At 57.4% G+C, this 112,335-nt stretch carries 109 protein-coding genes, 4 pseudogenes and 3 riboswitches (1 of these 116 only partly in view); of the genes and pseudogenes, 66 read left to right on the top strand and 47 right to left on the bottom strand.

Going from position 1 to position 112,335, the window contains the following annotated elements:
* The 3 genes from acnA to LKR43_RS05580 all read left to right on the top strand — a co-directional run.
* Positions 1-999: the end of an aconitate hydratase AcnA gene (gene acnA / locus LKR43_RS05590; protein ID WP_227682972.1), read on the top strand. 1,809 nt of this gene lie to the left of the window's left edge; 999 of the gene's 2,808 nt are visible here — the last part of the coding sequence; the start codon falls outside the window, past its left edge; it ends in the stop codon at positions 997-999.
* Between the two features lie 69 nt (positions 1,000-1,068).
* The gene (locus tag LKR43_RS05585) at positions 1,069-1,281 is read left to right on the top strand and encodes a SlyX family protein (protein WP_227682971.1); all 213 of its coding nucleotides are present in this window, start codon (positions 1,069-1,071) and stop codon (positions 1,279-1,281) included.
* Between the two features lie 61 nt (positions 1,282-1,342).
* A complete protein-coding gene (locus LKR43_RS05580; protein ID WP_227682970.1) occupies positions 1,343-2,752 on the top strand; it encodes an MFS transporter in 1,410 nt (469 codons plus the stop codon).
* Between the two features lie 10 nt (positions 2,753-2,762).
* Here LKR43_RS05580 and LKR43_RS05575 read toward each other — a convergent pair whose 3' ends face one another.
* Positions 2,763-3,602: an aldo/keto reductase gene (locus tag LKR43_RS05575; protein WP_227682969.1), complete on the bottom strand. Its 840-nt coding sequence runs from the start codon at positions 3,600-3,602 to the stop codon at positions 2,763-2,765.
* Between the two features lie 164 nt (positions 3,603-3,766).
* On the opposite strand from LKR43_RS05575, the gene panB reads away from it, so the two are divergent.
* The 8 genes from panB (at position 3,767) to LKR43_RS05535 (ending at position 14,384) form a co-directional block, all read left to right on the top strand.
* On the top strand, positions 3,767-4,591 hold the full coding sequence (panB, locus tag LKR43_RS05570) for a 3-methyl-2-oxobutanoate hydroxymethyltransferase (protein ID WP_227682968.1): 825 nt from the start codon (positions 3,767-3,769) through the stop codon (positions 4,589-4,591).
* A 21-nt stretch (positions 4,592-4,612) separates the two neighbouring features.
* On the top strand, positions 4,613-6,004 hold the full coding sequence (rmuC, locus tag LKR43_RS05565; RefSeq protein WP_227682966.1) for a DNA recombination protein RmuC: 1,392 nt from the start codon (positions 4,613-4,615) through the stop codon (positions 6,002-6,004).
* A gap of 73 nt (positions 6,005-6,077) precedes the next feature.
* Positions 6,078-6,482 (top strand): PaaI family thioesterase, encoded by a 405-nt coding sequence (locus tag LKR43_RS05560; protein WP_227682965.1) that lies wholly within the window; start codon positions 6,078-6,080, stop codon positions 6,480-6,482.
* Between the two features lie 223 nt (positions 6,483-6,705).
* A complete protein-coding gene (locus LKR43_RS05555; protein WP_227683317.1) occupies positions 6,706-7,662 on the top strand; it encodes a TAXI family TRAP transporter solute-binding subunit in 957 nt (318 codons plus the stop codon).
* Positions 7,663-7,837: 175 nt separating this feature from the next.
* The gene (locus tag LKR43_RS05550) at positions 7,838-10,474 is read left to right on the top strand and encodes a TRAP transporter fused permease subunit (protein WP_227682964.1); all 2,637 of its coding nucleotides are present in this window, start codon (positions 7,838-7,840) and stop codon (positions 10,472-10,474) included.
* A gap of 115 nt (positions 10,475-10,589) precedes the next feature.
* Positions 10,590-11,792: a glycine C-acetyltransferase gene (locus LKR43_RS05545; protein ID WP_227682963.1), complete on the top strand. Its 1,203-nt coding sequence runs from the start codon at positions 10,590-10,592 to the stop codon at positions 11,790-11,792.
* 597 nt (positions 11,793-12,389) lie between these two features.
* Positions 12,390-13,418, top strand: coding sequence for an L-threonine 3-dehydrogenase (gene tdh, locus LKR43_RS05540; RefSeq protein ID WP_227682962.1), 1,029 nt, complete (start codon positions 12,390-12,392; stop codon positions 13,416-13,418).
* A 27-nt stretch (positions 13,419-13,445) separates the two neighbouring features.
* Positions 13,446-14,384, top strand: coding sequence for a pseudouridine synthase (locus LKR43_RS05535; RefSeq protein WP_227682961.1), 939 nt, complete (start codon positions 13,446-13,448; stop codon positions 14,382-14,384).
* On the opposite strand, the gene LKR43_RS05530 is transcribed toward LKR43_RS05535, so the two are convergent.
* The 6 genes from LKR43_RS05530 to LKR43_RS05505 all read right to left on the bottom strand — a co-directional run bounded on the left by LKR43_RS05530 (position 14,381) and on the right by LKR43_RS05505 (position 20,088).
* Complete coding sequence (locus LKR43_RS05530) at positions 14,381-15,058, bottom strand: ABC transporter permease (protein ID WP_227682960.1); 678 nt, start codon at positions 15,056-15,058, stop codon at positions 14,381-14,383. The two genes, LKR43_RS05535 and LKR43_RS05530, sit on opposite strands and share 4 nt — an antisense overlap.
* Positions 15,055-15,768, bottom strand: a complete 714-nt coding sequence (locus LKR43_RS05525) for an ABC transporter permease (RefSeq protein WP_227682959.1) — start codon at positions 15,766-15,768, stop codon at positions 15,055-15,057. The genes LKR43_RS05530 and LKR43_RS05525 overlap by 4 nt, the downstream gene beginning before the upstream one ends.
* A 12-nt stretch (positions 15,769-15,780) precedes the next feature.
* The gene (locus tag LKR43_RS05520; RefSeq protein ID WP_227682958.1) at positions 15,781-16,593 is read right to left on the bottom strand and encodes a transporter substrate-binding domain-containing protein; all 813 of its coding nucleotides are present in this window, start codon (positions 16,591-16,593) and stop codon (positions 15,781-15,783) included.
* Positions 16,594-16,669: 76 nt separating this feature from the next.
* Positions 16,670-17,443 carry an ABC transporter ATP-binding protein gene (locus tag LKR43_RS05515; RefSeq protein ID WP_227682957.1) on the bottom strand — a complete coding sequence of 258 codons (774 nt, stop codon included), beginning with the start codon at positions 17,441-17,443 and terminating at the stop codon, positions 16,670-16,672.
* 121 nt (positions 17,444-17,564) lie between these two features.
* Positions 17,565-18,977 carry an RNA polymerase factor sigma-54 gene (locus tag LKR43_RS05510; RefSeq protein WP_227682955.1) on the bottom strand — a complete coding sequence of 471 codons (1,413 nt, stop codon included), beginning with the start codon at positions 18,975-18,977 and terminating at the stop codon, positions 17,565-17,567.
* A 148-nt stretch (positions 18,978-19,125) separates the two neighbouring features.
* Positions 19,126-20,088 (bottom strand): sigma-54-dependent Fis family transcriptional regulator, encoded by a 963-nt coding sequence (locus LKR43_RS05505; RefSeq protein ID WP_227682954.1) that lies wholly within the window; start codon positions 20,086-20,088, stop codon positions 19,126-19,128.
* Positions 20,089-20,246: 158 nt separating this feature from the next.
* Between LKR43_RS05505 and LKR43_RS05500 the strand changes: the two genes are divergently transcribed.
* Together LKR43_RS05500 and LKR43_RS05495 are read left to right on the top strand one after the other, a co-directional pair.
* On the top strand, positions 20,247-21,584 hold the full coding sequence (locus LKR43_RS05500) for a sigma-54 dependent transcriptional regulator (protein WP_227682953.1): 1,338 nt from the start codon (positions 20,247-20,249) through the stop codon (positions 21,582-21,584).
* Positions 21,544-22,581: a glycosyltransferase family 2 protein gene (locus LKR43_RS05495; RefSeq protein ID WP_370632069.1), complete on the top strand. Its 1,038-nt coding sequence runs from the start codon at positions 21,544-21,546 to the stop codon at positions 22,579-22,581. Before LKR43_RS05500 ends, LKR43_RS05495 begins: the two co-directional genes overlap by 41 nt.
* Here LKR43_RS05495 and LKR43_RS05490 read toward each other — a convergent pair.
* On the bottom strand, positions 22,572-23,861 hold the full coding sequence (locus LKR43_RS05490; protein WP_227682951.1) for a Glu/Leu/Phe/Val dehydrogenase: 1,290 nt from the start codon (positions 23,859-23,861) through the stop codon (positions 22,572-22,574). The genes LKR43_RS05495 and LKR43_RS05490 overlap by 10 nt on opposite strands.
* 216 nt (positions 23,862-24,077) lie before the next feature.
* On the opposite strand from LKR43_RS05490, the gene LKR43_RS05485 reads away from it, so the two are divergent.
* On the top strand, positions 24,078-25,040 hold the full coding sequence (locus LKR43_RS05485) for a tripartite tricarboxylate transporter substrate binding protein (protein WP_227682950.1): 963 nt from the start codon (positions 24,078-24,080) through the stop codon (positions 25,038-25,040).
* Between the two features lie 45 nt (positions 25,041-25,085).
* On the opposite strand, the gene LKR43_RS05480 is transcribed toward LKR43_RS05485, so the two are convergent.
* Positions 25,086-25,760 carry a Crp/Fnr family transcriptional regulator gene (locus LKR43_RS05480; RefSeq protein WP_227682949.1) on the bottom strand — a complete coding sequence of 225 codons (675 nt, stop codon included), beginning with the start codon at positions 25,758-25,760 and terminating at the stop codon, positions 25,086-25,088.
* 169 nt (positions 25,761-25,929) lie between these two features.
* Here LKR43_RS05480 and LKR43_RS05475 point away from each other — a divergent pair, with 169 nt between their 5' ends.
* From LKR43_RS05475 to LKR43_RS05435, 9 genes are all read left to right on the top strand, one after another.
* Entirely contained in the window at positions 25,930-27,906 is a 1,977-nt protein-coding gene (locus LKR43_RS05475) for a long-chain fatty acid--CoA ligase (RefSeq protein ID WP_227682948.1), read from the top strand.
* Between the two features lie 33 nt (positions 27,907-27,939).
* Entirely contained in the window at positions 27,940-28,737 is a 798-nt protein-coding gene (locus tag LKR43_RS05470; protein ID WP_227682946.1) for an ABC transporter ATP-binding protein, read from the top strand.
* Between the two features lie 17 nt (positions 28,738-28,754).
* A complete protein-coding gene (locus tag LKR43_RS05465; RefSeq protein WP_227682945.1) occupies positions 28,755-29,684 on the top strand; it encodes a branched-chain amino acid ABC transporter permease in 930 nt (309 codons plus the stop codon).
* An 18-nt stretch (positions 29,685-29,702) separates the two neighbouring features.
* Positions 29,703-30,767 (top strand): branched-chain amino acid ABC transporter permease, encoded by a 1,065-nt coding sequence (locus LKR43_RS05460; protein ID WP_227682944.1) that lies wholly within the window; start codon positions 29,703-29,705, stop codon positions 30,765-30,767.
* A gap of 102 nt (positions 30,768-30,869) precedes the next feature.
* A complete protein-coding gene (locus tag LKR43_RS05455; protein WP_227682943.1) occupies positions 30,870-32,195 on the top strand; it encodes an ABC transporter substrate-binding protein in 1,326 nt (441 codons plus the stop codon).
* A 69-nt stretch (positions 32,196-32,264) separates the two neighbouring features.
* Positions 32,265-33,095 carry an ABC transporter ATP-binding protein gene (locus tag LKR43_RS05450; RefSeq protein ID WP_227682942.1) on the top strand — a complete coding sequence of 277 codons (831 nt, stop codon included), beginning with the start codon at positions 32,265-32,267 and terminating at the stop codon, positions 33,093-33,095.
* Between the two features lie 56 nt (positions 33,096-33,151).
* A complete protein-coding gene (locus LKR43_RS05445; protein WP_227682941.1) occupies positions 33,152-34,426 on the top strand; it encodes a phenylacetate--CoA ligase family protein in 1,275 nt (424 codons plus the stop codon).
* 75 nt (positions 34,427-34,501) lie between these two features.
* Positions 34,502-35,518 carry an amino acid ABC transporter substrate-binding protein gene (locus LKR43_RS05440; RefSeq protein ID WP_227682940.1) on the top strand — a complete coding sequence of 339 codons (1,017 nt, stop codon included), beginning with the start codon at positions 34,502-34,504 and terminating at the stop codon, positions 35,516-35,518.
* On the top strand, positions 35,515-36,132 hold the full coding sequence (locus tag LKR43_RS05435) for a SagB/ThcOx family dehydrogenase (protein WP_227682938.1): 618 nt from the start codon (positions 35,515-35,517) through the stop codon (positions 36,130-36,132). Before LKR43_RS05440 ends, LKR43_RS05435 begins: the two co-directional genes overlap by 4 nt.
* Positions 36,133-36,530: 398 nt before the next feature.
* Here LKR43_RS05435 and LKR43_RS05430 read toward each other — a convergent pair whose 3' ends face one another.
* From LKR43_RS05430 to dprA, 3 genes are read right to left on the bottom strand one after another with little or no spacing between them, the layout of a single operon-like run.
* Positions 36,531-37,001, bottom strand: a complete 471-nt coding sequence (locus tag LKR43_RS05430) for a hypothetical protein (protein ID WP_227682936.1) — start codon at positions 36,999-37,001, stop codon at positions 36,531-36,533.
* Positions 37,002-37,006: 5 nt separating this feature from the next.
* The gene (locus tag LKR43_RS05425) at positions 37,007-37,915 is read right to left on the bottom strand and encodes a hydroxymethylglutaryl-CoA lyase (protein ID WP_227682935.1); all 909 of its coding nucleotides are present in this window, start codon (positions 37,913-37,915) and stop codon (positions 37,007-37,009) included.
* Between the two features lie 58 nt (positions 37,916-37,973).
* Complete coding sequence (dprA, locus tag LKR43_RS05420; RefSeq protein WP_227682934.1) at positions 37,974-39,146, bottom strand: DNA-processing protein DprA; 1,173 nt, start codon at positions 39,144-39,146, stop codon at positions 37,974-37,976.
* A gap of 147 nt (positions 39,147-39,293) precedes the next feature.
* Between dprA and def the strand changes: the two genes are divergently transcribed.
* On the top strand, positions 39,294-39,806 hold the full coding sequence (def, locus tag LKR43_RS05415; RefSeq protein ID WP_227682933.1) for a peptide deformylase: 513 nt from the start codon (positions 39,294-39,296) through the stop codon (positions 39,804-39,806).
* Positions 39,807-39,877: 71 nt separating this feature from the next.
* Complete coding sequence (gene fmt, locus LKR43_RS05410) at positions 39,878-40,831, top strand: methionyl-tRNA formyltransferase (protein ID WP_227682932.1); 954 nt, start codon at positions 39,878-39,880, stop codon at positions 40,829-40,831.
* On the opposite strand, the gene rimO is transcribed toward fmt, so the two are convergent.
* Positions 40,832-42,148: a 30S ribosomal protein S12 methylthiotransferase RimO gene (gene rimO / locus LKR43_RS05405; RefSeq protein ID WP_227682931.1), complete on the bottom strand. Its 1,317-nt coding sequence runs from the start codon at positions 42,146-42,148 to the stop codon at positions 40,832-40,834. It lies immediately after the preceding gene.
* A 149-nt stretch (positions 42,149-42,297) separates the two neighbouring features.
* On the opposite strand from rimO, the gene rsmB reads away from it, so the two are divergent.
* The 4 genes from rsmB to LKR43_RS05385 are packed head-to-tail and all read left to right on the top strand — an operon-like array spanning position 42,298 to position 47,323.
* Entirely contained in the window at positions 42,298-43,653 is a 1,356-nt protein-coding gene (gene rsmB / locus LKR43_RS05400) for a 16S rRNA (cytosine(967)-C(5))-methyltransferase RsmB (RefSeq protein WP_227682930.1), read from the top strand.
* A gap of 55 nt (positions 43,654-43,708) precedes the next feature.
* Positions 43,709-44,284, top strand: a complete 576-nt coding sequence (locus LKR43_RS05395) for a DUF4390 domain-containing protein (RefSeq protein ID WP_227682928.1) — start codon at positions 43,709-43,711, stop codon at positions 44,282-44,284.
* Complete coding sequence (locus LKR43_RS05390; RefSeq protein WP_227682926.1) at positions 44,236-46,620, top strand: ATP-binding protein; 2,385 nt, start codon at positions 44,236-44,238, stop codon at positions 46,618-46,620. Before LKR43_RS05395 ends, LKR43_RS05390 begins: the two co-directional genes overlap by 49 nt.
* Before the next feature lie 10 nt (positions 46,621-46,630).
* Entirely contained in the window at positions 46,631-47,323 is a 693-nt protein-coding gene (locus LKR43_RS05385) for a response regulator (protein ID WP_227682924.1), read from the top strand.
* A gap of 10 nt (positions 47,324-47,333) precedes the next feature.
* On the opposite strand, the gene LKR43_RS05380 is transcribed toward LKR43_RS05385, so the two are convergent.
* Positions 47,334-48,287 carry a methyltransferase domain-containing protein gene (locus LKR43_RS05380; RefSeq protein WP_227682922.1) on the bottom strand — a complete coding sequence of 318 codons (954 nt, stop codon included), beginning with the start codon at positions 48,285-48,287 and terminating at the stop codon, positions 47,334-47,336.
* A gap of 80 nt (positions 48,288-48,367) precedes the next feature.
* Here LKR43_RS05380 and LKR43_RS05375 point away from each other — a divergent pair, with 80 nt between their 5' ends.
* Positions 48,368-49,153, top strand: a complete 786-nt coding sequence (locus tag LKR43_RS05375) for a ComF family protein (protein WP_227682921.1) — start codon at positions 48,368-48,370, stop codon at positions 49,151-49,153.
* A gap of 53 nt (positions 49,154-49,206) precedes the next feature.
* Positions 49,207-49,677, top strand: a complete 471-nt coding sequence (locus LKR43_RS05370; protein WP_227682919.1) for a tRNA (cytidine(34)-2'-O)-methyltransferase — start codon at positions 49,207-49,209, stop codon at positions 49,675-49,677.
* A 6-nt stretch (positions 49,678-49,683) separates the two neighbouring features.
* Here LKR43_RS05370 and LKR43_RS05365 read toward each other — a convergent pair whose 3' ends face one another.
* Both LKR43_RS05365 and LKR43_RS05360 read right to left on the bottom strand, forming a co-directional pair.
* The gene (locus tag LKR43_RS05365; RefSeq protein WP_227682918.1) at positions 49,684-50,574 is read right to left on the bottom strand and encodes a lysophospholipid acyltransferase family protein; all 891 of its coding nucleotides are present in this window, start codon (positions 50,572-50,574) and stop codon (positions 49,684-49,686) included.
* Between the two features lie 3 nt (positions 50,575-50,577).
* Positions 50,578-51,426, bottom strand: coding sequence for a lysophospholipid acyltransferase family protein (locus tag LKR43_RS05360; RefSeq protein ID WP_227682917.1), 849 nt, complete (start codon positions 51,424-51,426; stop codon positions 50,578-50,580).
* Positions 51,427-51,669: 243 nt separating this feature from the next.
* Between LKR43_RS05360 and metK the strand changes: the two genes are divergently transcribed.
* The 5 genes from metK to metF all read left to right on the top strand — a co-directional run bounded on the left by metK (position 51,670) and on the right by metF (position 55,963).
* Positions 51,670-52,833 (top strand): methionine adenosyltransferase, encoded by a 1,164-nt coding sequence (metK, locus tag LKR43_RS05355; RefSeq protein ID WP_227682916.1) that lies wholly within the window; start codon positions 51,670-51,672, stop codon positions 52,831-52,833.
* 12 nt (positions 52,834-52,845) lie between these two features.
* The gene (locus tag LKR43_RS05350) at positions 52,846-53,061 is read left to right on the top strand and encodes a DUF1289 domain-containing protein (RefSeq protein ID WP_227682915.1); all 216 of its coding nucleotides are present in this window, start codon (positions 52,846-52,848) and stop codon (positions 53,059-53,061) included.
* 57 nt (positions 53,062-53,118) lie between these two features.
* A riboswitch (S-adenosyl-L-homocysteine riboswitch) is annotated at positions 53,119-53,218 on the top strand.
* Between the two features lie 73 nt (positions 53,219-53,291).
* Complete coding sequence (gene ahcY, locus LKR43_RS05345; protein WP_227682914.1) at positions 53,292-54,710, top strand: adenosylhomocysteinase; 1,419 nt, start codon at positions 53,292-53,294, stop codon at positions 54,708-54,710.
* A 75-nt stretch (positions 54,711-54,785) separates the two neighbouring features.
* A complete protein-coding gene (locus tag LKR43_RS05340) occupies positions 54,786-55,124 on the top strand; it encodes a phage holin family protein (RefSeq protein WP_227682913.1) in 339 nt (112 codons plus the stop codon).
* Positions 55,121-55,963 (top strand): methylenetetrahydrofolate reductase [NAD(P)H], encoded by an 843-nt coding sequence (gene metF, locus LKR43_RS05335; RefSeq protein WP_227682912.1) that lies wholly within the window; start codon positions 55,121-55,123, stop codon positions 55,961-55,963. Before LKR43_RS05340 ends, metF begins: the two co-directional genes overlap by 4 nt.
* Positions 55,964-56,317: 354 nt before the next feature.
* Here metF and LKR43_RS05330 read toward each other — a convergent pair whose 3' ends face one another.
* Positions 56,318-56,956: a 5-formyltetrahydrofolate cyclo-ligase gene (locus tag LKR43_RS05330; protein ID WP_227682911.1), complete on the bottom strand. Its 639-nt coding sequence runs from the start codon at positions 56,954-56,956 to the stop codon at positions 56,318-56,320.
* Between the two features lie 27 nt (positions 56,957-56,983).
* On the opposite strand from LKR43_RS05330, the gene LKR43_RS05325 reads away from it, so the two are divergent.
* Entirely contained in the window at positions 56,984-59,134 is a 2,151-nt protein-coding gene (locus tag LKR43_RS05325; protein ID WP_227682910.1) for a transglycosylase SLT domain-containing protein, read from the top strand.
* A complete protein-coding gene (locus LKR43_RS05320) occupies positions 59,131-60,267 on the top strand; it encodes a tRNA CCA-pyrophosphorylase (protein ID WP_227682909.1) in 1,137 nt (378 codons plus the stop codon). The genes LKR43_RS05325 and LKR43_RS05320 overlap by 4 nt, the downstream gene beginning before the upstream one ends.
* 61 nt (positions 60,268-60,328) lie before the next feature.
* On the opposite strand, the gene LKR43_RS05315 is transcribed toward LKR43_RS05320, so the two are convergent.
* The 3 genes from LKR43_RS05315 to LKR43_RS05305 are packed head-to-tail and all read right to left on the bottom strand — an operon-like array spanning position 60,329 to position 63,057.
* Positions 60,329-61,315, bottom strand: a complete 987-nt coding sequence (locus tag LKR43_RS05315) for a tripartite tricarboxylate transporter substrate binding protein (RefSeq protein WP_227682908.1) — start codon at positions 61,313-61,315, stop codon at positions 60,329-60,331.
* Between the two features lie 30 nt (positions 61,316-61,345).
* Positions 61,346-61,807, bottom strand: a complete 462-nt coding sequence (locus LKR43_RS05310) for a MaoC family dehydratase (protein ID WP_227682907.1) — start codon at positions 61,805-61,807, stop codon at positions 61,346-61,348.
* Positions 61,804-63,057, bottom strand: a complete 1,254-nt coding sequence (locus tag LKR43_RS05305) for a CaiB/BaiF CoA-transferase family protein (protein ID WP_227682905.1) — start codon at positions 63,055-63,057, stop codon at positions 61,804-61,806. The genes LKR43_RS05310 and LKR43_RS05305 overlap by 4 nt, the downstream gene beginning before the upstream one ends.
* A 72-nt stretch (positions 63,058-63,129) precedes the next feature.
* Between LKR43_RS05305 and LKR43_RS05300 the strand changes: the two genes are divergently transcribed.
* Entirely contained in the window at positions 63,130-64,041 is a 912-nt protein-coding gene (locus LKR43_RS05300) for a LysR family transcriptional regulator (protein ID WP_227682904.1), read from the top strand.
* Here LKR43_RS05300 and LKR43_RS05295 read toward each other — a convergent pair.
* From LKR43_RS05295 to LKR43_RS05250, 10 genes are all read right to left on the bottom strand, one after another.
* Positions 64,010-65,212: a class I SAM-dependent methyltransferase gene (locus LKR43_RS05295; RefSeq protein ID WP_305080620.1), complete on the bottom strand. Its 1,203-nt coding sequence runs from the start codon at positions 65,210-65,212 to the stop codon at positions 64,010-64,012. The two genes, LKR43_RS05300 and LKR43_RS05295, sit on opposite strands and share 32 nt — an antisense overlap.
* Positions 65,209-65,376 carry a hypothetical protein gene (locus tag LKR43_RS05290; RefSeq protein WP_227682903.1) on the bottom strand — a complete coding sequence of 56 codons (168 nt, stop codon included), beginning with the start codon at positions 65,374-65,376 and terminating at the stop codon, positions 65,209-65,211. The genes LKR43_RS05295 and LKR43_RS05290 overlap by 4 nt, the downstream gene beginning before the upstream one ends.
* 65 nt (positions 65,377-65,441) lie before the next feature.
* Positions 65,442-67,067, bottom strand: coding sequence for a DEAD/DEAH box helicase (locus LKR43_RS05285; protein WP_227682902.1), 1,626 nt, complete (start codon positions 67,065-67,067; stop codon positions 65,442-65,444).
* 256 nt (positions 67,068-67,323) lie between these two features.
* Positions 67,324-67,803 (bottom strand): HIT family protein, encoded by a 480-nt coding sequence (locus tag LKR43_RS05280; RefSeq protein ID WP_227682901.1) that lies wholly within the window; start codon positions 67,801-67,803, stop codon positions 67,324-67,326.
* 21 nt (positions 67,804-67,824) lie between these two features.
* A complete protein-coding gene (gene pap / locus LKR43_RS05275; protein WP_227682900.1) occupies positions 67,825-69,303 on the bottom strand; it encodes a polyphosphate:AMP phosphotransferase in 1,479 nt (492 codons plus the stop codon).
* A gap of 8 nt (positions 69,304-69,311) precedes the next feature.
* A complete protein-coding gene (gene trpC, locus LKR43_RS05270) occupies positions 69,312-70,106 on the bottom strand; it encodes an indole-3-glycerol phosphate synthase TrpC (RefSeq protein ID WP_227682899.1) in 795 nt (264 codons plus the stop codon).
* Positions 70,103-71,137, bottom strand: a complete 1,035-nt coding sequence (gene trpD, locus LKR43_RS05265; protein WP_227682898.1) for an anthranilate phosphoribosyltransferase — start codon at positions 71,135-71,137, stop codon at positions 70,103-70,105. Before trpD ends, trpC begins: the two co-directional genes overlap by 4 nt.
* A gap of 26 nt (positions 71,138-71,163) precedes the next feature.
* Positions 71,164-71,727, bottom strand: a complete 564-nt coding sequence (locus LKR43_RS05260; protein ID WP_227682896.1) for an aminodeoxychorismate/anthranilate synthase component II — start codon at positions 71,725-71,727, stop codon at positions 71,164-71,166.
* Positions 71,728-71,754: 27 nt separating this feature from the next.
* Positions 71,755-73,275, bottom strand: a complete 1,521-nt coding sequence (trpE, locus tag LKR43_RS05255) for an anthranilate synthase component I (protein ID WP_227682895.1) — start codon at positions 73,273-73,275, stop codon at positions 71,755-71,757.
* 206 nt (positions 73,276-73,481) lie between these two features.
* A complete protein-coding gene (locus LKR43_RS05250; protein ID WP_227682894.1) occupies positions 73,482-74,174 on the bottom strand; it encodes a phosphoglycolate phosphatase in 693 nt (230 codons plus the stop codon).
* Between the two features lie 98 nt (positions 74,175-74,272).
* Between LKR43_RS05250 and LKR43_RS05245 the strand changes: the two genes are divergently transcribed.
* A complete protein-coding gene (locus tag LKR43_RS05245) occupies positions 74,273-76,132 on the top strand; it encodes a bifunctional diguanylate cyclase/phosphodiesterase (RefSeq protein WP_227682893.1) in 1,860 nt (619 codons plus the stop codon).
* Positions 76,133-76,168: 36 nt separating this feature from the next.
* Here LKR43_RS05245 and rpe read toward each other — a convergent pair whose 3' ends face one another.
* Positions 76,169-76,870: a ribulose-phosphate 3-epimerase gene (rpe, locus tag LKR43_RS05240; protein ID WP_227682892.1), complete on the bottom strand. Its 702-nt coding sequence runs from the start codon at positions 76,868-76,870 to the stop codon at positions 76,169-76,171.
* Positions 76,871-77,000: 130 nt separating this feature from the next.
* Between rpe and apaG the strand changes: the two genes are divergently transcribed.
* Genes apaG through LKR43_RS05220 form a run of 4 tightly spaced genes read left to right on the top strand, consistent with a single transcriptional unit; the run spans position 77,001 to position 80,651 of the window.
* Positions 77,001-77,375 carry a Co2+/Mg2+ efflux protein ApaG gene (gene apaG, locus LKR43_RS05235; RefSeq protein WP_227682891.1) on the top strand — a complete coding sequence of 125 codons (375 nt, stop codon included), beginning with the start codon at positions 77,001-77,003 and terminating at the stop codon, positions 77,373-77,375.
* A gap of 18 nt (positions 77,376-77,393) precedes the next feature.
* Positions 77,394-78,683, top strand: coding sequence for a murein transglycosylase A (locus LKR43_RS05230; RefSeq protein ID WP_227682889.1), 1,290 nt, complete (start codon positions 77,394-77,396; stop codon positions 78,681-78,683).
* Positions 78,680-79,849, top strand: a complete 1,170-nt coding sequence (locus tag LKR43_RS05225; RefSeq protein ID WP_227682888.1) for an FAD-dependent monooxygenase — start codon at positions 78,680-78,682, stop codon at positions 79,847-79,849. The genes LKR43_RS05230 and LKR43_RS05225 overlap by 4 nt, the downstream gene beginning before the upstream one ends.
* Positions 79,850-79,880: 31 nt before the next feature.
* Complete coding sequence (locus LKR43_RS05220; RefSeq protein WP_227682887.1) at positions 79,881-80,651, top strand: DsbC family protein; 771 nt, start codon at positions 79,881-79,883, stop codon at positions 80,649-80,651.
* Positions 80,652-80,675: 24 nt separating this feature from the next.
* On the opposite strand, the gene LKR43_RS05215 is transcribed toward LKR43_RS05220, so the two are convergent.
* Complete coding sequence (locus tag LKR43_RS05215) at positions 80,676-81,029, bottom strand: hypothetical protein (protein WP_227682886.1); 354 nt, start codon at positions 81,027-81,029, stop codon at positions 80,676-80,678.
* Between the two features lie 149 nt (positions 81,030-81,178).
* Between LKR43_RS05215 and LKR43_RS05210 the strand changes: the two genes are divergently transcribed.
* On the top strand, positions 81,179-82,420 hold the full coding sequence (locus tag LKR43_RS05210) for a TIGR03862 family flavoprotein (protein ID WP_227682885.1): 1,242 nt from the start codon (positions 81,179-81,181) through the stop codon (positions 82,418-82,420).
* Positions 82,421-82,433: 13 nt separating this feature from the next.
* Here LKR43_RS05210 and LKR43_RS05205 read toward each other — a convergent pair whose 3' ends face one another.
* From LKR43_RS05205 to LKR43_RS05195, 3 genes are all read right to left on the bottom strand, one after another.
* Positions 82,434-83,039, bottom strand: coding sequence for an FUSC family protein (locus tag LKR43_RS05205; RefSeq protein WP_227682884.1), 606 nt, complete (start codon positions 83,037-83,039; stop codon positions 82,434-82,436).
* A 23-nt stretch (positions 83,040-83,062) separates the two neighbouring features.
* Positions 83,063-83,260: a hypothetical protein gene (locus LKR43_RS05200; RefSeq protein ID WP_227682883.1), complete on the bottom strand. Its 198-nt coding sequence runs from the start codon at positions 83,258-83,260 to the stop codon at positions 83,063-83,065.
* A gap of 180 nt (positions 83,261-83,440) precedes the next feature.
* Positions 83,441-83,614: a hypothetical protein gene (locus LKR43_RS05195; protein ID WP_227682882.1), complete on the bottom strand. Its 174-nt coding sequence runs from the start codon at positions 83,612-83,614 to the stop codon at positions 83,441-83,443.
* A gap of 172 nt (positions 83,615-83,786) precedes the next feature.
* Here LKR43_RS05195 and LKR43_RS05190 point away from each other — a divergent pair, with 172 nt between their 5' ends.
* Together LKR43_RS05190 and LKR43_RS05185 are read left to right on the top strand one after the other, a co-directional pair.
* A complete protein-coding gene (locus LKR43_RS05190) occupies positions 83,787-84,212 on the top strand; it encodes a PAS domain S-box protein (RefSeq protein WP_227682880.1) in 426 nt (141 codons plus the stop codon).
* Between the two features lie 53 nt (positions 84,213-84,265).
* Positions 84,266-85,459 (top strand): M20 aminoacylase family protein, encoded by a 1,194-nt coding sequence (locus tag LKR43_RS05185; RefSeq protein ID WP_227682879.1) that lies wholly within the window; start codon positions 84,266-84,268, stop codon positions 85,457-85,459.
* A gap of 41 nt (positions 85,460-85,500) precedes the next feature.
* Here LKR43_RS05185 and LKR43_RS05180 read toward each other — a convergent pair whose 3' ends face one another.
* From LKR43_RS05180 to LKR43_RS05170, 3 genes are all read right to left on the bottom strand, one after another.
* Positions 85,501-87,246 carry a multicopper oxidase family protein gene (locus LKR43_RS05180; protein WP_227682877.1) on the bottom strand — a complete coding sequence of 582 codons (1,746 nt, stop codon included), beginning with the start codon at positions 87,244-87,246 and terminating at the stop codon, positions 85,501-85,503.
* A 10-nt stretch (positions 87,247-87,256) separates the two neighbouring features.
* Positions 87,257-88,342 (bottom strand): RCC1 domain-containing protein, encoded by a 1,086-nt coding sequence (locus tag LKR43_RS05175; protein ID WP_227682875.1) that lies wholly within the window; start codon positions 88,340-88,342, stop codon positions 87,257-87,259.
* 282 nt (positions 88,343-88,624) lie between these two features.
* On the bottom strand, positions 88,625-88,804 hold the full coding sequence (locus LKR43_RS05170) for a hypothetical protein (RefSeq protein WP_227682873.1): 180 nt from the start codon (positions 88,802-88,804) through the stop codon (positions 88,625-88,627).
* A 225-nt stretch (positions 88,805-89,029) separates the two neighbouring features.
* Here LKR43_RS05170 and LKR43_RS05165 point away from each other — a divergent pair, with 225 nt between their 5' ends.
* Genes LKR43_RS05165 through LKR43_RS05160 form a run of 3 tightly spaced genes read left to right on the top strand, consistent with a single transcriptional unit; the run spans position 89,030 to position 91,722 of the window.
* On the top strand, positions 89,030-90,730 hold the full coding sequence (locus LKR43_RS05165; protein WP_255675972.1) for a ribonucleoside triphosphate reductase: 1,701 nt from the start codon (positions 89,030-89,032) through the stop codon (positions 90,728-90,730).
* Between the two features lie 49 nt (positions 90,731-90,779).
* Positions 90,780-90,989: an anaerobic ribonucleoside-triphosphate reductase gene (nrdD, locus tag LKR43_RS16185; protein ID WP_255675971.1), complete on the top strand. Its 210-nt coding sequence runs from the start codon at positions 90,780-90,782 to the stop codon at positions 90,987-90,989.
* Positions 90,907-91,722: an anaerobic ribonucleoside-triphosphate reductase activating protein gene (locus tag LKR43_RS05160; RefSeq protein ID WP_255675970.1), complete on the top strand. Its 816-nt coding sequence runs from the start codon at positions 90,907-90,909 to the stop codon at positions 91,720-91,722. Before nrdD ends, LKR43_RS05160 begins: the two co-directional genes overlap by 83 nt.
* A 23-nt stretch (positions 91,723-91,745) precedes the next feature.
* On the opposite strand, the gene LKR43_RS05155 is transcribed toward LKR43_RS05160, so the two are convergent.
* Together LKR43_RS05155 and LKR43_RS05150 are read right to left on the bottom strand one after the other, a co-directional pair.
* Complete coding sequence (locus tag LKR43_RS05155) at positions 91,746-92,105, bottom strand: DUF5368 domain-containing protein (RefSeq protein ID WP_227682871.1); 360 nt, start codon at positions 92,103-92,105, stop codon at positions 91,746-91,748.
* Positions 92,106-92,123: 18 nt separating this feature from the next.
* The gene (locus LKR43_RS05150) at positions 92,124-93,473 is read right to left on the bottom strand and encodes an NAD(P)/FAD-dependent oxidoreductase (protein ID WP_227682869.1); all 1,350 of its coding nucleotides are present in this window, start codon (positions 93,471-93,473) and stop codon (positions 92,124-92,126) included.
* Positions 93,474-93,562: 89 nt separating this feature from the next.
* On the opposite strand from LKR43_RS05150, the gene LKR43_RS05145 reads away from it, so the two are divergent.
* From LKR43_RS05145 to LKR43_RS05135, 3 genes are read left to right on the top strand one after another with little or no spacing between them, the layout of a single operon-like run.
* Entirely contained in the window at positions 93,563-93,874 is a 312-nt protein-coding gene (locus LKR43_RS05145) for a metalloregulator ArsR/SmtB family transcription factor (RefSeq protein WP_227682867.1), read from the top strand.
* A gap of 19 nt (positions 93,875-93,893) precedes the next feature.
* Positions 93,894-94,454, top strand: coding sequence for a rhodanese family protein (locus tag LKR43_RS05140; RefSeq protein ID WP_227682865.1), 561 nt, complete (start codon positions 93,894-93,896; stop codon positions 94,452-94,454).
* Positions 94,451-94,639 (top strand): DUF2892 domain-containing protein, encoded by a 189-nt coding sequence (locus LKR43_RS05135; protein WP_227682864.1) that lies wholly within the window; start codon positions 94,451-94,453, stop codon positions 94,637-94,639. The genes LKR43_RS05140 and LKR43_RS05135 overlap by 4 nt, the downstream gene beginning before the upstream one ends.
* 33 nt (positions 94,640-94,672) lie before the next feature.
* Here the strand turns inward: LKR43_RS05135 and LKR43_RS05130 are convergent, their stop codons facing one another.
* Positions 94,673-95,959, bottom strand: coding sequence for an arsenic transporter (locus LKR43_RS05130; RefSeq protein WP_227682863.1), 1,287 nt, complete (start codon positions 95,957-95,959; stop codon positions 94,673-94,675).
* A gap of 70 nt (positions 95,960-96,029) precedes the next feature.
* Positions 96,030-96,356 carry a helix-turn-helix transcriptional regulator gene (locus LKR43_RS05125; RefSeq protein ID WP_227682862.1) on the bottom strand — a complete coding sequence of 109 codons (327 nt, stop codon included), beginning with the start codon at positions 96,354-96,356 and terminating at the stop codon, positions 96,030-96,032.
* A gap of 215 nt (positions 96,357-96,571) precedes the next feature.
* On the opposite strand from LKR43_RS05125, the gene LKR43_RS05120 reads away from it, so the two are divergent.
* The 4 genes from LKR43_RS05120 to LKR43_RS05105 all read left to right on the top strand — a co-directional run bounded on the left by LKR43_RS05120 (position 96,572) and on the right by LKR43_RS05105 (position 99,534).
* Positions 96,572-97,045 carry a cytochrome c gene (locus LKR43_RS05120; RefSeq protein WP_227682861.1) on the top strand — a complete coding sequence of 158 codons (474 nt, stop codon included), beginning with the start codon at positions 96,572-96,574 and terminating at the stop codon, positions 97,043-97,045.
* Positions 97,046-97,056: 11 nt separating this feature from the next.
* Positions 97,057-97,308: a hypothetical protein gene (locus LKR43_RS05115; RefSeq protein ID WP_227682860.1), complete on the top strand. Its 252-nt coding sequence runs from the start codon at positions 97,057-97,059 to the stop codon at positions 97,306-97,308.
* 181 nt (positions 97,309-97,489) lie between these two features.
* The gene (locus LKR43_RS05110) at positions 97,490-98,692 is read left to right on the top strand and encodes a CaiB/BaiF CoA-transferase family protein (RefSeq protein ID WP_227682859.1); all 1,203 of its coding nucleotides are present in this window, start codon (positions 97,490-97,492) and stop codon (positions 98,690-98,692) included.
* Complete coding sequence (locus LKR43_RS05105) at positions 98,689-99,534, top strand: citryl-CoA lyase (protein ID WP_227682858.1); 846 nt, start codon at positions 98,689-98,691, stop codon at positions 99,532-99,534. The genes LKR43_RS05110 and LKR43_RS05105 overlap by 4 nt, the downstream gene beginning before the upstream one ends.
* 52 nt (positions 99,535-99,586) lie before the next feature.
* Here LKR43_RS05105 and LKR43_RS05100 read toward each other — a convergent pair whose 3' ends face one another.
* From LKR43_RS05100 to LKR43_RS05090, 3 genes and pseudogenes are all read right to left on the bottom strand, one after another.
* Positions 99,587-100,165: a TMEM165/GDT1 family protein gene (locus tag LKR43_RS05100; RefSeq protein WP_227682856.1), complete on the bottom strand. Its 579-nt coding sequence runs from the start codon at positions 100,163-100,165 to the stop codon at positions 99,587-99,589.
* A gap of 4 nt (positions 100,166-100,169) precedes the next feature.
* Positions 100,170-100,344: riboswitch (yybP-ykoY riboswitch) on the bottom strand.
* Between the two features lie 108 nt (positions 100,345-100,452).
* Positions 100,453-101,154 (bottom strand): annotated as a pseudogene (locus LKR43_RS05095) (tripartite tricarboxylate transporter substrate binding protein); the annotation flags it as partial.
* A gap of 784 nt (positions 101,155-101,938) precedes the next feature.
* Complete coding sequence (locus LKR43_RS05090; protein ID WP_227682854.1) at positions 101,939-102,118, bottom strand: hypothetical protein; 180 nt, start codon at positions 102,116-102,118, stop codon at positions 101,939-101,941.
* Positions 102,119-102,757: 639 nt separating this feature from the next.
* Positions 102,758-102,855: riboswitch (TPP riboswitch) on the top strand.
* Positions 102,856-102,928: 73 nt separating this feature from the next.
* On the opposite strand from LKR43_RS05090, the gene thiC reads away from it, so the two are divergent.
* The 3 genes and pseudogenes from thiC to LKR43_RS16280 all read left to right on the top strand — a co-directional run bounded on the left by thiC (position 102,929) and on the right by LKR43_RS16280 (position 106,593).
* Complete coding sequence (thiC, locus tag LKR43_RS05085) at positions 102,929-104,842, top strand: phosphomethylpyrimidine synthase ThiC (RefSeq protein WP_227682852.1); 1,914 nt, start codon at positions 102,929-102,931, stop codon at positions 104,840-104,842.
* Positions 104,843-105,159: 317 nt separating this feature from the next.
* A pseudogene (locus tag LKR43_RS05080) lies at positions 105,160-106,204 on the top strand (IS481 family transposase).
* A 32-nt stretch (positions 106,205-106,236) separates the two neighbouring features.
* Positions 106,237-106,593: a LysR substrate-binding domain-containing protein gene (locus tag LKR43_RS16280; protein WP_227682851.1), complete on the top strand. Its 357-nt coding sequence runs from the start codon at positions 106,237-106,239 to the stop codon at positions 106,591-106,593.
* Here the strand turns inward: LKR43_RS16280 and LKR43_RS05070 are convergent.
* Positions 106,572-106,862, bottom strand: a pseudogene (locus tag LKR43_RS05070) (5-methyltetrahydropteroyltriglutamate--homocysteine S-methyltransferase); the annotation flags it as partial. The gene LKR43_RS16280 and the pseudogene LKR43_RS05070 sit on opposite strands and share 22 nt — an antisense overlap.
* A 142-nt stretch (positions 106,863-107,004) precedes the next feature.
* On the opposite strand from LKR43_RS05070, the gene LKR43_RS05065 reads away from it, so the two are divergent.
* The 5 genes from LKR43_RS05065 to LKR43_RS05045 all read left to right on the top strand — a co-directional run bounded on the left by LKR43_RS05065 (position 107,005) and on the right by LKR43_RS05045 (position 111,144).
* Positions 107,005-107,895 carry a LysR family transcriptional regulator gene (locus LKR43_RS05065; protein ID WP_227682850.1) on the top strand — a complete coding sequence of 297 codons (891 nt, stop codon included), beginning with the start codon at positions 107,005-107,007 and terminating at the stop codon, positions 107,893-107,895.
* 214 nt (positions 107,896-108,109) lie between these two features.
* A complete protein-coding gene (locus tag LKR43_RS05060) occupies positions 108,110-109,093 on the top strand; it encodes a DUF1852 domain-containing protein (RefSeq protein WP_227682849.1) in 984 nt (327 codons plus the stop codon).
* Between the two features lie 26 nt (positions 109,094-109,119).
* Positions 109,120-110,148 (top strand): methionine synthase, encoded by a 1,029-nt coding sequence (locus LKR43_RS05055; protein WP_227682848.1) that lies wholly within the window; start codon positions 109,120-109,122, stop codon positions 110,146-110,148.
* Between the two features lie 28 nt (positions 110,149-110,176).
* The gene (locus tag LKR43_RS05050) at positions 110,177-110,329 is read left to right on the top strand and encodes a flavin reductase family protein (RefSeq protein ID WP_227682847.1); all 153 of its coding nucleotides are present in this window, start codon (positions 110,177-110,179) and stop codon (positions 110,327-110,329) included.
* 200 nt (positions 110,330-110,529) lie between these two features.
* The gene (locus tag LKR43_RS05045; protein ID WP_227682846.1) at positions 110,530-111,144 is read left to right on the top strand and encodes an anti-virulence regulator CigR family protein; all 615 of its coding nucleotides are present in this window, start codon (positions 110,530-110,532) and stop codon (positions 111,142-111,144) included.
* A 51-nt stretch (positions 111,145-111,195) separates the two neighbouring features.
* Here LKR43_RS05045 and LKR43_RS05040 read toward each other — a convergent pair.
* Positions 111,196-111,552 (bottom strand): annotated as a pseudogene (locus LKR43_RS05040) (chromate transporter); the annotation flags it as partial.
* A gap of 24 nt (positions 111,553-111,576) precedes the next feature.
* On the opposite strand from LKR43_RS05040, the gene LKR43_RS05035 reads away from it, so the two are divergent.
* The gene (locus tag LKR43_RS05035) at positions 111,577-112,047 is read left to right on the top strand and encodes a transposase (RefSeq protein WP_227682845.1); all 471 of its coding nucleotides are present in this window, start codon (positions 111,577-111,579) and stop codon (positions 112,045-112,047) included.
* The last annotated feature ends 288 nt before the right edge of the window (positions 112,048-112,335 follow it).

Raw genomic sequence — 112,335 nt, 5'->3', positions numbered from 1 at the left:
GCAGGCACCATGGATATTGATCTGTTCAATGATCCGTTGGGAACGGGCAAAGACGGCAAAGACGTCTATCTGAAAGACATCTGGCCATCGGCCAGCGAGGTCGCAGCCGTGGTTGAATCATCCATTGCGTCCGAAATGTATCGCAGCGGTTATGCCGACGTTTTTGCGGGTGACCAGCGCTGGCGCGATTTGCCCACACCCGAAGGAGCCATTTTTGACTGGAAGGGCGAGTCAACCTACGTGCGCCAGCCGCCCTATTTCGAGGGTATGCCGCGCAATCCTGAGCCGGTCTCCGACATCACCGGTGCCAGGGTGCTGGCCAAGCTGGGCGATTCGGTCACCACCGACCATATCAGTCCGGCGGGATCCATCGCGAAAGACTCCCCGGCTGCCACCTACCTGACGTCACACGGCGTTGCGCCTGCCGATTTCAATTCCTACGGCTCGCGCCGCGGCAACCATGAAGTCATGATACGCGGCACGTTTGCCAATGTCCGCTTGCGCAACCAACTGGCACCGGGCACGGAAGGTGGCTACACGCGCGACTTTACCCAGCCCGATGCACCCGTCTCGACCATCTTCGATGCCTCAACGGCATATATCGCTGCGGGCATACCGCTGGTGATCCTGGCCGGTAAGGAATACGGATCGGGATCGTCGCGTGACTGGGCTGCCAAGGGCACTGTCTTGCTTGGCGTCAGGGCCGTCATCGCCGAATCTTACGAGCGCATCCACCGATCCAACCTGCTGGGCATGGGCGTTTTGCCTTTGCAGTACCCCGACGGCCAGACGACCGAATCGTTGGGCCTGACCGGTACCGAAGTGTTTGATATCACCGGGGTTACCGAACTGAACTCGGGCGCCATACCCAAGGCCGTGAAGGTCAAGGCAGGCGATGTCGAGTTTGAAGCCCTGGTCCGTATCGATACGCCCAGCGAAGCCGCTTATTATCGTCACGGCGGCATCATGCAGTACGTGCTGCGCAGCCTGCTGGCCTAGGGATAGCAAACACGCTCAAGGATGGAACTCGCTAAAATGCCCTTTTGATGTTTCGTACACAGGTAAAGCGTGAATATTGAACAACGTCTGGTTGATATTGAAATCAAGCTGACCGCCCAGGAGGACATGGTCCAGAGCCTGAGCGATCAGCTGTATCAACAGCAAAAGCAGATGGATGAGTTGCGCGCATTGTGTACAGCGTTGGTCAAGCGCCTGCAGGAGGCCGGATCCGACGGCGGCGAGGCAGGCGCATACGCGCACGAGAAACCGCCACATTATTAATACAGGCGCGTTGTGTCTGCAGAGCCGGCTTTCCGGCGGGGCAACAGGCAACGGCGAGTTTATGCGCGACAAACATACCGGTTCATGGTCTGAGCTATTAAGGGGCCGTAATGGTCTGCGATCGCTGGCGTTGGCCGGCGGGGTGGCGGTGCACGCCGTCAATGTCTATATTGCGACGACTATTCTGCCGTCTGTCGTGAGCGATATAGGCGGGCTGGAATACTATGCCTGGAACACCACCTTGTTTGTCGTGGCCTCGATTCTGGGCTCGGCACTTTCTCCCAAACTGATCGACAGGCTCGGGCTGAGGCACGCGTTTTTGTCGGCGATTGTTGTGTTCATACTGGGTACATCGGTGTGCGCCATGTCGCCCAGCATGCTCGCGTTGCTGCTTGGTCGTACGGTGCAGGGTCTGGGCGGCGGACTGCTCTTGAGCATGAGCTATTCGGCCGTGCGCATGGTGTTCGATGAGCGATTGTGGTCGCGTGCAATGGTGCTGGTGTCCAGCATGTGGGGCGTGGCGACATTGATGGGGCCTGCAATAGGCGGTATTTTTGCCCAGACCGGGCATTGGCGCCTGGCATTCTGGGCCATCCTGCCGATCGCGGGCTTGCTGGCCCTGCTGGTCCATACGCAAATTCAGCCATCAGCCGGCAGCAGCACCAAACGGGTTCAGGCGCCGGCGGGCAAGATTACTTTATTGGCCTCTTCAGTACTACTGGTATCGCTGGCCAGTCTTTCGCAGCACTGGGCCTGGAATGTAGCGGGAATCGTCGCAGGCCTGCTCATGACTGTCCTGATCGGACGTGCAGACCGCCACGCCAGCATCCGGCTCTTTCCAACAGGTTCCTATTCGCCCCGCACGGTGCTTGGCAGCCTGTACGCCTGTATCTGCTTGCTCAGCATAGGAGTGACGACCGAAATCTATATTCCCTACTTTCTTCAGGTCGTACATGACAAAAGTCCTCTGGTTGCGGGTTACTGGACGGCCCTGATGTCGGCTGGCTGGACTCTGGGGTCGTTCATCAGTTCCGGGCGTTCGCCAGCCATTGCCAATCGGCTGATTCAGACCGGGCCTCTCCTGTCGTGCATATCCCTGGCTTCGCTGGGTGTTCTGCTGCCCTTGAGCGGGCTTTCGCAGGACGGTAGTCAGACCGTCAATTGGCTGATGATTCCCCTGGTAGGGGTGGGAGTGGGGGTAGGTCTGTGCTGGCCAAATTTGCTGACGCGTGTATTCAAGGCAGCACCCAAGGGGCAGGAAAATATTGCTTCGGCAGCCATTACCACACTGCAGCTTTATGCTATGGCAATGGGCGCCGCTCTGGCCGGCATGGTTACCAATGCAGCCGGATTTACACAGCCCGGGGGGATGCAGGGGGCGCAGCAGGCCGCCGCCGCGCTGTGTCTGGTATTCGCCTGCGCACCGGGTCTGGCCGCATTCCTGAGCGCCGGAGCGCGCAGGGCGGCCTGAGGCTGCAGGCTTATTTCAACAGGAAGAAGGTTTCAGGGTCGGGGCCTGAGCGGCCGTCGGCCTGGTCCAGCGAGGCGATGGTCGCCATATCGTCGGCATCAAGCGGCTGCTCAAGAATGCGAAAGTTTTCGGCAAGCCGGTCTGCGTGCACGGATTTCGGGATGACCATATGGCCTGATTGAATGTGCCAGCGCAGCATGACCTGTGCCACGGTGCAGCCGTGTTTGTGCGCAATGCCGGCCAGGGTGGGGTCCTGGAAGAGTTGTCCGTGACCGAGTGGGCTCCATGCTTCGGTGACTATGTCATGCTCGGCGTGAAATTCACGCAAGGCCTGCTGCTGGAAGTTGGGGTGCAGCTCGATTTGATTGACGACCGGGAGCACGCCGGTTTCATCAAGCAACCGCTGCAGGTGATCGATGGTGAAATTGCTGACCCCTATGGATTTGGCGAGCCCTTCGTCGCGCAGCTGGATGAGACCTTCCCACGCCTGCACGAACAACCCCTGTGCAGGGGCGGGCCAGTGAATCAGGTACAGGTCGACGTAGTCGAGTCCCAGTTTTTCCAGGCTTTCATTCAAGGCAGCCTTGCTCAGATCGTGGCCATGCCGATCATTCCATAACTTGGTCGTGATGAAAAGCTCGTCCCGGGCAATGCCAGACTGGGCTATGCCTTTGCCCACACCCGGTTCGTTGCCATAAATGGCAGCGGTGTCGATGGAGCGGTAACCTATTTCAAGGGCGGTAGTAACTACGGATGCGGCAATGTCATCTTCTACCTGCCATACACCCAGCCCTGTCTGGGGTGCCGATTTGCCGTCGTGGAAAGAGATGGTGTTCTGATTGCCAGACATGTGTGCCCTCCGCGATGAGTAAACATTAGAACCCATTAGAACCGGGTTGTGGCCCGGATTTGTTCTTTTGTCTAATCTGACTCATTATACGGTTGTTGCGGCGCAGAAAACTTTCAATTTGTTAGCTGCTGCAGACCATAAGTTGTGACTTCCAGGAGAGCAAAATGAGCGTGCACAGCCAGGCAAAACGTATCAGCGTACCTCAACTGATGCAGTACAAAGGTCAGCAGAAAATTGCAGCCCTGACTGCCTACACGGCACCTTTTGCGCGCCTGCTCGACGATGTCCTCGATATGATCCTGGTTGGTGATTCCACGGCCATGGTGGGCTATGCCATGCCCGATACCTTGTCGATCACCGTTGATCAGCTGGCTGCTCATGCCGCCGCTGTGGTGCGTTCGACCAGCCACGTATGCGTCATTGTCGACATGCCTTTCGGCAGTTACCAGGAGTCGCCGCAGCAGGCATTTGCGAATGCAGCAAAAATGCTGGCGCTCAGCGGTGCCGATGGTGTGAAGCTGGAAGGCGGGGCCGTTTTGGCTGACACGGTCAGGTTTCTGGTAGACCGGGGAATTCCGGTGCTGGCGCATGTGGGGCTGATGCCGCAATATGTAAACACCATGGGTGGATTCAAGGCTCAAGGCATGACCGACGAATCCGCAGAGCGCATCCTGCAGGATGCGCTCGCGCACGAAGCGGCGGGCGCGTTTGGCGTGGTGCTGGAAGGGGTTGCCGAGGCCTTGGGGCGTCGCATTACCGAAGCGTTGGCTGTGCCTACCATCGGCATAGGAGCTTCCCCGGCTTGCGACGGCCAGATCCTTGTGACCGAAGATATTCTGGGCCTGAGCGGCGCCCGTATTCCCAAGTTTGCCAGGCAGTTTGCCGACGTGGGGGCGCTTATACGAACCGCTGCGCAGCAATACGCTTCCGAGGTCAAGGATGGCAGCTTCCCCTCACTGGAGAACTGCTTCGGTGTAAAAAAGGGGTAGTTCCCTAAATTCAGGTTATTGATGATTGCTTATTCCATAGACTCGACGGAAGTGTTGCTTGTGCTGGCGGGCGTGCTGGTGGGGGTGATTTTCAGCGGTCTGTTTTTCCGCTCTGGCCTTGCCGCCGTACGGGCAGAGCGGCAAGCTACCGTGCAGGGCCTGCAGGAGCGGTTGGAAGAAGGCCGCACGGCATTGACCCACAAAGAGGCCGAGCTGCAGAGCCTTATGCGTACGGCGTCTGCGCTGGAAAACGATCTGGTCGAGCTGCGCACGGTTCACACCGAGAAACTGGCCGGCGTGCGGCAGATGAAAGAAGACTTTGAGCAGTCCCGTTTGCAACTCAGGCATGAGTTTCAGAATCTGGCCAATCAAATTCTCGAAGAAAAAGGCAAAGCCTTCGCCCAGAACAGCCAGAGCTCGCTGGATGCCATGCTTCGGCCCTTTCGCGAGCAGATCGAGCAGTTTCAGCAACGCGTCAATCAAGTGCATGATGAGTCCGTGCGCGAGCACGTCTCGTTGGGTGCGGAAATCAGGCGGGTGCTTGAAGTGGGCCTGAAGATGAGCGCCGAAGCCAATACCCTTGCCACGGCCCTGAAGGGCGATAAGAAAACCACCGGCAACTGGGGTGAGATGCAGCTGGAGCGCACTTTGGAATTGGCCGGGCTGTTTAAAGGTGATCATTATCAGTCTCAGCCCAGATTCAAAGATGGGCAGGGCAACGACCGCCAACCCGACTTCGTAGTGAAGCTGCCGGATCAAAAGCATCTGGTCATTGACAGCAAAGTGTCGCTGATCGACTACGATCGGTCGGTGGCTGCCGACACAGAACCCGAACGACTGCTGGCGCTGGATGCGCACGTAAAGGCGGTCCGCAACCACATCGATGATCTGGCAAAGAAAGACTACAGCAATTTGACTGGCATGCGCAGCCCCAGCTTCGTCCTGATGTTCATGCCAATCGAGTCCGCCTATATCGCCGCGTTGCAACATAACAAGGAACTCTTCAACTACGGTTACCAGCGTAATGTCATCATCGTCTCGCACACGACCCTGATGCCGATACTGAAAACGGTGGCCAATTTGTGGATGATTGCACGTGGCAACGAGCAGGCGCACGAGCTCAGTGCGCGTGCAGGTGAGCTATACAACCAGGTCGTGGTGGTGGCCGAGCGCCTGAAGAAGCTGGGCGGCACGCTCGACACGGTCAGTCGTCACTACAATGAGACCGTTACCGCGGTGGCCGGGCAACAGGGCCTGTATGGCAAAGCGTCACGGTTCAATGAGCTGTCGTCCAGGGCGAACAAGAGCATGCCCGCGCTGGAACCCCTGCACGCCGACTTTGAGAATGAAAGACTGGAGCTGATCGTCGGGGACGGCACTGCAACGCGTCCCGACCCGGAATGCAGCCGGTAATGCCATGCCATGTCGGACGTCCGGCTTCGCACTGGTTCGAACAATTTAACTTTGATATTTTTGGTGCAATATTTTGAATAACAGTGAATCGCTTCCCCTCAATAATCCGTACCTTGAGTGGATGGGCATCGAGCTCAAGCACTGGTCCGACGGATATGCAGAAATGCATTTGCCCGTCTCTGAAAAATTAGGCAATCGTACCGGCCGGGTCCACGGTGGCGTGATATGCAGCCTGCTGGACTCTGTGGCAGGCTATTGTGGCCTGTACGCTCCCGAGGGCGCTCCGGCGCCGCGCAGCCTGACCTTATCGCTGACCACCAACTTCCTCGACAGCAGCGACGGCGGCACCCTGATAGCCAAGGGCTATACGGTGCGCAAGGGGCGCACAGTCTATTTTTCGCGTGCAGAGGTCTGGATGGACGACACCGTGCTGCTGGCGACAGCCGTTGGTACCTTCAAGTATTTGCGTCCGAAATGATGTAAATCAGGGTGGCTGCCAGGCTTAGGTACAAACCCTAATGTAATTATTTGTTTTCGACAAAGCCGTTTTTATACAATGGCCGATTGCCTTTGCATGCGGAACATTTGCGCATGCTTGCGCATCACACCGGATCAAAAGTCCGGGAATAGTCATTCGGGGGAACCCAAGGAGAACACTTATGCGAAAACTATTTAATTCCGCCGTCAGCAAGCGCCTGGCCATGACTGCCGGTGCAGCCGCTATGTTTGCCGCACTGGCATCGCCGCTGCCTGCCGCTGCACAACAAAAGTTTGTCAGCATTGGCACAGGTGGGGTTACCGGTGTTTACTATGCTGCCGGTGGCGCTATTTGCCGCCTGGTGAACAAAGATCGCGCCGACCATGGCGTGCGGTGCTCCGTGGAATCCACTGGTGGATCGGTATTCAACATCAACACCATCAAGGCTGGTGAACTGGATCTGGGCGTGGTGCAATCCGACGTGGGCTTCAATGCCTATAACGGCGAAGGCCAGTTCAAGGACGCAGGCGAATTCAAGAAGTTGCGCTCGGTATTCTCGCTGCATCCCGAGCCTTTCACGTACGTTGTACGCAAAGAGGCCAATATCAAGTCGTTCGACGACCTGGAAGGCAAGCGCTTCAACGTAGGTAATCCGGGTTCGGGCACACGCGCTTCCATGGAGCAATTCCTGAAGGCCAGCGGCAAAGACCTGAGCTACTTCTCGCTGGCATCCGAGCTGCGTCCTGATGAACACGGTCCCGCCCTGTGTGATGGCAAAATCGACGGCTTTATGTACGGTGTGGGCCACCCCTCGGCCAACATTCAGGACCCGACCACCACTTGCGGCGCGCAACTGATGTCGCTTACAGGTCCCGTGGTTGACAAGCTGGTCGCCGATTATCCCTACTATGCCAAGGCAACGATCCCTGCCGGTCTGTATCCCAACAATCCTCAGGAAACCAACACCTATGGTGTGCTGGCCACTTTCGTGTCGTCGATCGACGTGCCCGAGGAAACCGTCTACCTGATCGTCAAGGCTGTATTTGAAAACTTCGATGATTTCAAGAAGCTGCATCCCGCCTTTGGTCATCTGGAAGCCAAGGACATGGTCAAGAACGGTTTGTCCGCTCCTTTGCACCCTGGTGCCGAGAAATACTTCAAGGAAAAAGGCTTGCTGTAATATACCCGCGAGCACCATCTATATAAGTAGATAAAAGAAAGAGCGTGCGTTTCAGCACGCCTTTCTGTTTATTGGGCAGTATTTGGCGGCCTGCGGCCACCAGTCTTGCAGTACAGTCCGGCAGGCGCTCATTTCCTGCCGGATACACCCGAAAGAATTACCATGGTAAATCAATATGAGCACCTCTTCATCGCCATCTGCCGCTGATCAGCAGAGTAATGCACAGCTGGAACAATTAGTCGCCGACGTCGATCGCGGTGGCCGCAATGTAGGCGGAATCACTGGTGCAGTTCTTTTTTGCGGCGCCATTGCCTGGTCACTGTTCCAGCTTTGGTACGCTTCGCCTTTGCCGTTTGCCCTTAACTTCGGGATTTTCAACGACACTGAAGCGCGCGCCCTGCACCTGGGTATAGCAATGTTTCTGGGATATCTGGCCTATCCTGCCAGAAAAAGCTCGCCGCGCGACAAAATGCCCCTCATTGACTGGGTGCTGGCGATCGTCGCCGGTTTTTGTGGCGCCTATCTGTTCCTGTTCTATAAAGAACTGGCTACTCGTCCCGGCATCCCGACCGTCATGGATGTCACCGTGGCAGCCGTCGGCCTGGTCCTGCTGCTGGAAGTGACACGCCGTGCCTTGGGAGCACCCATGGCGATATTGGGCGCGGTATTCGTGTCCTATGTTTTCCTGGGCCCATGGCTACCCGATGCGCTGGCGCATCGCGGCGCATCCATCGAACGTCTGGTCTCGCACATGTGGCTGACGACCGAAGGCGTCTACGGTGTCGCGCTGGGCGTTTCAGTATCTTATATATTCATTTTTGTGTTGCTGGGTTCGCTGCTTGACCGCTGTGGCGCCGGCAACTACATGATGCAGGTTTCTTTTGCGTTGCTCGGACACCTGCGCGGCGGCCCAGCTAAGGTGGCGGTGGCTTCGTCTGCCGTTAATGGCATTGTGTCGGCATCGTCGGTGGCAAACGTGGTCACTGGCGGGATTTTCACCATTCCGCTGATGAAAAAGGCCGGCTATGGCGGCATACGTGCCGGCGCCATTGAAACGGCGTCGTCCGTGAACGGGCAGATCATGCCGCCGGTCATGGGTGCTGCAGCCTTCCTCATGATTGAGTATGTAGGCATACCCTATACCGACATTTTGCGTCACGCACTGCTGCCCGCCAGCATTTCGTATATTGCGCTGTTCTACATCGTTCACCTGGAAGCCCTGAAACTGGGCATACAGCCCATGATGTCTGCAGGCCAGCCTCGTACTTTCATGCAGAAGCTGGCCGGCTGGGGCATGGGTATCGCCGGCAGCCTGATTGTGATGGCGCTGGTGTACTGGATAGGCATAGGAGTGCAGGCTGTTGCGGGTGACGCCGCCACGCCCATATTGGTTGTAATCCTGATCGCCCTGTATTTGTGGCTGCTGCGCATTTCGGCCAGGCACCCCGACTTGCCCACTGAAATAAGCATTACCAACCCCGTCAGGCCCGAATCCTGGCCCACGGTACGCTCGGGTTTGTACTTCCTGATTCCCATAGGGATTCTGGTGTGGTGCCTGACCGTCGAGCAGTTTTCGGCAGGCCTGTCCGCCTTCTGGGCAGTCGTGTCCATGGTGTTGCAGATGCTTACCCAGCGGCCCCTGATCGCCTGGTTCCGCAAGCAGTCGGTGGCTCCCGCAGCCAAGGTCGGCGTATCTGAAACCATTACCGGTCTGCAGGAAGGCGCCCGCAACATGATAGGCATTGCCATCGCTTGCGGCACGGCCGGCCTGATTGTCGGGGCCATTACCCTGACAGGCCTGGGCCTGCGCATGACGGCATTCGTCGAGCTGGTTTCCATGGGCAATGTGTTGCTGATGCTGTTGTTCACGGCAGCAGTATGTCTGGTGCTGGGTTTGGGCATGCCCACGACAGCCAACTACATCCTGATGGCAACGCTGATGGCGCCCGTGGTGGTTGAACTGGGGGCGCAAAGCGGCCTGGTGATTCCGCTGATTGCCGTGCATATGTTCGTGTTTTATTACGGCATCATGGCCGACATTACGCCGCCAGTGGGGTTGGCCACCTTTGCCGCGGCGGCGATTTCCGGCGAAGATCCCATCAAGACGGGTATTCAGGGCGTGACCTATGCCATGCGTACCGCCGTATTGCCCTTCATGTTCATCTTCAATCCCTTGCTGCTGCTGATCGATATCGAGGGTACGGGTGAACTCTTGCTGGTGGTGGGCGGGGCCATACTGGCTTCCCTTACATTCGCCGCGGCGACCATGAAATGGATGCGTGCCAGGGCGACCTGGCTGGAAGTCGTGCTGCTGTTGCTGGTTACCTTCATGTTGTTCCGTCCTGACTTCTTCATGAATTACGTGGCGCCCAAATATGAAGTGCGGCCGGCTGCCGAGTTGCTCAAGGTTGCGGCCGAAATGCCTCCCAAGGGGCGCCTGGTCGTGCAGATCAAGGGCATGAGTCTGGAAGGCGACGACAAACAGAAGACGGTGGCGGTGCCTTTGGCGGCACTGCCCGAGAACAGCCAGGCAACCGGTGATGCCGCCGGCATGGCGCGTTTGTCTGCAGCGGGTGTGACGGTCATGGCCTTGGGAGATCACGTGCAAGTTGCGGCAGTCCGCTTCGGCAGCCAGGCCAGGCGCGCAGGATGGGAGCAGGGCTGGGATATCGCCGAAGTGAAGGTGCCCAATCCGAACCGTCCTTCCGAGTTCTGGTTCTATGTGCCGGCCTTGCTGATACTTGCGCTGGTCTGGTTCAAGCAAGAGGTCAGGCTGCGGCGTGAAGGTACGCCGCAGCCGGTAGCCGCATAAAAATCACCGGTATGCATTGAAGGCCAGTCCCATGTGGGCTGGCTTTTTTTTGGCCGCAGTATAGTGTGGTTTCAACGTTGATCTTTTGACGATGGATTTTTGAGGCAGGTACACGATGCAGAGCAAATTTATTGAGCATGTAGGCGCACAGATCGCGCAGTTGCGTAACGATGGCTTTTACAAGCCAGAACGTGTCATGACGGGGCAGCAGTCGGCTCAGGTCCGGCTGGTCGATGGCAGCCAGGTACTGAATTTCTGTGCGAATAATTATCTGGGCCTGGCCAATGATGAGCGCTTGATTGCAGCGGCCAGGCAGGGGCTGGATAGTGCGGGGTTCGGGCTGGCCTCGGTGCGCTTTATTTGCGGAACGCAAACCGGGCACAAGGAACTGGAGCAGAGGCTTGCCCGCTTTCTAAAGATGGACGACGCCATCTTGTATTCCAGCTGTTTTGATGCCAACGGCGGCCTGTTCGAGGTGTTGCTTGGCGAACAGGATGCGGTCATCAGCGATGAACTGAACCACGCCAGCATTATTGACGGCGTGCGCCTGTGCAAGGCGAAGCGTTATCGCTACAAGAACAATGATATGGCCGACCTGCGTGCACAACTTCAGGCGGCCGATGCCGCCGGGGCACGTTACAAGCTGATTGCCACCGACGGCGTATTTTCCATGGACGGCATTATTGCCGACCTGAAATCCATTTGTGATCTGGCCGATGAATTCGACGCCATAGTGATGGTCGATGATTCGCATGCGGTGGGTTTTATTGGTGAAAATGGTCGCGGCACGCCGGAATATTGTGGCGTGGAAGGGCGGGTACATATATTGACCGGCACCTTGGGCAAGGCGCTGGGTGGCGCCTCCGGCGGGTATGTGGCAGCCCATGCCAAGGTGGTCGAGCTACTGCGTCAGCGTTCCCGCCCTTATCTGTTTTCGAATACCCTTGCACCTGCAATTGTGTCGGCCTCGCTGCGGGTCCTTGAGCTGCTCGCCAGTGATGAGGGGCGGGCATTAAGAAAGCAGGTGCATGCCAATGGACAGCGATTCCGGGCAGCGATGGCGGCACTGGGTTTTGAGCTGGTGCCGGGAGAGCATCCTATCATTCCAGTAATGTTTGGCGATGCCCGGCTGGCGGCCGATACGGCTGAGGCTTTGCTGGCCGAGGGCGTCTATGTCATTGGTTTTTCGTATCCGGTGGTGCCCAAGGGACTGGCGCGGATACGCACGCAGATGAGTGCTGGACATACTTCAGAGCAGATTGATCAGGCCGTCGCGGCGTTCGAGAAGGTGGGGCGGCGGCTGGGGGTGATAGTCTGAGCTTCATTGGGCTTCATTTCATCGTGTTCTTAAGAAGGTCATCGTGACAGGCACTGTTCCGGCTTCACGCGCTGCGGCCCCTGGCGTAGCCAGGGGCTACCCGGTCTGGCCGTTTAAATCGGAGCGGTCGCGGAACGCGCCCGAATGGACAGCCCCCGGCTGTCCATAAGCGCCGGGCTTGAACGACCGCGACCTTGAATCTCCGATTCAAACGACCAGCCCGGCTTGCGCAAGGCGCCTGCACAGCACCTGCCACGATGGCCTTTTAAGAGCAGGTTTGAAATGTGGCATCGTGAACAGCGCAGTTTCGTGCTCGGTGCAGCGTTACGGAAATTGCAGTGATGGCGGACTACATAAGTGGCTACGTGGTTGGTATGGAGGGGCAGAGAAAAAGTTTGAGGCAGCGGCGAGCGCCACCACCATAAGAAAACCGGCATCTGTTCCGCAACGATCTTTTTCGACCCCCACTATACCAACCACGTAGCGCTGAAGCTAGCCCAACGCTGCAGTCAGCCTGGCTCTGAGGCGAGCCTAACGTTACCATCTGCCATCTGATCGCGGATTTATAATAGAGCCTTCACATTCCAGGAATCCGCCATGCGCGCCCTAGCCAAACTTGAGCCTGCTGAAGGCCTTACCCTTACCGATGTCGAGCGGCCCGTGGTCGGTCATAACGATGTCCTGATCAAGATCAGGAAAACGGCCATTTGCGGAACCGATATCCATATCTGGAAATGGGATGACTGGGCGCAGAAAACCATCCCTGTCCCCATGCATGTGGGCCACGAATACGTCGGTGAGATCGTTGAAATCGGACAAGAGGTCAGCGGTTTCAAGATTGGCGACCGCGTGTCCGGAGAAGGGCATATTACTTGTGGCTTTTGCCGTAACTGCCGCGCGGGGCGACGACATTTGTGCCGCAATACGCTGGGTGTGGGCGTGAACCGGCCTGGTTCCTTTGCCGAGTATCTGGCCATTCCGGCTTTCAACGCCTTCAAGATTCCCGAAGATGTGCCAGACGAGCTTGCGGCCATTTTCGATCCTTTCGGCAATGCCACCCATACCGCGCTGGCCTTCAATCTGGTGGGCGAAGATGTGCTGATTACCGGCGCCGGGCCTATAGGCGCCATGGCGGCGGCGATTGCGCGTCACGTGGGAGCGCGCAACGTGGTGATCACCGACGTCAATGATTATCGCCTTGAGCTTGCTGCCAGAATGGGAGCCAGCCGCACCGTGAATGTGTCGCGTGAGTCGCTGCGTGAAGTCATGGATGAGCTGGGTATGGCTGAAGGGTTTGATGTCGGCATGGAAATGTCTGGTGTACCCAGTGCTTTTACCAGCATGCTCGAGCAGATGAATCATGGCGGCAAGATTGCCATGCTGGGTTTGCTGCCGTCGGGCGTGGGCATAGACTGGAATCAGGTGATTTTCAAGGGCCTTGAACTCAAGGGCATATACGGTCGCGAAATGTTCGAGACCTGGTACAAAATGGTTGCGATGCTGCAAAGCGGGCTGGATCTTTCACCCATCATTACTCATCGCTATCCAGTGGACCAGTACCGTGAGGGTTTCGATGCGATGTTGTCGGGTCAAAGTGGCAAGGTCGTGCTTGACTGGGCAGCCTGAGCGTTTGCTGTGCATGGGGCAGTGCCCATGAAGCAGTCGCGGCGTCTTGAGTTCGTTCGTGGCGCGCCCTTGCCGACGCGCGATGGTGTGGCGCCCAGCCGGGTGTATCTGCCGCCAGGACCATGGTCGCTGCTGCGCGAATTCCTGTTCGAGCGCTTTCCGCATATTCCCCGCGATGTCCTGCTCGAGCGCCTGGCTCGCGGTGATATCGTTGATGAAGCCGGGGTGGCCCAAACGTCTGAAAGCAAGTACCAGGCCTTGGGCTGGTTGTGGTATTACCGCGAAGTACCTGAAGAAGTCCGTCTGCCTTCCGGGCTGCCGGTATTGTTTCGGGATGATTATCTGGTTGTCGTCGACAAGCCTCATTTCCTGGCCAGCATACCCGGCGGACGTTACCTGAAAGAAACTGCATTGGTCCGGCTGCGCCAGTCGTTGAACTTGCCTGAACTCAGCCCCATACACAGACTGGATCGGGACACGGCAGGGGTGTTGGTATTCTGTGCTCATCCGGCAAGCCGTGGCGCCTACCAGACGCTGTTTCAGACTCGCGCGGTACACAAGGAATATGAAGCCTTGGCGGGTGTGCGAGCCGATCTGGCATTTCCGCTGGTGCATCGCAGCCGCATGGAACAGCGAACCGGGCACTTCACCATGCTGGAAGTGCCGGGCGAACCCAACAGCGAGACCCGCATCGAACTGATCGAGGCTGACAACGAGGTGGGGCGTTACCGCCTGCATCCACATACGGGCCGCAAGCATCAGCTGCGTGTGCACATGAGTGCACTGGGCCTGCCCATACAAAACGATGGTTTCTATCCGGTGTTGTTGCCCTATGCCCAGGACGACGATTTCAGTCGCCCCTTGCAGCTGCTGGCACGCAGCATTGAATTTACGGATCCTGTCAGCGGGCAGCCGCGGCGATTCGAAAGTCAGCGATCGCTTTCAGCCTGCCGGCCGGATGCTTAGTGCTTTAGCCTGCGCTCCACCATGTGCAGGCAGGCCAGCAGGAAGAAGTTGATCATCAAATACAGTGCGCCGGCCAGCACAAAGGTTTCGATAATCGCGTAGTTCTGGTTCATCAGCCGCTTGGCATGCCCTGTGAGCTCCATGACAGCGATAGTGGATGCCAGGCTGGTGCCCTTGATGGCCAATACAATCTCGTTGCTGTAGGCAGGCAGGGCCTGACGGATAGCCAGCGGAAACACGATACGCCTGAAGCGCATCAGGGCCGACATGCCACAGGCTTGGGCGGCTTCGATCTGGCCTTTGGGGACCGCCTGAAATCCGCCACGCAGTACTTCACTGATATAGGCGCCGCTGTTCAGGCCGATTGCCAGAATGGCGCATCGACCTCCGTCGCTGAATAGCCACCACAGGGCGGGGCTTTCGCGCACGAAATCCATGGTGCCAATGCCGTAGTACAGGACGAACAGCTGTACCAGCAAAGGGGTGCCACGAAAACAGGTGCTGTACGCAAAGGAGAACCGGGCAGCCATGCTGTTGGGGTTGCCGCGCATGATGGCCAGGCCCAGCCCGATCACGGAAGCCAGAAAAATGGAGCTCAGGCCAATGTAGATGCTAAGGCCGAAACCCTGGAAGAGATTGGTGACGGTGTGCCGGAACAGTTCTGCGTCCATCATGCATGACTCCTCATGCCGTGTCCGTAACGCCGTTCTGCCATCACGAATATTCCCTGGCTGGTAGCGCCAATCACAAAATACAGGGCGCCGGCCATCAGGTATAGCGCCAGCGGCTCGCGGGTTGCTGCTGCACCCAGCACGGCGGCACGCATGATTTCTACCAGACCTACCAGCGATATCAGGGCAGTGTCCTTCAAGGCGGTCTGCCAAACGTTGTTGGTGCCCGGCAAGGCGTACCAGAACATCTGCGGCATGACGATACGAAACAGACGCTGGCGTGATGACATGCCTATGGCGCGTGCAGCTTCAATTTGCCCTGCAGGAATGGCTTTGAGCGCGCCACGAAATACTTCAACCGCGTAAGAGCCGGCAATCAATCCGATTGCCAGTATGCCAACCAACGCAGGAAACCAGCTTGTCATGGCGTCTTCCCAGCGCAGCGCGTCCGCCAGATCGGAGGCGGCCTGCACCGACCCGAAGAACAGCAGGTAGATGATGAGCAGTTCGGGAATGCTGCGTACCAGCGTGGTATAGAGGCTGACCACCAGGCCCAGAAGCCTGGGGCCTGAAGTTTTGATGCTGGCGCCGAGTATGCCGATGCCTATGCCGAGCGCCATGCCCAGCACTGAAATCAGCAGCGTCATGCCGGCGCCGCGCAGGAGCGTCCAGCCCCAGCCTTCGTCCAGCACCGAAAGAATGGTCTCTAGCATGGGGCCTTGCGCTTACTTCTTGCAGACCTCGTAGTTCGAGATGTCGATATCGAACCATTTTTCACTGGATGTCTTGATGACGCCGTCGTTGATCAGCTTGCAAAGTGCAGCGTCGACTTTTTCTTTCAGTTCGGCATTGTTTTTGTTGATGCCGACCCCGATTCCGTAGCCCAGTACCTCTGGTGCGGAAGAGCCTTTGATGGTCAGGCTGGACAGACTGAAGTGCTGATCACCGACTTTTTTCAGGAATTTCGATTGCGATGTCAGGTCGGCAAACGTGGCATCCAGGCGCCGGGCGTCCAGGTCGATCTGCATCTGGTCCAGCGTGTCGTAGTTCTTGACCTTGACGTCGCCCGCGTTCTGGCGCAAATAGTCGCCATGGGTTGTGCCGCCTTGTACGCCTACGGTTTTGCCTGCCAGGCCTTTGAAGATCTCTTCAGGGGTGCCTGCGTTGATGACCGGGCTGTCTTTGGGCAGTACGAAGATAGCGTCTTCGACTGCGTAGGGGATACTGAAGTTGATGCGCTTGGCACGTTCGGGCGTGACCGACATTCCGGAAATGATAAGGTCGAAGCGATTGGCGTCCAGCGACGGAATCAGGCTGTCGAAAGCCTGAACTACAAAGCGGCAGTCCGCGTTCAGTTCTTTGCAAAGTGCGTTGCCGACGTCGGCATCGAAACCACTGACTTTGCCGCTGGCATCGACCATGCTCCAGGGAGGGTAGCCACCTTCGGTGCCTATCTTCAGGGTATCGGCAGTGGCTGAGAGTCCAACCAGGGCCAGGCCGGCGCAAAGCACGGTTTTCTGCAAAAAGGGAGTGATCACTTTAAGATTCCTTTGAGGGGAGGCTGGGAACAGCCGTTGGTTATTCTTGTGGCATTTGGCTTGACGCCGCCACATTTTAGTATGCAGGTTGCAGGAATTGGCGCAGACGCTCGGTTCCGGGCTGCCTGAACAACTGGTCTGGCGGGCCTTCTTCTTCAATCTGGCCGTTATGCATGAACAGCGTGTGGTCGGATACGTCTTGGGCAAACTTCATTTCGTGGGTCACCAGGATCATGCTGCGGCCTTCTTCGGCAAGCTGGCGGATGACCCTGAGTACCTCTCCGACCATTTCCGGGTCGAGCGCCGAGGTGGGTTCGTCAAACAGCAGCACATCGGGATTCATGGCCAGTGCGCGGGCAATGGCCACTCTTTGCTGTTGTCCGCCCGACAGTTCGCTGGGGTACGCATCTTTTTTGTCGGCCAGACCCACCTTGGTCAGCAATTGCATGGCATGCTCGGTGGCTTGCGCCTTGGGACGGTGCTGAACGTGCAATGGGCCTTCCAGCAGGTTTTGCAGGACATTGCGATGCGACCACAGGTTGAAATTCTGGAACACCATGCCCAGGCGGGCACGCACACGTTCAAGCTGGCGAATGTCAGTACTGGCTGCGGTACCATCACGCCTCTTGTGGCTGCGCAGGGTTTCCGCACCGATGTGTATCAGACCTTCGTCGGGGACGACCAGATGATTGATGCAGCGCAGCAAGGTACTTTTCCCGGAGCCCGATGCGCCGATGATGGACAGCACCTTCCCCTGTTCAGCCGTAAACGAGATACCGCGCAACACTTTGTTGGTGCCAAAGGACTTATAAATGTTCTCAGCCCTGACGGCGTACGGTATCGCAGTCATGGGGCTGTGAATATCATCATGTTGCTGGAGCGGGGGGCGGGCATAGCCATGGGTAGTAAAGCGGCGAAATAGGCCATTTTACCGATCTTCGCTCACCCCTGCATCCGGTGGGTCCGCCATCTCAGAAGGCGCGTCTCAGTTCGGCAGAGGGTATTTTGATCTGCGCGCGATATTTGGATACCGTGCGGCGCGCTACAACTATGCCTTCACGCTCAAGCTTGTGGGCGAGTACCACATCAGACAATGGTGACTTTGGATCCTCGTCTTCTATCATTTCCTGTATCAAGGCGCGTACGGCGCCGGCTGAACATGTGCCACCCGATTGCGTTGGCAGCTCACGCGAGAAAAAGTGCTTGAACTCGAAGATTCCGCGTGGTGATGCCAGGTATTTATTGCTGGTAGCGCGCGAGACAGTTGATTCGTGGATATCGAGTTCTGCGGCGACCTCACTGAGCATCAGCGGCCGCAGCGCGATTTCGCCGTATTCAAAGAAGGTTTGCTGGCGGGCGACGATGGCCTGCGCTACGCGCTGTATGGTGTTGCCACGTTGTTCCAGGCTGCGCAGCAGCCAGCGGGCTTCCTGCAACTCTTTTGCCATCAGGGCGCGCTCGCTGTAGCGTGTGCCACGGAACAGGCGGGCGTATGTGGCATTGAGTCGTGCTTGCGGTATGGCGTCCCGGTTCGAGGCGGCGACCCATTGTGTGTTTGACTTGCGCACAATGACATCCGGGACGATATAGCAGGAAGGATCGACGGTGCTGTGCCGATTGCCGGGATAGGGCTCAAGACCGCGTATGAGCGTGCATGCTGCTTGTATTTCCTGCTCTGTGCGGCGCAGGCTGTGCGCCAGGCCGGGCGTATCATTACGACCGAGTTTGTCCAGATGCCCGGTGACGATCTGCAAGGCCAGGGCGCGACGGGGTGTTGCAGTGTGCAGGGCCTCCAGCTGCAGCCTCAAGCATTCGGTCAGGTCGCGCGCGCCCAGGCCGGGTGTGCCCAGTTGCTGGACCAGACGCAAGGCAATTTCCCATTCGTCATTATCCACTTCCGGATCAAACTGGCCGGGAACAACCAGTTCGGAGAAGGGCGTGCGCATGTATCCGTTATCGTCCATGGCTTCGATAATGTGTTCAGCCAGCCGTCGGTCGCGCTCGCTGAGCGCATAGTTGCAGAGGTCCGCCAGCAGGCTGTCCTGAAGCGATGTAACGCTACGTGCCCAGACACCTACGTCGTTCGCGCCTTCGACGGTGTTGTGCGGACGCGGATAGTCGCCGGACCAGGCGGCGGGCATATCGGGCATGTCATGCTCCTGCGTTGTTCCGGCCTTCATTTCCGTATGGGTATCCTGTTCCTTTGCCTCGGGATCAGTCTGCGTCTCGTCGGGTTCTTCCAGAAACGGGTTGTTGGCGATGGCTGTATTGACTTCGTGGCTCAGCTCCAGCGTTGACATCTGGAGCAGCTTGACGGATTGCTGTTGCTTGGGTGTCAGCGATAGTTGTTGGCGCGCCTGCTGTTCAATGCGTATCTGGGTCACGTGGTCGCTCCTGGCATAAGTTTGGCTTGTACTGAGAATCAAGCAATACTGATGCCAGGTTTAGCGAGCAATCCCACAGGGGCGTGGGCCATGGAATGTGCCCGGCAAGGGTAAGATAAATTACCGATCGGTGTAAGAAGTTCCAGGCTCAGGAATGTGGCTTGGAGTCGGCTTCATTCTGGTATTGCGCCAGACGGTTATAGAGCGTTTTGGGACTGATGCCCAGGGCAAGAGCGGCTTGACGCTTGTCTCCGTGACACGAGTCCAGGGTGGCCGTAATAATTGCTTGCTGAGCCTTGAGCAGGGAAGTGCCAACGGGGATCTTGATATGCCCATCGTGGATTTCGGGCGGATTGCTCAGGTACTGGGAAGTCACAGGCTGAATTTCGATCACGTCGTCCGCCAGGATGTGGGCGCGCGTAATGGCGTTCTTCAGTTCACGAATATTTCCGGGCCAGTTATGGGCTTCGAGTGCTTTCCTGGACGATGCCGCGAGCGTTTTCTGCGTGTTCTCCTGTCGATTAAGCTCATCGACGAAGCGCCGTGCGAAGTACATGATGTCTTTCTTGCGTTCCCGCAAGGTCGGCATGCGTATTGGAAACACGGCCAGCCTGTACAGCAGGTCCGAGCGCAGCCTGCCTTCCTGTACCGCCTGCCTGGGGTCCCGGTTGGTGGCGGCGATGATGCGGACGTTGACCTTGAGCTGTTTTGTGCCCCCTACCCGGTGATATTGACCGGTTTCCAGGATGCGCAACAGCTGCACTTGCATCGGTAAAGGCATTTCCGTGATCTCGTCCAGGAACAGCGTGCCGTGATGAGCCTGCTCAAAGCAGCCCTGCGTGGTTGCCGACGCGTCGGTAAAGCTGCCTTTTTCATGGCCAAAAAACTCGCTTTCAGCCAGGGATTCCGTGATCGCGCCACAGTTTACGGCGATAAAGGGCCCGGTATGCCGGTGGCTGCGCTGATGAACTGCCCGGGCAACAACCTCTTTGCCCGTCCCGCTTTCCCCTATAAGCAGCACACTGGCCTCGGTAGGGGCTGCCTTCACGATAGCTCGGGCAAGCTCGAACGCCTGGGGGGTGTGGCCCAGAATGCGGGATGCTTTTTTCATCGTTGGTCTGTGGTAAGTGGGTGGCACATTGGCGAAACGGCTCCGGCGGTGGTGAAACATATCTCGTTTCAATTAACAAGCATATTTACCCGTATCTGCTAGTACGATGACCTTACATGCTAGTCCAAAGTCATGCAACCAAGGTGAAGAGGGTATTCATGCCACATCTTTTAGTCGTCGAGGACGATGTTGCGGTTCGTGAGCTGATTGCAGACATAGGTGCCGAAGATGGATATACCGTTGCACAGGCAGGTGATATCAGGCAAGCCCGGATACAGATCGACAGGCAAAAACCTGACGTCATGTTGCTGGACGTGAACCTGCCCGACGGCACCGGTATCGATTTATGCAAGCAGGTGGAGCTGCCAGGCACTCAGCTGGTTTTCATGACCGCTGATCCAGACGTGGACCATGCAATTCAGGCCCTGCGTTGCGGAGCAGTCGAGTATTTGCTCAAGCCGGTCTGTCTCAGGCGCTTGCGCGGCGTATTGGGTGAGCTCCAGTCCATGCCGATTGAGCGACAGGTATCGAACGCCAGCGATTGCTTTGCGGGGATGGTGGGTAAATCCCGTGCCCTGGAGCTGCTGTGTGCACATATCGAAAAAGTTGCCCCGACACGGGCGACGGTTTTGTTGATCGGCGAAAGTGGAACCGGCAAGGAACTGGCGGCCGAAGCCATCCACCGCGCCAGTACCCGGCATAAGCAACCACTCATCTCCATCAATTGTGGTGCAATTTCATCCAATGTGATCGAGAGCGAGCTTTTTGGTCATGAAAAGGGTAGTTTTACCGGTGCGGACCGACAACATAAAGGGTATTTCGAGCGTGCCTGCGGCGGGACACTGTTCCTGGACGAGATTACCGAAATGTCGCTGGAGCTGCAGGTGCGCTTGCTGCGGGTCCTGGAAACCGGACGTTTCATGCGTGTGGGCACACACGAGGAAATTGCTGTTGACGTCAGGGTGATTGCCGCTACCAACCGCAACCCTGAACTGGCTGTGAGCAGTGGAGCGCTGCGCGAAGACTTATATCATCGGCTGAGTGTCTTCCCGCTGGAGCTGCCGCCTTTGCGCGATCGCGAGGATGATGTCGTGTTGCTGGCGGAACATTTTCTGGCACAGCTCAACACCGAGAACCATACTGAAAAAAGCTTTGCGCCCGAGGCACTGCAGGCCATCCGGGCTTATTCCTGGCCAGGCAATGTCCGGGAGCTGCGCAATTATGTATATCGCAGCTATATATTGGCCGATGAGATTATTGCCGGCGATTTCAACGACTTTGAGCTTGAAGGGCATTCCGCCGGCTGGGGCTCAGAGGTCCTGGTGCCAGTGGGGGTTCCGTTGGCAGACGCCAACAGGCGCATTATTCTTGCAACGCTCAAGCAGTGTGGTGGGGTTAAAAAAGCTGCAGCGGAAATGTTGGGCATCAGCCTGAAGACTCTCTATAACCGGCTGGATGAATACGACGCGACCGAGGCCGAGCACGCCTCTTGGTGAAAACCAGAGGTATGCCGGGCACGGAGAATGCTGGGTAAGGCTTCGAGTTAATTATCAGGTAAGCCTACTAATGCCCATCGAAGGACGTGTATCGATCGTTGTTACTGCGTACAACAGCCGGGTGACTGTACTTGGCACTTTGAACGCTTTGTGTAAATTGCCGGGAGCATGGCCGATTCTGGTGATCGACAATGGATCTACAGATGGAACGGCTGCGGCCATTGCAGAGCGTTTTCCTTCAGTCATGCTGATTCGCGCAAGGCGCAATCTGGGTGGGGCAGCCCGCAACATTGCTGCGGCGTATGTTCATACACCCTACATCGCATTTTGTGATGCAGATACGCGCTGGGAGCCCGGTGCGCTGGAGCGTGCCGCCAGCATACTGGACGCCATGCCCGAGATTGCGGTGTTGAGCGCCTGTGTCCGGATCGGGGCGGCTCGGCAACTGAGTCCTGCTTGCGGCCGTATGGCTAAAAGTTCATTGCCGCGAGGAAATTTGCCTGGTCCGCGTCTGCTCGATTTCAGCGCAAGTGCGTGCATCGTGCGGACTCGCGCTTTTCTCGACGCAGGTGGATTCTGGCCACCGTTTTTCACGGGGGGCGAGGAAGCCCTGCTGTCGCTGGATATCGCCGGGCAGGGTATGCATGTGGTGTATATGGAAGATGTGATTTGTCAGCGACTGCCACGAGCTGTGCAGGATAGCCGACCGCGCAAGCGTTGGCGCATACGTAACGAGATCTGGCTGGCCTGGATGCGCCGTCCCGTTGGGCCGGCATGGCGCTGTACCTGCGCCAGACTGGAGCAGGCGCGTGTGTCGGGCATGTTTTGGCGCGTTCTTGTCGATGCGGCTGCGGGTTTGCCTAAGGCGTTGCGGCAGCGTCGTGTGATATCGCCCGCCATCGAGCATATGCGTGCATCGATTGATGAAAGGCCTGGCGTATCGCCGGGCGCTTTTGCGCCGGCGGTACGCCCGTGGCAGAACGGCGATCAGGGATAGAGACCGCGCACCTCGCGTGCTTCCAGAATCCGTGTGCAGGCGGTAATGAAAGCGGATGTTCGTTGACTGACCTGATGTTCCTTGGCGACGGCTGAGATGGATGTGTAGGCGTCTATCATCATGGTCTCGAGACGCTGATTGATTTCCGGTTCGGACCAGTAAAAGCTGGAAAAGTCCTGCACCCACTCAAAGTAGCTGACGGTCACACCACCGGCATTGGCCAGTACGTCGGGGACGATCAGGGTACCTTTGGAAGTAAGGATGTCGTCCGCTTCGGGGGTGGTCGGGCCATTGGCGCCTTCGATAATGATTTTGGCCCGAATTGAGTTGGCATTGTCTTTGTGCAACTGTCCTTCAAGGGCTGCCGGAATCAACAGCTCGGTTTCAAGTGACCAGAATTCCGATACGGTCAGGCTTTCGGTGTCGGGTGCGCCGGCAATCCCGCCGTGTTCTTCCGCGTGTTTCAGCAATGCCAGAACGTCAAGGCCGGTGCTCTTGTACACGCAACCGGTGTGGTCCTGTATGGCGATGACCCTGGCACCGGATTCGTAGAACAGGCGTGCAGCGGTACCTCCAACGTTTCCGAAACCCTGTATGACGACGCGTGCGTTTTCCAGAGGAATTCCTGCATCGCGGGCGGCTTCACGGCCCACAACGAAGACGCCGCGTCCGGTAGCTTCCACGCGGCCCAGGCTGCCGCCCAGCGAGACCGGCTTGCCGGTGACAACGCCGGTGGTTGTCGCGCCTTCGTTCATGGAGTAAGTGTCCATCATCCAGGCCATGGTTTGGGCATTGGTATTGACGTCGGGTGCTGGGATATCTTTGTTGGGCCCGATGATGGCCCCGATTTCGCTGGTGTAGCGACGCGTGATGCGCTCGAGTTCCCCGCGCGAATAGTTACGCGGATCTATACGTATCCCGCCCTTGGCGCCGCCAAAGGGCAGGTTGACGGCTGCCGACTTGACGGACATCCAGGCGGACAGTGCCATGACCTCGGACAGGGTGACGTCCTGGTGGAAACGCACGCCGCCTTTGCCGGGCCCGCGCGAAGTATTGTGCTGCACCCGGTAGCCTTCGAAATGCGCAATGGTGCCGTTATCAAGCTCGATGGGAATATCGACGATGAGTGAGCGTTTGGGCCGTTTCAGGGTTTCGACCCAGCGGGCCAGCTTGCCCAGATAAGGCGTCACGCGCTCGACCTGCTCGAGATAAATCCCCCATGGACCAAGTTCGTGGGAGTTCAAATAAGACGGGAGTGCATGCGTCGGATGTTCTGACATGGTTGAGCCTTATGCTTGTGGAGTGAATGAGAAGAGCCCTGTTTGGGCGGATGCAGGTATTTTAGTGCGCCGGACGGATTCCGTCCCTTATAAATATTGCGAAAAATTAATTGGGGACGCGTTAAATGTCAGGCGCTTGCCGTATTTGATGTATGTCAAATCCGTTGCATAATAACGAACAGAACAAGCTGTATTAATTCAACGGAGGAAACATCGATGTCCAAATTCATCAAGAGCCTGGCGGCCCTTTCGCTGCTTGGGGCAGCCAGCCTGGCCCACGCTGCCTGGCCCGAACGTGCCGTTCAGTGGGTAATTCCCTACCCGGCAGGCGGGGGCTCCGACGTTATCGGGCGCCTGGTTGCCGCGAATATGGAAAAGTCGCTGGGACAAAGCATCGTAGTCGAGAACAAACCGGGTGCGGCGACCATTATCGGCGCCACGTACATTCAACAGGCGCAGCCTGACGGTTATGTATTTGGAACCGCTGATTCGGGTACGCTGGCCTACAACCCCTCGCTGTATTCGTCCTTGCAGTACGACCCTGAAAAATTCACCTATATTGGCGGCCTGGCACGATTTCCCCTGATGCTGGCTGTCAACGAAAGCTCTCCCTTCAAGACCGTGCAGGATGTTATCGATGCGGCTCGCAAGGAGCCGGGTACGCTGACGTCGGCGTCGGCAGGCGCAGGCTCGCCTCATCATCTGGCCCTGGAAATGTTCCAGCAACGTGCCGGCGTCAAGATTACCCACGTTCCATACAAAGGCGCCGCACCGGCCCTGCAGGATTTGCTGGGCGGACAGGTCAGCGTGGGCTTTGTTGATTCGGCCGCCGCCGCATCGAACATCAAGGCAGGCAAGCTGCGTGTGCTGGCGGTTGCCACACCTGAGCGGCTGGCAACCTTGCCTGATGTTCCGACGATGGCACAGGCAGGGGTGGCAGACTTTACCGCTTACGCCTGGCAAGGGCTGGTAGGCCCGGCCGGACTGCCCACCGATGTGGTGGACAAGCTGAATACCGACTTGCAGGCAGCCTTGAAGTCGCCCGAAGTCGACGGGAAGATACGAGCCATGGGTGTGGAGCCTTTGCCCATGAGCGCGGCAGACTTCAAGTCTTATGCCGAGGCTCAGCGGGAAGAGTGGGCCGCCGTCATCAAGAAGGCCGGCCTGAAGCTGGACTGACCTATACGACCGGGCCAGGCGTGCAAGCCTGCTCCGGTCAGTGCACTACATTCCGTATTGACGCAGTCCGGGTAGATCCAGTACCTGGACTGCCCCATATTCCACTTTCAGCAATTCAGCCGCTTCCAGCGTGCGCAGCGCCTGATTGGTGCGCTGTCGTGAGGTGCGTGCCAGATAGCCGATTTCTTCCTGGGTAATGTCCAGCCGCGTGCTTTTGGCCGGATAAAGCAGGGGGTTGAACAGTTCGGCCAGGCACCGGGCCACACGCGCGTCGGGCGCCAGCAGGCGGTCGTATTCAGCCTTGCCTATGAACTGTCCTACGCGCTCGTTGAGCTGGTGCAGCAGATAGCGGTTGAAAGGGATGCTGCTGTCGAGCAGCCAGTTGAAGGTGCTTTCCGGCAAGCGAATAATTGCCGAGTCGCGCAAGGCGACAACGTCGTATTTACGCGCTTCGCGCTTGAGCAATGAGCCTTCGCCTATCCAGCCTCCCGGAGGGACCCCGGTCAGCGAAGCCATTTTCCCATCCTGATTGCCCACCGACACCTTGACCAGGCCGGTCAGGACTCCCATCCAGGCGTAGGCTTTTTCGCCTTTGCGTTCTATCATGGCTCCTGCAGGGTAATGCGTGACCTGTACGTCGCGCTGCACACGTTCCTGCTGGTCGGCATCCAGCAGATCGAACCAGGCAGCAGCATTCTGCAGAGAGTCTTTCAGTAGCATGAGGATTAACCCTAGAAAGTGCGGGAATGTCACGTTGGTGACAGTTGACGCGCCGGCAAACTAATAACTTAAGCACAACTTAAGAAAAACCAGATCATAAAGCAGCTGGTAATACAGATTACAAAAGCCCTGTTCCAAGGGGCTGCCTTTTTGGCTGAAGGAGACAACCATGCCCCAAAATCCGCCTGTGCAAAGCATCGCTGTGCCGAGCACGTTTCCGGCGTTGGTAGAGCACCATGCCCAAGTTCGCGGCTCACGTCCTGCCATACGTGAAAAGGATCTGGGCATCTGGCAAACCGTAACGTGGTCCGAGCTCTCTGCTCAGGTACGCATGCTGGCCAACGGGCTGGCGTCCCTGGGGGTTGAGCCAGGACAACACGTCGCCATTGTAGGTGAGAACCGCCCGCGTCTGTACCTGTCCATGATGGCCGCCCAGACCATAGGGGCCATACCAGTGCCGCTGTACCAGGATGCAGTGGCTCAGGAAATGCTTTTTGTCCTGCAAGATGCCGAAATACGCGTGGCAGTTGTTGAGAACCAGGAGCAGGTCGACAAGATGCTCGAGGTCGGCGACCAGTGTCCCGCCCTGACCCATGTTGTATACGACGATCCACGCGGTTTGCGCAACTATCAGGAAGAAGATCGCCTGCTGAGCTACGAGCGCCTGCTCGAGATGGGCAATGACTATGCCAATGCGCACCCCGACTATGTCTCCAGGGCCATGGCAGCGATTCAGCCGGACGACGCCGCAGCGATGTTTTATACGTCGGGCACCACGGGCAAGCCCAAGGGCGTCATGCTCTCGCACCATGCGCTCATCGACCGTGCGCTGGCAGTTCAGGAACTTGAAAACCTGACCGACCAGGAAGATGTGCTGGCCTATCTGCCGCCTGCCTGGATAGGCCAGAACATGTTTTCGTATACGCAGTTTCTGGTCACCGGCTTTACCGTGAACCATCCCGAGTCGCCAGAAACGGTTTCCATCGATATGCACGATATCGGGCCAACGTATTACTTTGCACCTCCACGGGTGCTCGAAGGCTTGTTGACTCACGTCATGATCCGCATGGAAGACGCCAGCGCCATCAAGCGCAAAATGTTTCATGTGTTCATGAAGCTGGCACGCCGGGTGGGTGTAAGCATCCTCGACAAAGATCCTGGTGTCAGCGCAATCGACAGGCTTAAATACGCCATTGGCAATGTGCTGGTGTACGGCCCCTTGCGCAACGCCCTGGGCATGAGCCGGGTTCGTGTCGCCTACACCGCCGGCGAGGCCATAGGCCCCGATCTGTTTGTGTTCTATCGGTCGATAGGCATCAATCTGAAGCAACTGTACGGATCTACCGAAACCTCGGTATTCGTATGTGTTCAATCCGATGGCCAGGTGCGTTCCGACACGGTCGGGCCACCTGTAAAAGGTGTCGAGATCAGGGTGGCGTCCGATGGCGAAATCCAGATAAAAAGTCCAGGCATGTTCAAGGGCTATTACCGCAATCCCGAAGCCACGGCCGAGTCCTACACCGCCGACGGCTGGTATCACACTGGTGATGCAGGCTATCTCGATGACGACGGGCAGCTCAAGATCATCGATCGCGCCAAAGACGTTGGCAAACTGTCGGACGGCAGCCTGTTCGCGCCCAAGTACATAGAAAACAAACTCAAGTTTTTCCAGCATATCAAGGAAGCAGTGGCTTTTGGCGCCAACAAATCCGAGGTATGTGCTTTCATCAATATTGACCTTGAAGCGGTAGGAAACTGGGCTGAAAGAAAAGGTTTGCCTTATGCAGGCTATACCGATCTGGCCGGCAAGCCCGAGGTCTATGCACTGATCCTCGACTGCGTGAATCAGGTCAATGCCGAACTGGCGACCGATCCCAAGCTCGCAGGGTCGCAAATTTCCCGCTTCCTGATCCTGCACAAAGAGCTGGATCCTGACGACGACGAGCTGACACGCACCCGCAAAGTACGGCGTGCATTTATCGCGCAAAAGTATGGTGTGCTGGTCGATGCCCTGTTTCAGGGCAAGGCCAACCAGTTCATTGAAACCGAAGTCAAGTTCGAAGACGGGCGCAGCGGCAAGATTTCAGCAGATCTGAAAATTGTCCCGGCCACTGTCTATCCAGGCAACACCCAAAAGGCTGCTTAGGCCAGCAATCCGGCAACCCACTATGAGTCCGCTATGAGTCAAACCGATCGCAATCAGCGCATCGGGGATGTCATCCTCGACATGAAAAATATTTCGCTCGCCTTTGGCGGTGTGAAAGCCCTGACCGATATCTCGTTCGACGTCAAAGAGCACGAGATCCGATCCATCATCGGCCCCAACGGTGCCGGTAAAAGCTCCATGCTTAATGTGATCAATGGCGTGTATACGCCGCAGCAGGGTGAAATCACGCTGGCTGGTGTGAAGTTCGCAAAAATGAATTCCAGGCGCGCCGCCGAGATGGGCATCGCGCGCACCTTCCAGAATCTGGCCTTGTTCAAGGGCATGAGCGTGCTGGACAACATCATGACGGGTCGCAACCTGCGCATGAAAAGCGGTGTGCTGGCCCAGGCGTTTCGCCTGGGGTCGGCCGAGCGCGAAGAAATTGCCCACCGTGAATTTGTTGAAAACATCATCGACTTTCTGGAAATACAGGCCTATCGCAAGACGCCGGTCGGGCGCCTGCCTTACGGATTGCAAAAGCGGGTTGACCTGGGCCGCGCGCTGGCCATGGAACCGCGCATGCTGCTGCTTGATGAGCCCATGGCCGGCATGAACATCGAAGAGAAACAAGACATGAGCCGTTTCATCCTTGATGTCAACGACGAATACGGCACAACCATCGTGCTGATCGAGCACGATATGGGTGTTGTCATGGATATCTCCGACCGGGTGGTGGTGCTCGATTACGGCAAAAAAATTGGCGATGGCTTGCCTGATGAAGTGCGTCAGAATCCTGACGTGATCCAGGCTTATCTTGGCGCAAGCCATTAACCCAGAGGACATCCAACATGGCATTTTTTCTGGAAACCTTGTTTGGCGGCCTGATGACGGGCATGCTTTATTCCCTGGTGGCGCTGGGCTTTGTATTGATCTTCAAAGCATCGGGGGTCTTCAACTTTGCCCAGGGCGCCATGGTGCTCATCGCTGCGCTGGCCATGGCACGCCTGTCGGAATGGATTCCCAGGTGGCTGGGCATAGAAAGCCTGTTCCTGGCGAACGTGCTGGCTTTCGTCTTTGCCGCCGTATTCATGTGGCTGATCGCCGTGGCGATCGAGCGCTGGGTCTTGCGCTATCTGGTCAATCAGGAAGGAACCACCCTGCTGATGGCCACCATAGGCATCAGCTACTTCCTGGACGGCATGGGCCAGATACTGTTCGGCAGCAACGTTTACACCATCGATGTCGGCATGCCCAAGGATCCCGTCTTCATCCTCGACACGGTATTCGAAGGTGGCCTGCTTATCAGTCTTGAAGACCTGACCGCCGCCGGTGTTTCGGCGCTGCTGGTCGCGGCGCTGGCATTTTTCTTCCAGTACACCTCGGTCGGTCGTGCCCTGCGCGCGGTTGCAGACGACCACCAGGCAGCGCAATCCATAGGCATTCCGCTCAATCGCATCTGGGTGGTGGTCTGGACGGTAGCAGGGCTGGTTGCTTTGGTGGCGGGCATTATCTGGGGCTCCAAGTTCGGGGTGCAGTTCACCTTGTCCACTGCCGCATTGCGCGCACTGCCGGTGGTCATCCTGGGCGGGCTCACTTCGGTGCCCGGCGCCATCATCGGCGGCCTGATCATTGGCGTTGGTGAAAAACTATCCGAGATTTATCTGGGGCCTTTTGTGGGTGGCGGTATAGAAATCTGGTTTGCCTACATGCTCGCCCTGGTGTTTTTGCTCTTCCGCCCGCAAGGTTTGTTTGGCGAAAAAATTATTGACCGCGTTTAAGCGACTTGGGTATCGACTATGTTTTATCGTGAAAACGGCCAGTTCAAAAGCACCTACCGGGCAGATCAGCAGATTTTCCCCATAAGGCAAGACAGAACCTTCATGACAGGGTTGCTGATTGTTGCCTTCGTGGCGGTTCCCCTGCTGGCCTCAAATTACTTCCTGCAGGCAATATTCATACCCTTCCTGATACTTTCGCTGGCAGCGATAGGCCTGAATATTCTGGTGGGCTATTGCGGCCAGATCTCCATAGGTTCGGGCGCCTTCATGGCGGTTGGTGCCTATGCCGCCTGGAATTTCGGTGTGCGCATTCCGGCTACGCCGCTGGTTATCCAGATCTTGCTGGGCGGAGTATTCGCCACCCTGGTCGGCGTGGTGTTCGGGGTTCCCAGCCTGCGCATCCGGGGCTTGTATCTGGCGGTCACCACGCTGGCTGCCCAGTTCTTTGTTGACTGGGCATTCCTGCGCATACCGTTCTTCACCAATTATTCGTCGTCGGGCAACGTCTCGGTGCCGGCCCTGACCGCCTTCGGCTTGCCCGTCCAGACGCCGGTCCAACGCTATCTGTTCGTGCTGATTTTCGTCGTGGTGTTTGCCGTGCTGGCCAAGAATCTGGTGCGTGGGGCCATAGGGCGGCAATGGATGGCCATACGTGACATGGATGTGGCCGCATCGGTGATCGGGATCCGCCCGGTTTATGCCAAGCTTACTGCCTTCGCCGTCAGCTCTTTCATTATCGGTGTGGCAGGCGCACTGTGGGCCTACATACACCTGGGTTCCTGGGAGCCGCTGGCTTTTGACCTGAACCGCTCCCTGCAACTGCTGTTCATTGTGATTATCGGCGGCCTGGGCTCAATTGTGGGCAGCTTCTTCGGTGCTGCGTTCATGGTGCTGCTGCCGGTCTTGCTGACCAACGTGCCGCACTTGTTTGGCTTGTCCATATCCGTTGACATCGCCTCGCACATCGAGCACATGGTCTTTGGCGCCCTGATCGTTTTTTTCCTGATTGTCGAACCTCACGGACTGGCGCGACTCTGGAGCATAGGTAAAGAAAAACTACGTATCTGGCCCTTCCCGCATTAATTGGGCAGACTTTTCCGGCAACACATCAGTAACCCGGCTGGCCGATTCAGGTCATGTCGAAACGCAAACGGTGCATATAGACACCATCAGGAGGACTTGGAGATGAAACGTTCCTTTAAATTCGCTGCAGCCATGGTTGCTGTAGCAGGCACCCTGGCTACGGCATCCTTGCCTGCGGCGGCCGCGGAAGAGCAGTTCATACCGCTGCTGGCCTATCGTACCGGCTCTTTTGCCCCACTGGGTATCCCATGGGCTGACGGCAAGATGGATTACCTCAAGCTCGTCAATGAACGTGATGGCGGCATCAACGGCGTCAAGATAGTCTACGAAGAGTGTGAAACCGCCTACGCAACCGATCGCGGTGTGGAGTGCTACGAGCGCCTGAAGAACAGCCACGGTGGTGCATCCGGGTTTGATACCCAGTCTACTGGTATTACTTTTGCCCTGACCGACAAGGCCATCGTTGACGGCTTCTCGATCGAAACCGTGGGTTATGGCTTGTCGCAATCGGCTGACGGCTCTGTGTTCAAGTGGAACTTCCCGCTGCTGGGTACCTACTGGACGGCCGCCGACGTCATGATCCAGGACATTGCCAAGAAGCTGGGTGGTGAAGACAAACTGAAGGGCAAGAAGATTGCCCTGGTCTACCACGACTCTCCTTATGGCAAAGAGCCTATTGCCCTTTTGCAAGAGCGCGCCAAGGCCAATGGCTTTGAGCTTCTGCTCTATCCTGTAACGGCACCCGGTGTGCAGCAAAAATCCACCTGGCTGCAGGTACGGCAGAGCCGCCCTGACTTCCTGTTGCTCTGGAGCGCAGGCATCATGACGCCTACCGCCATTCGTGAAGCCCAGGCTGTCGGCTATTCGCGCGACAAGATGTACGGCATCTGGTGGGCCAGCTCCGAAAACGACGTCCAGGATCTGGGTGCGGTCGCCAAGGGCTATAACGGCATTACCATTCATAACAGCGCCGACCACGGCCGTGTACACGAAGATCTGAAGAAGCACGTCTACGACAAGGGCCAGGGCACTGATACCGAGGGCAAGTACGTGGGCACCATTGCACACACACGCGGCATGATGATCTCGATGCTTCAGGTCGAAGCCATACGTACCGCCCAGGAAAAGTACGGCAAGGGCAAACACATGACGCCTGAGCAAGTCCGCTGGGGTTTCGAGAACCTGAACATCACGCAGGAACGCCTTGAAGAGCTGGGCTTCGCCAAGCTGATGAAGCCGGTCAAGACCTCGTGCAGCAACCATATGGGCGATGACTGGGCACGCATTATTCAGTGGAACGGCTCCAAGTTCGAAATCGTGTCCGACTGGTATCAGTCCGACAAGAAGTATGTAGAACCGCTGGTCAAGGATCTTGCTGCCAAGTACGCCGCCGAGAAGAAACTCGAAGTCCGTAAGTGCGAGGGCTAATGTAGTGTCAGGTTGCCGGTGGTCGCTCCAGGGCGGCTACCGGTCCCGGCAATTACCGGAAACAAATGTATGAATGCGACTGTTCAGGCCGAGACCCCAAATATTCTCCTTAATGTCAATGGCATCGAGGTTATCTACAACCACGTGATTCTGGTGCTCAAGGGGGTTTCCTTGTGTGTGCCGGAAGGAAAGATCGTGGCATTGCTGGGGGCCAATGGCGCTGGCAAGACCACCACCTTGCGGGCAGTGTCCAATTTGCTCAAGGCTGAGCGCGGCGATGTGACCAAAGGCAGCATCGATTATCGCGGCGAGCGTATCGAAAAGCTTACGCCGGCTGATCTGGTCAAGCGCGGGGTCGTGCAGGTCATGGAAGGGCGTCATTGCTTTGCACACCTGACTATCGAAGAGAACCTGCTGACCGGTGCCTACACACGGAATATCAGCCGGGGTGAACTGAATGCGTCGCTGGACAGGGTCTATCAGTATTTCCCACGGCTGAAGCAGCGTCGTGGCAGCCAGGCAGGCTACACCTCGGGTGGCGAGCAGCAAATGACGGCAATCGGGCGTGCCCTGATGGCCAGTCCGACCATGATTCTGCTGGACGAACCTTCGATGGGGCTGGCACCGCAAATCGTGGAAGAAATTTTTGAAATTGTTCAGGACCTGAATCAGCGTGAAGGAGTCAGTTTTCTGCTGGCTGAACAGAACACGAACATAGCCTTGCGCTATGCAGACTATGGCTACATTCTGGAAAACGGCCGTGTGATGATGGACGGTGAAGCGCGTGAACTGGCCGAAAACGAAGACGTCAAGGAATTCTATCTGGGCGTATCCAGTGGTGAGCGCAAGAACTTTCGGGACACCAAATTCTATCGGCGACGCAAGCGCTGGCTGGCTTAGGCCCGGCGATAGTGCATGCGTTTTTTGACCAGGCGGATGTCCTGGCGGGATGAATCATGAGCAAATATTATGAAGACCGGGAGGCGGCAGACGCCGCAGCGCGTGAGCACAGCTTGCTGGCACGTCTGCCAGATGCGCTGAAGCGGGCCCGTGAGCGCGCTCCGGCCATTGCGCAGCAACTGCAAGGAGTCGAGCCTGACGTCATCCGCAGCCGTGCCGATCTTGTACAGATACCCGTCATACGGAAAAGCGAGCTGCTCCAGGCTCAATTGGCCATGAGACAGGGTCAGGCCGGGCAAGAGCTTTCCCCTACAAGCAGGGTGTTCGGCGGTTTTTCAGCCATAGGCTGGGGTGAGGCCGCGCGGGTTTTTGCTTCTCCCGGGCCCATCTACGAGCCTGAAAGCCGCCGCCCGGACTACTGGGGCTTTGCCCGGTCGCTCTACGCAGCAGGTTTTCGCAGTGGCGAACTGGTATACAACTGCTTCTCTTACCACTTCACGCCTGCCGGCTCCATGATGGAAACGGCTGCACACGCGCTGGGATGCACGGTGTTTCCGGGCGGTGTGGGGCAAACGGAGCAACAGGTGCAGGCCATTGCCGATCTGGCGCCTGCGGGTTACACCGGTACTCCAAGTTTCCTGAAGATCATTCTTGAAAAAGCCGATGAGCTGGGCGTGGCCCTGCCTTCGATCAAACGGGCGCTATTTTCCGGCGAGGCGTTTCCGCCGTCGTTGTGCAAATGGTTCGCCGAGCGTGGCATTGACGGTTATCAGGCCTACGGCAGTGCTGATTTGGGCATGATGGCTTACGAGACATCGGCCCGGGACGGATTGGTGGTGAACGAAGACATCATCCTCGAGATAGTACGGCCGGGCACCAGTCAGCCCGCCAAGGACGGAGAGGTTGGCGAAGTGGTCGTCACCACCTTGAATCCCGATTATCCGCTGGTGCGCTTTGGTACGGGTGACTTGTCCATGTTGATGCTGGGCAGCTCACCATGTGGCCGCAGCAACGTGCGGATCAAGGGCTGGATGGGACGCGCCGATCAAACTACCAAGGTCAGGGGCATGTTTGTACATCCCGCCCAGGTGGCCAGCGTACTCAAACGGCATCCCGAGATCGGCAAGGCACGGCTGGTGATCTCCGGCAAGGTGGGCAATGACCTGATGACACTGCAGGCCGAGCTTGCGCAGCACGATCCGGAAGTGCTGGCCCGTGTTGCCGCCTCGGTGCGCGAGCTCACCAAGCTGCGCGCCGATATCGAGCCGGTTGCGCCTGATAGCCTGCCCAATGACGGCAAGGTCATCGACGATATCCGCAGTTATGAATAAGTACATGTGTTTTCCCCTGGCCTGATTGCAGTAAGATGCGATCAAAAGCTTGTTGTTTTTAATAGGGGATGTTCCATGCGCAAGTTCAAGTATGTTGCAGGCGTTGCAGTCCTGGCGGCCGGGTTTTCAGGCGCTCACGCCGATACGCTCGATGTGGTCAAGGAGCGCGGGGTGGTTCACTGCGGAGTCACCACAGGCTTTGCAGGCTTTTCGGCGCCCGACGCAAAAGGAGAGTGGAAGGGCCTTGATGTCGATATGTGCCGTGCTGTTGCCGCAGCAACGCTGGGCGATGCCTCGAAATTCAAGGCAGTGCCGCTAAGTTCTCAACAACGTTTCACAGCACTGCAGTCAGGCGAGATCGATCTGCTTGCGCGCAACACCACAGTCACGCAGCAGCGTGATACGGCGCTGGGTGCGATTTCAGCCGGCGTCAATTTCTATGACGGCCAAGGCTTTCTGGTGCCCAAGTCACTGGGCGTGAGCAGCGCCAAAGAGCTGGATGGCGCATCGGTGTGCATGCAAACCGGTACGTCCAACGAGAGCACGATGGCTGACTGGGCGCGCGCAAATAACGTGAACTACAAGCCTGTGGTGATCGAGCAGTTCAACGAAGTGGTCAATGCCTTTGCTGCAGGCCGCTGCGATGTGTTCACCACCGATGCATCGGGCCTGGCTTCGATCCGTATCTCGAAGCTGTCCAATCCCGATGATTACCAGGTGCTGCCCGAGATCGTTTCCAAAGAGCCGTTGGGCCCGTTTGTGCGTCAGGGTGACGATCGTTGGCTGAATGTGGTGAAGTGGTCCCTGCAGGCCATGATAGGTGCCGAAGAACTGGGCATTACCTCGGCCAATGTTGATGAGCAGCTTAAAAGCGAGAACCCGAATGTGAAGCGCCTGCTGGGTGTGACCGAAGGTTCAGGCAAAAACCTGGGCGTTGATGAAAAGTGGGCCTATAACATCATCAAGCAGGTCGGCAACTACGGTGAAAGCTTCGAGCGCAACGTAGGCAAGGGCAGTCCCTTGCAGATCGAGCGTGGCTTGAACGCCCAATGGACTGATGGCGGGCTGATGTACGGATTGCCGGTACGATGAGTCTGGCAGAAATCAGTCTGAGGCAGGCCCTGTTGCAGCGCAGGACGGTCCGGGATTTTTCCAACGCGGCCGTACCGCTGCAAGCCCTGCAAAGGCTGTTGTGGGCGGCACAGGGAATCACGGGGCCTGACGGCAACCGCACGGCGCCCTCCGCCCACGCCATGCATCCTTTACGCCTGTATGTTCAGGCGGCGCGGGTGGCGGGGCTGGACCAGGGGCTGTACGAGATTGGTGTAAATGATCAATCTTTGCGATTGCTGCATGGTTCGGATCTGCGGCCGGCACTGGCTGCGGCGGCTATTGATGAGCAACCCTGGATAGGGCAGGCAGCCTGCATTATCGTTATTTGTGCCGATATGGTTAAGCCAGCCCAAGCGTTTGCGGACCAACGCCCTTTTGGCCGGCGTGGGGTCCGTTATGTCTATCTCGAGGCGGGGGCCGCCGCGCAGAATCTGCAACTGCAGGCGGTTGCCGAAGGGCTGGGGTGCGTCGGGGTGGGGGGCTTCAACGATGAGGCGACTGCCGATGTGCTGGGGCTGGGGATCCCCCTGGAGCCTGTTATGCAGTTGTGTATTGGATATCCGGCTGTGTCTGATCCAGTTGTCGCTGATTAGGCGATTGACGTTTTAGCAGCCTGGCTTTGCGTTTTTTACCGTCTTGCCTCATGTTCTAAAGAGACGCGGTGCCTGGCACTGGACGCCGCGGAAAATCGCACGATCCCGGCTGCGCCGGGATTTCCCACCAGGCTATTCCCTGCCGGGGCGGCCGCAAAACTCGCAACGCAGGCAGCCCCCCGGGCTACCTGCACTCGCGTTGCTCGAACAGTTGCGGCCTTGCCTCCCCGGCAGGGCACAGCCCGGTGGCGTGCTCAATCTCCGCTCTGTCCAGTGCCAGGCACCACGTCTTTAGAGCAGGATGGTGGGGCAAGTCGGACCCGGACACCGCCTTAAGAACCGGGTTTATTGCGGCAAGCAAAGCTCTTTGATGACAAGAGTTACCAGTAAGGCGCAGCCTATTTGCGCCTCCGGTATACCAGCGAAATTCGCGCAAACGCAATCTGCAGTTCTTTGGTGCCGGCCTGGAATACCACCGGCCGGCCGCGTGCCGGAAAGCAGATCATTTTTTTCGATGCCAGCAAGGGGATGAACTTCACGAACTGAATTTCTTCCCAGGCGATTTCACGTCGGCCCAGCCACGACTGCTGTATGCCGGTTTCGGTAATTGAGGTGACCGATATTTGCATGTAGCGTGCCAGGACAAGCAGGCCCACATAGCAAACAATAATGCTGCCGGTGACCATGGGACTGATGTTTTGTCCCAGCGGGCCTGCGGCGATGCGAATGATCTGGAAGCCTATGAAAGCCAGTGTGGCCCATGCCATCAGCTTGATCCATGCCGGCCAGGCCATTCCCTTGATCGGCAATGGCCCGATTTCCTGCAGGAGCTGATTGTGTTCTTCGGGGCTGGGTCTTAAGTGCGACAACAAGCTCAGGCTGCCTTGCGTGCTGCCAGCGCGGTTCCGGCGCGACTGGATGACTTGCGATTCAAATGTTGCGACATCCACAGGCCGGTGTCGGCGACGGCTTCAAGGTCTATGCCTGTTTCTATGCCCAGACCTTGCATCATGTACAGCACGTCTTCGGTGGCCACATTGCCGGTTGCGCCCTTGGCATAAGGGCAGCCACCCAGGCCGGCGACGGAGCTGTGGAAAATGGTGATGCCGGCTTCCATGGCCGCCAGAATATTGGCCAGGGATTGGCCATAGGTGTCGTGAAAATGGCCCGAGACGCGCGCCGGGTCGACGACTTCGGTAACGGCACGCATGACTTCACCCACGCGCTTCGCGGTGCCTGTGCCTATGGTGTCGGCCACGTCGATTTCGTCGCAGCCCAGGGCCAGCATGCGTTGGGCCACATCGACCACCGAAGCGATGGGGGTTTCGCCTTGGTACGGGCAACCTAACGCACAGCTTATGCTGGCACGCAGGCGTAGCCCGGCTTCCTTGGCGGCGTGCGCCACAGGTTCGAAACGGGCAATGGATTCGGCAATGGAGCAGTTGATGTTTTTCTGTGAGAAGGCTTCGCTGGCTGCGCCGAAAATAACGACCTCGTCGGCACCGGCGGCCAGTGCGGCCTCGAAGCCACGCATGTTGGGGGTGAGGACTGAATAGATGGTGCCTGGCCGGCGTGTGATGCCTGCCATGACTTCTGCGCCATCGGCCATTTGTGGCACCCATTTCGGGGACACAAACGAGGCGGCCTCGATATTGACAAACCCGGCCGCAGACAGACGGTCGATAAGTTCGATCTTGAGGGCGGTGTCGACAAATTCCTTTTCGTTTTGCAGTCCATCGCGGGGCGAGACTTCGACGATTTTTACTTTATTGGGTAAGGACATGACAGGATTCCTTGGTAGGCTGGCCGCGGCAACAGATTATGAATATTAACTCTGTATATTACCGTGATTGTAATGTTGAGCGGCGCAGGAAACGGCCGTCGTCCTGCCTGGCGACGGTTTCCGAAAGCTCGAGTGCCAGCAGGCTGCTGTTCAGTGCGGATAGGCCCAGCTGGGTACGTCGCTGCAGCGTGTCGAGATCGACGGGGTCGAAGCCCATGGCGTCCAGGATGCGTTGTGTGGCAGGTTCGTGTGCGGCTTCGGGAATGGCCGCTTCTGTGGATACCTGCACGCGGTGCATGGCTGGTGTGGGTGCCGGTACACCGGCCAGCCTGGGCTTGCCCAGCTCTTCGTGGATGTCTTCGGCGCATTCGACCAGCTTGGCGCCTTGACGGATCAGTGCATGACAGCCACGCGACAGGGGCGAATGTATGGAGCCGGGTATGGCAAAGACTTCGCGGCCCATTTCGGTTGCCAGGCGGGCGGTAATGAGCGAGCCGCTTTGCCTGGCGGCCTCGACCACCAGAATGCCGCGCGCCATGCCGGCTACCAGGCGGTTGCGCTTGGGGAAATGATAGGGCAACGCACGCTGGCCAAGAGGAAATTCCGAGATCAGCAAGCCTTCCCGGGCGATTTTATGAGCCAGGTCCCGATTTCGGGCCGGATAAACGATGTCTATGCCAGTGCCGATGATGGCTATCGTGCCACCGCCGCTGCCGCCGGCCTGCAGGGCGCCTTCATGAACCGCTGAATCTATGCCCAGCGCCAGGCCGCTGACGATGCACCAGCCTGATTGAGCCAGATGCAGGGAAAATGCGTGGGCGTTGTCCAGACCTGCAGCGCTTGCATTGCGTGCACCGACTATCGAGATGGCGGAGCGATTCAGCAGATCGAGGTTGCCGTTGGCATACAGCAGCAGCGGAGGGTCGTGGATGTCGAGCAGTGCCCGCGGATAGCTGCTGTCGGCAAGCGTCAGCAGATGATGCTGGGGGTGATCCAGCCATTCCAGGGTCTTGGCAATGGCTTCAAGGATCTCGTTACCGGGGGCCTGCCTGATCTGTTGTACGAGCTGGCCGGGCAGCAGCCTTGCCAGGTTGCCTGCAGACGCGGCGTAGATATCCTGGGGCAAACCCAGCGCGGCCAGCAGATTGCGGGCCAGGGCGGGGCCCAGGCCGGGTTCAAGCGACAGGCGTATCCAGGAGCTGAGCTCTTCTTTTGCTAATGTAAGAGGCATGCTCTAGTGTGACATAAGGCAGGTGAAATTTGGCGACAGCAGGACTAACTTGCCGCGCTGCGACTCCGTGGCGCCGTTTGGTACCGGGGCACGCAGGCAATGTTTGTTTTATGATAACGGTTTACCCGTATCAGCGGATCAGTTTCTATGGCTTTACTTCCCATCCTTCGGTATCCCGACCCCCGCCTGCACAAGGTTGCGAAACCTGTCGAGCAGGTCGACGACCGTATACGCCAGTTGGTACGCGACATGGCCGAAACCATGTACGACGCACCCGGCGTGGGCCTGGCTGCCACACAGGTTGATGTGCACGAGCGTGTGGTTGTCATCGACGTCTCGGAAGACGGCAATGAGTTGATCGTCCTCATCAACCCCGAAATCATCTGGAAAAGCGACGAAATTCAGGTTTACGAAGAGGGTTGCCTGTCGGTTCCGGGCATTTACGACGAGGTCGAGCGTGCGGCACGCATACGGGTGCGTGCCCTGAACGAAAAGGGCGAAACCTACGAGTTCGATGCCGATGGCCTGCTGGCAGTCTGCGTGCAGCACGAACTTGATCACTTGCTGGGCAAGGTCTTTGTCGAGTACCTGTCCATGCTGAAACAAAACCGCATCAAGACTCGCCTGCGCAAGCAGGAACGCGAGGTGCTCAAGGCCTGAGCGCCAGGCCCTGCTAACCATTTGTTATTGTTATGATGGCCGATTCATGATGTGAATCGGCCTTTCTGTTTATGCGAATCGTTTTTGCTGGTACGCCAGCTTTTGCCAGCCAGGCGCTGGAAGCCATTCTGGCCGCCGGGCATGAAGTCCCGCTGGTCCTGACCCAGCCCGATCGCCCGTCAGGGCGCGGGCTCAAGCTTACGCCCAGTGCGGTGAAGCAGACTGCGCAGGCGGCTGGCATTCCGGTTTGCCAGCCACGCAGCTTGCGCCTGGATGGCAAATATCCCGACGACGCTGTGGCGGCACAGCAAGCCTTGCTCAAGGCCGCACCTGACCTGATGGTGGTGGCAGCCTATGGCCTGATTCTGCCCCGATGGGTGCTGACTCTGCCCGTACATGGTTGCTTCAATATCCACGCCAGCCTGCTTCCGCGCTGGCGCGGCGCCGCACCCATACAGCGTGCCATCGTAGCGGGTGATGCGCAGACCGGTGTAACCATTATGCAAATGGATGAAGGCCTGGATACCGGCGACATGCTGCTGACACGCGCGATTCCCATCACTGAAACCCATAGTGCGGCTACGCTGCATGATGAACTGGCTGCTCTGGGCGCAACCGCCATTATCGATGCCATCGCCGCCCTGGCGGCGGGCGAGCTGAAGGCGCAGCCGCAGCCGCACGAGGGTGTGACCTATGCGGCCAAACTCGAGAAGTCGGAAGCGGCACTGGATTTCAGCCAGCCTGCGATTGAGCTGGCCCGTCGTATACGTGCCTTTAACCCGGTGCCGGGCTCGACCATGGTCTTGCCGGGGCTGAAGGATCCCGTCAAGGTGTGGGATGCTGTGGCCTTGCCCGAAGACAGCGGGCGCGCTGCCGACGTGCTGCCCGGGCAGGTGGTGCACGCCGGGCCCCAGGGAATCGACATCGCAACCGCTGCAGGCGTGCTGCGTCTGCTCGAAATGCAAAAGGCCGGCGGCAAGCGCCAGCCCGTGGCAGCCTTTGTGCAAGGCTGGCAGGAACGTTAGCTAGATCGCGTCGCCGTACAGGTCGTATTCGTCTGAATCGCTGATACGCACGCGAACCATGTCGCCTGGCTTCAGCGTTTTTTCGCTGGTAACAAAAACATTGCCGTCGATCTCGGGCGCGTCGGCACTGGATCGGCCTATGGCGCCGTCGTCATCGATCTCGTCGATCAGAACGTCCATTTCCCGGCCGATCTTGTTGGCCAGCCTTTCGGTGGATATGGCTTGCTGATGAGCCATGAAGCGGTCCCAGCGTTCCTGTTTGACCTCGTCGGGAACCTGGTCGGGCAGTGCGTTGGCGCGTGCGCCTTCCACCGGCGAGTACTGGAAACAGCCCACCCGGTCGAGCTGGGCCTCGGTCATCCAGTCGAGCAGGTACTGGAAGTCTTCCTCTGTTTCGCCAGGAAAGCCCACGATAAAGGTGGACCGCAGGGTGAGGTCCGGACAGGCCTCGCGCCAGCTCTTGATGCGCGCCAGGGTGCGATCTTCGAAGGCAGGCCGTTTCATGGCCTTCAGTATTTTGGGGCTGGCATGCTGGAAGGGAATATCCAGGTAGGGCAGGATCTTGCCGTCGGCCATCAGGGGAATGACTTCATCGACATGCGGGTAGGGATACACGTAGTGCAGGCGGGTCCATACGCCAAAACCGGCCAGCGCTTCGCTTAGCTGGGTCATGTGCGTTTTGATGGGGCGCCCGTTCCAGAAGCCGCTGCGGAACTTGACGTCTACGCCGTAGGCGCTGGTGTCTTGTGAAATGACCAGTAATTCCTTGACGCCGGCCTTGACCAGGCGTTCGGCTTCGCCCATGACATCGCCAATGGGGCGACTGACCAGGTTGCCGCGCATGGACGGAATGATGCAGAAGCTGCACCGGTGGTTGCAGCCTTCCGAAATCTTCAGGTAGGCATAATGGCGGGGCGTCAGTTTGATGCCTTGGGGTGGCACCAGGTCTACGTAGGGGTCATGGGTCAGGCTGGGGGGCGCCGCTTCGTGCACGGCCCGCACCACCTGTTCATATTGTTGCGGGCCGGTTACGGCCAGCACTGCCGGATGGACATCACGGATCAATGATTCCTCGACGCCCATGCAGCCGGTAACGATCACTTTGCCGTTCTCGGCGATAGCTTCGCCTATGGCATCCAGTGATTCAGCCTTGGCGCTGTCGATGAAGCCGCAGGTGTTGACGACCACGACATCGGCATTGTCGTAGTCGGGTGTGATTGCATAGCCTTCGGTACGCAGTTGCGTAAGGATGCGCTCGGAATCAACCAGTGCCTTGGGGCATCCCAGGCTGACAAAGCCGACTTTTGGGGAACTCATGATTTACCTCGTTGAGCCAGTGGCTCGATAAAAAATCTGTAAAAAACTTGCCTGGAGCGAGTCGTCGGCTTTCCGGGTGCAAACAGGTCTTGTTCGCGAATTGATGATAAAGTCCGGTTGAAAACAGACTCTCGCAGGTTGTTGCGTTCGTGCCCAATACTCCTTCCAAGCCAACCCGTACACCCACATTGTCCGACACCATTTTGGCCAGCGCCCGGAATGTGCAGGAAGTGCTGGCCGGCCGTTCCTTATCGGACAGCCTGGCTGATACGCCTGCTTTCCTGCGTGCATCAGCCCAGTCGGTGGCATTCCATGCCATGCGTCGTCTTGGCCTGGCACGTGCGATAAAGCAGATACTGGTCCGGCGCACTCCGCCGAATCCTTTGTTCGACGCCTTGTTGCTGGTGTCGTTGGCGTTGCTTGATAGCGCACTGGAATACGCCGATGATGCAGATCCTGACTCCGACAAGTGGCGTCATATCCCGGTGTATGCCGTGCATACGGTGGTGGATCAGGCGGTCACGGCGGCGGGTAGCCAGCACCGCATGCGCAACTACAAAGCGTTGCTAAATGGCACCTTACGGGGTTTTATACGGGAAAGAAGCAGCATTTTAGCTCAGGCCGGGGAAAATCCGGAAGCGATGTTCAATCACCCGGCCTGGTGGATAGCCCAGGTTCGCCGCAGCTACCCGGAGCATTGGCAGGATCTGCTGCACGCCGCAAATGTGCCCGGCCCCATGACATTGCGCGTAAATCTGCGGCAGGCCACGGTGCCACAAGTGCTGGAAGCCTTGCAGGCGGCAGAAATTCCCGCCGTTCATATTCAGGAAGAAGCCATAGCGTTGCTGACCCCACGGCCTGTTCAGGATGTGCCTGGCTTCGAGCAGGGCTGGTGGTCGGTACAGGATCTGGCCGCGCAGCAGGCAGGGCGCTTATTACCCTTGCAACCTGGCATGCGCGTGCTGGATGCGTGCGCTGCACCGGGCGGCAAAACAGCCCATTTGCTGGAGCGGGCCGACTTGAACTTGCTGGCGCTGGATGCTGATCCGGCCCGGCTGCAACGGGTCGGGCAGAACCTGAAGCGCCTGCATCTGGACGGCAGCGCTGTATCATTGCGTTGCGCCGATGCGGCTGATGTCGCGAGCTGGTGGGACGGTGAGCCTTTTGATGCCGTTTTAGCCGACGTGCCTTGCACGGCGTCGGGTGTAGTGCGTCGACATCCCGACATCAGGTGGCTGCGGCGCGCAGCGGATATCGCCAAAACCGCCGCTCTGCAGCGCAGCATCGCGGATGCCCTCTGGACGACAGTCAAGCCGGGCGGGCATATGCTTTATGCGACCTGCTCCATATTTCTCCAAGAGGGCGAGCAGCAGGCCGAGCAGTTTGTCCGGCGTCATCCTGATGCGATTCGCCTGGCGGCGCCCGGGCAGTGGCTGCCTTTGGAAAAGGACCAGGCAATGTCGCATGATGGTTTCTTTTACGCCCTGTTTGCCAAGGCGGCCTGAGTCGTCAAAAATACAGTATGAATCCGGTGTTTTTTATTCATCCTCGTGAGCGTCAATGTTGCGACTGCTGCTGGCTATAGTCCTGTGCTTCTTTCTGCCTGTGCAAGCCGAGATCGACTTGCCGGATCAGCGTGAGCGCGTGGTCAGCGTGAATCCCGTTGTGCGTGACGGCAGCCTGTATATTGATGCGGATGTCGAGTTCTCTGTCGAGGGCGAGTTGCGCAACGCTGCGCAGAAGGGCGTGCCCATCTACTTCACGGCCGACCTTGAAATCCTGTCCTCGCGCTGGTGGTGGTTCGACAAGAAAGTCGTGGACCAGCGGCAAACCTGGCGGATTGTGTATAACGCGCTCACACGACAATGGCGTGTCGGTACCGGTGAACTGTCGTTGCCGGAATCCTCGCTTGACGACGCGCTGTCCGTGGTCCGCAACATCCGCGGCTGGGACGTGGCCAGGATAGAAGATCTTGAGCATGACGAACTATACGAAGGCCGGTTGCGGGTGCGACTGGATACCTCGCTATTGGCCCGACCCTTTCAGGTTGATGCCTACAACAGCAGCGCCTGGTCCCTGGCGACTCCATGGAAAAACTTCAATTTTTCAATCTCCGTAGACAAGCGCCAGCCATAGTCCGCTGGAGCTTGCGTATCGCGCTGGTCATTGCGGCCGGGAGCGCGCTGGCTCTGCTGGCGTTGCTGGTCTGGTCGACCGGCAACGCATCGCGCTACGCACAGCAGTACGACTCACTGCTGATCCTGAATCTGATTTTTGCCGTTGCGCTCATTTCGTGGGTTGTGGTGCTGGCAATGCGCTTGATCAGGCAAATTCGGCGCCGGCAATTCGGCGCCCGCCTGACTGGCCGGTTTGCCTTGTATTTTGCGCTGATAGGTGTGCTGCCGGGCGTATTGATTTACGTGTTGTCAGTGCAGTTCATGTCTCGTTCGATTGAGTCGTGGTTCAACGTGCGGGTAGACAGTGCCCTGGAGTCCGGGCTGAATCTGGGTCGTGCCGCGCTGGATTCACAATTGGGTGATCTCAGCAGTCGTGCCCGGGAGATCTCGAAGAACATGAGCAATGCCAGCGATGCCGAGATGGCGGTCATGATCACTCGCCTGCGCGAGGCCAGTGGCGTATCCGAGGCATTGGTGTTCACGGGCAACGGGCGTTTGCTTGCCTTTTCATCGTCGGCTTACGGACAGCTGTTTCCCGATGTGCCACCCACCAGCGTGCTCAATCAGTTGCGGATTGCCGGTGGCTATTCGGCTGCCGAGGTGGACGAAGCTCCCGAAGGGGACAACGACCCGGATGACAACGTTAACCTGCATTTGCGTGTCGTGGTGCCTATTGCCACACATGAGCGGCTTTCTTCATCGCTGGGTGTTGCGGCCGACATGCGCTGGCTCCAGGTGATAGAGCCGGTGCCCGAGCAAATCGCCCGCAATGCGAACCAGGTTCAGCAAGGATTTCGGGATTATCAGGAACTCGCCCTGTCGCGTCTGGGTCTGCGTAAGCTATACGGCATCACGCTGACGCTGGCCCTGATCCTGGCTGTGTTTGCCGCAGTTGTGGTGGCGTTGGCCGTATCCCGGCGCCTCGTACGCCCCTTGCTGACGCTGGCGGCAGGTACGCAGGCCGTGGGTGTGGGTGATTATCGTCCGCTGCCTGAGCCGCCGGAGCGCGACGAGGTGGGGCAATTGACCCGCTCATTTAACGCGATGACACGACAACTGGAAGAAGCCCGCCAGATGGTCGAGAAAAATCGCCAGCAGCTCGAGCGTTCGAACGTCTACCTGGAGTCGGTGCTGAGCAATCTGTCTTCGGGGGTGCTGGTATTCGATGAAATGTTCCGCGTGACCATGTTCAACCAGGGCGCTCAGAGCATCTTGCGTGTGGACCTGCGCTCAGTCAAAGGGCGCCCGCTTGAAACGGCAGATGGCGCTTTTGCCTTGTCGCAGCTGATACGACAGGCATTTGCCGCACATGCGGCGGTGGGCTCCGAGCGCTTGTACTGGCAGCAACAGTTCGAGCTGGAACTCGAGGCGGCGATCGACAATGAAAAGAAACGACATGTTGTTACCCTGCTGGCCCGGGGTACCCATCTGAACGTCGATGGCCGCGGCAATGGCTATCTGGTGGTGTTCGATGACATAAGCGAGGTGATTTCAGCCAATCGCACAGTTGCCTGGGGTGAAGTTGCGCGGCGCCTGGCGCACGAGATCAAGAATCCGCTGACGCCCATACAGCTTTCCGCCGAGCGGCTGGCCATGAAGCTGGGAGGGCGTCTGAACGAAGAAGATGCTGCCATGCTGACGCGCTCGACCAATACCATCATCAGTCAGGTCGGATCGCTGAAGAAAATGGTGGACGATTTCCGCGAGTATGCGCGTACCCCGCCGGCTCAGATGCAGCCCATAGACATCAACGAACTGATAGGCGATGTCTTGACACTATATGGCTGGGATCCCGTAGAATGCGCGGTTCGGGGCGACGGCCTGAACGTGGGTCTGGAAGTAGAGTTCGATCCGCAGCTACCGCATATCGAAGGTGACGTCACGCAGTTGCGTCAGGTCATCCACAACTTGTTGGCGAATGCGCGGGATGCTGCATGCCAGAACCAGTCGCTGGCGGATGCCAGAATTTATGTCCAGACTAAACGCACTCAGTCTCGGGGCGATGATGGAGTCGAACATCTGGCGGTCAGGCTCACGGTGTCCGATAACGGGCCTGGCTTTGCGCCCCAGGTGTTAAGCAGGGTGTTTGAACCCTATGTCACAACCAAGGCCAGCGGAACAGGGCTAGGTCTTGCTATAGTGAATAAAATTATCGAGGAACACGGCGGTCGCATTGATATATCCAACCGTCGTGAAGGGGGAGCTCGCATTTCCATCCTCTTGATGCGCCTTGCCGATGCCCAGCTTACGCTGGACGAAGCTAAGCAAGGGAACGATAATGCGGAAAAAAGGTAGGTGACGCTTTATGGCCAGAATCCTGGTGGTTGATGACGAAATTGGCATTCGTGAACTCTTGTCTGAAATTCTTTACGACGAGGGGCACAGCGTAGAGCTTGCAGAGAATGCCGCTCAAGCAAGGGCCGCGCGATTGCGTGCACGGCCTGATTTGGTGCTGCTTGACATCTGGATGCCAGACACCGATGGAGTCAGTCTGCTCAAAGAGTGGGGTTCACAAGGTTTGCTCGATATGCCTGTCATCATGATGAGCGGGCATGCAACGGTCGATACGGCGGTCGAGGCCACGCGCATTGGGGCGGTCGACTTCCTCGAGAAGCCCATCACGCTACAGAAGCTGCTCAAGACCATCGCCGCAGGGCTTGCCCGGCCTGTCATCACCTCGGCCACGGCAACAACCGCGCGCCAGGCAGATCAGCGTCCCGACCAGGCGCAGCCGCTCACAACCACGCCTATGCCAGGCGCCCCCGAGCCTGTGGCAGATGCCAATAATTCATTGTTGGGCAACATTACGCTGGATCAGCCCTTGCGCGACGCTCGCGACGAGTTCGAGCGTATCTATTTCGAATACCACCTGGGCCGCGAGAGCCACAGCATGACGCGTGTATCCGAAAAAACCGGTCTGGAACGCACCCATTTGTATCGCAAGCTCAAACAGCTGGGCATAGATTCCTCACGTAAAAGAAATACCAGCAATTCCTGAACGTTACCGTTCAGGGGTCATCGACCTTGCGCGGCCTGACAGTGGGGCGTGTGTTGTTCGGGTCTTTCGAGCGCCCGATAGAACCTGCAGAAATCCTTGTTTCTCCGGTAATCGCCCGGTGGGCCGCCGAGCGCCATGCATGGCCATAAGCCACTTCCAGGCTAAGATGTATCGTGCCGTCGTCGCTGCGCTGCGACTCCAGGGCGTCCAGCAATCTTTGATACCATCCCCGACCGCTCAGTCCTGGCTTGCGATCCAGACTGGGGTTGCCTCCTAGTATGCGCATATCATCGAGCAGCTTTTGCGGACTGCGGTAGGTCAGTGTCAGCACTTCCTGATCCATGACCGGATCGGCAAAGCCGCGTTCGATCAGCAGGTCGCCAAAATCGTGCATGTCGACGAATTCAGGGGTAACCGTATTCAGGCCTGCCTGGCTGATGGCATTGCGCAGTTCGGCCATCGAGCCTGGCCCCAGGCAGGAGAACATGACCAGGGCGCCGGGCTTGAGAATACGACGCCATTCGCTCAGCACGTCGTGTGGTTCGGCATGCCAGTGCAGTGCCATATTGGACCAGACCAGATCCTGGGACTCGGGCTCGAGTCCGGAGCCGGCCATATCGGCCTGGACAAAGCGCAAGGGCGGTGTGGGCTTGTTGCGCAGTTTTTGCCAGAACCCCGGCTTGGCAACATAGCGTTCGCGCGCGACTTCGAGCAGTTCGGCGCAGCTGTCCAGGCCGGTGTAGTCGAGGCTGGGGTAGCGTGCACGCAAGGGTTCCAGCGCGTGCCCTGCACCGCAGCCCGCGTCAACCACGGTTTTTGGGGAAATGCGTATATAGCTCAATCGTTGCAGCATGCGTTGCGCGATCTCGCCATAAAGGAACTGGGCGCTATCGAGCGGGCTGCGGCGTGCAAATTGCCGACTGACATTAGCCGGGTTGATGCGCAATGATGGAGGCTGTGACATTAAGGTGCAGGTACGTCTGGTTTCGGTAACCGAAAAATGCTTAGATACAGGCAGTTTTCTGCCTTTCAGTAGCCCCTATTATGGCCTATCTGCATGTCATGCGCGAATTTGCTGCCCGTTTGCTGGCGCGCGTGCCCACTGTCTGCGGCCTGTGTCAGGACACAGCGTGTGGCGGAAGACTGTGTGCCTATTGCTATCACGAAGTGACGCGCAGCATGACCAGTGGCAGACCACGTTGCGGGGTGTGCCAGCTGGAACTCGATCTTCATGGCTGCTGTCCCGATTGCACCGGGCGTACTCCGGCCTTTGACCGGGTAATTGCCGCCTTCGATTACGCGGCGCCAGGCGATTTGCTGATCCATCGCCTGAAAATGCAGCGGCAATTCACCACCGCAGGCATGCTGGCCGGTCTGCTGGCTGATGCACTCAGGTCGTCGTGCCCTGTGGTGCCGGATCGAATGGTACTGGTGCCTGTGCCGGCCAGCCGTGCGGCCTTGCGGCGACGTGGCTTCAATCCTGCTGCCGAGGTCTGCCATCGCCTGGCAAGACAGCTGCAAAGACCTTGCCGGCCCGGCCTGGTGCTCAGGATGCGCGAAGGCGTCAAGCAGGCGCAGCTCGGGCGTACAGCCCGTATGGATAGTATCCGTTCGTTGTATGCCTGCCCGGAACGCATCGACGGCGCCCACATTGCAGTGGTCGATGATGTGCTGACTACCGGCAGCACTTTGCATGGCATCGCTCAGGCATGCAAGGCAGCAGGCGCTGCAACGGTATGGGGTCTTGTGCTTGCCCGTACTCCCTATCATGCCGCAGGCCACAGCGTGCTGAACGCGGCAGACCCGGCTGACCAGGACCATACCCTGTAAAATCACTGGCTCTACTTCGGCGCGTTGTCCGAAGCGCCACTTTTAATGTTCTCATGGTACACATCGTCCTGGTCTCGCCCGAAATTCCGCCCAATACCGGTAACGTCATTCGTCTGGCTGCCAATACGGGTGCACGCCTGCATCTGGTACGGCCTCTGGGTTTCGAGCTGGACGACAAGCGCCTGAAACGAGCGGGGCTCGATTACCACGAGTGGGCGGACATCCAGGTTCATGACGATCTGAATGTGGCATTTGATGCCATTGGCGGCGACCCGGCCCGGCGCTTCGCACTGACGACCAAAGGCAGTCGCCTGATCGGAGCGTTTTCTTTTACTCCCGACGATGTATTTGTTTTCGGGCGGGAAACCGCAGGGCTGTCACCAGAGCAGCTGGCCTGCTTTCCTGAAACGCAGCGTTTGCGTTTGCCCATGCTGCCGCAACAGCGCAGCCTGAATCTGTCGAATGCTGTGGCGGTTACCGTTTTTGAGGCCTGGCGCCAGGCGGACTACGCAGGCGGCGTGTAGCGGCGGTCAGTAAATTCGGGGCTCGCCTTCGGGGCGTGTCTTGAATCGCCTGTGTACCCAATAATACTGGGGCGGATCAACACGTATCCACTGTTCAATCAGTTTGTTCAGGCGCGCTGTTGCGTCTTCGGCCGACTGCTCGCCCGGAAAATCCGCCAATGGCGGCAGAACCTCTATGGCATACCGACCTGTCGCGGTGTCCAGCCGGCTCACGATGGGGACCACTGCGGCATCCCAGGCTTTTGCGATCTGTGCGGTGGCCAGCAATGTGGCCGCCGGTACGCCGAAGAAGGGCACGAATACCGAGCCTGTTTCGCGGAAATCCATATCAGGCAGGTAGTACACCGGTATGCCGTTGCGCAAGTGCCGTATCAGTCCTCGCACGCCGGCGTGACGGCTGACCAGGTGCACGGTATTGAAGCGACCCCTTCCTTCGCGCACCAGCGTATCGACATCCGAGTCGCTCTGCGGTGTGTACATGGTTGCCGATTCGCTAAGGAAGAGGGTGAGTCGTGTTGCCGCGGCGTCCAGCCCGATAAAGTGAGGTGCGAGCAAGATGATCTTTCTGCGTGCCTTGAGCAGCGCATCCAGGTGTTCCAGCCCTGTGATCGGCGTGGCATCGAGAATAGCGTCTTTGGGACCGAACCAGCACAGGCCGCGGTCGACCACCGACAGGGCCAGCAAATGGAAATGCTGGCGCAGCCATGCCTCGCGTTCTTGTTCGGAGTGTTTCGGGAAGCACAAGGCAAGATTGGTACGTACGATGTGCACCCTTGAGCGCAGCAGCTTGCGTGTCAGCCATCCCAGCACGTGGGCCCATCGACGGCGCGTGGCGGGCGAGCAGCGGCCAAAATATGAAAATACCGAGCGAAGTAAAGGCAGCTTGTTCAAGGTCATTGACTAAGGATCGAGAGGACGCGGTGGTGCGTCTTTCGGGATTTTGTAGCGGTTGTAGCTCCATAGATACTGTTTCGGGAAACGCCGTATCAGTTGTTCCATGGCGCCGTTAATGGCGGTGGCCAGGTCATTTGGATCTTCTGGCAACGGTTCGGGCAGGCGCACATAATGTATGCGCCAGCCCTTGCCGGCGGGCAGGCGCTCTCCGGCCGTCAGTATCACTGCCACGCCGGTCTGGCGCGCCAGTCGGCCCGCCAGTGTCATGGTCAGCGCCTGCTTGCCGAAAAACGGTGCCCAGACCCCTTCGCCGCTGCCTGGTACCTGGTCCGGCAGCATGCCGACAGCCTCGTTGCGCTTGAGTGCGCGTACGAACTCGCGCACGCCCTGCATGGTAGCGGGTACGGCCTTCAGGCCGGACATGTTGCGCGCCTGTTCCATCACGGGCTCAAGAAAGGCCTGGCGTGGTGGCCGGTACATGACTGTAATCGGCCCGTGTTGCAGCAGGTAGCGCGCGGTGATCTCGAAACAGCCCAGATGAGGCGTCAAATATAAAATACCCCGGCCTTCTGCCAGGGCGGCACGCACGACGTCGTCGTCATCGCTGTGAGTTTTTTCCAGGCACTGTCGGATGCGCAGCCAGACCTTTGGGGTTTCCATGATCATGGCACCGGTTTCGGCTGCAGCCTTGCGGGCGAATCGTGCATCGGGGTAACCTGCCTGCCGTGCATTGGCCTGCAGCCTTCTGCGGTAGCTGCCGGGAAGCAGGTAGACGATGACTCCCGCCAGGCGGCCCAAACCATGCAAAGCAGGCAGGGGAAGCCAGGCCAGAAAACGAAACAGAGCCAGAAGCATAGCTGGAGCAATAACCCTTGTGTAAAAAGTGGAAACGTGAGTACGAATCTATTTTCGCTTAAAATAGGGTTTATCGCTGAGTTAACCGACAACTTGCGGGGCGATAGCACGATGCCTTGGGCATTGCGCAAAAAATCCGCTAAAGCGTCGCGCCCAGATACCAAAGCATAGCAACGGTCCAAGGTGCAACGCGTTTCGTTCAATCTCTTGCCGGGGCACCGGCGCTACCAAGGACGCATCGCTGTGGCAAATAACGATTTCCTTTTTACTTCCGAATCCGTTTCCGAAGGTCATCCCGACAAAGTCGCCGACCAAATTTCCGACTCCATCCTCGACGCCATCCTTACTCAGGATCCCAATGCCCGCGTTGCAGCTGAAACGCTGTGCAATACAGGCCTGGTTGTGCTGGCCGGTGAAATCACCACCACTGCCAATGTCGATTATATTCAGGTGGCACGCGACACCATCAAGCGCATAGGCTACGACAATACCGACTACGGTATCGACTACAAAGGTTGTGCCGTGCTGGTCGCCTACGACAAGCAGTCTCCCGATATCGCACAGGGTGTTGACCGCAGCGCCGAGGAAATACTGAACCAGGGCGCCGGCGACCAGGGCTTGATGTTTGGTTACGCTTGCGACGAAACGCCCGACCTCATGCCCGCACCCATCTGGTATGCGCATCGTCTGGTGCAGCGCCAAAGCGAATTGCGCAAAGATGGCCGCCTGCCCTGGCTGCGCCCCGATGCCAAATCGCAAGTTACTTTCCGCTATATCAACGGCAAGCCCGCCGAGGTCGACACCGTGGTGCTGTCCACTCAGCATGCACCCGAGATCTCGCAAGGCGACATCAGGGAAGCCGTCATTGAAAACATCATCAAGCCCAGCTTTCCCGATGGACTGCTGACGCCCAAAACCAAGTTCATGATCAACCCCACCGGCGTGTTCGTCATTGGGGGGCCGCAGGGCGATTGCGGGCTGACTGGCCGCAAGATCATTGTTGATACCTACGGTGGCGCATGCCCGCACGGTGGTGGCGCATTCTCGGGCAAGGATCCTTCCAAGGTCGACCGTTCGGCAGCCTATGCGGCGCGCTATGTGGCCAAGAATATCGTGGCAGCCGGTCTTGCGCGCCAGTGCCAGGTTCAGGTCAGCTATGCCATCGGCGTGGCAGAGCCCATAAACATCACCGTCTATACCGAAGGTACAGGCGTGATCCCCGACGAGCAGATTGCCCGGCTGGTACGGGAAAACTTTGATTTACGCCCGAAAGGCATTATCAATATGCTCGACCTGTTGCGTCCGATTTACGCCAAATCGGCGGCCTACGGACACTTCGGCCGTGCCGAGCCCGAGTTCAGTTGGGAAGCGCTGGACAAGGTACAAGCCCTGAAGCAAGCGGCATAAGCCAGAACCTCTATGGACACTTCCGAAATCCGGCGTGATGACGCCAGCAGCCTGAGCCCCACCGACTCGCCTTGCGTGGCGGTGTGCTCGACGCTGTATGACGACATCTGCCGTGGTTGCGGGCGTACGGCGATGGAAGTTGCCAACTGGGTCTTTCTTGACGACACCGAAAAGCGCGAGGTCTGGCAGCGCATTACTGAACAAGGCTATCCCCGACGCAAGGGGTAGGCGTTCGTTTTTCCTGCGCGCTGCGCATTCCTCAAATTAAGTACGCTACAATCAGGGCTTCCTGAGGAGCGCTGCAACGGCGTTGGGGCCGGCCTTGCCGAAGCCACCACCCGCTAGGCTCAGGTTGCCCTTTTCGTTACAACTGCGCTCATCGTTCCCCTTGCCAGGCGAAGATGAGCTCATGCTGTATTCGGCGCTTAGTCTGGCACAGGTTTATTGGATGATCACCCATGAATACTGTCGCAGACACCACTTTTACCGATTACAAAATTGCCGATATCGCCTTGGCAGAGTGGGGGCGTCGCGAACTTGCGATCGCTGAAACCGAGATGCCGGGCCTGATGGCCACGCGAGAAGAATTTGCTGCCGCACAGCCGCTGAAGGGGGCACGCATTGCCGGCAGCCTGCACATGACCATACAGACCGGGGTCCTGATCGAGACCCTGAAGGCACTGGGTGCGGAAGTACGCTGGGCTTCGTGCAATATTTTTTCCACTCAGGATCACGCTGCCGCTGCCATTGCCGCAGGTGGTACGCCTGTATTTGCCATTAAGGGCGAAACGCTGGAAGACTACTGGCAGTACACCCATCAGATTTTTGACTGGCCCAACGGTCAGTACGCCAACATGATTCTGGATGATGGCGGCGACGCCACCACGCTCTTGCATCTGGGTGCCAAGGCAGAGCAAGACATCTCTGTGCTTGATAAGCCAGGCAGCGAGGAAGAACGCATCCTGTTCGCGTCGATCAAGGCCAAGCTGGCCCAGGATCCGTCCTGGTATTCCACACGCCTGGCACAAGTGCGTGGCGTAACCGAAGAAACCACCACCGGTGTGCATCGCCTGTATCAAATGTCCCGCAAGGGCGAGCTGGCGTTTCCCGCCATCAACGTCAACGACTCGGTCACCAAGTCCAAGTTCGACAACCTGTATGGTTGCCGGGAGTCGCTGGTCGACGGCATCAAGCGTGCCACCGATGTCATGGTGGCAGGCAAGATTGCGGTTGTGTGCGGTTTTGGCGATGTAGGCAAGGGCTGCGCCCAGGCTTTGGCAGCGCTGCGTGCCCAGGTGTGGGTGACTGAAGTTGATCCTATCTGCGCGCTGCAGGCGTCTATGGAAGGCTATAAGGTCGTTACCCTGGACGAGGCTGCCGACAAGGCCGACATCTTCGTGACGGCTACCGGCAACTATCATGTGATCACTCGCGACCACATGAACAGCATGAAGGATCAGGCCATAGTCTGCAATATCGGCCACTTCGACAACGAAATCGACGTTGCCTCGGTCGAAGACCTTGAGTGGGAAGAAATCAAGCCTCAGGTCGATCACATCATTTTCCCTGATGGCAAGCGCATCATCCTGCTGGCCAAGGGTCGTCTGGTCAACCTGGGTTGCGCCACTGGCCATCCTTCGTTTGTGATGTCGGCATCCTTTACTAACCAGACCATCGCGCAGATCGAGCTGTACACGCGTGGTGAAGCCTACGAAAAAGGCAAGGTCTATGTATTGCCCAAGCACCTTGACGAAAAGGTTGCGCGCCTGCATCTGAAAAAACTGGGCGTGAAACTGACCGAGCTGCGTCAAGAGCAAGCCGACTATATCAATGTGCCGGTGGCCGGACCTTACAAGCCCGACCACTATCGTTACTAAGCATTTATCGTAGTCCACCGTGGCCTGCCCGGGTCACGGCAACAATGAGCAGTGCTCATTACCGGAGCGTAAATCATGGAACTCTTACTTGTCTGGATCCTGAACGCAGTCGCCTTGCTGATCGTGGCCTATATCCTGCCCGGCATCACAGTGGCTTCCTTTGGCTCGGCTCTGATCGCCGCATTGGTGCTGGGTCTGTTGAATACCCTGGTCAAGCCAGTGCTCATATTGCTGACCTTGCCTATTACCATCATCACGCTGGGCCTGTTCCTGCTGGTGCTTAATGCGCTGGTGTTCTGGTTTGCCGGCTCGGTGCTCAAAGGCTTTCAGGTCAATGGTTTCTGGTGGGCAGTCTTGGGCGCACTGGTTTACAGCATTGTCTCGGGTCTTCTGTCCAGGTTATTGACTTCATGAGCAACAAGCAAGCAATCAGTCTCGAGTTTTTTCCACCCCGCGATATTGCAGCACAGGAAAAACTGGTGCGCTCGGCCAAGCAACTGCTGGCCTTGCGCCCGGCGTATGTCAGCGTAACTTTTGGTGCCGGCGGGTCTACCCGTGCCGGAACCGCCGATACGGTGAAACTGATGCAGAAGCTGGGTTGCGATGCAGCACCCCATTTGTCGTGCATAGGCGCCAGCCGGTCCGAGCTGGCCGATATCCTGGATGTATATCGCGAGCAGGGTATCAAGCGGATTGTGGCGTTGCGTGGCGATCTGCCATCCGGCATGGGCGGCGATGGCGGCGAACTGCACTATGCCAGCGAGCTGGTCTCATTCATTCGTGAGCATAGCGGTGACTGGTTTCATATTGAAGTGGCCGCTTATCCCGAGATGCATCCGCAAGCCATCAGCGCCCAGGCTGATCTGGATCATTTTTTGGGCAAGGTGCAGGCAGGAGCAAATAGTGCAATTACGCAGTATTTTTTCAATGCCGATGCCTATTATGATTTTGTAGACCGGGTCCAGGCCAGGGGTGTGGATATACCTGTGGTGCCAGGCATCATGCCGATCACCAACTATACGCAGCTGGCACGGTTCTCGAATATGTGCGGGGCAGAGATCCCGCGCTGGATCAGGCTGCGTCTGGCAGACTATGGCGACGACAAGGCGTCGATCAAGGCGTTCGGCATCGATGTGATTTCACGTATGTCGCAAGACTTGCTGGATAACGGGGCGCCTGGCCTGCATTTTTATACGCTGAATAATGCGGAAGTGACTTTGGCGATCTGGAAGCGGCTGAGTCTGGAAGGGTGATGGTGCGCTGGTATTAATGCCATTGCTACAGTAACAGGCATTGTCACTGTTACTGCTATGACTGGCCAAGGTGGTGTATTGAACACCGCTGCGGCTTCACGCGCTGCGGCCCCTGGCTATGCCAGGGGCTTTCCGTTTCCGGCCACACAATCCAGGCGCGTGCGGAACTCGCAACGTGGGCAGCCCACTGGGCTGCCCACACCCTTGTTGCTCGAACAGCCGCACACTTGCATCCTGGATTATGCAGCCGGAAACGGCGCGCGCGAGGCGCCTGCGCGATGCCCAATACACCACCTTGGCCATATAGTAGTTGGCGTGACGGTGTCTGGAGTGCCGCATTCTATTAGGAGTCGATCACGTCAACACAGGCGCTGGTACTGCCCACCCCTTGTCGGTCAGAATCGAGTCCAGTCGGAAATCGTGCTCGGCGGGCGTATGTGCTATGCCGGCAACCGCCAGGTCGCCGGTGGCCCAGGCAATGCCTATGGCCGTGAAGCGGTGTCCCTGGGCCTTCAGGTCGGCCAGCGTGCGATCGTAATAGCCCTGGCCATAGCCCACCCTGTCACCCTGGCGCGTATAGCCCAGCGTGGGTACCAGAATGATATCGGGTGGCGGGGCGGCCGGTCCGACCGGTTCCTGTATGCCGTAGGCGCCTTCCTGCATGGCTGCCCCTGGTGTCCAGAATCTGAATTGCAACGGAGCGTTTGGAGTAGTGACGGCAGGCAGGGATACTTGGTATCCTTCTTCTTCCACCCACTGCTCCAGCAACGGTTGCAGTGGCGGCTCATCACCAATCGGCCAGAACGCTGCAATATGTTGCGGCACGGGTTTTCCGGCCTCACGCAAGGCAGTGCGCGTGGTAGCCAGCCACGTGAACAAGCGGCCACGAATCAGCAGCGCGCCTCGGTTGCGGTCAACAGGGTTCTGCGCAGCCCTCAAGGCCTTTAACTGCGTGCGTAGCGATGCTGCATTGTTCGGTGTGCTGTTATTCATTGCGACGTTATATGGGATCAAGTCAGGATGTTATTTAAACGACAACGGTATCAGAAAAGCCCGCAGCTGTCTGGAAGCGCTCGCTTGAGCCTGGCCCTTGCACTGGCGCTGGGTCTGGCAGGCTGTGCCGGGGCCGAGCGCAGCAGTGCCCCGGCCGATAACATCAACAAGGCCGGGGCGCGAGCTTCTGCTGCAGAAAGCAGGCAGGCAGCCACTGCCGCAGGTCTGGACATGAGCGCAGCGACGCTGCTTGCAAGCTTGTCGACCGATCGCAGTGTGTCAGATGTTGCCAGGCTGATCACACCGCCCAACGCGCGTGAAGCGGTCATCAGTGCGCGCGATGCCATGCAGAATAAGCAGTGGGCCGAGCTTGAAGCGCTGATTCCGTTGGCCAAGACTGACCCGGTGCTTGGTACTTACGCCGAATACTGGTCTTTGCGCCGCAAGTTGCAGGATCCTACCCTGCCTGTGCCGGATGATGAAATGAGGCGTTTCATGCAGGCGCATCCGGAAGGCTACTTAAGCGATCGCCTTCGGGGCGACTGGATTATCGCAGCGGCGCGTGCCGGCAACTATCGTCTGGCAGCCCAGCTGGGGCCTGTCGTAAACAGTAATTCGCTCGAGCGATGCTCAAGGTTGTTGTCTCTGCACATGCTGGGCGAGAAGGTCAAGGCCGAGCAGGTCATGGATACTTTTCAGCCCAATTCCATGTGCTGGAGCATGCTGGATCAGCTTGCCAGCAGCCAGGTCGTAAGCTGGAAAGACCTGCAACAGGAGCTGCGCGCTACGCTGGAAACCAGCAAAAAGGGTAATGCGCAACGGTTGGCCGCCATTATGTTCGATGGGTCTGAAATGAGGCAGTACGCTGCGCTTATGAACAACCCCAAGAAATGGCTGTCCGGTCGCAAGGCTCCGCGAACTCGTGCTGAAACAGAATTGACGGCCATTGCCCTGACGCGGCTGGCATACGGCGACCAAAGGGAATCCAATGCCGCATACGTTCAAAGCCAGTGGGCCAAGGTATTGCCCAAAAAGGATATGGAATGGGTCTGGAGCCAGTTCGGCCTGGTTGCAGCACTTAATGTCGAGCTGAATGCCGTTGACTGGTACCGTAAGTCAGGCAATATTCCCCTTACTGACTACAACCATGCATGGCAGGTGCGGTCCGAATTGCGCCAGCCGCGCATAGACTGGAATCGCGTCGATAAAGCCATACAGCGCATGAGCAAGCGGCAGGCTTCAGAACCTGTATGGGTGTACTGGCAGGGGCGTGCCCTGGCGGCGCTGGGCAATAAACAGGCTGCCACCGAGCACTATCGATCGATTGCCAGCGAGCTCGATTTTTACGGTCAATTAGCCAGCGAAGAGCTGGGCCTCACGCCGTCAATACCGCCGGCACCTGTCCCCCTTACGGTAGCGGAACTCAAAGAGGCCCTCGAGAATCCCGGCCTGCAGCGTGCCATCGCCCTGTTCGACCTTGGCTGGCGTCCTGAGGCCGTGCCCGAATGGAACTACACCTTGCGTGGCATGACTGATCGCCAGCTGCTGGCGGCTGCCGAGCTGGCACGTCACGAGCATATCTATGACCGCGTGGTGAATACTTCGCTGCAAACAGAAAGCGAAATCGACTTTTCTCAGCGGTTTGTCGCGCCCTTCGAAGGGCGCGTTACTGAAAAAGCACGGGAAATAAATCTTGATCCGGCCTGGGTCTATGGTTTGATCCGGCAGGAATCACGCTTCATCACCGATGCGCGCTCACGTGTGGGCGCTTCGGGTCTCATGCAGCTCATGCCGGCTACGGCCCGTTGGGTCGCCAAGAAAATCGGCATGACCGATTTCAAGCAGTCTTCAGTCAATGATTTCGACACCAATACCATTCTGGGCACCAATTATCTGAACATGGTGCTTAATGATCTGAACGGATCCGAAGTCTTGGCAACGGCAGGTTATAACGCGGGACCGCGTCGTCCGGTGCTGTGGCGCTCCAAATTCCAGGCGCCTGTGGAAGGTGCTATTTTCGCCGAAACCATCCCGTTCACTGAAACCCGCCTTTATGTGAAGAACGTCATGTCCAATACAACGTATTACGCCATGATGTTTACCGGCAAGCCGCAATCGCTCAAGCAGCGACTGGGTACGGTTTCACCGTCGCCCAATAAGCGTGTTGCCCTGCCATGAGCGTGAGTGGCGGCACATGTCGCGCGCCTGACCTGGCCGCCCAGGATCACGATCCGGCCATAGAAGGGCTTGATGTCTATATCGTAGGTGGCGCCGTGCGCGATGCCCTGCTTGACCTGCCGGCGGGCGACCGGGACTGGGTGGTGGTGGGCGCTGCACCGGAACAGATGTCCGCCAGGGGCTTTATTCCTGTGGGCGGAGACTTTCCGGTATTCCTGCACCCGAAAACCAAAGAAGAATATGCGCTGGCTCGCACCGAGCGCAAGTCGGGGCGTGGCTATAAGGGTTTTACTTTTTATACCGGTATCGATGTTACGCTGGAAGAGGACCTGCAGCGGCGCGACCTGACAGTCAACGCCATTGCGCAAGCACCGGATGGCCGTCTGGTCGATCCGTTGGGCGGGCAAGACGACCTGCAGCATCGCATCTTGCGGCACGTGGGCCAGGCGTTTGTCGAAGATCCTGTCCGGCTGTTGCGACTGGCCCGGTTTGCCGCGCGTTTCCATGAGTTTTCAATTGCACCTGAAACGCTGACGCTGGCCAGGCAGCTGGTTTCCGATGGCGAGGTCGATGCATTGGTGCCCGAACGCGTCTGGCGCGAGGTGGCAAAAGGACTGATGGTGCCGCAGGCCAGCCGGATGTTTCAGGTGTTGGACGATACCGGAGCGCTGGCCAGGGTGCTGCCAGGCCTGCGTTTCAATGAAGCGATTGCATCGGCGGAATTGGTCTGCGCCGCCAAGTCGGGTTTGAGTCTGGCGGCCCGGTTTGCACTGGTGTGCAGGTTGTCGGATGATCCACAAGGCGTTGCACGTCATGTGAAGGCTCCCGGCGAATGCCAGGATTACGCACGCCTGCTTCCCGTCATATTGGATGGCATCAGTGCGGCAGAACCGGCCGCATGGCTGGCGCTTATCGAACGATGCGATGCCTTGCGCAAGCCTGACCGGTTTCTGGCGTTGGTCGGTGCGGCCGGGTGTGTGAAAGAGATCGACGCAGGGGCCTGGGAAAGGCGCGTCCAGGCCGTGCGTGCAATTGATGCCGGCGCCATAGCCCGGGCTGAGCAAGGACGCCCGGAACGCATCAAGGCCGCGCTTTACGAAGCGCGCCTGGCCGCGTTGAGCGGCGTCAAATGACAGGGCTGAAAAAAGGGGGCGAGGCGTCAGATGAGCCCCGCCCGGTCTGCAAGCTGACAGCTTAGTTCAGTTTGACGCCGGCTGCCCTGATTACGTCACCCAGACGCTTGATTTCATTTTGGATGTAGGCCGCGTAGTCTTGTGAGCTCGACCCCAGAGGCTGCGCGCCTTGTTTGGCCAATTGCTCAAGTATGCTCGGCGTTTTCAGTGCGGTCAGAATTTCCGTATTGAGCCGTTCTATGATGGCCGGGGGTGTTCCTGCCGGCACGACTATGCCTTGCCAGGCACCCATGTCGAACTCCGGAATCACGCTTTCTGCCACGGTGGGTACATCGGGAAGCTCCGGGCTGCGTTGTTTGCTGGTGATGGCCAGTGCCTTAAGGCGGTTTGCACGTATGTACGGCAGAGAGTCGTTCATCGTATTGGTCATGAAAGCGGTCTGGCCACCGACCAGATCCGTCATGGCCGGCGCGCTGCCCCGGTAAGGAATATGCACCGCATCAATACCGGTCGACTGATTGAACAGGAAGGCGGTCAGGTGGGTGATGTTCCCTGCGCCAGCACTGCCATAGGAAAGCTTGCCGGGGTTTTTCTTGGCGTACTCGATGAATTCCTGAACAGTGTTGGCTGGAACGGACGGGTGTGCCAGCAATACCATCGGTATCACGGCAGTCGATGTGACGGCGTCAAAATCCTTCACGGGATCGAATGCAAGTTCCTTGAACAGGTTGGGGCTGAGCGAGATCGACGATGTGTTGTAAAGAATGGTGTAGCCGTCTGCTTTGGCGTTGGCCGCCGCTGTCATTCCTATGGTGCCGTTTGCACCGCCACGATTATCGACCACCACGGGTTGCCCGACCTGTTCCGACAATTGCTTGGCAATCACGCGGGCGATCAGGTCAGTGGGGCCTCCGGGCGGGAAAGGAACGATCATGGTGATGGGGCGTTCCGGCCATGTATCTGTCTGTGCCTGGGCTTGCGTGTTGAATGCGAGCGCCAATGGCAACGTTGCCAGAGCGGCGCATAGCTTGCGTCGAATGTTGTGCATGAGATCTCCTTGGGTGTGTTATTTGACGATTTATTCTGGTTTGCCCGCCAGCATGCGGGTGGCGGTATAAGTAATGACGTCTTCGTTGCGCTGATTTTTAACGTCGATGCGCGACTCCACAATGGCGCGATTTCCCGTGGATGTCGGGCGAACAAGCGTTACCTCTACCTCGGCCCGGACGGTGTCTCCAACCATGACGGGCGCGAGCATTTTCTTGTGGACTTCCAGCAAGGCCAGGCCGGTGCCCTGGATCATGCCTTGCATGAGCAGTCCTTCGATGAGTCCGTAGGTGAGCGCGCCCGGCACCGGCCGGCCCTTGATGGCGCCTTCATAGGTCGTATCGATAAAAATGGTCTCGAGCATGCCGGTGGTGCTGATGAAGTTGACCAGATCGGTTTCGGTAATGGTGCGTCTGAAGGTCTGGAAACGTTGTCCCGCCTTCAGTTCCTGCCAGTAGTAACCCCGGCCAAGTGTAGGGAGTGTGTGGCTCATTGCTCCTCCTTTATTGATATTGCGTGTGCCGCCTGCGTTGCCTGGGCGCGTCCTGCCGCGCCAGTCTGCAGCATCTGGTCGATTCGGGCCTGCGACAGCCCTGATTGCAGAAGTATTTCTTGAGTATGCTCGCCCAGCCTGGGAGGCATGGTGGGCGGCACACGAGACTTTTCCATAACGACGGGGTTGCGCGTAAAGCGATAGGTATTGTCATGATCGTCCTGCATCTCGACAAAGAAATTCACGCTGCGCAGATGCTCGTCCTGGTCCAGGTCTTCCAGCGAATTGACGCGGGTTGCCGGGATCTCGTTTTGGGCGCAGAAGTCCAGCCATTCCTGGGTGGAACGCTGCAGCATGGTGGTGCCGGCGATTTCGTAAAGCTGGTCAATGTGGCGGGTGCGTGCTGAAATGCTCGTAAATCGAGGATCAGCGGCCAGCGCCGCCTGGCCATTGCCTTCAAAAAAACGCTTCCAGTGAGTATCGGTGTACGGCATGATGCAGATATAGCCGTCTGCGGTCTGATACGGTTTGCGCCACGGCGTCAGTATGCGCGGGTAGCCCGCTGCTTCCCCTGTAGCAGGCAGGTGCTTGCCGTAAAGGTGTTCGACCAGCATGTAAGAAGTCATGGACTCAAACATGGGTATCTCTACGAATTGGCCCTGTCCGCTGCGTTCGCGCTGAAACAGCGCCGCCAGGATGGCATGCGCAGCGATGAGTCCACATGTTTTGTCGGCTGCGATGGTGGGCAGGTAGCGGGGCGTTCCGGTCTGGCGCCTCACGATGTCGGCCACACCGCTCAACCCCTGGATCGTATCGTCGTAGGCCGGATGTCCTTCGTAGGCGCCGCCATTGCCGAAGCCGTGCAGGCCTGCGTAGATCAGCCGGGGATTGCGGGCGCACAGGGTCTCGGGATCCAGTCCCAGCCGGGCCATTTTTTGTGGGCGTATGCTGTGCATGAAGACGTCAGCCTGATCAACCAGCGTCAGCAAGGCATTCCGGGCTGACTCCTGTTTCAGGTCAAGGACGACGCTACGCTTGTTCCGGTTGATGCCCAGGAAAATTGCTGAAAGGCCGGTTTCGATTGCCGGACCGGTGTTGCGGGTGGAGTCACCGGCCGGCGACTCGATCTTGACGACGTCGGCGCCGTAATCAGCCAGTATTTGCGAAGCATACGGACCAAAAACGACAGAGGTCAGGTCAAGGACGCGGATGCCGCCCAGGGCTGTGTTGGTGTAAGACAATAGACTCATGATCGCTAGAGCGTAACGAAGCCAGCTATAATGGTCTAATATTGTTTAAGTATTGATTGATATTTAATTATTATGGCTGTCAGCCTGCGTCAGTTTCAGCAATTAATTGCAATTGCCGAGTTCGGCACCTTTCGACGTGCGGCCGAAGCGCTTTTTATCGCACAGCCTGCGCTGTCGGTATCCATTCAGAAGCTCGAACAAGAGGTTGGCGTTCAGCTGCTTGATCGCGGCGCACGCGGCGTTACCCTGACGCCGGCTGGCGAAGCAATGCTTGAAGACGCCCGGGCCGCCTTGTTCTATGCTGACCAGTCGTGCCGTACGGCACGTTTGGTTGCCCTCGGAGAGTGGGGTAGTCTGCGACTGGGTTTTGTTGGTTCTGCCACCTATGCCTTGCTGCCGCTGTCGCTTAATGCGTTCCGCAGTCGCTATCCCAATGTCAAGCTTGAATTAAGGGAAGACAGCTCGCTTGGCCTGATGTCCATGATACGCAGTCATCAGCTCGACGCAGGCCTGGTGCGGGGGCCCATAGCAGACGATCCCGCGCTGGAGTCATGGGTGATCCAGCGCGACGATCTGGTCCTGGCGGTTCCCTCCCGGCATCGATTTGCTTCGCAGCGGGCGATCAGCCTGGAGCAATGCCGTAGCGAAGACTTTGTCATTTATGCATCCACGATCGTTCCGGGGCTGCATAGCGTTGCCTTGACGCTATGTCTCGCAGCGGGATTCACGCCTCGTATCAAGCAAGAGGCAATACAGGTGCAGACGCTTGTCAGCCTCGTCGCCAGCGGCCTGGGCGTAGCATTGGTGCCGGGCGTGACACGCTCATATGCATCGGATCATGTTCGTTTCATCGAACTGTCAGATCCTGCGGCGCGTAACTGCCTGTCTTTATTGCTGTTGGCACGACGCGATACACGATCGCCGCTGGTGGCGTACTTGCGTGACAGCATGCTTACAGTCGGTCGCGACGATCACCGCGAATAAAGCCCAGCAGTGGCTGATCCATGCCGCGACCTATGGCCAGCACCTTGAAGAGCTCGCCCATTTCTGCTTCCGACAACAGCTTTTGCACTGCCGACAAGGTTTGAGTCTGTGTAGCCGGCGAGGTGCCGATCGGGGCTGGGTGGGCCAGCAATTCAGGCAAACCGGCATTCATCAGAAAGCGCGCCTGTGATGTATAGCCCAGAACGTCCAATCCACCTTCGAGCGCTGCGTCGGCCATGGCGGTAAAGTCAACATGAGCGGTAATGTCCTGCAGGCCGGCATACAGCAGCGGCTGTGCATGTGCGTGATGGCGGTAGTGGCACATGAGTGTGCCTTCAGCCCTTTGCGGATGATAGTACTCGTGCTGGGGAAAGCCATAGTCAATCAGCAGGGCGGCGCCTTGCTTGAGCCATGTACTCATTTCCCTGACCCAGGCTTCGGCTCGCAGATTGATTTCAGATTGGTAGCCTGGCAGGGGCGGCATGCGCCTGGCCAGGATTTCTTGCAATTGGCTTGTGGCCGTGCGCTGTGCGAGTTCGAAAGGGCTGCTGGTATCGTCAGCCGTTGCGGGTGCCATGCGTACGCCAAGCTCCTGCAGCTGCCCTTGCTGATCCCAGCTGAACAGTGTTACAGGCATGGCGTCAAGCACTTCATTGGCCAGTATGCAACCCGAGAATTCGTGGGGTAAGGCCGTCAGCCATTGCACGGCATCGCCAAATGATGCAAGTTGCTGGCGCTGGCGTTGTTGCAGGTCGCCCGACACTTCCAGGATCTGATAAACAGGATCAAGCCCCAATTCGCGCAAGGCGGGAATCATGGCGGCAGCCATGGCGCCCGATCCTGCGCCAAACTCCAGTACCGTGCATGAATCGCTGGCCAGCAAAATCTGCCTGACCTGCCGGGCGAGTGTCTGGGCGAACAAGGGCGTGAGCTCGGGTGCCGTGGTGAAGTCGCCTGTGGGCAAGGTGGCGCCGAATTTTGTGCTGCCGGCCGCATAGTAGCCCAGGCCGGGAGCGTACAGCGCCATATCCATCCATTGCTCGAACGGCAGGAACCCTGATTCGCTGTCCTGAATTTGCCGGCTCAGGTAATGTTCTACAGCTTGCTGATGGGCTCGTGCCCCGGCGTCGGGCGCGGGCAGGCCCGCAGGGATTGATTCGGCGCGCTTCAAGGCTTTTTCTTCCGGTTCATCTGGTACAGGCTGTAGCACATGGACGCCAGAAAGGCCACCAGCAACGAGACGGTGATGGCAACGATGTAATTGTTGAAGACTATCCACAAGGGTATCGACAACAGGAACGCAAAAAATAGCGGCTTGTGCAGTAGCTGTTTCATGCCGCTATTGTAACGAGTGCTGGACTGGCCAGCCCGTGTGGGCTGAACCAGTTACCGTTTATCGGTCAGGCAAATTCGCTGCGACGGGCTGCACTTTTACCACGGGTCGAAGTGGGCTTGCCGCTGGAAAAACCGGGGCGGGCCGCAGGGCGACCGGCTGGCTTGGGCCCCTTATGTGCAAACTCGGGGCGTGCTGCGCGGGCAGGGCGGTCACCGAACGCAGGGCGATCGTCGCGTGCGGGGCGGCCAGCATAGGCCGGACGGTCGCCCTGGCCTGCGCGTTCGCTGCGCGGAGAACGATCCCCGAATGCAGGCTTGTCGCCAAATGCGCGCTCGCTGCGTGCCGGACGGCCTTCATACGCGGGTTTGTCGGCAAAGCGCGGCTTGCCGCCAAAGGCTGGTTTATCGCCGTAGGGTGCGCGATCGCCCTCGGGCTTACGACCGTAGCTGGGTTTGCCACCGCCGAAACCTGGCTTGCCGCCAAAACCGCCACGCGAACCGAATTTCTTGCCACCGCTACCCTTGCGGTCGGTGTAGGTGGGGCGCGCCGTTTTCTTGGGCTCCAGGCCTTCGATGACTTCGGCGGGTATGGGCTGACCGATGAAGTGTTCGATACGACGTACTTTATGACGTTCGGAGTGCGTGGCCAGCGTGTAAGCCAGCCCGCTGCGTCCGGCGCGGCCGGTACGGCCAATACGGTGGACGTAGTCTTCGGCTTGCATGGGCAAGTCGTAGTTGAAGGCGTGGCTGATGCCCTGAACGTCAATGCCGCGTGCGGCGACGTCGGTGGCAACCAGGATGCGCAGCTTGCCTTTTTGCAGCATGCCCAGGGTACGGGTGCGCTGGCGCTGGTTCATGTCACCATGCAGTGCCGCTGCGGCAAAGCCCTGGTCGGCCAGGCGATCGGCCAGATCGTCGGCGCCACGCTTGGTCGAAGTAAAGACTATGGCCTGATCCAGGTTGCTGTCGCGCAGCAGGTGGTCCAGCAGGCGCATCTTGTGGCCATTGTCGTCTGCGTACAGCAGGCTTTGTGTAATGTTGCTGTGTTTCTGCTTGTGGCCGGAGATCTCGATCTGCTGAGGATCGCGCATCATCTTGGCGGCCAGACGGGCAATCGTGCCGTCCAGCGTGGCCGAAAACAGCAAGGTCTGGCGATCTTCCGGCGTACGGCTGACGATGGTTTCAATGTCTTCAATGAAGCCCATGTCCAGCATGCGGTCGGCCTCGTCCAGCACCAGTGTGTGAACGGTGGAAAGGTTGACACGCTTGGCTTGCAGGTGGTCGATCAGGCGGCCGGGAGTGGCAACCAATACGTCGACGCGACGCGACAAGGCTTTCAGTTGCGCGCCATACGGCATGCCTCCAACGACCACGGCCGTGCGCAGATCCCGCAGGTGTGCGCCATATTGCTTGGTGGCGTCGGCAACCTGCATGGCCAGTTCGCGGGTAGGTGTAAGAACCAGCACTTGCACACCCGAGCCCTTGTTGGGGGGCATGTGAGAGATGCGGTTCAGGGCGGGCAGCATGAAGGCTGCGGTTTTACCGCTGCCGGTTTGTGATGAAACCATCAGGTCGTGACCTGCCAGTGCCTTGGGGATGGCGGCAGCCTGGACTGAGGTGGGCTCGGTAAAGCCGGCTTTCAGAACGGCAGACAACAGGGAAGGGGCGAGACCTAAAGTATCGAAAGACATGTGTATCCTTTGCCGGATGAACGGCATGCACATAGCGAGGGGCGATGGAAGTGAGCCCGGAGCGCTGGTTGATTGGAGCATCGTGCCGACCGAATCAACCTAAGGTGCAGCGTTTTGGATACGCAGCGAGAGGCTCGGAGGTCAGGGAGCGATGGCGTTCGACATGGGTGCTGACGAATCAGTCAACTGCTAGCGACAGCGTGTGCTGTATGAAAATGTCGACGCGTAAAAATGCAGTGCGAGAATTATAACTACATTATGGCTTGGGGGTAAACCCTATGTTGCTGCGCAGCAACATATCATGTAACTCAGCCCGGTATTGCGGCAGCTTTGCATGGATTTCGGCCTGCTGTTCGACCCAGGCGGCGGCCTGTTCAGGAGTGCGGGCCGGCGCGGCAGCCCAGATGGCTTCGGGGTAATGGCTATCGTTCGTCCAGCGCGGAATTATGTGCCAGTGCACATGAGGCACCATATTGCCGAACTGGGCCAGATTGACTTTGCTGGGCTGAAGCACCTTGCGCTGAGCTTGTTCCACCAGCCAGACGGCTTCCATTAATACGTTGCGCGCCTCTAGCGGCAAATCAGTCATCTCGGCGACATGTTCCTGCCAGATGACGCGGGTAAAGCCCGGGTGCGCGGGTTCGTTTGCGGCAATGACACGCAATTGCCCGTTTTGCCATATGATGCGGCCGCCAGGTTCGTGGCATAAAGGGCAGGCGTGGTCGGGTCGTGTCATGATGAGTCGTGTTAACAGGTTCTAATCCAGGTCCAGGGCGTTTTCGAGCGCCTTGACGACCTGCTGGAGTACCGCCACGCGTGCATGGGGCTTGTCGTTGGCAGATACTACGTGCCATGGGCAAGCTTGTGTGCTGGTGTACTTGAACATATCGTTGGTCGCCTTTGTGTAGGCATCCCATTGCTTGCGGTTGCGCCAGTCTTCGGGCGTGATTTTGAACGACTTGAAGGGCGAATCCTCGCGTGCACGGAAACGCTCAAGCTGCTCTTCCTTGCTGATGGCCAGCCAGAACTTCAGAACCACGGTGCCACTGGCCAGCAATTGTGATTCAAACTGATTGATTTCCTCGTAAGCGCGCTGCCATTCAGTTTCGGTTGCGTATTTTTCTACCCTTTCGACAAGCACCCGTCCGTACCAGGAGCGATCAAAAATCGAAATGTGCCCGGGAGCCGGCAAGTCGCGCCAGAAGCGCCAAAGATACGGGCGGGTAAGTTCTTCGGTCGATGGGGCAGAAATGGGGATGGCGCGAAACTGGCGTGGATCCAGTGCATGAGTAATGCGCCGTATGGTTCCGCCTTTGCCGGCTGCGTCCTGGCCTTCGAATACCAGCACCACCGGTGTCTGGGCAAATTTCTTGTGGCGCACCAGGCGGGCCAGGCGTCCTTGCCATTCGGGCAGAAGTTTGTCGTACTCGTCTTCGCCGAGCCTGGCGCTGTAGTCGAGATTGTCGAGGGAAGGTGCCGGCGATTCAAGCGTGGCCGTGTCAGCCTGGCTGATCGGCTGTCTGGGTGCGATGCGTCGTTTGCGCAGGGCGGCCAGTATGACCTGTCCGGTGCTGATCTCACGCATTTGCGTGTCGGCGGCCGGAATGACTGCCCAGGGTGCATGCGCTTCGTGTGTCAGCGATATGGCCAGTGCGCCGGCATCGCGCAGGCGCGGGAATTTTTTCTTTACTTTAAGGTCTTCAGGGCGCACCTGCCAGGCAGTATCAGGATCGGACAGCAGCTTTTCAGTACGGTCGCTTTGTGCCTGCCGTGACAGGTGATACCAAAGCTTGACGACCTGAACCCCGTTTTGCGCCAGCGTACTTTCGAATTCGCGTACGGCACGCGACAGCGCCAGCAAGCGTTTCTGCCTGGGTTTTTTACGAGCCGCCTCTTGCAGCAACGGCCGGTACCATGAACCAAACACAATACCGGTCTTCCCTTTGGCCGGCAGGTTCTTCCAGTAGCGCCAAAGCCAGGGCCGACCTTGTTCGGATGCTGAAGGCGGGTCGAATGCCAGCGTGTGTATATGGCGGGCATCCATCCATTCGTTCAGCATGCACACGGTGGCGCCTTTGCCGGCCCCATCAATGCCTGCAATGACGATGAGCAGGGCGCAATTCTTTTGCTGGAGCCTTGCGTACTGTGCCTTGAGCAAGGCGGTGCGCAGCTCGTCCTCAAGCGGACCTGCTTCTTCTTTGGACAGCTCAGGGTCGGATTCGGCAAGCTCGAACATAGGTGGCCTTAATGGTTGAAGAACAGCTCTTGCAGCGCGACGCCGGGCTCAGGAGCCTTCATGAAGGCTTCGCCGACCAGAAAGGCATGAACTTCGTGCTCGCGCATCAGGGCGACATCTGCCGTGGTCAGGATGCCGCTCTCGGTGATTACGCGCTTGCCCGCCGGTATCTCGGGCAGGAGGTCCAGGGTAGTCTGGAGCGAGGTTTTAAAAGTGCGCAGATTGCGGTTATTGATGCCAAGCAGCGTGGTTTCAAGCTGCAGGGCAATATCGAGTTCGTTGCGGTCATGGACCTCGACCAGCACGTCCATGCCCAGTTCACGGGCCACGCTTTCGAACTCGCGCAGTTGTTGCGGGCTGAGTGCCGCCACGATCAGCAAGATGCAGTCTGCCCCCAAAGCGCGCGCATGCACGATTTGATAGGGGTCGATGATGAAATCCTTGCGCAACACCGGCAGCGTGCAGGCTGCCCGTGCCTGGCGCAGGTAGTCATAAGATCCCTGGAAGAACTTGACGTCGGTCAGCACCGAAAGACAAGCGGCCCCGTGCGCAGCATAAGAGGTCGCAATGTCTACCGCATTGAAGTTCTCGCGTATGACACCTTTGGAGGGCGATGCTTTCTTGACCTCGGCGATAACGCCGGGCTTGCCCTGTGCGATCTTTTCTTCAATGGCGCGTGCGAAGCCGCGCAGATCCTTGCGGCTTTTTGCTTCACGCAAGACATCCGATTCGCTGCGCATCTGACGTGCGGTAGCGACTTCGACCTTCTTGGTCTCCAGGATATTGGCAAGAATATCGTTCATTGTTTAAACGTCCGTGTGTACGTGCAGAATTCATCCAGTTTGGCGCGAGCAGCGCCACTGGCGAGTGATTCGAAGGCCATCTTCAGGCCTTGCTCGATGGAGTCGGCCTTATTGCCGGCGTAGATGGCCAGCCCTGCGTTCAGGCCAACGATATCACGAGCCGGCCCGTCGACATTATTCAGGGCATCAAGCACCATGGCTGCCGATTCAGACCGGTTGCTGACCTTGATGGACCGGTTCGATACCATGGTCATTCCGTAGTCTTCAGGGTGAATTTCGTATTCGCTTATTTTGCCGTCTTTCAGTTCGCCAACCAGTGTGGCAGCGCCCAGTGAGGCTTCGTCCATGCCGTCTTTGCCGTGTACGATGAGCACGTGGTTGGAGCCCAGGCGCTCGAGGACGCGAACCTGTATGCCGACCAGGTCGGGATGGAAGACACCCATCAGTTGATTGGCGGCTCCGGCCGGGTTGGTCAAGGGCCCCAGAATGTTGAAAATTGTCCGTACGGCCAGTTCTTTGCGCAAGGCGCCCACGTTTTTCATGGCACTGTGATGGGCGGGGGCGAACATGAAGCCGACGCCGGTGCGTTCCAGGCTTTCTGCCACCTGCTCGGGGCTGAGCATGACGTTGACGCCCAGCTCTTCAAGCACGTCGGCGCTGCCGGAAGAAGACGACGCGCTACGGCCGCCGTGCTTGGCAATTTTCACGCCTTGCGAAGCCGCCACGAACATGGCGGCTGTGGAAATGTTGAAGGTGTTGGAGCCATCGCCACCGGTGCCGCACATGTCCAGCAGATCTTGTGTATTGGGTATGTTTACCGGCAAGGCAAATTCGCGCATGACCTGAGCGGCCGCGGTGATTTCGCCGACGGTTTCCTTTTTGACACGCAGGCCCATGAGCAGTGCGCTGGCGATGGTCGGCGACATTTCACCGCGCATCAGCATGCGCATCAGGTGCAGCATCTCGTCGTGGAAGATTTCACGATGCTCAATACACCGCGACAGTGCTTCGGCAGGGGTGATGGTGGTCATGGGGGTTTCCTTGTCTTTTATCTGCATTAGATCGCCAGAAAGTTTTTCAGTAAAGCATGGCCGTGCTCGCTGAGCACCGATTCCGGGTGGAACTGCACGCCATAGATCGGCATGGTCTTGTGGCGTACCCCCATGATTTCACCATCGTCGGTCTGGGCCGTGACTTCCAGGCACTCGGGCAGGGTTTCACGCTTGATGGCAAGGGAATGGTATCGGGTAACGTCGTAAGGTGACGGCAGACCGGCAAAAACGTCGGTGCCGCTATGCGTAATGCTGGAAACCTTGCCGTGCATGATCTGTTTTGCGCGCACAATGTCACCGCCAAAGGCTGCCCCGATGGCCTGGTGGCCCAGGCATACGCCCAGTATGGGCAACTTGCCGGCGAAGTGCTGTATCAGCTCTATGGATATGCCGGCTTCGGCCGGTGAGCAGGGGCCGGGCGATACGCAGATGCGTGCCGGATTCATGGCGGCAATCTCTGCCACAGTTGTCTGGTCGTTGCGCAGCACGCGCACCTCTTCGCCGAGTTCGCCGAAGTACTGCACCAGGTTGTAGGTAAACGAATCGTAATTATCAAGCATCAATAACATGTGCTTCTCCGGGCTATGCGTTGCGTATTAAATAGGTTCATCAAGGCCAAACTGGACTTGCTCGGCGGCGCGCAGGACGGCGCGTGCCTTGGCTTCCGTTTCCTGCCATTCTTTTTCAGGGTCCGAGTCGGCCACAATGCCCGCTGCAGCCTGCACGTACAGCATGCCGTCTTTAACAATGCCGGTGCGTATGGCAATGGCCACATCCATTTCGCCGCCATAGCTCAGGTAACCTGCGGCTCCGCCGTAAATGCCACGACGCACCGGTTCCAGCTCGTCAATGATTTCCATTGCCCGTACTTTCGGAGCGCCGGTCAGCGTCCCGGCCGGGAAGGAGGCACGCAGGACGTCCATATTGCTCATGTCGTCGTTCAGTTCGCCGGCCACGTTCGATACCAGGTGCATGACGTGTGAGTAGCGCTCGATGGTCATGGTGTCGGTTACTTTTACGGTGCCGGTCTTGGCTACACGCCCAACGTCGTTTCGGGCCAGATCGATCAACATGACGTGCTCGGCCCTTTCCTTGGGATCGGCGGTCAGCTCTTCGGCCAGCGCCAGGTCTTCTTCTGGCGTCGCGCCACGCTTGCGGGTGCCCGCCAAGGGACGGATGGTGATGATGTTCTTTTGCCGCTCGGCTTCGGTGACGACCTCCTGGCGGACCAGGATCTCCGGAGAAGAGCCCACGACCTGGAAATTGTCGAAGTTCCAGTAGTACATGTATGGCGAGGGGTTCAGCGAGCGCAAGGCGCGGTATAAGGACAGCGGCGAGTCACGAAAGGGTTTGGCAATGACCTGCCCGATCTGTACCTGCATCAGGTCGCCGGCGGCAATGTATTCCTTGGCCTTGAGCACGGCACTGATGTAGTCCTGTTTCTCGAAATCGCGCCGTTCAGTCGTTTGCATGCTGGCATAGGCGTAGGGAATCACTACGGGAGTGCGCAGCTTTTCGCGCAATTCCTTCAGGCGGCGCTTGGCCAGAACGTAGGCTTCAGGCCTGCCGGGATCGGCGTACACCATCAGATAGGTGCGTCCCGCAAGATTATCGACAATCACTAGTTCATCAACCTGCAGCAGCATGATGTCTGGCGTGCCTTCTTCCTGTCCGGCCGGGAAGGGTTTGACTGCAGGTCCAAGGCGGGGTTCTATGTGGCGCACGCTGTCGTAGCCGAAATAGCCCGCCAGGCCACCCGCAAAGCGGGGCATTCCGGGAAGAAGCGCGACTTTGAAGCGAGCCTGGTAGGCCTCGATGAAGCTCAGGGGGTCACCTTCGTGGGTTTCGACGACTTTTCCCTGGTGTACGACCTCTGTGGTCGTGCCGCTGGCACGTATGATCGTCTTGGCGGGCAGGCCTATGAAGGAGTAGCGGCCAAAGCGCTCACCGCCCACGACTGACTCCAGCAGGCAGCTGTTGCGCCCGCCCTCGGGGCCGCTGTGCGCCAGTTTCAGGTAAATCGCCAGGGGCGTGTCCAGGTCGGCATAGGTTTCCGCGATGAGAGGTATGCGGTTGTAGCCTTGTGCTGCCAGTGCGTTGAATTCGATTTCTGTCATGAGGGGTCTCTGTGTGGTTTACATACAGACCGGGACAGGAATCAAAAAAGCCCGGCCATTCATTGGTTCCGGGCTGCTTTCCTGGTAATGCTGACGGCACGAAAAAGACAGAGTCTTGGTGCCGGGAGTGAATTACCGCTACCCAGAACACAAACGCCACCAGCGCCAGTAGGCGCGGGGGGCTGCGGTGCAATAAAGGGTAGTGGTCATGATTCTTGGTATTCGGTTTTACAATTGGCGACCCAACGGGCTGCCTCGGCAATGGACGTAACTATATCATCGACTTCAAGATCACGCACGTCCATGCCTTCATTGTAGCCATAAGGGACTGCCAGCACGGTCAGTCCGGCTGCTCTGGCGGACAGCGCATCATTGACGGAATCGCCTACGGCCAAAGTCTGATGAGGCTCGGAATTCAGCAGTGAGCAGGCGTGCAGCCACGGCATGGGATGGGGTTTCTTCTGTTCGCAGGTGTCACCGCCGACCACACACTGGAAAAAACCTGCGATGCCTGCAAGCTCCAGCAGCGGCAGGGTAAATTCAGTGGGCTTGTTGGTGACGATGCCCATTTTGTAGCCGGCGTCGGCAAATGCCTGAAGCCCTTCCAGGGCGCCAGGATACGGAACGGAATTATGACCGTTGCAGGCATGGTAATGACGATTGAATAGCGTCAGCCCGTGCTCTATGTCGTTTTGGTCGGGCACTGTGCCGTTCGGGTTGTTCGACAGGGTGCGCTTCACCAGGTTTGCAGTGCCCTTTCCCACGTATGTGGCAATGGTTGATTCGGGCAGCAGGGGAAGCCCCAGATCTTGCCGCATTCCGTTGGCGGCCTGCGACAGGTCAGGGATGGTATTCAGCAAAGTGCCATCCAGATCGAAAAGTATGGTTGTCAATGTCATGTGGCTATACTATTGTGAAAAAATAACAGGCAGAATGTCAGCAGGCGTGAAGCATTGTAGCGTTTGCTGCATGTCTCCGAGAAGGTTCTAATTCAAACATGTCAGAAGCCCCGATTCACGGTGCAGCCTCGCAGGCCTCCAACACAGAAGTGCCCCTGCTGCAGGTGCCGGTTACGGCCGCCTTGAAAGCAGAGCTGCACTCTGTGTTGCAGGAAGGCATGCTTGATTCTGCATTTCAGCCTATAGCAGATCTGCGCACGGGCACGATCCTGGGCTACGAAGCCCTGGTGCGGGGGCCCGTCAACAGCCATCTCCACGACCCACGCCTGTTGTTTCACGTGGCCCGCGCATGCGGCCAATTGGCATCGCTGGAAAAGCGGTGCCTGAAATTGCACATGGATCGCTTCAATAGTCTGGGCATCCAGGGCAAACTGTTCCTGAACATGGGCGTAGAAGTACTGGCAATGTCCGGCCAGGAGGCCGGCATGCTGCTGAGCCACACCGGAGCCTTGTCGCCGGCGAACGTCGTTCTGGAAATTGTTGGTGCACAGGCCATCCCAGGATGCGGCCAGCTCAGGCAGGCAATCACGGAATACCGATCCGTCGGGGTACGGATTGCCATGGACGGGTTGGGCGAAGGCTATTCAAGCCTGAGACTCTGGATTGAACTCTGTCCCGAATACATCAAGATCGACAAATACCTGGTCCGCGACATCAACCAGGATCCTCTCAAACAACAATTCGTGCGCTCCATCTGCGACATCGCCAGAAAATCGGGTGCGCACGTGATTGCCGAGGGGATAGAAACCCTGCAAGAGTTCCATTGGATACGCAGCCAGGGCATACGCTACGGACAGGGGTACTTTCTGGCCGCACCAGATTACCCGCCGATCACAAGATTGCGCACGGAAATTCTTGAGGTATTGCCCACGCCGGCGCTGCATCAGCAATTCTCTACCTCGGAGCACCTGACGCCGACCGTCAGCAGTATTTTGCGTCAGGTGCCGGTAGTCGAGCACAACAGGCCAATTGCAGATGCCTATGCCATTTTTAGCGAGCAATCCGAATTGCAGCTGGTGGCCGTATTACGCGATGGCGTGCCCATCGGCCTGCTTTACCGTGCACGCCTGCTTGAGCGCATGGCGAGGCCTTCTTATCGTGCGCAGCGTGGCGAGCAGCCTTGCGCCGACTTCATTGAAACCCAGCCCATCATTGTTGACCACCAGACCACCCTGCAGGATATCGGACACTTGATCTCCGAGGTCACTTCGGGCCATCAGTTCGACGGGTTCATCATTACCCGACAAGGTAACTATCAGGGTGTGGGTACAGGCTTTGATCTGATCCGCGAGATTACAGCGCTGCAAATCAAGGCCGCCAAGCACGCCAACCCGCTGACGCAGCTGCCTGGTGGGGTGCCCATCAACGAGCACATAGACGTTATGCTCAACAGCAAGGTTGCCTTCTGCGTCTGTTATGTAGACCTTGATCACTTCAAGCCCTTCAACGATTCATACAGCTATCGCAAGGGTGATGCAGTCATACAGACGGCAGCAAGCCTGCTTGCCGAGCATATTGATCCGGATGTCGATTTCCTGGGGCATATAGGCGGGGACGACTTCATTATCGTCTTTCGCAGCACCGACTGGCGCGAGCGCTGCCAGCAGATACTTGACCGCTTTGCCCGGGAAACCGTAATTTTTTATCAGCCCGCGCACCTTGAGGCCGGGGGCTACGTTGCAGAAAACCGGCAGGGCGAGCCGGTTTTTCATCCCCTTATCAGTTTGTCGATAGGGGCGGTGAAGGTGGCTGCAGGTATGCCCCTGACCAGCTATCAGATTGCCGAATTCGCCTCGCGTGCCAAAAGCCAGGCGAAAAAGATTCCGGGTAATTCCATATTCGTCGAGCGGCGGTCATTGTTGCCAGGCAGCGCATTGAAAACGCGAAAACGGCAATAATGCCCTTGGGCCGCTGACAGCAAGGCGTCGCCCGGTTCAGACGGACACTGATTCACCCTTGAGAATTTCGCTGCGCAAGGCATCGATCACTGCCTTGTAATCAGGCTGGCCGAAGATGGCGGAGCCGGCCACGAAAGTATCTGCGCCGGCAGCCCGTATCTCTGCAATATTGTTGACCTTGACGCCTCCGTCGATTTCAAGGGCAATGGCTTGCCCGCCATTGTTTTGCCAGCGGTCGATTTTCTGGCGGGCCATGGCCAGCTTTGCCAGCGTTCCGGGGATGAAGCTCTGACCACCAAAGCCCGGGTTTACCGACATCAACAGCACTACATCCAGCTTGTCCATGACGTGATCCATCCAGTGCAGGGACGATGCAGGATTAAATACCAGCCCTGCCTTACAGCCATGCTCTTTGATCAGAGACAAGGTTCGGTCAACATGGCGGGACGCCTCGGGGTGAAAGGTAATAATGTTGGCCCCGGCCTTGGCAAATTGCGGGATAATGGCATCGACCGGTTCAACCATCAGGTGCACGTCGATGGGCGCATCAGTGTGGGGGCGCAGGGCCTCACAGACCATCGGTCCTATTGTCAGATTGGGAACATAGTGGTTGTCCATTACGTCGAAATGGATCCAGTCGGCACCTGCGGCCACGACGTTCCTGACTTCTTCGCCCAGTCTGGCGAAGTCGGCGGCCAGCAAGCTGGGGGCTATACGGGTAGGTTGGGTAAATGGCATGTGCGTAAAATCGGTTAAGGTGCAATAACAAGGCGTGAATATGTCATTATTGCAGGTTGGCGCCGGCTATTCTGCCAATATTACGGTTTTATTCATGGCCGGCCAATACTATTCAAGGAGTTGCGTAGGCATGAAGCCATATGACATTGCGGTTACGGTTACGCCACAGTACCTGCCTGATCAGTCCGAGCCCAATGAGCAGCAGTTCGTATTCGCCTATACGGTCCGAATCACCAATAATGGCCAGCATGCGGCCCAGGTTGTCAGCCGTCACTGGATTATTACCGACGGCAATCAGCGTGTCCAAGAGGTACGTGGACTGGGCATCATTGGCCAGCAGCCTTTGCTCAAGCCGGGCGCCAGCTTCGAATACACCAGTGGTTGTCCGCTGCCTACGCCTGTAGGGTCCATGAAAGGGTCTTACCATTGTGTAGGTGAAAACGGTGTGCCATTCGACGTACCCATCCAGGAATTCGTGCTGGCTATGCCGCGTACACTGCACTAAACCCGACTTCGCGAGTCTATGAAAAGAATATTGTCCCTTACTGCGCTGCTGGCCGTGCTGGCTGGCTGCAGCAGCGTTCCCGTTACGCCCGACGGTGCCTCCCCCGGTGCGCCCGACGCGCCCATCAATATTGCCGAACAGCCCTTGCGTGTTCCTGCGTTGGGTGCGTTGCCGGAAACGCCGGCCAGATCATTGGCTGGCAAATTCCAGCAAACATCCTGGGCCTCTTTGCCGGGTTGGCAAAACGACGGCCTGGATCATGTCTGGAAAGCCTTCATCAACAACTGCAAAGGGCTCATGCGCCCCGTATCGGGCTCGCTGGTTCAGCAGGCGCGAGCCACGCCGCGTGTGTGGCAGCCTGTTTGTGCTGCGGCGGCACAATCCGGCTTGAATCCCGACAGTGCACCGTCAGCCAGTGTGCGCCAGTTTTTGCAGACGCACTTGCAACCCTGGCGCTTGCTCGATGCTGCCGGCAAGCCTGCGCGCAATACCGTTACCGGCTACTACGAGCCTTTGGTGCATGCATCGCGCAGCCGCCAGGGTGACTACCAATGGCCGTTATACGCGGTGCCCGATGACTTGTTGACCATAGACCTGGGCGCGGTTTATCCGGATCTGGCAGGCAAACGAGTACGCGGCAAAGTGGTGGGCAAGCGTGTCGTGCCCTACGACACCCGTGCCGAAATTGCTGCATCGCCTGATCGCCAGCCGCGTGCCATAGTCTGGGTCAACGATCCGGTTGAAGCTTTTTTCCTGCAAATACAGGGCTCCGGCCGTGCGCAGCTGACTGACGGCTCTACCATACGTCTCGCCTACGCCGACCACAACGGCCGCCCTTATATGTCCATAGGGCAATGGCTGGCCAAAAAAGGCGAGCTGAAGCTGGCACAGGCCTCCATGCAGAATATCAAGACCTGGGCGAAAAATAATCCTTCACGAGTGCAGGAAATGCTCAATGCCAATCCGGCGATGGTGTTCTTCAGTGAAGAAGCTGTTATCGATCCCGAGCTGGGGCCCAAGGGCGCCTATGGCATACCCTTGATCGGGCAGCGCGCCGTGGCGGTGGATACCCAGTTCGTGCCCCTGGGCGCGCCGCTGTACCTTTCTACGCGTCAGCCGGCATCCAGCACACCGCTGCAGCGCCTGGTGTTTGCCCAGGATACGGGCGCGGCGATCAAGGGCGCAGCGCGTACTGATTACTATTGGGGATTCGGTGATGAAGCCGGCGCCCTGGCGGGCCGCATGAAGCAGCAGGGTGAAGTCTGGGTGCTGTGGCCCAAGCAGGCAGGAGCTCCTTCGGCGCGATGAGTAAAGAATCCATATTGGTGTGCGGCAGCGGTATTGCGGGCCTGGCCATGGCGCTGGGTCTGGCCAGGGCCGGCTTCCAGGCCTCGCTGCTGGGTCCGCGCACGCCCCCAAAGGCTTTGGGGCCCGATGTGTATCACCCACGGGTCTATGCCATCTCCAGCAGCAGCCAGGCGCTGCTTGATCGTCTGGGTGTCTGGAACATGCTCGACATGGCGCGCGTGACACCGGTCGAGGCCATGGAAGTGTATGGCGATGCCAGCGGTGCCGTGCATTTGCATGCCTGGCAGGCGGCCCAGACCAACCTGGCCTGGATAGTCGAGTCCGGCGAGCTTGAGCGCGTACTGCAGCAAGCTGTGCAGGTATTTGGCATTGTCTGGCATGCGGAAAGATTTCAAAGGCTGGAATCATCAACGGTTTTCACTGATACCGGGCGTGCCTTGAAACCGGACTTGCTGGTGGGTGCAGACGGCGCACAGTCTGCGGTTCGCAAGGCGGCCGGCATCAGCCACAAGTCGCGTGCATATGGTGACCAGGGCGTCGTCGTACATTTGACCAGCGAACTGCCGTCACAGAATGTGGCTATGCAGTGGTTTACCGGGGAAAGCATTCTGGCTTTGCTGCCCATGCCTGATACCTCCGACGGCCATCAAGTCTCCATGGTCTGGTCCGTGCCTGATGACATGGCGAAAACCTTGCTGGCCCTGCCCGAATCCGAGCGCAATCAACAACTGGAAACCCGTCTGTTGGCGGCGACCGGAGGCCGGCTGGGGCGTTTGCGGGTCCGTAGTCCGATGTTTGGTTTCCCGCTGTTCCTGGAAAGCAGCGGCATGGTCGCTCCCGGTGTTGCACTGATCAGTGATGCAGCGCATCGAGTGCATCCTCTGGCCGGGCAGGGGCTTAATCTGGGGCTGGGTGATGTACACGACCTGTTGAACGTACTGACATCCAAAGAGTCTTATCGACGGGTGGGCGATACTCGTGTGCTGAGCCGATATCGTCGTGCCCGCGCCGAGCCCATTCTGGCCATGAGCATGACCACCGATGGCTTGCACAGATTGTTTGCCAACCGGACTGCGGCCGCTTCCTGGGGGCGCAATACGGGCATGCAGATGGTCGACAGAATTCCTTTCCTCAAGCGCATGCTGATCGGCGGCGCAGGCAGATAAACATGCTTTTCAAGTAATTTTCGGGGATTTTATGTTGTTGAAATTAAAAATAATGGCGGCGGGCCTGGCCTTGGCTGCGTCACCCGCTCTAGTGCAGGCGCAGGCTGTATCCCAAGCCGGCGAGACCGCCAAACCGGCCCAGACGGCAACCCAGGGCGCAGCAACGCCAGAAACGGTGCGGACGGCTTTCGAGGGTCGGTTCCCCGGAATTCAGATCAAGGAGGTCAGGCCTACGCCCTTCCCGGATCTCTTCGAAGTACAGATAGGTCGTGATCTCGTCTATACGAACGCAACGGCCGAATTCGTCCTTCAGGGTGCGCTTATCGATGCCAGGAACCGCCGCGACCTGACCGCTGAACGCATGGAAGAGCTGTCCAAGGTTGCCTTCGATACCTTGCCGCTTGAACTGGCGGTGCAGCAGGTGAAAGGAGATGGTTCACGCAAGATAGCGGTGTTTGAAGATCCTAACTGTGGCTATTGCAAGCGCCTGCACCAAACGCTGAAGCAAGTCGACAACATCACGGTTTACACCTTCCTGTTCCCAATTTTGTCGCCTGACTCGACCGAGAAGGCCCGTAATATCTGGTGCGCGGAAGATCAGGCCGCGACCTGGCGCGCCTGGATGCTGGACGGGATTGTGCCGCCGGAAGCGGTGTGTGAGACGCCGGTTGAAAAGGTGCTGGCGCTAGGACGGGGCATGATGGTGCAAGGTACACCTGCCATTATCTTTGCCGACGGCACACGCGCCAATGGCGCGTTGCCGCTGGATGCGCTGAACCAAAGGCTGGCAGCTGTAAAGTAGTTGCCAGCCTTTGGCGGTGCGCCGTTAGTCGTCGTGACGGTGATGCCGTTTGTGATGGTGCTTCTTGTAGTAATGCTTGCCGCGATATTTGCGGCTGTCTGCATAGCGTCGATCAGATCGGTACGAGCGATCATGGTCCTTCCAGTGACGGTGATACTTGCGGTCTTCTGTAAGTATGTTCCCCAGCACGCCGCCTGCGGCAGCGCCGCCCAGGGTCATCATGACGTCGCCCTCTGACAGCACGGCGCCGGCAGCGGCACCCAGGCCGGCACCCAGTATGGTATTCGTTGTTTTATCGTCGGCGGAGGCGGTGCCTACAGTGGCCAGAGAGATTAACCCAGCCAACGCAACCCTGGCGATGTGACGGCTTAGCTTCATGGTCCTGCTCCTGATGTTTAACATGAAGGCCAGCGTAATCGAGCAAACTTGTGCGGAGCAAGTGTTTGATGTGCCTTTGCATTGCATTGAAATAAATTAGAGTCTGCCAGAAGTCTCTTGTTACGCTCTTGTATCTGACTGGAACCTTAATGCCAAAAATGCGCAAGCATTTATCGAGTTTTTCTGTTGCTGTGATCGGAGGCGGGCCTGCCGGCTTGATGGCTTCCGAGGTCTTGCTGAATGCCGGGGTGCGGGTTGACCTTTACGATGCCATGCCCTCGGTGGGGCGCAAGTTCCTGCTGGCCGGCCGCGGTGGTCTGAACCTGACACACAGCGAGCCTGCCGAGGCTTTTCGTGCGCGCTTTGGCGCGCGAGCCACGCAGGTGGCATCATGGCTTGATGATTTCGATGCATTGGCGCTGCGTGAATGGGCACATGGCCTTGGTATAGACACTTTCGTCGGTTCCTCGGGGCGGGTTTTTCCGAAGGAAATGAAAGCGGCGCCCTTGCTGCGCGCCTGGCTGCAGCGTTTGCGCAGCAGTGGGTTGTCCCTGCATGCACGACACCGGTGGCGAGGCTGGATCGAAGATGGTGCATTAGTGCTTGATACGCCAGAGGGCCAGGTGTTCAGACGGCATGACGCCACCGTGCTGGCCTTGGGCGGAGCCAGTTGGGCGCGCCTGGGGTCTGATGGTGCCTGGCAGATAGTGCTGGCCGGCAAAGGTGTCGGGATCGAACCCCTGCAACCGGCCAATGGCGGCTTTCTGGTGGACTGGAGTGCACATTTTTCAGAACGCCATTCCGGTGAACCCTTGAAATCCATTGCCATGGCACCGGCCGGCCTACCCATGCGGCGCGGCGAATGCATGATCACATCGGATGGGCTGGAAGGCGGGCTGATCTATGCCTGGTCATCCATCTTGCGTGACGCTTTGCTGGCGCAGGGTGAGGCGCAGCTGCATATCGATTTGCTGCCGGATCGCGACCACGCCCGTGTGCAGCGTGAAGTTGCTCATTCGCGAGGTTCGCGCTCATGGTCCAGTCATTTGGGCAGCCGTCTTGGGCTGAAGGGGGCCAAGCTTGGGCTGCTGCGTGAGTGCCTGTCAAAAGAAGACTTTGCCGACGTTGGCCGGCTGGCGCAGGCTATCAAGTGCCTGCCTGTGCGTTTGCATGGCATGCGGCCTTTGGACGAGGCCATCAGCACGGCAGGGGGCGTGAGCTTTAATGACCTGGATGACAGCCTGATGCTGCGAGCCTTACCTGGCGTGTTCTGCGCAGGAGAAATGATCGATTGGGAAGCGCCGACGGGCGGCTATTTGCTGACGGCCTGTTTTGCCAGCGGTCACGCTGTGGGGAAGGGCGTATTGCGCTACCTTGACACCACGTCATAACGGCGCACGCGACCTATTGATTGCGCCGCCAGAGCTTGAACTTGCCGTGGCGTCGTGCCAGGTAGGCATGGTCGTCGACTGTCGAGAAAATCACCGCAAAGATTATGCCTATGGCGGCGCCGACTATAGTGTCGATCACGCGCTCCACAGGCATATTGCTGTGTGCCACAGGCGCGGCCAGGTGTGTCATCAGCAATGCCATGGGTGTAATGGCGACTTGCCCCAAGGCATAGTTAAAGCCAATGACGACTTCGGTGATGTACTGGAAAAACACGACGGCAATGGCAATAGCCCAGAACGAGGGATTCTGGGCGAGAATTGCCCAAACAATACAGGCGCCCAGAACCGTACCTGCCATGCGCTGCAATGACCGATTCATGGTCAGGTGCAGATGAGCTCCCTGCATGACTGCAGTGGCGCCAATAGCGGCCCAGGCGGTGGCGATCGTACGTTCGCCAACCGTGGCCAGGCTGTCTACCGGGCCAAGTACGGCACCCGCCGCAAAAACAAAAATGACAGCCCCGGGCCCGCCTCCCAGGCGCCAGGCGGATACGGCCAGGGTGTAGAGTCCGGCGGATAATGCCAGCACCAGCACCATAACCGGGCGCGAGGCGCCCATATAGCTGATGAGTGAGGGAATCGTTACGCCGGGGCAACCAGCAAAAGTCCGCAAATCAGGACAATGCGGTGGCGGTCACGCTGCGAGGAGTAGCGCCCGAACAAGGCCGCCAGTGCGCCCAGGGCGGGAAAACCCACCAGATGCGGCCAGGGCGACAGATGCACCGTGGCAAGAAGCGACCAGCAATGCCAGGGCTGCCTGGAGGCCGGCAATATTGGCAATTTTCAACGATGGCGGAGCGGCAAGCAGCACGCTTTCCAGGAGCTGCCGGCGGCTGAGCAAATGAGTGGCCGAGTGCCGGCGCGTGATATTGCCCATACATATTACATCGTGAAGGCGAGAACCAGGCAGTGCAGCCGTTGTCGCACGCGGACTATGATCGATAACGGCTGCGGGCGCGCTTACTTGAGTGTGTCGGCGGTTTGCTCCGGGGTTTCGCCCTTGGCGTGCAAAGAGAGCAATGGAGGTTGATTCTGGTGGGCGCGCTCTTGCAGCAGGCGCATTTCCAGCGAGGGGGTGTACTGCTTGACCTTCCAGTTGCGATAGGGCGAGGAAACTTGGTTGATTGCGGGCATTTCAGACTCCGGGTAAGCAATGTTCATCACTGTATCCAATAGCTGCTTGGCACCATCCATTTATGGATGAGGCCTAATGCTCGCATACCTACGTTTCAAAATTGCGGCAGTTCCATCATTGAGGTCGTGTGGCGGTACTATCAAGTGATAGTGAATTTTGGGGAAAAATATTATGAGCAATGAACCCTTGCTGGCCGAAGGAATTATCGACCAGGTATCCGACGCCCTGATCTACGTTGATCGTGCGGGCAACATCGCGCGCTGGAATCAGGCAGCCTGTGCCCTGTTCGGCTTCAGCGCTGGCGAAATGCTGGGCAACGGTCTTGATCCCATCATCCCTGAACATTTACGTGCGGCTCATTGGGCCGGTTTCAATGCAGCCATAGAGCATGGTCAGACCAAACTGCAAGGGCGGCCGACACTGACCCGCGCCGTGCACAAAAGCGGGCGCAAACTTTATGTGGAAATGACTTTTGCGCTGGTTAAGGACGATAGCGGATCGGCAGTGGGATCGGTCGCCATGGCGCGCGATGTGACTGCACGAGTAGAAAAAGAACGGGCCGCCAGGGTGGCCAGTACAGGTACTGGCTCTGCTTAGATACTGATTCGGTACACTTTGGGTTTCCTGGTTCTATCAAAGCGATACTTTTCATGCCGCTACTCGACGCTATCGTCGCCCAGGCCGATGCGCTACGCGCCATCCGCCGAGATATCCATGCACATCCCGAACTGGCTTTCGAAGAGACCCGTACGGCTGATCTGGTTGCCGAACGGCTTGAGGCCTGGGGCATTCCGATACATCGCGGCCTGGCGAAAACCGGCGTGGTGGGCATCATACGCGGCGAAAGGCCCGACAACGGACGTACGGTGGGGCTGCGCGCCGATATGGACGCATTGCCGATGCAGGAAGCAAATACGTTTGAGCATGCCAGTCGCCACCCCGGCAAGATGCATGCCTGCGGCCACGACGGCCACACCACCATGCTGCTGGGTGCGGCCCAGTACTTGGCCGCGCACCGTGATTTTGCCGGAACCGTATATCTCATCTTCCAGCCCGCCGAAGAGCAGGCCGGTGGCGCCCGTGAAATGGTCAAGGAAGGCCTGTTTGAGCAGTTCCCCATGGATGCGGTATTCGGCATGCACAATATGCCGGGTATTCCCAGCGGCACGTTTGCCCTGTCGCCGGGGCCGGTGCTGGCCTCGAACAGCGAATTCACTGTAACGGTGCGCGGCAAGGGCGGCCATGCCGCCATGCCTCATCTGGGCGTAGATCCTTTGCCCATAGCCGCGCAGATTCTGGGTGCGTTCCAGAACATTGTCAGCCGGAACAAGAAGCCGCTGGATGTCGCGGTCATATCGGTGACCATGATTCACGGCGGAGAGGCCGTCAACGTTATTCCCGATACTTGCGAGATGCGCGGTACGGTTCGTGCCTACACCACTGAAACGCTGGATTTGATTGAGCGGCGCATGCGCGAGATTGCCGAATTGACATGCAGTGCCAACGAGGCGCAATGCGACTTCGACTTCCAGCGCAAGTATCCTGCCACATTCAACCACGAAGCAGAAACCGAGTTTGCGCGTGGTGTGATCGCGGAGATTGTGGACGAGGGTCAGTTGATTACACAAACCCCCATCATGGCCGCCGAAGATTTCGCCTTCATGCTGGAGGTCAAGCCAGGCTGCTATGCCTTCATAGGCAATGGCGACGGCGACCATCGCGAGGAGGGGCACGGCCACGGGCCATGCCTGGTGCATAACACCAGCTACGACTTCAACGATGAGGTATTGCCGCTCGGGGCTACCTATCTATCCAGGCTGGCGTTGTCATGGCTGGACAGATAGGCCGGCCCAGCCATGCCGTGCATGGCGTTTGGCAACTGTAATCATGCAACCACTTCAACCAGCTCCATCATGCCCATATCTTCGTGGTCCAGTGCATGACAATGCCAGACAAACTTGCCGGTGAAGTCGGTAAAGCGACTGCGGAAGGTGATGGACGTAGGTTGGGTGGTCGTGCCGCCCGGAGCTAATGGAATGGTATCCGCCCAATAGGGTTCGATGTCTTCGCCATTGACCTTGATGACATAGCAGTCGTTGATGTGAATATGGAAGGGATGCGGATAGCCGCTCATGTTATAGAGCGTCCATTCCTCGACGGCATTGAGTGCTACGGTCTGGGTTGCTGCCAGCGACGATTGGAAAGGCGCAAGCTTGGTTCCCTCGTTGCCCGTGGCAAACACCGTGTTGGCCAAGGAAGAGCCATCGGCTTGGGGTACAAACCATTCTTCGTCAGCCGGGATAGGCTGGGGGAACAGTGAGCTGTCCTTGTTGGCGATGGCCAGAACCACAGCACGCGTCTTGCCGCCATGCTCGGCCAGTTCGGCATCGGTAATGGGCAGGAAGTTGTTATACAAGGGCAACTGGCTTGGGCTGGGCAGATCCATTTCGACCGGCGCGCCTTCAACGACTATGCGCGCCACGATTTCCTGGTTCATGCCTGAAGGTGCCTTGGCAGAACGCAAGTAGTAGGTGCCCGGTGTTTTGCTGGCCTGCACCAGTATGGAATCGCGATTGCCCGGATACATGATGCTGCCAGGCCAATGGGCGTTGTCTGTTTGGGCCGCAGTACTGGCGGTGATGGGACGGTAATGACGCTGGAACGTGTTTCCGTCGCGGGCGTAATACCACATGGTGTGCTCGTCGAGCACCGGATTGAAGGGATAGAAGGCGTCTGAGTTGATCAGATGCCAGTTCTGGATTTCCCCGGGGCGCATCACGATAGTGGGCTGATAGGCACCGTTAAGCATGAATGCACCGTTGGTGTTGGCCACGTAGTCATACAGTGTGTCGCTGGTGCCGGTATCGGAAAGGTTCAGCCGGTGCACGAAAATGACTCGTTCGCGGATGCTGTCGTTCAGGTTGAAGTCGTTACGCGGCGTATTGATCACAATGGCGCCGAACATGCCGTTGATTACCTGGGTGGCCGTTGAGCCGTGCAAATGAGGGTGATACCAGTAAATTCCGTTGACGTGATGTGGCGGCAGGGCGATTTCATGCTGGCGGTCGGCGCCCGGCTTGACGCCCGCATCGGGGGTATCAACCACATAATCGCCAAAAACCCCGGGACGGATCTCTTTGGGATCGACGTGCAGCCCATGAAAATGCAGATTGGTGCTGTTCTGGTAATTCAGATAGCTCAGTGAAGATACATCGGGATCATTTTCGGGCAGCCTGTTCTTGAGCAAAAGGCGCAAAGTGTCGCCGGCATTCATGTACAGGGTGGGGGCCAGGCCACCGCTGTTAAAGCTGCGTAAGTGGGCGTTCACCAACTGCGAAGTGCCGGGGTAGACGTCTTGTGCGCCTGCTGCGAACTGAACGCTGTTGCTGGCATACGCAGCCACCAGCTCTATATCGATAAGGCCGTCCTTGGCGTAGATGCGGGTGGCTTCAGGCAGGGTGTCTTCGGTGGCTGCCTGACTGTCGCCGCTGCCGCAACCAGCCAGCGGCGGCAGTATCAGGCCGGCCGACAGACCCATGGACCAGCGCAATACATCGCGGCGCTTCGGGTTGGCAGGATTGACTGTGGCTGCCAGTGGTGCACCGGCGCGGTATGGGTCGCTTTTGTTCATGCTGATGCCCTCAGGCCAGATGGATGGGATTGGGGGTCAGGATTACTGTGTCTTGGGCGGGTCGGCCGCAGGCGGCGCTGCGGTTGTCGCCCCAGGCAAAAATAGTTGCGTCATCGCTGACCAGAACATGACCTGCACCAGCGGCCAGGCGGGTGACAGGCGGCAGGCCGGAAATCTGCACCGCTTTCGGAGATGAATGCGGTTGCGGCAAACCGATTTGCCCCAGTCCATTCCAGCCCCAGGCAAAGACTTCGCCCTGGTCGGCAAGGGCGGCGGTGTAGAACTGCCCGCCGTCTATCTGGCGTACTGGGAAATCAAGCTGGATTTTTACAGGTTCAGCAAAAAAAGCCGCGTCGGCGCTGCCGGTCTGGCCATGATTGTTTGCGCCCCATGCCCACAGTTGGCCATTTGCATCGAGTGCCATGCTGTGCGTATCGCCGGCAGCAACTTGAACAACAGGATCAGGCAGGGCAAGTTTGCGCGGAGTGTCGGAGGATTTAAGGGTTCCGTGGCCCAACTGACCAGCCTGGTTTGCACCCCAGCTCCAGACATTGCCGGACTGATCCAGGGCCAGAGCGTGTGCCGAACCGCAGGCCAGGCTGTCGATTGCAGGCAGATTCTTGATTTGCGCCTCGGTGTTGTGCGCCGGATGCGCTGGTCTGCCCAGTTGGCCCAGGTGATTGAAACCCCAGGACCAGATGCTGCCGTTGTTCAGTAGCGCCAGGCTGACGGTGTGCATGGTGGCCAGCTGCCGTATGCCTTGCGGGATGGCCTGAAGCTTTTGGTGGGCTGCTCCGTGGTCTGGTGCAATGACGGGACGGCAAGCCAGCAAAGCCCCGCTGCCGCAGGCCCCCAGTATGTGAACGCTGCCATCGGCGATCAGGTCAAAGGGCGTACCCGGGTTGAGCATTTGCGCATATGGCTGAGCGTAGCGGTGGTGGCCAATTTTGGATTTGTCTGTGGAGCAAATCTCTGCGGGAAGAGTTTCTTGTCGGTTTGGGTAGGCGGTTTTGAATGCCCCCCATCCCCAGGCAGTACCTTTGTTGTCGAGCGCTACGGAGCGTTGTGAACCTGCACTGATCTGGGCGATAGGCATGCATGTCTCGATTTATTAGTATTTGTTCCTAAATATATTAACCTGATTCTAGCCCTTAAATAAATACAGTTTCAAAAAAAGCCTGGCCCGGTATGAAACCAGGGCCAGGCTTTTTTGTTGCCCGTTAGCCGGGCCGGCTGAAAGCTTAAGCAGCTTTCTTCAGCGATTTTTTCAGCGCTTTGATCTTGCTTTCGTGCTTTGCCACTTTGGATTGGCGAGCTTTGATCTTTTGCTTGAGGGATTTGACGTTCTTGGACATATTGCGTTCCTTTCTAAAAAGGCCTATTCGCTGGATTCATGCTTTTTGATAAATGCGCGAATGAATAGCCTGATTTCACGAGCGGCGGTGGTGTCCAGTTCTTCGCATAGTTGCAGGAACTGTTCGCGCTCGGCGGTACTGATGCGTATCAGTAGCTGACTATCTTTTTTATTGGGCTTCACTTTAGTGGGTTTGCCTAGCATTTAGAGTACTCAAAAAAATGAAGCTCAAATTGAAAATATATATGCATTGTATATGCATTGATATAACAAGTCAATGCCTGGGCAATTAGGCTGCTCCGGCGCTGGGCTGCGAATTTGAGCTGGATTAAGGTTTTTGAAATTAGCTTGATGATTTCCTTGAAACACCATATGTAGTGGTTTAGAGTTTCACAAAACACTAAATATGGATATTTAAGGATTTACATCATGGCGCGGATTGATATACGGGCATCGGTAGACGAGTACCTAAGCCGGGCAGACTGGCGGGTTAACGCCAACGCGAATCAGGGCTATTCCCTGGGCGGGCTGATTCTGAATCTGTCTGGAAAAGTAATCGCCAACTACTGGCTGGATCATGTTTATCCATCGGACATAGGTCAGGCTCACCGCGAAGGCGACATACATATCCACGATCTGGATATGTTGTCCGGCTATTGCGCAGGCTGGTCGTTGCGCACGCTGTTGCACGAAGGCCTGAATGGCGTGCCAGGCACCGTGGAATCCGGGCCGCCGCGGCATATGTCCAGTGCTGTCGGGCAGATCGTCAACTTCCTGGGTACCATGCAGAACGAATGGGCTGGCGCCCAGGCCTTCAGCTCCTTCGACACCTATATGGCACCCTTTGTGCGCAAGGACGCCTTGAGCTACGAAGCCGTGCGCCAGTGCATGCAGGAACTGATCTACAACCTGAATGTACCGTCGCGCTGGGGCACGCAAACGCCCTTCACCAATCTGACCTTTGATTGGGTCTGCCCGGAAGACTTGCGCGAACAGGTGCCGGTGATCGGCGGTCAAGAGATGCCATTCACGTATGGCGCATTGCAGGCCGAAATGGATCTCATCAACCGCGCCTATATTGAAGTCATGATGGCAGGCGATGCCAAGGGCCGCGTTTTCACTTTCCCCATTCCTACTTACAACATCACGGAAGACTTCGACTGGCACAGCCCCAACGCTGAACTGCTGTTCGAAATGACGGCTCGTTACGGCCTTCCGTACTTTCAGAATTTCATCAACTCCGAGCTCAAGCCGAACATGATCCGCTCCATGTGCTGCCGCCTGCAACTCGATTTGCGAGAGCTGCTCAAGCGTGGCAATGGCCTGTTTGGCTCGGCCGAACAAACCGGCTCATTGGGCGTGGTCACCGTTAACTGCGCAAGGTTGGGGTACCTGCATGCCGGCGATGAAGCCGCCTTAATCGCTCGCCTGGATGAATTGCTGGCCTTGGGTCGCGACAGCCTTGAAATCAAGCGCAAGCTAATCCAGCAACTGATGGACGACGGCTTGTTTCCTTATACGCGCCGCTATCTTGGTACGCTGCGTAACCACTTTTCCACGCTGGGCGTGAATGGCATCAACGAGATGATACGCAACTTCACGCGCGGTGAGCACGACATCACCACACGCTGGGGGCATGAGTTCGCGCTGCGTCTGCTTGATCACGTGCGCGCGCGCATGGTGGAGTTCCAGCAGGCGACCGGCCATATGTATAACCTGGAAGCCACGCCCGCCGAAGGCACGACCTATCGCTTTGCCAAGGAAGACCGCAAGCGCTTTCCGGGCATTTTGCAGGCCGGTACAAACGAGATGCCTTACTACACCAACTCTTCGCAGTTGCCGGTGGGCTACACCGAAGACCCCTTCGAGGCCCTGGAGCGTCAGGATACCCTGCAATGCAAATACACCGGCGGCACGGTCTTGCACCTGTACATGACAGAGCCCTTATCCAGTGCGGCAGCCTGCCGCGAACTGGTCAAGCGCGCCCTGAGCCGTTTCCGCCTGCCCTATATCACCGTAACCCCGACTTTCTCGATCTGCCCGGTGCACGGCTATCTTAGCGGCAACCACCCATACTGCCCGAAATGCGACGAAGAAATTCTTGCACGCAAACAGCTGAAAGTCGCGTAAGGGCAGTGCCATCTTTCTCTACACCAACCTACTGAAAAAGGAGCCGACCATGTCAGCACAAAACCCCGTTATTGAATTGAAAAACGAAGAACGCCAACCGTGCGAAGTCTGGACACGCGTCATGGGCTATCACCGCCCTGTGTCCTCGTTCAACATCGGAAAGAAAGGCGAATTCCATGAGCGTCGCTACTTCACCGAAGGCGCTGCAGGCCTGGGCCGTGACGCAGCACATAGCCCGGCCGAAACCCTGGCTGCCTGATCACGCCGTGTCGACCGCTGCCTCGCCCACAAGCGTTACCCTGAAAGTCGGGGGTATCACGCCCTTTACCGCCACGGATTTCCCTGGCCGGTTATCGGCAGTGATCTTTGTGCAAGGCTGCCCCTGGCGCTGTGGCTATTGCCACAACCCCCACTTGCAGCAACGTACGGCACAGAGTCCTCTGGCCTGGAAGACCGTTCATGCTTTCCTGGCGCGCCGTGTCGGGCTGATCGACGCCGTTGTGTTCAGCGGCGGCGAACCCACCATGGATCCCGGCCTGGAAGCGGCTCTGCGTGAAACGCGCGAGCTTGGTTTTCAGATCGGGCTGCACAGCGGCGGCACGCATCCCAGGCGTTTGCGCCAGGTCTTGCCGCTGGTGGACTGGGTGGGTCTGGACATCAAGGCGACTGCGGCACGCTACGACGCCGTCACTCAGGTACGGGATAGCGGTGTCCCGGCATACGAAAGCCTGCAGGCCGTGCTGGAAAGCGGGGTAAGCCATGAAGTTCGCACCACCATTCATCCGCGCCTGCACGATGTCGATGAGATTCGCAGGCTGGCCCGGCAACTGGCCGATGCCGGCGTTACTGATTACGCATTGCAGGTATTTCGTACTACGGGCTGTCGGAATGACGATCTGAACCATTTGCGGTTTACCGATTATCCCGGCACACACCTGGTGCAGGAAATCGAAAACCTCTTCCCCAGATTCACCCTGCGCAAGGAAGGTTGAGTCCGGGTGGGGGGGCTAATGGCTCAGGCTGCCGGCTTGCGCGTTGCCGTGCCTACCCAGCCGATGGCTGTGTAGGCGATGACCGCGGTTCCGATTGCGCCCAACACGAATATCAGGGCAAGGAGAATCCAGTCGGCAGGGCCGGCGGCATCGCTGTAGCCGGATGACGAGACTTTCGCCATGAACACCAGCGCGATCACGCCGCCGAATAGGCCTATGAGTTCTGACCAGGCCAGGCGCCGCCAGGCGATTCTGCGTTCGCGCGCCAGCAGTGCGACGAAAGCCAGTGTGCCGACACCGACCAAGGCCAGCAGCAGCCACAGTAAGGGGCCGAGCATTTCCTGGAAGACGGCTAGAAACATTTGAGGGTCTAGTTCTTTCATATTGGGCTCCAGTCGGATTTACGCGCGGCCGCGCAGCATACTGATGTAAGTGGGTTTGAGGGCCATGGTCTTCACGACCCAGCTGACCCAGAGTTCTTCGAGCGGGGCGATCATGCCGGGGAATGATTCCACCAGATTGTTCTCGTAGTCGAATTCGATCAGCATCGCGCGCCCCAGGCGGGTGATCAAGGGACACGATGTATAGCCGTCGTAGCGCTGGTCGCTGCGGGCTCCTGCGATGTCGGCCACCAGATGGTCGACCGCGACGGGCACCTGCCACTTGACGCTGGCGGCGGTCTTTCCCTTGGGCACGCCAGCGATATCGCCCACACCAAAGACATCCGGATAGCGGATGTGGCGCAGCGTGTGGCGATCGACCTCCATCCAGCCTTCGGATGCCCAGTTGCCGGTTTGCCAGGGCAGGGGGCTGTTACGCACTACGGCAGGCGCACGCATGGGGGGAATGACATGGATGAAGTCATAGGACTGTTCCTCGGTGCCATCGGGTGTGCGGAATGTGGCAAGGCGGCGGCCAGGGTCGATGGCCGTGAGCACGCGTTCGTAGGTGACCGGGATATTGCGCTGCCGAAACAGCATGCGCACCTTTTCCGATACGATGGGAACGCTGAAGAGTGACTTGTTGTTCGAGAAGTACTCAATGGAGAGTTTGTCGCGCCGACCCTGGCGCGTTGCGATGTCTTCGGAAATGAAGGTGAATTTCAGCGGCGCGCCAGCGCACTTCATTTCCGTGCCGGGCCGTGTGAAGATGCCTCGGCCACCGCGCTCGATGAAGTTGTGCAATGCTTGCGAGCTGGCGTAGGCGGCTTCATGTCCGTTGTAGATGCTGGCAATGCCGTCTTTGCCGATCAGCCCCGGCTCCATGCCTTCGATCTCATCGTAGTGCAATGACAAGCCAGTGGCGACGATGAGGTAGTCGTAGGCCAGCGTGGTGCCGCCGGAGGTAACTACCTTGCGTGCTTCCGGGTCGATCTCGGCAACGCTTTCCTGGACCCAGTTCACGCCGGGCGGCAGGTAAGCTGCCGTGTCGGACACCACATACTGCTGCGGTTTCACCCCGGCGGCAACAAGCGTGTAGCCGGGTTGATAGAAATGCTGGCGGCGTGCGTCAATGATGGTAATGCTGGCGCCATCAAGCCGCTCGGCCAAACGAGAAGCGGCGGACAACCCGGCTGCCCCGGCGCCCGCGATCACAATGCGGGCGGATGTTTTGATACCCGCAGGCGCCGCCAGCGTGGGGGTGGGCAGAGCGGTGCTTAGGGCGCCAGCTGTGGCCAGGGCCAGAAAGCGGCGGCGATTTATATTTGCGTCGTAATCGGTGGAAGAATCGTGAGGGGAGCGTGGATGCATGAGATGTCCTTTCTCGACGGCAAACAGATACCAGTAGCTTTATTATATTAGAATATGCTAAATTAGAATAAACTAATTTGAAGTGAGCAATGAAATTCAGCGAACAAGACCTACAGATTCTTCAAGAAGGCGCCGGCAAGGCCGCAAGTCTGCTCAAGGCCATCGGCAATGAAAATCGGCTGCTGGTGTTATGCCTGCTGATTCAGCATGACGAGATGTCGGTAAGCACCATCCTGGAACGTGTGGGGTTAAGTCAGTCGGCGCTGTCGCAACATCTTGCGCGCATGCGGCAAGAAGGGCTGGTTTCGTATCGAAGAGAGTCCCAGGTGCTGTATTACCGTATTGCCAATCCGGAAGTCGAAAAGATCATTGCGGTGCTGAAGTCCATCTACTGCCCTTAACCATTGGGAGGTTTCACCTATGAAGGCATTGACACCCATGCAGGCCAGGGCCCTGACGGCGCAGGGCGCCGTGCTGGTCGATGTGCGTAGCGCAGACGAGCGCGCCCGCCAGTACATACCAGGTTCGTTGCATCTGCCGCTTGAGTCGCTCGAAGCCGCCGGGATGCCGCCCGAAATCAAACAGGGGGCGATCTTTTATTGCCGCTCGGGCAATCGCACCCGGCTGAATGCGGCCCTTATCTCGAATTGCATGCGGGGCCGCTGCCCAGACGACAGCCTGTATGTGCTCGAAGGTGGGCTGGACGCCTGGAAACGCGCCGGCCTTGACGTTGAACGCGACGTATCAAGACCTCTGGAATTGCAGCGGCAAGTGCATATTGCGGCGGGCACGCTGATTCTGCTTGGTGCGGTGCTGGGCGCCGCTGTGCATCCAGGTTTCTTTGGCATATCGGCTTTGGTCGGGGCCGGTCTGGTGTTTGCGGGCCTTACGGGTTTTTGCGGTATGGCGCGTCTGCTGATGAAGGCCCCCTGGAACCGACGATATCTCACGATTTCTACGACTGAAGGAGCGTCACGATGAAATACAACATTGGAACCATAGACCGGACATTACGCATCTTGATTGGTGTTGTCCTGATCGCACTGGCCGCCACCGGGACGGTCGGCTGGTGGGGCTGGCTGGGCGTCATACCCCTGTTAACAGGCTTGGTGCGAACCTGCCCCGCGTACTCGATACTAGGCGTGAACACCTGCAAGAAGGGTTGATATCAGATGGCAAGCCTTGCTTGCTGTACGGTGTCAGAAAGTGCTCAATCGCAAGGTCAGTGCCACCAGGGTGATCAGCAATACCGGCAGCGTCAGTACGATTCCTACCTTGAAGTAGTATCCCCAGGTGATTTTTACACCTTTACGTGACAGCACATGCAGCCACAAAAGCGTTGCCAGGCTTCCTATGGGTGTAATCTTGGGGCCAAGGTCGCTGCCGATGACGTTCGCGTAGATCATGGCCTCCTTGATGGGGCCCGTTGCCTGGCTGGCATCGATGGACAGTGCGCCCACCAGCACGGTGGGCATATTGTTCATGATGGAAGAGAGCAAGGCCGTAAGTAGACCGGTACCCAGTGTCGCGCTCCACAGGCCTTGATCCGCCATGGCGTTGAGCCATCCGGCGATCACGTCGGTCAACCCGGCATTACGCAAGCCGTACACCACCAGGTACATGCCCAGCGAGAACACCACTATGGGCCAGGGGGCTTCACGCACCACTTTCCGTATGCTGATGACATGGCCACGCCCGGCCACCAGCAGCAGAATGACTGCGCCTGTGGCGGCCAGGGCGCTGACGGGGATGCCAAAGCCTTCCAGTACAAAGAAGCTTGCCAGCAGAAAAGCGAGCACATACCATCCGGCGCGAAAGGTTGCGTGGTCGCGAATGGCCTCTGCTGGCCGTTTGAGTTGGCTGGCTTTGTAATAGGTCGGGATACTGTTGCGGAAATAGATCAATAGCACGATCAAGGTGGCCGCCACCGAGACCAGGTTCACGGGCGCCATCACCGCTGCGTATCGCGCAAAACTGATGTCGAAGAAGTCCGCCGATACGATGTTGACCAGGTTCGACACGACGAGCGGGAGACTGGCCGTATCTGCGATGAAGCCGGCCGCCATGACGAAAGCAAGCGTTGCCGCCTGACTAAATCCGAGGGCGAGCAGCATGGCCATCACGATGGGAGTGAGTATCAGCGCTGCACCGTCGTTGGCGAAGAAGGCCGATACAGCCGCACCAAGCAGAATGATCAGCGAGAACAGCAGGCGGCCATGGCCTCCACCCCAACGTGCGACATGCAGGGCAGCCCACTCGAAGAAACCTGCTTCATCAAGCAGCAGGCTGATAATGATGATGGCGATAAAGGTGGCGGTGGCGTTCCAGACAATATTCCAGACAATGGGGATATCGCTGAAGCTGACTGCACCGAAAGCCAGCGCCAGCACGGCGCCAAGGCTGGCGCTCCAGCCGATATTGAGCCCCTTGGGTTGCCAGATGACCAGCACGATGGTGAGCAGGAAGATAAGCAGTGCGACAAGCACGGGAGATTCTCTTTATTCTGGAAATGGAGGCACTGTTTGATGACCGAGGACTGGACGTTTCGCAGGCTTTTTATAAGAACGGCGTGATATCACTTCTGACCGGCAAGCAGGGGTTCCCGCCGCAGCAGTTATCCGTCAGGTATGCCAGCAGCGAGCTCATGGTGCCGAACTCTGCCGAATAAAAGACAAATCGGCCTTCCTGGCGAGACGTCAGCAGGCCCGAATGAACGAGTTCTTTGAGGTGGAAAGTCAGGGATGACGGCGGCACTTCAAGAAGCTCGGCCAGCCGCCCGGCATGCAGCCCGGCAGGGCCGGCTTGTACCAGCAAACGATAAGCTTCAAGGCGCGACTCGTGGGCGATTGCGGCTAACGCCCGCACAGCGTCTTTAGTGTTCATTCCGTTTTCAACTCAGATAAATTAAATACTATAGTTCGATAATAATCGAAATAACGAATTTATGAAACAGTTCACGTCACTACACGACACCATGTGGTTTTCTCCCGCCGAAATGCAAAAGATGCCGGGGATGCAGCATGCTGAACCGAATATGATTACACTTGGTCCCGTCAGTGTGGCGGGAAAGATAAAGGTTAGTCAGGCAGCATATCGATATGGCAAACAAGACATTGATTTTTGGAGTGGCCGGGGTCGTCGCGCTTGGAGCCGTTGCGTTTTTATATGGCGTCGGGCGTGATCCCGGCCCTGCATTCATCGATCCGTCTGATAAGCAACGGGTGGTGGTGGGTAAAGCCATCTATGCAAACTATTGCGCGGCCTGCCATGGTGCGTCGTTGCAAGGCCAGCCGAACTGGCGGGAGCGTCAGCCTAATGACAGACTGCCTGCGCCTCCGCATGACAAGACTGGCCACACCTGGCACCACCCGGATGCCATGCTGTTTGATATGGTCAAGAATGGCCTGGTTCCAGGCAAGACGGCCCCGGCGGGATACGAAAGCGATATGCCCGCGTATCGTGAGATACTGACCGACGAAGAAATTATCTCGGTGCTTGCATATATCAAGAGCACCTGGCCACCTAAAGTGCTGCAAGCACAGAAAGAGGTGACTGTGCGGCAAAGCAAGTAGCCGGATGAAAGATGAAGCTGAATAGAGCGATAGTCGCGTCTTGTATTGCTGCATGTTCATTGGTTCTGACCGCGCACGCAGCACCACCCGAAGGTAAGGGCCAAGGTAATGGCGCAAGTTCTCCCGGCAAGTCCCGCAACGGCGGCAAGGGCAACCCGCACGCATCCGGCAATCCTGGAAAGGGGAATTCGGGTACCGACTTGATTCTGATCTCTGTAGCCACGGCGGTTGTCGCCGATATTCTTTACGACGTCTTTGATTAAGTAATGGGGCCGGGTCAGCGGTTGGCATGACACGCGTGCGATGTGCGATCGACTTTCTGGCCAGATCACTCGCGGAGCGTATCTGGCTCAGGACGCACTAAAATGCCGGAAAATTAATACGCAGCTTTGGGCTGAAGTTATTCGCAACGCCGGCATTCAGGCTGAGTAAAAGCACATTCACATGACAACGCAACCTTTGAAAGGGATCCGTGTACTGGATCTGACCAACGTTCTGGCCGGCCCGTTTTGTTGCCATCAGCTTGCCCATATGGGTGCCGATGTCATCAAGGTGGAGACGCGCCTGAGCGGCGATCTGGCCCGGCAACTGGGCGCTGATCCGGAACTGAATCGCAACAATATGGGTGTGTCGTTTCTGGCGCAAAACCCGGGCAAACGCTCCATTACACTGGATCTGAAGCATGACGACGGCAAGGCCGTACTGCGCAGGCTGGTAAGCACCGCAGATGTTCTGGTGGAAAATTTTCGTCCTGGCGTTATGAAGCGGCTGGGTCTGGGCTGCGACGCATTGCTTGAAGAAAATCCGAAGCTGATCTATTGCGCTATCTCCGGGTTCGGGCAGACGGGTGATTTGCGTGACCTGCCTGCCTACGACCAGATCATTCAAGGCATGTCCGGAATCATGAGCATTACGGGTGACAGCGAATCGGCGCCCTTGCGTGTGGGTTATCCGGTTGCCGATACGGTGGGGGGCATCACGGCCGCTTTTGCGATCGCCTCTTCGCTGGCTGATAGAAACCGGACCGAGGGAGTGTTCATCGATGTGTCCATGCTTGAGGCAGCCATGGCCACGATGGGCTGGGTAGTATCCAATTATCTGGTTGCCGGGCGCGAGCCGCACCCGCTGGGCAATGACAATATGACGGCTAGCCCTTCAGGCGCATTCAAGACGGGTGACGGCCTGATCAATATTGCCGCCAACAAGCAGGAGCACTTCGAGAAAGTAGCTCGTATTCTCGAGCGCGCCGAGTGGATTAGCGATGCCCGTTTCGCGGATCGTCAGGCACGGTTGCAGAACAGACAGGAACTTAAAGACCTGATGGAGCAGGCAATGAATGCGAAAACCACTGAGCAGTGGTGGGAGCTGCTAAGCGCGGAAGGCGTGCCTGCCGGCCCTGTTTATACCGTACCTCAGGCTTTGAGCCATCCACAGATTGCCAACCGTGGCATGCTCGCCTCTTTTGAAGATGTGCCTGGGGTAGGGCGCAACATACGAGTGGTGCGAACCGGCTTCAAGCTGAATGGCGCAGCGCCTTCGGTGGATGCACCCCCGCCGCGCTTAGGCGAACATACGGAAACCATACTGGCGGAATTGGGATACAGCGCAGATGAAATCTTGCGCTTTAAGCAGCAGGAGGTTGTATGAGTGTTACTTCCAACGAAGCCGAACAGGTGCGCCGGGGTGTAAAGGATTGGTGGCGTACTTCCATTATTGATATGGAGCCGGGCAGCATCAGGTATCGAGGCTACCCGATTCAGGATCTCATCGGCAACATCAGTTTTGCCCAGATGATTTGGCTGATGACGCGGGGTGAGCTGCCATCCGATGAACAGGCACGCTTGCTTGATGCGGCGCTCATGGCTGCCGTTGATCATGGTCCGCAGGCACCCAGTATCGCCATTGCCCGCATGGCCGCCACTTGCGGTGTCGGCCTGAACAGTGCGATGGCGTCGGCAGTGAATGTCCTGGGAGATGTGCATGGCGGCGCAGGCGAACAGGCCGTTGAGCTGTATATCGACATCGCGCGGCAAATGGATGCCGGAATTGAACTGGTTAAGGCGACGCAAGCGGGTCTGGACGCTGCGATAGATAAATATGGCAAGTTTGTTTCAGGGTTCGGCCACCGCTTTCATCCGATAGACCCGAGAGCGCCCCGACTGCTCGAACTCGTGGATGAAGCAGCCTCCAGGGGCGTAGTTGGCGGCCGGTTCGCAACTATAGGGCGGGCGGTTGAAGACGAGCTTGCCTGCAGGAAGGCAGGCAAGCGGATTCCGATGAATATCGACGGTGCGACTGCCGTCATTTATGCCGAACTGGGGTTCCCGGCGCCTTTGGCGCGCGGTTTGTTCTGTTTGTCGCGCTCAGTAGGGATCTTGTCCCATGCCTGGGAGCAAACTCAGCAAGGCGGCCGCAATAAAGGGCCTATTCCCAGGGAATATATCTGGCAGTACGACGGCCCCGAGGAAAGGAAAGTGCCGATCCGGTAGTGTCGGGGGCAGCGTGGGTAGCCTGGCTATGTCGACATTTTTGTGTGTGGCTCTAGAACCCGAGTCTCGAGCCGGCCCCGAGTAGGGTGGCTATGCCGAGCAGCGCAAAGATTGCAGCGGCAATTGAATGAACCAGTTTCATCGGAATTTTGTTGGCAAGCTTGTCACCAACGAAAACAGCGGGTACGTCTGCAATCAGCATCCCGAGCGTGGTACCGATGACCACCATGAGCGGTACAGCATAGTGCGCGGCCATCGCGACCGTAGCGATCTGGGTCTTGTCACCCATCTCGGCAAGGAAGAAGGTAATCAGCGTTGCGCCGAAGACGCCAAATTTCCTGGCGACTTGAGTTTCTTCCTCTTCAATCTTGTCCGGGATCATCGTCCAGATGGCCATGCCAATGAAGGAGAGCCCCAACACCCAGCGCAAGATTTCCGGACTGACCGCTGAAGTAATCCAGGCGCCCAAGGCACCCGCTAGACCGTGATTGACGATGGTGGCCGCCAAGATACCGAGAATAATCGGTACAGGCTTCTTGAAACGAGCGGCAAGAATGAAGGCGAGGAGCTGGGTTTTGTCGCCGACTTCAGCGAGAGCAACGACTCCGGTGGAGACGAGGAGGGCTTCCATAAGAATTTCCAGACCGGTCTACAGACGATTGACCACCACGCATCCCCGGCCATATACGGAAGCGTAGTGGTCAAAGGTCTTGCCAAGCTCGGGAACCGCTTACGCCATGACCTGCTGGTCAAGTATGTTGACGTAAGCCTCTTCGTGACGAAGAGAGGCTACTCCCCAATGACCGGCGTATTCTAGCATCTGGCGCGATTTCAGTCGCGGTCGCTACTGCTACGGGCGTTGCCAAGCACGATCTGCGCTTTCAGTTAGTTCGAGTGTTTGATGAATCGTCCATTTATCTACTTGCCGGGCGCGCGCATTTCATCGACCAGCCTTGAGAAGAGAGCATGATTTTCTTTATATAGCGCCATAGTTTCTTCCGGCGTACCGAGACGTGCCTCCATATCGGCATTCTGAAAAACACGCTCAATGTTCTCCGGATCGTTTTCCATCGCGGCTTTCTGTGCTTGATACAAGCGGTCAACAACTGCCTTGGGGGTATCTTTGTGAACAGCGAACGTATAGCAGAATTCCACAGAAATTGGATAGCCTGCTTCTGTGAAAGTGGGCACATCCGGATACGACTTCAGGCGTGATTCTTGACCAACTGCCAGAATCCGCAGTTTCCCACCACCCAGCAAGCCGCCTCCACCCGACACCAATGCGGCGTCCACATGCCCGCCCAAGACATTAGTAAGTGCGTCCGGAGTCGATTTGAAAGGTGTATTGATTACCTTGATATTCGCTTCTTTGCTGAAGCTTTGAACAAGGAAGTCTGCTGCCGACAGGCTGCCGTACGTTCCAACACTTATCTCATCCGCATTCTTCTTGGCGTCCTGCACGAAGTCCTCAAGAGTCTTCCATTTTGCGTCGTTTTTCACTATCAACCACAGGGGAGGGCAGGCGAATGTACCGATGAGCTTAAAGTCAGCCAGTGTGTAATCTACCTTGTTTGTGAGTGGTGACAGGACAAGTGGTGTTGCACTGCCGATAAGAATAGTGTGTCCGTCAGTTCCATAGTCCTATCCTTCAAAAGCCGGTTGGTTTTCCTGCTGACCGGGGCCGAAGATTCCGAGCCTGGTCGTAGGTTTTCGGCGTTCGCAGTAATACGGTTCCTGCGGTGTTGCCGCCGTTGCCGTGAGTTCGTCGCCTTGCCGTGCTGAACCGCTGGCCGGGGCTGATGAACAGGACCGTGGAATATATGGAGGGGACCCGCCTGGCGGGGAGGACGCCGTTTATGCCGCGAAAGCCAGGGCAGCGGACACGGATGGCGGTACAGTCGGTGTTTGGGGCGGCGCACTCATGGCAATGGAAACAGACAGCCCGATATGCACTGATTGCGAATGCTGGCCCGCGCGGCGAGCGCCCCTATCGCCCTATGGGCGATCTAAATGGACGTGGTTTTAATAACTAGGTCCGCTAGCACGAACACGAAAGCTCCGCTCTAGTGCATAACCATTACGGGTCCAGGTACATTACAAAAATGTAATGCGCCAAGGATGCACATTGCCATTCACCGTTATTGTCACCGTCTTGGCTATGTTCGGTCACCAGTTGGGCTGGTTCAGCATGACAGCCCAAACTTGGATTGAACTGGTGTTATCGATACCGGTGGTTCTGTGGGCCGGCCAATCATTTTTTGTCCGGGGCCGGCAGTCGGTAGTCAACCGCACCCCCGGTGGGTCAGTATTACACCGGCGCTAACATGGAGCTGCTGGAGCGCGGGGCAAACTATATGGCGAACGGCGTAGCCAATTTCAAGCTGTGCAGTCCAATAGTGAACCATTACGCCACCATCCTGGAACCCGCCCAGAATCGGTCATGCGGTACGCCGAAAACGACCTTATAACTGCTTTCTATCGGAGCTTGCTTGGTTTGAAGCGAGACGTGCGAAAACGCCGACAGTGCAAAGAGGATCGCTGCCACTGCAGCGGCGCCGCTGGTGCGAACCTGGAAAATGGACATGAAAAACCTCGGAATGAGTATCGTCAAAAAGAGGTCGATACAAGAACGACCACGCATGAAAATCAACCGGGGCTTGAAGGGGCCGCGAGAGCCTAGCGGCAGGCCCAAAGCAGGTAGCGGCAGTGTCTAGTTACGATGTAAGAGCACCACAGGACTGTGCGAGATCATTCTCACCAGGACAGCGGCATCCTGGCTCGGCACTACTGCCTGAAACACTATTAAACCAAAGGAATACTCCTGGCTACTCGCATGTTCGTCAGGCGAAGATGTTTCGTCTGACCAGCCAAATCCAGCTGCAACGTGCTGGCACCGCCGCCTACGGTGCAAAAGGTGATCGCCAGCTTACCGTCACGTTCGCCGGAGAGAATCGGCATGTAGCACGTGGAAATAACCGACCAAGACAGAAACGATATGACGGTCAAGCACAACAAAACTGCCAGACGCCATGCCTTTACGCTAAGGGGGCTTAAAGGGCGAACATGAAGCGCATTATATGGCAGATAAAGCGATTGGTATCGCATCCAGTTTTTGTAGCCTCCTTCGGGGCCAAGTCGAGCTGGCTTTCCACTCCCAGGACGAAACGCAAAGGATGGCAAGGCTAAAGTGCAGACCCGCTCCACCAACTTATGCCCTATACTGGCTCGCACGCAGGGGTACTCGCTGTTTTCAGCGGGTTGAGAAAGTCCCTTCGTACCAGTACGGATAATGCCGATGCTGGGAGCGCGCTTGTCAATATCGTTTGGCCTCATGCCGACCGATAGAAACGAGTCTATCCCCTATCGGCTCCATTGTTAACTTTTGGAGCATGTCTTGGACACTAACCTCATCTTTTCAGCAGCCAGCGCCGAAGTCGACGCAGCGGCCATCTCCCCCCTTCCCCAATCAAACAAGGTTTATCAGCAAGGCTCGCGACCGGATATCCGCGTACCATTCCGGGAAGTCTCGCAAGACGATACGCCAACCATGTTCGGCGGTGAAAAAAACCCTCCACTTACCCTTTACGACACAAGTGGCCCCTACACCGACCCTTCGATCCAGATCGACATCCGCAAAGGTCTGGACGCATTGCGTAGCGCCTGGATAGAAGAGCGCAAGGACACCGAACAACTGAACGGCGCTAGCAGCGAATACGGACGAGCACGCCTGCAGGACGTAAAGCTCAGTTCTCTGCGGTTCGGATTGAATCGCAAACCGCGTCGCGCCGTAACCGGGAAAAATGTGACGCAAATGCATTACGCACGTCGCGGCATTATTACTCCCGAGATGGAGTTCGTCGCCATCCGCGAGAGTCTGCAACGCGAACGCTATATGGAAATGCTGCGCGCCAGCGGTCCGGATGGTGAGAAGCTGGTCGAGCGTTTACTGCGTCAGCACGCGGGCCAGTCGTTTGGAGCCGCCATCCCAGACGCGATCACACCAGAATTTGTACGCCAGGAAGTCGCGAGGGGCCGGGCCATCATTCCAGCCAATATCAATCACCCCGAAAGCGAGCCTATGATCATAGGTAGGAATTTTCTGGTCAAAATCAATGCCAACATAGGAAATTCGGCGCTCAGTTCCAACATCAGTGACGAAGTCGAAAAAATGACGTGGGCGATACGCTGGGGAGGCGACACCGTGATGGATCTGTCGACCGGCAAGAACATCCATGAAACCCGCGAATGGATCATACGCAACTCGCCAGTGCCGATCGGTTCCGTACCCATTTATCAGGCACTAGAAAAAGTAGACGGTAAAGCCGAAGACCTGACTTGGGAAATATTCCGCGATACACTGATAGAGCAAGCCGAGCAAGGCGTCGATTACTTTACGATCCATGCGGGCGTTCGGCTGCCCTTCATTCCCCTGACAGCCAAGCGCATGACAGGTATTGTGTCACGCGGCGGATCGATTATGGCAAAGTGGTGTCTGGCTCACCATAAAGAAAGCTTCATTTATGAGCGCTTCGAAGATATTTGCGAAATCATGAAGGCCTATGACGTGAGCTTTTCCCTTGGAGACGGCCTGCGTCCCGGCTCAGGCTACGATGCCAATGACGAAGCACAATTTGCCGAATTGAAAACGCTGGGCGAACTGACCCAAGTCGCGTGGAAACACGATGTGCAAGTCATGGTCGAGGGGCCTGGCCACGTACCCATGCACCTGATCAAGGAAAACATGGACATGCAACTGAAGCACTGCCATGAAGCGCCCTTCTATACTCTGGGGCCCTTGACTACTGATATTGCACCAGGTTACGACCATATCACGTCGGGCATAGGCGCAGCCCTGATCGGTTGGTACGGTACTGCCATGCTCTGCTATGTCACGCCCAAAGAGCACTTGGGGCTGCCAAATAAAAAAGATGTCAAGGACGGCATCATCACCTACAAAATCGCCGCACATGCTGCAGATCTAGCCAAAGGGCACCCAGGCGCCGCCATACGGGACAATGCCTTGTCCAAGGCTCGTTTTGAGTTTCGCTGGGACGATCAGTTCAATCTGGGTCTTGACCCCGACACGGCCAAAGACTTTCACGACGAGACCCTGCCCAAAGACTCAATGAAAGTCGCTCATTTTTGTTCGATGTGCGGACCGCATTTTTGCAGCATGAAAATCACACAAGACGTCCGTAACTACGCCAAGCAGAAAGGCTTGCAAGAGAACGAAGCGCTGCACCAAGGCATGCAGGAAAAAGCCATCGAATTCGTCAAGAAGGGAGCGCAAATCTACCATCAAACCTAAGATGGAAGCAGCTCTTTGAGCGACATAATTTAAAGATGGCACACACGGCCTGGTTTGACAGCCAAGCCGTAAACTTGCTGTTTCCCGTAAACGAGCTATTTTTCAAACATCGTAGTATGGCAACGACGTTATCTTCTCTGCCCCTTCCAAAAACATACGTAATGCCTAAGCAAAAAACGCTTACATGAGTAATACGCCCTTAACTGAAGTAGTTTCGATTTGATCTGACAGTAGGACCTTGCCAAAGGTGAGGTTACCCGGTTTGATAGAGGTGCGAATCTTTATCAACCAGCGCGAAAGCGCCAAGGAGTAACCTCATGAATAGTGTTCCTCAGAATGTCATCAAACACAAGGTGGGCCTGCTGAATCTAGCGACAGAGCTAGGCAATGTGTTGCGTGCCTGCAAGGTAATGGGCTTTTCCAGAGATACCTTTTACCGTTATCAATCGGCCATGCAAGCCGGTGGTGTCGAGGCGTTACTCGACGCCAACCGGAAAAAGCCGAACTTACGTAATCGTGTCGACGAGGCGACAGAAGCCGCCATAGCCTTATTTGCTTTAGAGCAACCGGCGTTCGGCCAAGTGTGTGTCTCCAATGAGCTGCGCAAACGCGGCATCTTTATTTTTCCTTCCGGCGTGCGTTCGGTGTGGCTTCGTCGGGATCTGGAGTCGTTCAAGAAGCGTCTGAGGGCGTTGGAGCGCCACGTGGCACAAACCGGCGAGGTACTCACCGAAGCACAAGTTGTTGCCCTGGAAAAGAAGCAGGAAGACGATATTGTCTACGGAGAAATCGAGACCGAGCACCCTGGCTACCTGGGCAGCCAGGATACGTTTTACGTGGGTACCATTAAAGGCGTTGGCCGTATTTTACCAACAGACCTTTGTGGACACGTACGCTAAGTGGGCCACGGCCAAGCTGTATACCACCAAGACGCCGATTACCGCGGCCGACTTGCTCAATGACCGGGTCTTGCCCTTCTTCGAGGAGCAAGGCATGGGCGTGCTGCGTATTCTGACCGACCGGGGTACAGAGTATTGCGGTCGTCCCGAGACGCACGACTATCAGTTGTATCTGGCCTTGAATGACATCGAGCACACCAAAACGAAGGTGCGCCACCCGCAAACCAATGGCATCTGCGAGCGGTTCCATAAGACGATCCTGCAGGAGTTCTATCAAGTCGCCTTCAGGCGGAAAATCTACCGCTCTATTGAAGAGCTGCAAACGGATCTGGATGATTGGCTACGGTATTACAACGAGGAGCGCACGCATCAAAGCAAGATGTGCTGTGGGCGAACCCCGATGCAAACATTAACGGATGGCAAGGAGGCGTGGCGCGATAAAATAACCACATTAAATAATTGAATTTGATCTGACAATCGTACGGATCAAACCGGGTGACTGTCAGACCAAGTCGCGACTACTACAAGTGCAAATGGTTGCTACCGGTCTCACAAGTCAGCACCCGCCAATGGATCGATCATCTTTTTACAAATGCAGGGCTATCCGCCCCCGATGTGCAGCTGGAAGTTGATGCCTCACCTGTTTATTTTTCAGGGCTAATCAGGAATAGTGACCTAGTCACAGCAATGTCGGAGGACATTCTTGCTCCGCTCTCTGGGCACGGGTTAACGTCTTTGCAGGTCGAGGGTGTTGAATGGAGCCATAACCTTCAAGTCATTTGGAGACGCACAGCTTATATGTCACGCGTTATCGCTGATCTTCGCGAACAGCTATTCAACAATTGCTTGTAGACCGGCAAAATGCGGCCCAGCAGCGCCAGCTTGTCGGACTCGTCCTTGGCCTTGCCCAGCGCCAGGTAGGTCACCGGACCGACGATCACCGGCTTGGCCTTCACCCCCAGGGCTTTGGCTTCGGCCAGTTGCTCCAGCAGGCGGGTGGCGTCAAGTTTGAATTCGGTCGAAGCGGTGAACTCGGGGACGATGTAGTGGTAGTTGGTGTCAAACCACTTGGTCATTTCACCGGCGGCCACGCCACCGCAGCAACTGACGTGCGCGTCGGCGCCGATGCGCGGAAAGCCGAGGTTGTGGATGGTGGTGATGGTCATGTGCTCTCAAAAATTCTTGTATTGGCGAATCGTATGTTTGCAGAATGATGAAGTAAAATGGTTTTGTTTCAACAAACCATGAATTTTGATCATTGATATGCTGGATCGTACCCATTTATCCATCGTGCGAGAGGTCGACAAGCAAGGTTCGCTGACCGCGGCGGCAGGCGTCTTGCACGTGACGCAATCGGCGTTAAGCCACACCATGAAGAAGCTGGAGCAGCAACTGGGCACCGATATCTGGCTACGTGAAGGGCGCAGCCTGAGACTCACGCAAGCGGGTCAATACCTGTTGGCGGTGGCTAACCGGGTGCTGCCTCAACTGACCTTGGCTGAAGAACGCCTGCGTCAGTTCGCTCAGGGAGAGCGCGGCACGCTGCGCATCGGCATGGAATGCCATCCCTGCTACCAGTGGCTGTTGAAGATCGTCTCCCCGTATCTGGCAGCCTGGCCGGATGTGGATGTGGACGTGAAGCAGAAGTTCCAGTTCGGGGGTATCGGGGCGCTCTTCGGCTACGAGATCGATTTGCTGGTTACGCCCGATCCACTGAATAAGCCTGGCTTGGTGTTCGAGCCTGTATTCGACTATGAACAAGTCCTGGTTGTCCCTGGCAATCACAAGCTGGCCACGGAGGAATACGTTAGCCCCAAACAGCTTGCCAACGAAGTGCTGGTGACTTATCCGGTTCCCGTCGATCGGCTCGATATCTACAGCATGTTTCTGACGCCGGCCGGTATTACGCCCAAGCGCCACAAAGCTATCGAGACCACGGACATCATGCTGCAAATGGTCGCCAGCGGCCGTGGGGTGGCGGCGTTGCCTCGCTGGCTGGTGCTGGAATATGCGGGCATGATGGATGTGGTGCCGGTGCGGCTGGGCAAGAAGGGCATCGCCAAACATATCTATCTGGGGGCTCGCGAGGCGGATGTGGGGATCGATTACCTGCGGGCGTTCATCGAGCAGGCGAAAAGGCCTGCCGTGGTTTGATGCCCCGTGCCCGGTGCGGTGAAGGCACCTATTCCATGAATTAATCTAATTGGTTGATTAGATAAAATCACTTTTATTCATGTGTTGATCAGCATAAAATTTGCCTTGAACATTGTCGATGTCAAGGCTGCCCCATAAAAACAGAAGATGGGGTGGCGTTGAGCAAGCAGAAAATCGGCGCAGGGCTTATCGGAAATTAAGGCAGCAGATCACAATGAGTAAAGAGTTCACATTTGCTATTAAAAGCATATGTTTCGACGAGGATTATCGTCCTTCAGACACCACGCGGATCACAACCAATTTTGCCAATTTGGCGAGAGGCGAGAGTCGTCAGGAGAATCTGCGCAACACCTTGAGGATGATAGACAATCGTTTCAATGCCCTGGCGCATTGGGATAATCCGAAAGGCGACCGCTATGCCGTCAATCTTGACATCGTCTCCGTTGAAATGCGTATTAACGGTGAGGGCGATAGCCATGCTCTGCCCTTGATTGAGATGCTGAAGACGAGCATTTTGGATCGAAAAGCCAATGAACGCATTGAAGGCATCGTAGGAAACAATTTTTCTTCTTACGTGCGAGATTACGATTTCAGTGTGCTGCTGCTGGAACACAGCAAAAATCAGCCACGATTCAGCACTCCAGATGGCTTTGGCGATCTGCATGGCAAACTGTTCAAGTGCTTCGTGAATTCAAATACTTACAAAGAGAACTTCACCAAACCGCCCGTGATATGTCTTAGTGTGTCGAGCAGCAAGACCTATCATCGGACGGATAATCAGCATGCCGTATTGGGTGTGGAATACCAGCAGGATGAATATTCCCTGACAGACGAGTATTTCAAGAAGATGGGGTTGAATGTTCGCTATTTCATGCCCGCGAATAGTGCCGCACCTCTGGCATTTTATTTCTCTGGTGATTTGCTGCGTGATTACACGAACCTTGAACTGATCAGCACCATCAGCACGATGGATACCTTTCAGAAAATTTATCGGCCCGAGATCTACAACGCTAACTCTGCGGCCGGGAAATCCTATCAGCCAAGTTTGAAGCATCAGGATTACTCATTAACACGTATTGTTTACGATCGAGAAGAACGTAGCCGACTGGCTATTGAGCAGGGCAGGTTTGTTGAAGAGCACTTTATCAAGCCGTACCGAGCAATTCTTGAGAACTGGTCCGCCAACTACGCTCTTTGAACAACCAGAAATTCAGGTTACTTATTATGAAAAAACTGTTACCCACTTCGACTGCCGGCAGCTTGCCAAAACCTTCCTGGCTGGCAGAGCCCGAAAAACTTTGGTCGCCCTGGAAATTGCAAGATGAGGGATTGAACGAGGGCAAGCAAGATGCGTTGCGCCTGTCACTGCAAGAACAGCAACATGCAGGCATAGATATCGTCAGTGATGGCGAGCAAACGCGCCAGCATTTTGTGACGACGTTTATTGAGCACCTGGACGGTGTTGATTTTGAAAATCGTAAAACGGTCAGGATTCGTAATCGCTACGATGCGAACGTACCGACGGTCGTGGGCGCTGTCGCCCGCCGAAAGGCTGTGTTTGTCGATGATGCCAGGTTTTTGCGCGAGCAGACCAAACAGCCGATCAAATGGGCACTGCCAGGCCCCATGACCATGATCGACACGCTTTATGATGCCCATTACAAAAGCCGTGAGAAGCTGGCTTGGGAATTTGCCAAAATCCTCAATCAGGAAGCCAAGGAGTTGGAGGCTGCCGGCGTCGATATCATCCAGTTTGATGAGCCGGCATTCAACGTTTTCTTTGATGACGTAAATGATTGGGGCGTGGCGACGCTGGAAAAAGCGATTGAAGGTCTGAAGTGTGAAACGGCTGTCCATATCTGCTATGGCTATGGCATCAAAGCCAATACGGATTGGAAAAAAACGCTGGGTTCAGAGTGGCGGCAATATGAAGAGGCCTTTCCCAAGCTGCAAAAATCCAATATCGATATTGTTTCGCTGGAGTGTCATAACTCTCACGTTCCCATGGATCTGATCGAACTGATTCGGGGTAAAAAAGTGATGGTGGGGGCCATTGACGTGGCAACCAATACCATTGAAAAACCCGAGGAAGTCGCCAATACGCTGCGCAAAGCACTTCAGTTTGTGGATGCTGACAAGCTCTATCCGTGCACCAACTGCGGCATGGCTCCCTTGTCTCGTGACGTTGCAAGAGCCAAGCTGAGTGCATTGAGTGCCGGTGCGGAAATCGTCCGCAGAGAAATTTCAAACTGATTCTGAAGCGGACTGCAGGCCCTGCCATATGTCATTTTCCAGTACTGCCATCGAGCCTTTGCGCTTTCGCGAAGCGCTCGGGCACTACGCGTCCGGCATAACGGTGATTACATCGGACGTCGAAGGCGAGCCGGTGGGCTTCACTTGCCAATCATTCCATAGCGTACCGCTTGGTCAGTAATCGACCATAGTGGGCTACCGCCAACATGCGCAGTGCCTTCTGTCCTCTTGCTTCGTGCCATTGTGACATCCTTGAAACAGGTATTAATCCACGTTCTACCCCCCCCTCACTGCGGGCGATACATCCTGATACAGGATGGGTTATTTTTGAAATAAGGTTGGCGGTATGCTTGCTCCATCCTGTTGATGGAAGGACGAATAATGAAATTGGATAGAGTGATCGTCGCGTCTTTAATTGCAGCCTGTTCATTGGCTTTAAGCGCCCAAGCGGCGCCTCCTGAAGGCAAGGGCCAAGGCAACAACGCCAGCAATCCCGGCAAAGGCAATGGCGGCAAGGGCAACCAGCATGCGTCAGGTCATCCCAACAAGGGAAATTCAGGCAACGACAATGCCGGCGCGGGCAACCCAGGCAAGGGAGGAGCGGATAAGTACAGCTACGATACTGATCGCCGTTACGATGATCGTGGCCGCTATTACGACTATTTTGATGATCACAGGGATCGCCACGGCCATTTGCGTGGTGACGATTTGCTGGGCGATCTGGTGTATGCCGGTATTACCGCCGCCTTGGCGCGGGAGTATGCGCTGGATTTCGGCTTGGGAGGCTACTCCACGTTACCGCCCGGCATACGAGAAAATCTGGCACGGGGTAAACCCCTGCCTCCCGGGATTGCCAAGAAAATGGTGCCTGGTTCGTTGTTGGGTCGCCTGCCGCGACACCCTGGTTACGAATGGCGTGTCGCCGGCACGGATTTGATTCTGATCTCTGTGGCCACGGCGGTTGTCGCTGACATTCTTTACGACGTCTTTGATTGACGAAGGTGCCAAACCGGGTTTGTCATCGCAGCCGATACGGATACAGTGTTTTTAGGCTGCCATGATCCATCCGGCCAACCCGGCCAGCAGCACAACAAGTGCCGGAGGTGCGCGTCCTACCGTCAATAGGCCGAATAAGGCAAGTACTAATCCAAAATCCTCTTTGCTATGAATAGCGCTTGTCCATATTGGGTCATAGAGGGCTGACAGAAGGATGCCGACGACGCCGGCATTAATGCCCGCCATTGCCGTGCGGATACCAGGACGGTGACGCAGCATTTCCCAGAAAGGCAAGGCAGCGACCAGCACCAGCAGTCCAGGCAAAAAAATCATGCCCAGCAGTGCCAAGCCGCCGGCCCAGCCACTCAATGCCCCTTCGGCAACGGCGCCGAGATACGCCGCAAAGGTATTCGCCTGGTCAATCAGCATTTCATGAAGTTATGGCAGCAGCACGATCCTGAGGGGCGCAGGAATCGAGGCTTGATCAGCTTGATGCGTCGGCATCACTGGAAGCTATCATCGGTGCAGAAAGAGCGCCTGCGTCAATACCTGGCCCAAATGCCGGTATTGCAGGCGCTATATTTTGCCAGGCAGCAGCTGAACGGATTTCTGGTGTTGAAGAGCCTGAAGGCCAAGCGGGCCAAGCAGTTGCTGCCCAAGTTTCTGGCCTTGATCTGCCAGTTTGAACAAAGTCCGGCCAAGGCGCTGGCCGCTACGTTAAGATCATGGCTCGAACCCATCGTACGCATGTGGCGGTTCACCAAGTCTAACGGGATCACCGAAGGGTTCCACACGAAGATGGAGATGCTCTCGCGCCGAGCGTATGGCTTTAGGAATTTTGAGAATTACCGATTAAGAGTCTTGGCTCAATGCGGTTGGAATGGTGTGATTAACCGAGTTTGAAGAATGTGCTGATCCCCCGATAATGGGGAAGAGCCCAGAGAGGCTGGAGAGGGCGGAAATGGGCACTGGAACGCACCCACCGCGCGCGAGACAAATCGGCGGAACCGCGCCAACACTGGCGCTTCAGGCAACAAAAAACCCAACCGAAAACGGTTGGGCTAATTGTAACTGGTGGCCTGGGGCGGAATCTAATCGACGCGGTTGAAGCCAGTCTCCATGCGCTTTCTCCATTGAATGGGAACGGTGGGGTACAAGCTGGGGTACAGGTGCTAAAAAACAACGAAAGCG

It is taken from the genome of Pusillimonas sp. MFBS29, assembly GCF_020687695.1.
Classification (GTDB): Bacteria; Pseudomonadota; Gammaproteobacteria; order Burkholderiales; family Burkholderiaceae_B; genus Pusillimonas_C.
This window is presented reverse-complemented; position numbering and strand designations above follow the sequence as displayed.

Bases quoted from the DNA above. Each gene is read 5' to 3' on its own strand.
- LKR43_RS05310 (WP_227682907.1), bottom strand. From the start codon at position 61,807: ATGAGCCACACACTCCCTACACTTGGCCGGGGTTACTACTGGCAGGAA.
- LKR43_RS05135 (WP_227682864.1), top strand. From the start codon at position 94,451: ATGAAATACAACATTGGAACCATAGACCGGACATTACGCATCTTGATT.
- panB (WP_227682968.1), top strand. From the start codon at position 3,767: ATGAGCGTGCACAGCCAGGCAAAACGTATCAGCGTACCTCAACTGATG.
- LKR43_RS05090 (WP_227682854.1), bottom strand. From the start codon at position 102,118: ATGTCCATTTTCCAGGTTCGCACCAGCGGCGCCGCTGCAGTGGCAGCG.
- LKR43_RS05165 (WP_255675972.1), top strand. From the start codon at position 89,030: ATGGCGCGGATTGATATACGGGCATCGGTAGACGAGTACCTAAGCCGG.
- apaG (WP_227682891.1), top strand. From the start codon at position 77,001: ATGAAGCCATATGACATTGCGGTTACGGTTACGCCACAGTACCTGCCT.
- trpC (WP_227682899.1), bottom strand. From the start codon at position 70,106: ATGAACGATATTCTTGCCAATATCCTGGAGACCAAGAAGGTCGAAGTC.
- LKR43_RS05445 (WP_227682941.1), top strand. From the start codon at position 33,152: ATGAGCAAATATTATGAAGACCGGGAGGCGGCAGACGCCGCAGCGCGT.
- LKR43_RS05350 (WP_227682915.1), top strand. From the start codon at position 52,846: ATGGACACTTCCGAAATCCGGCGTGATGACGCCAGCAGCCTGAGCCCC.
- LKR43_RS05460 (WP_227682944.1), top strand. From the start codon at position 29,703: ATGTTTTATCGTGAAAACGGCCAGTTCAAAAGCACCTACCGGGCAGAT.
- LKR43_RS05330 (WP_227682911.1), bottom strand. From the start codon at position 56,956: ATGAATAACAGCACACCGAACAATGCAGCATCGCTACGCACGCAGTTA.
- LKR43_RS05045 (WP_227682846.1), top strand. From the start codon at position 110,530: ATGAAATTGGATAGAGTGATCGTCGCGTCTTTAATTGCAGCCTGTTCA.
- LKR43_RS05425 (WP_227682935.1), bottom strand. From the start codon at position 37,915: ATGTCCTTACCCAATAAAGTAAAAATCGTCGAAGTCTCGCCCCGCGAT.
- LKR43_RS05110 (WP_227682859.1), top strand. From the start codon at position 97,490: ATGACAACGCAACCTTTGAAAGGGATCCGTGTACTGGATCTGACCAAC.
- trpE (WP_227682895.1), bottom strand. From the start codon at position 73,275: ATGACAGAAATCGAATTCAACGCACTGGCAGCACAAGGCTACAACCGC.
- LKR43_RS05580 (WP_227682970.1), top strand. From the start codon at position 1,343: ATGCGCGACAAACATACCGGTTCATGGTCTGAGCTATTAAGGGGCCGT.
- LKR43_RS05280 (WP_227682901.1), bottom strand. From the start codon at position 67,803: ATGACACGACCCGACCACGCCTGCCCTTTATGCCACGAACCTGGCGGC.
- LKR43_RS05500 (WP_227682953.1), top strand. From the start codon at position 20,247: ATGCCACATCTTTTAGTCGTCGAGGACGATGTTGCGGTTCGTGAGCTG.
- LKR43_RS05325 (WP_227682910.1), top strand. From the start codon at position 56,984: ATGTTATTTAAACGACAACGGTATCAGAAAAGCCCGCAGCTGTCTGGA.
- LKR43_RS05305 (WP_227682905.1), bottom strand. From the start codon at position 63,057: ATGAGTCTATTGTCTTACACCAACACAGCCCTGGGCGGCATCCGCGTC.
- LKR43_RS05530 (WP_227682960.1), bottom strand. From the start codon at position 15,058: ATGATGGACGCAGAACTGTTCCGGCACACCGTCACCAATCTCTTCCAG.
- ahcY (WP_227682914.1), top strand. From the start codon at position 53,292: ATGAATACTGTCGCAGACACCACTTTTACCGATTACAAAATTGCCGAT.
- def (WP_227682933.1), top strand. From the start codon at position 39,294: ATGGCTTTACTTCCCATCCTTCGGTATCCCGACCCCCGCCTGCACAAG.
- LKR43_RS05215 (WP_227682886.1), bottom strand. From the start codon at position 81,029: ATGAAGCTAAGCCGTCACATCGCCAGGGTTGCGTTGGCTGGGTTAATC.
- LKR43_RS05390 (WP_227682926.1), top strand. From the start codon at position 44,236: ATGGAAAAACTTCAATTTTTCAATCTCCGTAGACAAGCGCCAGCCATA.
- LKR43_RS05470 (WP_227682946.1), top strand. From the start codon at position 27,940: ATGAGTCAAACCGATCGCAATCAGCGCATCGGGGATGTCATCCTCGAC.
- LKR43_RS05385 (WP_227682924.1), top strand. From the start codon at position 46,631: ATGGCCAGAATCCTGGTGGTTGATGACGAAATTGGCATTCGTGAACTC.
- pap (WP_227682900.1), bottom strand. From the start codon at position 69,303: ATGTTCGAGCTTGCCGAATCCGACCCTGAGCTGTCCAAAGAAGAAGCA.
- LKR43_RS05285 (WP_227682902.1), bottom strand. From the start codon at position 67,067: ATGTCTTTCGATACTTTAGGTCTCGCCCCTTCCCTGTTGTCTGCCGTT.
- LKR43_RS05120 (WP_227682861.1), top strand. From the start codon at position 96,572: ATGGCAAACAAGACATTGATTTTTGGAGTGGCCGGGGTCGTCGCGCTT.
- LKR43_RS05440 (WP_227682940.1), top strand. From the start codon at position 34,502: ATGCGCAAGTTCAAGTATGTTGCAGGCGTTGCAGTCCTGGCGGCCGGG.
- LKR43_RS05220 (WP_227682887.1), top strand. From the start codon at position 79,881: ATGTTGTTGAAATTAAAAATAATGGCGGCGGGCCTGGCCTTGGCTGCG.
- LKR43_RS05315 (WP_227682908.1), bottom strand. From the start codon at position 61,315: ATGCACAACATTCGACGCAAGCTATGCGCCGCTCTGGCAACGTTGCCA.
- LKR43_RS05300 (WP_227682904.1), top strand. From the start codon at position 63,130: ATGGCTGTCAGCCTGCGTCAGTTTCAGCAATTAATTGCAATTGCCGAG.
- LKR43_RS05170 (WP_227682873.1), bottom strand. From the start codon at position 88,804: ATGCTAGGCAAACCCACTAAAGTGAAGCCCAATAAAAAAGATAGTCAG.
- LKR43_RS05450 (WP_227682942.1), top strand. From the start codon at position 32,265: ATGAATGCGACTGTTCAGGCCGAGACCCCAAATATTCTCCTTAATGTC.
- LKR43_RS05150 (WP_227682869.1), bottom strand. From the start codon at position 93,473: ATGCATCCACGCTCCCCTCACGATTCTTCCACCGATTACGACGCAAAT.
- LKR43_RS05360 (WP_227682917.1), bottom strand. From the start codon at position 51,426: ATGCTTCTGGCTCTGTTTCGTTTTCTGGCCTGGCTTCCCCTGCCTGCT.
- LKR43_RS05465 (WP_227682945.1), top strand. From the start codon at position 28,755: ATGGCATTTTTTCTGGAAACCTTGTTTGGCGGCCTGATGACGGGCATG.
- LKR43_RS05365 (WP_227682918.1), bottom strand. From the start codon at position 50,574: ATGACCTTGAACAAGCTGCCTTTACTTCGCTCGGTATTTTCATATTTT.
- dprA (WP_227682934.1), bottom strand. From the start codon at position 39,146: ATGCCTCTTACATTAGCAAAAGAAGAGCTCAGCTCCTGGATACGCCTG.
- LKR43_RS05375 (WP_227682921.1), top strand. From the start codon at position 48,368: ATGGCCTATCTGCATGTCATGCGCGAATTTGCTGCCCGTTTGCTGGCG.
- LKR43_RS05190 (WP_227682880.1), top strand. From the start codon at position 83,787: ATGAGCAATGAACCCTTGCTGGCCGAAGGAATTATCGACCAGGTATCC.
- LKR43_RS05100 (WP_227682856.1), bottom strand. From the start codon at position 100,165: ATGGAAGCCCTCCTCGTCTCCACCGGAGTCGTTGCTCTCGCTGAAGTC.
- LKR43_RS05210 (WP_227682885.1), top strand. From the start codon at position 81,179: ATGCCAAAAATGCGCAAGCATTTATCGAGTTTTTCTGTTGCTGTGATC.
- LKR43_RS05125 (WP_227682862.1), bottom strand. From the start codon at position 96,356: ATGAACACTAAAGACGCTGTGCGGGCGTTAGCCGCAATCGCCCACGAG.
- rmuC (WP_227682966.1), top strand. From the start codon at position 4,613: ATGATTGCTTATTCCATAGACTCGACGGAAGTGTTGCTTGTGCTGGCG.
- LKR43_RS05105 (WP_227682858.1), top strand. From the start codon at position 98,689: ATGAGTGTTACTTCCAACGAAGCCGAACAGGTGCGCCGGGGTGTAAAG.
- LKR43_RS05455 (WP_227682943.1), top strand. From the start codon at position 30,870: ATGAAACGTTCCTTTAAATTCGCTGCAGCCATGGTTGCTGTAGCAGGC.
- LKR43_RS05115 (WP_227682860.1), top strand. From the start codon at position 97,057: ATGAAGCTGAATAGAGCGATAGTCGCGTCTTGTATTGCTGCATGTTCA.
- LKR43_RS05140 (WP_227682865.1), top strand. From the start codon at position 93,894: ATGAAGGCATTGACACCCATGCAGGCCAGGGCCCTGACGGCGCAGGGC.
- LKR43_RS05195 (WP_227682882.1), bottom strand. From the start codon at position 83,614: ATGCCCGCAATCAACCAAGTTTCCTCGCCCTATCGCAACTGGAAGGTC.
- LKR43_RS05485 (WP_227682950.1), top strand. From the start codon at position 24,078: ATGTCCAAATTCATCAAGAGCCTGGCGGCCCTTTCGCTGCTTGGGGCA.
- LKR43_RS05290 (WP_227682903.1), bottom strand. From the start codon at position 65,376: ATGAAACAGCTACTGCACAAGCCGCTATTTTTTGCGTTCCTGTTGTCG.
- LKR43_RS05225 (WP_227682888.1), top strand. From the start codon at position 78,680: ATGAGTAAAGAATCCATATTGGTGTGCGGCAGCGGTATTGCGGGCCTG.
- metF (WP_227682912.1), top strand. From the start codon at position 55,121: ATGAGCAACAAGCAAGCAATCAGTCTCGAGTTTTTTCCACCCCGCGAT.
- LKR43_RS05175 (WP_227682875.1), bottom strand. From the start codon at position 88,342: ATGCCTATCGCCCAGATCAGTGCAGGTTCACAACGCTCCGTAGCGCTC.
- LKR43_RS05320 (WP_227682909.1), top strand. From the start codon at position 59,131: ATGAGCGTGAGTGGCGGCACATGTCGCGCGCCTGACCTGGCCGCCCAG.
- LKR43_RS05260 (WP_227682896.1), bottom strand. From the start codon at position 71,727: ATGTTATTGATGCTTGATAATTACGATTCGTTTACCTACAACCTGGTG.
- nrdD (WP_255675971.1), top strand. From the start codon at position 90,780: ATGTCAGCACAAAACCCCGTTATTGAATTGAAAAACGAAGAACGCCAA.
- LKR43_RS05475 (WP_227682948.1), top strand. From the start codon at position 25,930: ATGCCCCAAAATCCGCCTGTGCAAAGCATCGCTGTGCCGAGCACGTTT.
- LKR43_RS05250 (WP_227682894.1), bottom strand. From the start codon at position 74,174: ATGACATTGACAACCATACTTTTCGATCTGGATGGCACTTTGCTGAAT.
- tdh (WP_227682962.1), top strand. From the start codon at position 12,390: ATGCGCGCCCTAGCCAAACTTGAGCCTGCTGAAGGCCTTACCCTTACC.
- LKR43_RS05575 (WP_227682969.1), bottom strand. From the start codon at position 3,602: ATGTCTGGCAATCAGAACACCATCTCTTTCCACGACGGCAAATCGGCA.
- LKR43_RS05480 (WP_227682949.1), bottom strand. From the start codon at position 25,760: ATGCTACTGAAAGACTCTCTGCAGAATGCTGCTGCCTGGTTCGATCTG.
- LKR43_RS05495 (WP_370632069.1), top strand. From the start codon at position 21,544: ATGAATACGACGCGACCGAGGCCGAGCACGCCTCTTGGTGAAAACCAG.
- LKR43_RS05515 (WP_227682957.1), bottom strand. From the start codon at position 17,443: ATGACTGCGATACCGTACGCCGTCAGGGCTGAGAACATTTATAAGTCC.
- LKR43_RS05395 (WP_227682928.1), top strand. From the start codon at position 43,709: ATGTTGCGACTGCTGCTGGCTATAGTCCTGTGCTTCTTTCTGCCTGTG.
- LKR43_RS05555 (WP_227683317.1), top strand. From the start codon at position 6,706: ATGACTGCCGGTGCAGCCGCTATGTTTGCCGCACTGGCATCGCCGCTG.
- LKR43_RS05060 (WP_227682849.1), top strand. From the start codon at position 108,110: ATGAGTAAAGAGTTCACATTTGCTATTAAAAGCATATGTTTCGACGAG.
- rimO (WP_227682931.1), bottom strand. From the start codon at position 42,148: ATGAGTTCCCCAAAAGTCGGCTTTGTCAGCCTGGGATGCCCCAAGGCA.
- LKR43_RS05155 (WP_227682871.1), bottom strand. From the start codon at position 92,105: ATGAAAGAACTAGACCCTCAAATGTTTCTAGCCGTCTTCCAGGAAATG.
- LKR43_RS05340 (WP_227682913.1), top strand. From the start codon at position 54,786: ATGGAACTCTTACTTGTCTGGATCCTGAACGCAGTCGCCTTGCTGATC.
- LKR43_RS05065 (WP_227682850.1), top strand. From the start codon at position 107,005: ATGCTGGATCGTACCCATTTATCCATCGTGCGAGAGGTCGACAAGCAA.
- LKR43_RS05525 (WP_227682959.1), bottom strand. From the start codon at position 15,768: ATGCTAGAGACCATTCTTTCGGTGCTGGACGAAGGCTGGGGCTGGACG.
- LKR43_RS05550 (WP_227682964.1), top strand. From the start codon at position 7,838: ATGAGCACCTCTTCATCGCCATCTGCCGCTGATCAGCAGAGTAATGCA.
- LKR43_RS05160 (WP_255675970.1), top strand. From the start codon at position 90,907: ATGAGCGTCGCTACTTCACCGAAGGCGCTGCAGGCCTGGGCCGTGACG.
- LKR43_RS05055 (WP_227682848.1), top strand. From the start codon at position 109,120: ATGAAAAAACTGTTACCCACTTCGACTGCCGGCAGCTTGCCAAAACCT.
- LKR43_RS05050 (WP_227682847.1), top strand. From the start codon at position 110,177: ATGTCATTTTCCAGTACTGCCATCGAGCCTTTGCGCTTTCGCGAAGCG.
- trpD (WP_227682898.1), bottom strand. From the start codon at position 71,137: ATGACCACCATCACCCCTGCCGAAGCACTGTCGCGGTGTATTGAGCAT.
- LKR43_RS05490 (WP_227682951.1), bottom strand. From the start codon at position 23,861: ATGTCAGAACATCCGACGCATGCACTCCCGTCTTATTTGAACTCCCAC.
- rpe (WP_227682892.1), bottom strand. From the start codon at position 76,870: ATGCCATTTACCCAACCTACCCGTATAGCCCCCAGCTTGCTGGCCGCC.
- LKR43_RS05230 (WP_227682889.1), top strand. From the start codon at position 77,394: ATGAAAAGAATATTGTCCCTTACTGCGCTGCTGGCCGTGCTGGCTGGC.
- LKR43_RS05245 (WP_227682893.1), top strand. From the start codon at position 74,273: ATGTCAGAAGCCCCGATTCACGGTGCAGCCTCGCAGGCCTCCAACACA.
- LKR43_RS05370 (WP_227682919.1), top strand. From the start codon at position 49,207: ATGGTACACATCGTCCTGGTCTCGCCCGAAATTCCGCCCAATACCGGT.
- LKR43_RS05145 (WP_227682867.1), top strand. From the start codon at position 93,563: ATGAAATTCAGCGAACAAGACCTACAGATTCTTCAAGAAGGCGCCGGC.
- fmt (WP_227682932.1), top strand. From the start codon at position 39,878: ATGCGAATCGTTTTTGCTGGTACGCCAGCTTTTGCCAGCCAGGCGCTG.
- LKR43_RS05035 (WP_227682845.1), top strand. From the start codon at position 111,577: ATGAAGTTATGGCAGCAGCACGATCCTGAGGGGCGCAGGAATCGAGGC.
- LKR43_RS05545 (WP_227682963.1), top strand. From the start codon at position 10,590: ATGCAGAGCAAATTTATTGAGCATGTAGGCGCACAGATCGCGCAGTTG.
- LKR43_RS05505 (WP_227682954.1), bottom strand. From the start codon at position 20,088: ATGAAAAAAGCATCCCGCATTCTGGGCCACACCCCCCAGGCGTTCGAG.
- LKR43_RS05380 (WP_227682922.1), bottom strand. From the start codon at position 48,287: ATGTCACAGCCTCCATCATTGCGCATCAACCCGGCTAATGTCAGTCGG.
- LKR43_RS05535 (WP_227682961.1), top strand. From the start codon at position 13,446: ATGAAGCAGTCGCGGCGTCTTGAGTTCGTTCGTGGCGCGCCCTTGCCG.
- LKR43_RS05435 (WP_227682938.1), top strand. From the start codon at position 35,515: ATGAGTCTGGCAGAAATCAGTCTGAGGCAGGCCCTGTTGCAGCGCAGG.
- LKR43_RS05185 (WP_227682879.1), top strand. From the start codon at position 84,266: ATGCCGCTACTCGACGCTATCGTCGCCCAGGCCGATGCGCTACGCGCC.
- LKR43_RS05180 (WP_227682877.1), bottom strand. From the start codon at position 87,246: ATGAACAAAAGCGACCCATACCGCGCCGGTGCACCACTGGCAGCCACA.
- LKR43_RS05205 (WP_227682884.1), bottom strand. From the start codon at position 83,039: ATGGGCGCCTCGCGCCCGGTTATGGTGCTGGTGCTGGCATTATCCGCC.